This window comes from Streptomyces sp. GS7, from assembly GCF_009834125.1.
Lineage (GTDB): Bacteria > Actinomycetota > Actinomycetes > Streptomycetales > Streptomycetaceae > Streptomyces.
The window spans coordinates 7,962,761-8,075,780 of sequence record NZ_CP047146.1 but is presented as its reverse complement, the minus strand read 5'-3'; the positions used below and the strand labels follow the sequence as shown (position 1 = coordinate 8,075,780).

Here is a 113,020-nt window from a genome sequence, read left to right as displayed (position 1 = left end):
TCGCCGCCGCCATCCCGATCGTGCTGCTCGCCATCGTCATGGACCGCACCACCGCGGCGGCCGGCGAACGTGTCGGCGCCGCCACCGGCACCACCGGCCCCAAGTGGCTGCGCGGCTGGCCCGCCTGGGCCGGGATCGCGGTGCTCACCGCGGCGTTCGCCCTGGTCGGCCGGCTGTCCGGCTCGACGGTCTGGCCGTCCGGTGCGACGCTGGCCATCGCCCGCCCGGTCAACGACTTCAAGGAGTGGATGGTCGGCCACCTCTACTCCGGCGTCCCCGTCCTCGGCGGCACCGCCGACTGGGCCGCGCACTTCACCAACTGGGTGCTCAACCCGCTGCGCGACGGCCTGACCGCGCTGCCCTGGTACGGCGTGCTGCTCGTCGTCGCCGCGCTGGCCTGGCTCATCGGCACCTGGCGCACCGCCCTGACCGCGGTCCTCGCGATGGCCGCCATCGGCGTACTGGGTGTGTGGAACCCGTCCATGGACACCCTCTCCCAGGTCCTCGCCGCCCTGGTGGTGACCCTGGTGCTGGGCTTCGGCATCGGCATCCTGGCCGCCGGCAGCAAGCGCTTCGAGGCGCTGCTGCGCCCGGTCCTGGACGTGATGCAGACGATGCCGCAGTTCGTCTACCTCATCCCCGTCGTGGCGCTGTTCGCCGTGGGCCGCGCCCCGGCCGTCGCCGCGGCCGTGGTCTACGCCCTGCCGGCCGTCATCCGCATCACCACCCAGGGCCTGCGGCAGGTCGATCCCGCCGCCATGGAATCCGCCCACTCCCTCGGTGCCACCCGCTGGCAGACCCTCCGGCAGGTCCAACTCCCGCTGGCCCGGCCCGCGTTGCTGCTGGCCGTGAACCAGGGCGTGGTGCTCGTCCTCGCCGTCGTCATCATCGGCGGCCTGGTCGGCGGCGGCGCCCTCGGCTACGACGTCGTCACCGGCCTCTCCACCGGCAACCTGGCCCTCGGCCTGGTCTCGGGCGTCGCCATCGTCTGCCTGGGCCTGATGCTCGACCGGGTCACCCAGCCGACGGAACGGCGGACGACGGGGAAGGGAGCCTGACCATGACCCGCACACGCATCAAGCTCGTGACCACCTCGGTGGCGACGGCCGGAGCCCTGCTCCTGACCCTCTCCGCCTGCGGCAAGGCCGACATGACCAAGCAGGCGTCGCCGTTCGCGGCGGCCAAGGGGTCCAAGTCCGTCACGCTCTCCGTGCAGACCTGGGTCGGCGCCCAGGCCAACGTCGCGGTCGCGAAATACCTCCTGGAACACCAACTGGGCTATCACGTCGACACCGTTCAGGTGGACGAGATCCCCGCCTGGGACGCGCTCAGCCAGGGCCGGGTCGACGCGATCCTGGAGGACTGGGGCCACCCCGACCAGGAGAAGCGCTACGTCCAGGACAAGAAGACGATCACGGCGGGCGGCGGCAACGGCGTCACCGGCCACATCGGCTGGTGGGTCCCCAAGTACTGGGCCGACGCCCACCCCGACGTTCTCAACTGGAAGAACCTCAACAAGTACGCCGACCAGCTCCGCACGTCGGAGAGCGGCAGCAAGGGCCAGCTGATGGACGGCTCGCCCTCCTATGTCACCAACGACAAGGCGCTGGTGAAGAACCTGGGCCTCAACTACCAGGTGGTCTTCGCCGGTTCGGAAGCCGCGCAGATCACCCAGATCCAGCAGTTCGCCAAGCAGAAGAAGCCCTTCCTGACGTACTGGTACGAGCCCCAGTGGCTCTTCAACCAGGTGCCGATGGTGGAGGTCAAACTCCCCCCGTACACCGACGCCTGCGCGGCGAAGGGCACCAAGGACCCGCAGTCCATCGACTGCGCGTATCCGACCACGCCCCTGCAGAAGTACTTCAACACCGATTTCGCCAAGAGCGGCAGTTCCGCGGTGGCGTTCCTGAAGAACTTCAGCTGGGACAAGAAGAACCAGAACGAGGTCTCCGAAATGATCGCCTCGAACGGCCTCTCCGCCGACGAGGCGGCCAAGCGCTGGGTGCAGGAACACCCGGACGTGTGGAAGCGGTGGCTGCCGAAGAAGTAGCCGCACGCCGCTGCCTTTTCCCGGGCGGGCCCGTCGCCGACGGACCCGCCCGGGATTTCCTTTCTCCCGTCCCTATCGCTGACGTCCCTTGGCTCGGCAGATTGCGCAGGGGAAGGGGCACGGTGGAACGTCTGCCCCTGGGGGAATGGCCACCACGCCGGAATGCGAGTACCGCGGGTCGTCAGACGGCGCTTGCCGGACCTCGGTGCCGTCGGCGTCCGGTGCCGTGCGCTCGATGGTTGTCACGCCGCCCCGCCGTGCGCACCTTCGTGATTCCTGATCTCCCGAGCGGTGGCGCAGGCGGCCCGCCAGTCATTCCGATTCCGCGCCTCTTTTCGCTGGCGGGACAGCGCGTCGCACACTTCGCAGCCGGGGGCGGGGTCGCCCTCCAATAACCAGTAATCCAGGGGAAGTTCTACAGGGTCCTGGGTGTACCTGACTGGGTCGGTCATGGCTCCGCCACCTCCCGGCTGAAAATCTCGGATGCCCATGATGTCCCGGGGGTCGGTACGGACCCTTGTATATGCACGTCCTGGACCAAAGATCACCGGCGGCAGTGTGCCGACCACTCTGCGAGAATTTCTCTGGCACGCTCCCCGAACAACGCACAGCGTTCGTAGCCCGCGAACTCGTTCAGGAACGCTCCCACGTCCCGGGAGTCCCGGAACACCATCGATCCGGTGGACAGTTCGGCTGTCGCCAGCCGGTCGTCGTAGAGGGTGAAGGTGTTCAGCGGTATGCCGGGCACCGGTGAATCCAGCGGGATCACACCGAGCCTGACGTTCGGCAGATGAGTCAGAGAGGCCAGCCGGTCCATCTGCATCGCCAGCGCATGCGGCTCGATGAGCGGAAACCTGACCGCCTGCTCGGTCAGGATGAACGTGAACCGCTTTGTCCGATCGTGCAGGATCTCCTGCCTCTGCAGCTTCCCGGCCACGGCCTTGCTCGTGTCCGCGGGCGAGTGCGCGAGGCTCGCGCGGATGTATTCGGGGGTGGCCAGTAGGCCAGTGACGGCAGACAGCAGGAAGTACCGCATGTGGTGGGAGGACGCTTCCAGCGCTCTCAGCTCTGCCTGCCGGGTGCCCAGCCCCTTACGGCGCAGGCTTCGCAGGTTCCGCCACTCGGTGTTGGCCAGGCGCGTCAGCGCCGAGACGCGCTCGATCACGTCGGCGGGTGCGTCCACGGCGCTCAGGATCTGCTCCACGTCCACGAGGGACGGGCGCACCCGGGCGTTCTCGATGCGGCTCACCTTGGACTGCGACATGTTGCATCGTTTGGCGAGCCGGTCTCCGGAGAGACCGGCCCCCTTGCGCAACGCCTTCAGCGTGGCCGCCAGTTCTCCGACCGAGGAGCCCAACTGTTCCGGTTCGAATGTCACCCCGGTGAGCTCACATACTCCTCGAACGGCACGGACTCGGCCACCGCGATGCGTTGGTATGCGAGAAACGGTGCCGGGTCACCCTCGAACAGTTCGCGGCTGATCTGGCAGCCGTCCGGTTCATAGTTCATGAGCACGACCGAGGACCGGTCGAACATCCAGAAGTCCTGGACGCCCTCAAGAGGGTTGGCACGGTTGGTCACGTCGAGGATACGAATGTCCTCGCCGGCCAGCACATGTGGCCGGTAGTACCGGGAGAACTCGAACTCCAGGTACTCGGACAGCGGCCGGGTGACAATGCGGACCCGGCCTTTGCGCTTTCCCGCTGCGTGGTGTTCCTTCAGTGCCTTCACGTATGCCGACGTGTAGGTGTGCGGGTCGATCCGTTCGCCGGCCCGGAAGGCGGCGAGTTCACCGGATTCCTGCGGCACGAGGTACTGCGGCAGGGTCTCCAGGCGCCACGCCTCGGTCCGGTTCGACCGGAACATGTCCCGCCACTCCTCACCGTCCAAGAGCACGCACAGCCTCCCTCAGTACGCTTTCGGGGATCTCCACGATCCCTTCTCCGGCTGGTGGCGTGAAGGCGTCGGACACGTCGCCCTGAACGACGATGGAGCCCGATGCGGTCCGGTAGACGTTGGGGCAGTCGTCCTCTCCGCACGGGCCGCCGCTGCCGTTCCCGGTAAGTCGGATCAGTTCCTCGCGCGGCATAAGGAAACCCCCTTGTGAACAGCCCCGGTTGGGCCTTTCGACCACGACCGTACGGAGTGGTGGGCGGACCGTCCATGCGTTCTCGCGACTATGCGCGTTCTGGCATAAACCGCCTGGACCTCAGTCCTCCAGCACCGCCGTCGCCAGGTCGAGGCCCAGGTCGCGGGCCTCGACGACGGGGAGGCCCTCGTCGAGGTACCAGTCGTCGGTGGCTTCGGGGTGGGGGCCGACGACGCCGACGCGGCCGTTGCCGTAGCGGGTGACGGCGGCGGCCACGGAGCCGTTCGGGTAGGTGGCGAGGACGGTGGCGTCGGCGCCCTCGTCGAGGATGAAGTGCGGGCCGTCCTGGAAGTAGAGGGTGCGGGGTTGGCCGCGCCAGCGGGTTTCGACGAGGGTGTCGCGCTCGTGGTCGACGGTGGCGCCCGGTGTGGTGATGTACTGGTCGGTGTCGCCGGGGAGCAGGTCGAAGCCGGGGTCGGAGCCGGCCAGGTAGCCGCCCAGGCAGAAGCCCAGGTAGCGCCCGCCGCCGTGGACGTAGTCGCGGATCACGTCGGCCTGCCGCTTGAGGCGGCGGTAGGCGGGGGCCAGGGAGCCGCCGCCGGGCTGGGCGTAGACATAGGCGTGGGCCAGCGTTTCGGCGGAGAGCGGGAGGTCCTCGTGGGGGCCGGTATAGCGGACGTCGAGGTCCCAGGGGCCGGAGGCGAGCAGGGCGGCCACCGCTTCGGGGCAGCCGGGTTGGGTGGCCGGGCCCCGGTAGACGAGGGCCAGGCGGCGTCCGCCGGGCTCGGGGAGCGGCGCGCTGCCGGGCTCTTCCCGGGCGCCGAAGGCGCGGCGGACGGAGTCGAGGAGGCCGGTGGGTGGTGGCATGGGTTCTCTCACCGTGAGTGGCTGTCGGGGCGGGGTGTCAGCTGGGGTGGGGGCGGGAGGTCGGCCGGCCGGAGGGCCAGGCCCTGGGCCGGGATGCCGCGCCATGCCGTGCCGGGGGTGAGGTACTCGCCCTTCATCACCAGCGAGAGCGCGTCGAGCAGGACGCCCTCGCCGACCACGCCGTCGTACAGCACGATCGCCCGGGTGCCGACGCTGGCGCCGGCCCGCACGGTGACCTTCGACATCTTCATGACCCGGTCTTCGAACAGATGCGTCTGCAAGCTTACGCCCGCGCCGATCGCCGCGTCGTCGCCGATGTCGACCAGGTCGAACTCGGTGAGGAAGGTGGTGCCTATCCAGGTGCGCCGGCCGATCCGGGCCCCGAACAGGCGCAGCACGTACGGCAGGAACGGGGTTCCGGCGAGCGCGGCGGCGCCGGCCGGGACGGCGGCCGCCTCGTAGAGCCCGGTGACGAATTCGGTGCGGCGGACGAACAGGCTCCAGAGGGGTTCGACGCGCGGCCGGTAGGTGCCGACGACGAGCCACTTGACCGCCGCGCAGCAGGTGATGACCGTCAGGCCGGCGCCCATGAGGAAGACCGGGGCGAGGAGCACCGTCAGGGCCGGGCTCGGACGGTGGGCGGTGCCGGAGAGGGCCAGGAGGTAGAAGAAGGCGGCGATGCCCAGGAGGGACGTGGGCATCGTGGCGCGGAAGTACTCGATGGCCAGCCGACGGCGGACCGTCTTGCGGGTCGGGCGGAAGGTCAGTTCCTCGGGGAAGTCGCCGCTGCTCTGGCGGTGCGGCAGGAGGATCGCGGGGGAGCCGAGCCAGGAGGTGCCGGCCGGCACGTCGTCCTGGGGCGGGACGGTGCCGACGCCGATCAGGGAGCCGGGCTCGGTCCGCGTCCCGGCCGGCAGGCAGGCCGCGTTGCCGACGAACGCGCGCCGTCCCACCTCGGTCGGCCGGCTGGCGAAGTGCCCGCCCGCGAAGGCGGCCGTCCCGACGCCCGCCATGTCGGCGACGAAACTGCCCTCGCCGAGGGTCAGCAGATCCGGGTCGAGATGCGCGGCCGTGGAGACCTCGGCGCCGCGGCCGATCCGCGCGCCGAGCAGCCGCAGCCAGGGGGCCGTGTAGAGCGTCGCGTAAAGGGAGTTGGTGGCGATCAGGCTGAATTCCAGCAGCTTGTCGGCCAGCCATTTGCGGACGCCCAGGGCGCTGCGGACGGGGTGGCTGCCGACCGGCGACCGGGGCAGGACCAGGCGTTTGGCGAGGGCGACCGCGGCGCAGACGGTGAGCACGTACAGCGGTCCGCCGAGGAAGAAGACGACCACCGCGGCGGGCAGGCTGCCCCAGGCGAGCCAGGTGAACCAGCCCAGGGCGCTGCTCGGCACCAGCACGGCGAGGGTGAGGACTTCGAGGAAGCCGAGCCCGAGGAGGGCGGCGGCGAGGTGGCGCGGTCGCCAGGGCTCCGCCGGTCGCCGGTCGCCGGCGCGCAGCATCTCCTCCACATGGGGTGCCAGGGTCGCCACCGGCGACGCCGGTGATCCGGCCCAGCGCGTTCCGGCCGGCACCACCTCGCCCTGGCCGATCACCGACTGCTCGCCCAGCCCGGATCCCGCCTCCATACGGGCGCCCGGTTCGAGGACCGCATGCGCTCCTACGTACGCCCGCGGGCCGATCTCCACCGGGGCGACGGTCACCCAGCCGTCCGCCACCCGCCAGGCGCGTAGCGCGGCGCCGTAGCCGATCGAGGCGTCCGCGCCCACGCGGAGCAGGGCCGGCAGCGGGACGGTGTTGGTGGCGATGGTCGTCCGCGGTCCGATGCGGGCGCCGAGCAGCCGCAGATAGCCGCCCATGAAGGGGGAGCCGCTCAGCTCGCGCAGGGGGCTGACGCTCAGCAGCAGGCCGAGCGCCCAGAGGCGGAGGTAGGTGGTGCCCCAGAGGGGGTAGCGGCCGGGGCGGATCCCGGCGGCGAGGGGGCGGGCGAGGGCCACCGGTACGAGCCAGCGGACGCCGATGTAGCTGATCAGGGCGGCGACCACGGGCGCGACCGGCACCGGCGACCGGAAGGTGAACGCGCCGCCCCGCCAGGCGAAGGTGAAGGCGACGGGGAGGGTGAAGAGGAAGAAGAGCACGTAGAGGGCGGCGGCCTGGGCCAGTCCGGCGGCGGCTATGCGGCCGCTGCCGTGGCGGAGCGGGCGCGGCCGGGCCGGCGGGGCCACGTGCAGCGGGTGCCCGTTGGCCGTGCCGCCGATGCCGCCGACGCTGCCCGTGCCTCCGATGCCGCCCGTGCCGCCGGAACTGCCGTTGCTCTCCAGGCTGTTGACGTTCGGTGGACCGGTGATGCTGGCCGCGGTGGCCAGGCGCTCCGCGAGGCGCCGTACGGTCGGGTTCGCGTACAGGTCGCGCAGCGCGGGGCCGGTGCCGGTCCCGATGCCGCGGCTGCGCAGCAGCGAGACGACCTGGGCGGCGAGCAGCGAGTGCCCGCCGAGTTCGGCGAAGAAGTCCGCCTCGGCCGACAGGGTCTCCGCCGGGACCCCGAAGACCTCGGCCCAGATGTCCCGTACCCGGGTCTCCCATTCCCCTTCGGGAGCGACGATCCGGCCGCCGCCGGTCAGCCGGCGGCCGGTCGGCGCGGGCAGCCGCTTGCGGTCCACCTTGCCGCTCGGCATGGCGGGCAGCTGGGGGAGGATGTCCAGAAAGGGCGGGACCATATAGGCGGGCAGCCGGTGCCTCAGGCGCTGGTGGAGCCGGGCGACGAGGGCGTCCCCGTCGCGGTCGTGGTCACCGCCGCCCGCCGTGCGGACGACGTACGCGGACAGCTCCCGGTGGTCCCCGTTCCCGTTGCCGTTGCCGTTGCCGTTCCCGTTGCCGTTGTGGTGGGGCATCGCGACCAGGGCGGTGGCGGCCTCGGCCACGCCGGGGTCCTCCAGCAGCACGTTGTCGATCTCGCCGAGATCGATGCGGTAGCCGCGGACCTTCACCTCGTCGTCGGCTCGCCCCAGGTACGCGATCTCGCCGTCCGGGGTGATCCGGCCGAGGTCACCGGTGCGGTAGAGCCGGCTGCCCTCGGGGGCCAGCGGATGCTCGATGAAGCGGTCCGCGGTCAGCTCGGGCCGTCCTACGTAGCCTGCGGCGACACCGGGGCCGCCGACGCAGATCTCCCCGACCGCCCCGTCGGGCACCGCCCGGTGCTGCTCGTCGAGCAGCACCACCGTGTACGTGGGCAGCGCCCTGCCGATGGTGACCGGCCGGCCCGGCCGCAGTTCCGCCACGGTCGCGGTGACGGTGGTCTCGGTGGGCCCGTACGTGTTGAGGATGCGGCGCCCCGGCCGGCTCCACCGCTCGACGAGCTGCGCCGGGCAGGCTTCGCCGCCGACCATGATGCTGCGGATCCGCGGCAGTTCCCGGGGGATGGTCGCCAGCAGCGTCGGCACGCAGTACAGCACGGTGACCGCGCGCTCCTCCAGGGTGTCGGCGAGTTCGGCGCCGAAGCGCCCGGAGCCGGACCCGGACCCGGATTCGGATTCGGAGTCGGTGCCGCCGGGCCCCGCGACGAGCGCGGCGCCCACCGCCCAGGTCGGCCAGATCTCCTCGATGGAGAAGTCGAAGGAGATGGTCATGCCCTGGTAGACCCGGTCGTCCGGGCGCACGTCGTAGACGTCCGGGACGATGCCGAGGAAGTTGCAGATGCTGGAGTGGGCGATCGCCACGCCCTTGGGGCGCCCGCTGGATCCCGAGGTGTACATGACGTAGGCGAGCGGGTCGCCGGGGGCGGTCCGGATCGCCGGGTCGGGCGGTGCCGCAGGCTCCACGGGCGCGGCCGGGTCCGGCCGGGTCGTCGGCAGGGAGGCCAGGGCGTCCCCGCCCGCGCCGCCGTCCCGGTCGAGCCGGACCACTCGCGTCCGCCGCCCGAGGCCGGTCAGCCCCGCCGCCGTCCGCGCGGTCGTCAGCACCGCGTCCGCGCCGGCGTCCGCCGCGATGAAGGCGACCCGGTCCGGCGGCGCCGCCGGATCGATCGGTACGAACGCCGCGTCCGCCTTGCCCACCCCCAGCAGCGACGCGTACATGTCCACCGACCGCGGCACCAGGATCGCCACCCGCGCCCCCGGGCCGATGCCGAGCCCGCGGAGCCGGTGCGCGATCTGGTTGGCGCGCGCGTCGAGTTCGGCGTACGTGAGGGTGCGCCGCCCGCACTCCAGCGCGGTCGCCGAGGGCATGCGGTCACAGGTGGACTCGAAGACGTGATGCAGCCGCGTCACGCCCTGTCTGGTCGTGGCCATGCCTCCATCGCAGCGCCGATCACCCGTGATCGCATTTCCGCTCCGAGCCGCCGCGGGCCGCCGGAGCAGGGTGCTCGCAGGCGCGGACCGGTGGCGGACGATCTTCCGGCGCCGCCGTGGGCCGTTCCGCGGCACGTCCGTGGCACGTCCGCGGCCGGTGCCCCTGTACGGAGCCGGTCCGTCACATCCGTGGCGGGGCCCTCACCCGATCGGATGGTGCGCCACGTGGCGCACCATCCGGGCCGCGGTCGGCGGCCCAGGCTAGGACCATGCCGCTGCCGCCGCCGAAGTGCCCCACCCCCGACTGCGACGACCCGTTGTGGAGGGACACCACGACCACCGAAGTGCACTGGGACAACTGGCGGTGGTGGTGCCACCGCTGCGACAAGAAGTGGTATCCGACCCGCGAGCAGATCGAGGAGTTCCGGCACGCGGTCGGCGCCGGGGTCGCTGCCAGGGCCGGGGCCGGGGCCGGAGTCGCGGCGGGGGCGGGTGCCGGGGCGGGTGCGCGGGGACGGGCGCACGCCGTCGCGCGCCGGGATCCGCGGGCGCACCACATCTGACCGGTGGGCCGCCACCCCCGCTGCCCCGCCACCGTGCCGTGACGGCATAGTAGAGCGCAGCCCCAACAGGGGCATGACAGAAACGGCGCGCACCACCGGCGCCGGTCCGTATCAGGGGGGAACGCTCCATGCCGTCTCGACCGTCCGGGATATCCACGCCGTCCAGGTCCCGTGTCCGCCGCTCCACCGCTGCCGCCGCCGCGACGGCCGCGCTGCTCGCGCTCACCGCCACCGCCTGCGGCCCCACCGACAACAACGCCTCGGCCGCGCCCGGCAGTTCGTCCGCCGGCCAGAAGCACCCGGGCGGCCTGCCGACCAGCATCGGCGACCTGAAGAAGTGGAAGGACGGCGGCTGGAAGAACTGGGACAAGTGGTCCCGCCGGGCGCAGGACTTCGCCAACCCGATCATCAAGGACCACTGGAACCCGGAGCGGCTGGCCCAGGCCAAGTCCGCACCGGACGTCGGCGTACAGGACGCCGCTCTGGGCGACCAGTCCGACGTCCCCGCCCCGGGGCCGAAGGCACCGGTCACCGCCCAGGAGGTCGTCCGCCCGTACCACCGCAACATGGCCCCGATCGGCAAGATCTTCTTCGACAGCCCCAAGGGCCCGATGGTCTGCTCCGGCACGATCGTCGAGGACCCGGCACACCCCGGAAAGTCCAACCTCGTCTGGACCGCCGGCCACTGCGTCCACACCGGCAAGCAGGGCGGCTGGATGCGCAACATCGTCTTCGTCCCGTCGTTCAACGACAACGGTGTGCCGGCGAACCAGCTCAACAACACGACGGCCGCGGAGATGATGCCGTACGGCAAGTTCTGGGCCGACTGGGTCAACACGTCCAACCAGTGGATCAGCATGGGCGGCGAGAAAGGCAACGACGGCTCCGTCTACGACTTCGCCGTGATGCACGTCAAGCCGGAGAACGGCAACGGCAAGTCCCTTGAGGAGACCGTCGGCGCCGCCGCCCAGATCTGGTTCAACTCCCCGTACGCGGAAGGCATCGGCTCGCTGAAGGCGTTCGGCTACCCGGCCGCGGCGCCCTACGACGGCGCGCGCATGATGAGCTGCCTGGACCGGCCCGACCGCCTCACCATGGAGCGGAACATGCCCCCCATGGACCGCATCGGCTGCACGATGACGGGCGGTTCGTCCGGCGGCGGCTGGTTCGTCAACCGCGGCGGCAAGCTGACCCTGGTGTCCAACACCTCCATCAGCAACGGCCAGCACACCTGGCTGGCCGGCCCGCACCTGGGCCCGGAGGCGCAGGAGGTCTTCACCACCCTGAGCCAGAAGTTCGCCGCCCAGCAGTAGGCGGCCCGAGCCGGCCGGCGCACCGAGCCCCAGCGGGCCCGGTACGCCGGCCGGTTCACGCCGTCAGCCGGTGCCGCGCCCGCCAGACGCGGGCCGACACCCGCGCCAGCAGCCGGGCGGCCGGGTCGCCGGTGTCCTGCCCGTTGGCGAGCGGGCCGGTGTAGCAGACCGCGAGGGTGTACGGGGCGGCGTCGGGCGGGTGGACCACGGCGGCGCAGTTCCGTACCCCCGTGATCCAGCCGTTCTTGCTGGCCAGCCGGGTGCCGGGCGGCAGGCCCGCGGCCACGTCCACCCCGTGGGCGTTGTCCTCCAGCAGGCCCAGCACCTCCGGCTCCAGCGACTCCAGCAGCCGGACCAGGTCGTGTGCGGTGACCCGGTTGAAGATGCCGGCGGCGCGGGCCGGCCGGTCCTCGACGCCGCGCGGGGTGTCGGTGCCGGCGGACGCGCCGGCCCGCCGCCACACGTCGGCCACCGCCTCCCGCCCCACGTGCGCCAGGCAGAGGTTGGTCGCCAGGTTGGAGGAGTGGCTGACCATCCGCCCGGCGAGCCAGCGCAGCGACGCGGTGCCGCCCAGCAGCTCCCAGGGCTCCGGATCGCTGTCGCCCGCCCGGGAGTTGGCGAAGGTGCCGCCCGCGGCGGAGGCGAAGCGGTTGACCACCGGGATCTGCCGGTCCAGGTCCAGTCCGCCGCGGTAGAGGGCGGCCAGCACGGCGACCTTCATGGTGCTGGCCGCCTCGTGCGGGACGTCAGCGTTGCGCAGGACCACCGGGGGGCGCCGCCAGGGCGCCACGACGAGGGAGAGCATGACTCATCCTAGGGCGGCCAGCATGCGCCGGCGCGGGACGTCAGGCCGGGTCGGCCGGCTCCCGGAGGGTGCCGGGCGCGTCGGTGAACGCCGCGTCGGCGGCCTGCCCGCACACCTTGCCCGCGGTCTCCCCGGCGAAGGTCAACTTGCCCCGGTCCTAAAGGACCGGGCTTGGAGGTAGTGCCCAACTGGCTGCTGGGTGGGCTCCTCCGTCCAGACACCCCTATGGGGTGGCAGGGACGCGTGACTCACGCCCCGCAGTCCACGCAGCCTCGCCCTTCCGGGCGTGCCGGTTCAGGCCGCGCCCGGCAGCCTTGTAGCCGGTGGAGGTGGTGGCGATGTTGGCGATGCCGAGGTCCACGCCGATGAACCCGTCCGGCTCGTACTGTTCGGCCTCAGGGATTTCGCACGTGGCGATCAGGTAGAACACGCCGTCGCGCTGGATCAAGTCGGATTCTCCCCTGCGGTGTGCCTGCAGCGTTTTGAGCGCATCGGGCGAGCAGACGAAGGCGACGTTCTTGAGGCGGTCGGCGGTGGTCCAGATGCTCACCGTCTGCGCGTCGCACTTCCAGGAAAGGCACCGGTCGTCATACGGCTGCGCGGCCTCAGGCCGGAAGGCGATCGGTTTCTTCTCCGCCGGCTCAGGGTTCCCTACCCGCCAACCCCCGTGCCCACAGCGTCAGTTGCCGTCCAGCAGCCGCTCGGCCACCAGCGCCAGCGCCGCGGTCGCCCGGCGCTGGAGGCCGCCGCCGAAGGTGATCCGGGCCGCGCCCAGGGCGCCCAGTTCACGGGGTGACGGACCGTCGGACACGGCCAGCGCGTTGAGCGGCAGGGTGATGGCCGCGGACAGTTCGGGCAGCAGCGCGGGCGGCGCCAGGATGGGGTAGATGCAGTCGGCGCCGGCCTCGGCGTAGAGGCGGGCGCGCTCGACGGCCGCCGCGGTACCGGTGTCGCCGCGCAGGAAGGTGTCGACCCGGGCGTTGACGACCAGGGCGTCGCCCGCCGCGGCGCGGACCTCGGCCAGCCACTCCGCCTGCTCCCGCGGGTCGCGGAGGGCGCCGGAGGCGTGGTCGGAGTCCTCCAGGTTGCAGCCGACCGCCCCGGAGTCCGCGAGGCGGCCCACCAACTCCTTCGCGGACAGCCCGTATCCGGCCTCCACGTCCGCCGTCACCGGCACGTCCACGGCCCGTACGATCCGGGCGATCGCCGCGAACATCTCGTCGGCAGGGGTCTCGCCGTCCGCGTACCCGAGGGACGCGGCGATGCCCGCGCTCGGCGTCGCGAGGGCGGGGAAGCCGGCGTCGGCGAAGACCCGGGCGGCCGCGGCGTCCCAGACGGTGGGGAGGATCAGCGGGTCGCCCGGCCGCCGGCCGTGGTGGAGGGCGCGCAGCGCCGCCGCGGCCGTGGGCCCGGTGCCGGCGGTCACAGCTCCTCCCCCGGGGGCTGGCGCACCGTGACATTGACCCGGTTCCAGTTGTTGATCGCGACGATCACGGCGATCAGATGGGCCAGTTCGGCCTCGGTGAACTGGGCGGCGGCCCGCTCGTAGACGGCGTCGGGGACGTGGCCGTCGGTCAGCACCGTGACCGCCTCCGCGAGCGCCAGGGCCGCCCGCTCGCGCTCGGAGTAGAGGTCGCCGGCCTCCTCCCACGCGGGCAGCAGATCGATCCGCCGCGGGCTCACCCCGGCCTCGCGGAGGTTCCTGACATGCATGTCGATGCAGAACGCGCACCGGTTGACCTGCGAGGCGCGCAGCACGACCAGCTCGACCAGGACCGGGTCGCCCAGGCCCTTCTTGGCGGCCATGGTCAGCCTGAGCTGGGCCTTGCCGAACTCGGGGAGCAGGCCCCAGATCTTCATCCGCCGGCTCATCGGGTCACCCCTGCCCCGGGGTCATGCGCGTGGCCACGCCGAAGCGGTTCCAGGCGTTGATGGTGGTGATCAGGGCGATCAGATGGGCCAGTTCGGCCTCGTCGAAGTGGGCGGCGGCCCGCTCGTAGACGGCGTCGGGGACGAAGCCTCCCCCAGTCAGCACTGTGACGGCCTCGGTCAGCGCCAGGGCCGCCCGCTCGCGCTCGGTGTAGTAACCGGCCGCCTCCTCCCAGGCGTTGAGGAGGTGGATGCGCTCCTCGGTCTCCCCGGCCTTGCGGGCGTCGGTGATGTGCATGTCGAGGCAGTAGGCGCACTTGTTGAGCTGCGAGGCGCGGATCCTGACCAGCTCGACCAGGGCCGGGTCCAGGCCCTTCGTGGCGGCGGCGTCCAGCGCGACCATGGCCTTGAACGCCTCCGGGGCGAGCGCGGCCCACCGCATGCGGGGGCCGTGCCCATGGTGCGTGCCGGAGGTGTCCGGCGGTGCGGATGATGCGTTCCCGTTCGTCATGGACACCACGCTACGGCGCGAGTGGCGCAGCGGTATGGTCCACTTCCATGACAAATTCGCGGGCCACTTTCGGGCGGGATCTGCATCTGGACCTCACCGGTCCGGGCGGGCTGCGGGCCTCCCTGATGGCCGCACTGCGCGCCGCCGTACGGTCCGGGCGGCTGGCCCCCGGCACCCGGCTGCCGTCCTCCCGTTCGCTCGCCACCGACCTCGGCATCGCCCGCAACACCGTCGCCGATGCCTATGCCGAGCTGGTCGCCGAGGGCTGGCTCAGCGCCCGCCAGGGCTCCGGCACCCGGGTCGCCTGGGGGTGTTCCCCCAGCAACCGCCGGGGGGACCCCCAACGGGACGGAGTCACAGGGCGACCGCTGCCGGCCGCCGGCAGCACGGCGGTGGCCCGCCGCGCCCCGGGCCTGGCGGCCGGCCCGCGGCGCCGCGCCGCCGCACCGCGCTTCGACCTCACCCCGGGCACCCCGGACGTCGCCTCCTTCCCGCGCACCGCCTGGCTGGCCGCCGCCCGCCGGGCGCTGTCCGCCGCGCCCAGCGAGGCGTTCGGCTACGGCACCGCGGCCGGCCGCCCGGAGCTGCGCACGGTGCTCGCCGACTATCTGGCCCGTGCCCGCGGCGTACGGGCCGACCCGGAGCGGATCATCGTCTGCGCGGGGTTCATGCAGGGACTGGGCCTGCTCTGCCGCGCGCTGCACGACGCCGAGGCCGACGTTGTCGTCAGCGCCGACGCCGACGCCAAGGGTCCGTCCGCCCGCATCGCCGTCGAGTCCTACGGGCTCGCCTTCCACCGTGACGTCATCACCCGCGCCGGGCTCGGCACCGTTCCCCTCCCGGTGGACGAACACGGCGCGGACGCCGCCCGGTTGGCGTCCCTCGACGGCGTCCGCGCGGCCCTGCTCACCCCCGCCCACCAGTTCCCCACCGGCGTGCCGCTGCACCCCGACCGCCGGGCCGCCGTCGTCAACTGGGCGCGTGCCACCGGGGGTTACATCCTGGAGGACGACTACGACGGCGAGTTCCGCTACGACCGGCAGCCGGTCGGCGCCCTCCAGGGGCTGGACCCCGACCACGTCGTCTATCTCGGCACCGCGAGCAAGAGCCTGGCCCCGGCGCTGCGGCTGGCCTGGATGGTGGTGCCCGACCGCCTGATCGACCCGGTGCTCGCCGTCAAGGCGACCGGCGAGTGGCAGTCCGGTTCGCTGGACCAGCTCACCCTCGCCGAGTTCATCCACTGCGGCGGGTACGACCGGCATCTGCGCGGGATGCGGCAGCGCTACCGGCGCCGCCGCGACCAGCTCATCGCCGCCCTCGCGGAACGCGCACCGCACGTCGAGGGCACCGGGATCGCCGCCGGGCTGCACATGGTGCTCCGCCTACCGCCCGGCACCGAGGAGAGCACCGTACGGGCGGCGGAGCGTGCGGGGTTGGCACTGGAGGGCCTGAGCTGGTTTCGGCACGGCGGAACGGACACGGAGAGCGCGCCGTTCGACGGGCTGGTCGTGGCCTACGGGACGCCCCCTGACCATGCGTTCACGGGAGCGCTGGAGGCACTGCTGCGGGTGCTCCCCTGACCACTGGGCCGTGTCCCGTGGGACTACCTCACGGCCCACCCAGGACTTTCGCACGAATCAGGACATGGTGGCCGGATTTATGTGAATCCGTTTGTTTATTGGGCGTTTATCCGTTGGAGGTTGGCTGTCCGTGACCACCTTGTCGCTGTCGGCGGCGAGGAGCTACGAGCAAGGGGGAATCATGCACCACCGCGTGAGAGCCTTGGCCGCGTCGTTGGCCACGGTAGCCGGACTTGGCGCAGCTTCTGTGCCGGGCACGGCGCAGGCAGGACCCCACCCGTCCCAAGTGGAAGTGAACGTCAAGGGTTCGGGCGGGACGACGGAGCCTGTCGGCTGCGTCTTCACCGCTGAACCTCCCGGGTATCTGGCCGATCTGCCCAAGGGGACCATCACCCTCACCGTGGTGATGGCTCAGGTGCCCGGGTGCTCGCTCCGCGCTCACAACTCCCTTACGAACGACACCCGGTCGAGCCCCGGACCGTCGTAGTCCGTGTGCACCGGCACCCCGTCGTCCCCGGTCCGGTCGCCCGGCTCCAGCCGGAACCCCATACGGGTGTGGTAAGCGATCGAGTCGTGGTTGTTGGGGCTGGTGATGCAGCGGACCCGGGTCCGTCCGGCCTCCCGGGCGAGGGCGAAGAAGCGCCGGTAGAGGGCGCTGCCGACGCCGCCGCGCTTGCCGTCGGGGCACACTCCCACGAAGTGGATGTACGCGGTGTCCGGTTCCGTCTGCGACAGGAAGCCGATCAGGAACGCGTGCAGCGTCCCGTCGGCCCGCTCGACCAGGAAGCTCGTCCCGGCGAAGTGCTGCAGGAACAACCGCGGTACGAGCAACTGCCGTTGCAGCGCCCCGGCCTCCCCGCCGAGCCCGCCCCACCAGCCGGCCAGCGCCACCTGGAGCCGCGCATGGTCCGCCGGCGCGGGGTGGCGCACCATCAGCTCGCCGGTCAATCGGCCCGGTACGGCGGTGCGTTCGGCTATGTCGTCGGCTGCGTCCACGGCGTCGTCATCGTCCTTCGGTCGGCGAGCGGAGTACCTGAGGGCGTCAGCCTAGGGCCTGACCCATCGGACAGGCCCTAGGGGCACGCCACCGGGCCGGCCCGCGGGGTGCCCCTCCGGGGCGTCCCGTCACGAGCGTGCCGCTGCGGGCCTCCCACTACGGGCCTCCCACTACGGGCGTGCCGCTACTGGTGTCCTGCTACGGCGTTTCCGCCGCCACCGGCCCCGGCTCGCCCTCGCCCCTGCCCCTGGCCACGTCTCCGGCGGCAGGCGCGCCCGCCGCCGTTTCCGCCGCCGGGGCCTCGCCGAAGCGGGCCAGGGCCAGGGCGCCGGCCACCGCCAGTGCGAAGCCGGCCACGGCGAGCGGGGCCAGGCCCGCGCGGGTGCGGTCGCCGAGCCAGGCGACGCCGACCAGGGCCGGGCCGAGGGTCTCGCCGATCACCATGCCCGCGGTGGCCGCGGTGACCGAGCCGCGCTGGAAGGCGGTGGTCAGCAGGAGGAACGCGGCGCCGCCGCCGATCACCAGGGCGTAGCTCGCGGGGTTGGTGAGGAGGTCGAGCGGCGCGAAACCGTCGATGAGGCGCACCGCGACCTCGACCACGCCGAAGCCGAACCCCGCGCCGAGGCCCAGCGCCGCCGCCCGTGCGCGGTCGGGCAGCCGGCCGGCCAGCGCGCCGGAGGCCAGTACGGCGACCGCGAAGACCAGGACCCCGATCCGCAGCCCGGAGGTGCCCCGCAGATGCCCCTCGGCGCCGGACGACAGCGCCAGCATCGCCAGCCCGCCGCAGACCACGGCCACCGCGAGCCACTCGGCGCGCGCCAGGCGGGTGCCCAGGAGGGGCGCCGCGACCACCGCGGTCACCGCGAGGGTGGCCGCCAGCGCCGCGCCGACCGTGTAGATCGGCAGCGACCGCAGGGCCACCAGCTCCAGGAGGAACCCCAGTCCGTCCAGCGTCAGCCCGAGCAGATAGCGCCACTGGGTCAGCACCCGCAGCAGCAGCCGGGCGTCCACCCCCGAACCGGTGCCGGGGGTGGTGTCCCGCGCGGCCACGGCCTGGAACACGGAGGCGGTGCCGAAGCACAGCGCGGAGGCGAGCGCACAGATCATCCCGAGGAGCATGGACCGACTGTACGGGGGATCGCGGGGAGGCCGTAGGGGGCGGCCGCTCCCCGGCCCCTGCCCCGGTCACACCCCCAACACCTCCCGCACCCGCTCCAGCCCCCAGTCCAGGTCCTCCCTGCTGATCACCAGTGGCGGGGCGATGCGGATCGTCGCGCCGTGGGTGTCCTTGACCAGGACGCCGCGAGCCAGCAGGCGTTCCGAGACGGTGCGGCCGTCGCCGCGTGACGGGTTGACGTCCACCCCGGCCCACAGGCCGCGCCCGCGTACCGCGTCGGCCGCGCCGCGTTCCACCAGCGGCGCCAGTTCGCGGTGCAGGTGGTCGCCCAACTCCGCCGCGCGCTGCTGGAGTTCGCCGGTGCGGAGGATCGCGATGACCTCCAGCGCCACGGCGCAGGCGAGCGGATTGCCGCCGAACGTCGAGCCGTGCTCGCCGGGCCGGAACACCCCGAGCACCTCGCGGGAGGACACCACCGCCGACACCGGCACCACCCCGCCGCCCAGCGCCTTGCCGAGGACGTACATGTCGGGCACCACGCCCTCGTGCTCGCAGGCGAAGGTCCTGCCCGTACGGCCCAGGCCGGACTGGATCTCGTCGGCGATGAACAGCACGTTCCGGGCCCGGGTGAGCGCGCGTACCCCGGCCAGGTAGCCGGGCGGTGGGACGAGGACGCCCGCCTCGCCCTGGATCGGCTCCAGCAGCACCGCCACCGTGTCGTCGTCGACCACCGCCTCCAGCGCCGCCAGGTCGCCGTACGGCACGATCGCGAAGCCGGGGGTGTACGGGCCGAAGTCGTCGCGCGCCTCGGGGTCGGTGGAGAAGGAGACGATGGTGGTGGTGCGGCCGTGGAAGTTGTTGTCGGCGACGACGATCTTCGCCCGGCCGTCCCGGACGCCCTTGACCCGGTAGCCCCACTTGCGGGCCGTCTTGATCGCCGTCTCCACGGCCTCGGCGCCGGTGTTCATCGGCAGGACGAGTTCCATCCCGCACAGCTCGGCGAGCTGGGCGCAGAAGTCGGCGAAGCGGTCGTGGTGGAAGGCGCGGGAGGTGAGGGTGACCCGCTCCAGCTGGGCGCGGGCGGCGTCCAGCAGGCGGCGGTTGCCGTGCCCGAAGTTCAGCGCGGAGTACCCGGCGAGCATGTCCAGATAGCGCCGGCCGGCCACATCCGTCATCCAGGCACCTTCGGCGGTGGCCACGACGACGGGCAGCGGGTGGTAGTTGTGCGCGCTGTGGGCCTCGGCGGCGGCGAGGAACTCTTCCGGGGACGTCACGGGGACTCCGTTCGGTAGGTCGCACGAGCCGGTGCGGTGGTGCGGGCAGATGCGCTCCGGCCCCCTCCTTATTGTTCCCGCCGGGCGGGCCGGGCGCTTGGTCACGGCCGTACGGGCCCGAACGCAGCGGGCCGGCAGCCCGTAGACTGCCGGTGCGCACCGCGACTGGCGCACGGGGAAGCGACCCCGAGGGAGCGGTGCGCGGCGACAGACGCGAGGTGCCGCCCGCCTGGGTACCCCGGGACCACGACCGACCCGATCGATCGCCCCGGAGGACGCCATGACGGCACATCCCCCTGCCCATCCCGCCCTGCACACCGCCGATCCCGAACTCGCCGCGCTGATCGGCGCCGAGGAGCGGCTCCAGGCCGACACCCTGCGGCTGATCCCCAGCGAGAACTACGTCTCGGCCGCCGTACTGGAGGCCACCGGCACCGTCCTGCAGAACAAGTACAGCGAGGGGTACGCGGGCCGTCGCTACTACGAGGGCCAGCAGAACATCGACCTCGTGGAGACCCTGGCCGTCGAGCGCGCCAAGGCCGTCTTCGGCGTCGAGCACGCCAACGTCCAGCCGTACTCCGGCTCACCCGCCAACCTCGCCGTCTACCTGGCCTTCGCCGCGCCCGGCGACACCGTGCTCGGCATGTCGCTGCCGATGGGCGGGCACCTCACGCACGGCTGGGGCGTCTCGGCGACCGGGACGTGGTTCAACGGCGTGCAGTACGGCGTCCGCGCCGACACCGGGCGGATCGACTTCGACGAGGTCCGCGACCTGGCCCGCAAGGAGCGCCCGAAGATCATCTTCTGCGGCGGTACGGCCGTGCCGCGCACCATCGACTTCGCCGCGTTCGGCGAGATCGCCCGCGAGGTCGGCGCGGTGCTCGTCGCCGACATCGCGCACATCGCCGGCCTGGTCGCGGGCGGCGCCCACCCCTCGCCGGTCCCGCACGCCGACGTGATCGCGACCACCACCCACAAGACCCTGCGCGGCCCCCGCGGCGCCATGCTGATGTCCCGCGCCACGCACGCCAAGGCCATCGACAAGGCCGTCTTCCCCGGCCTCCAGGGCGGCCCGCACAACCACACCACCGCCGCCATCGCGGTCGCCCTGCGCGAGGCCGCCGCCCCCTCCTTCCGGGACTACGCGCACGCCGTCGTCGCCAACGCCAAGGCGCTCGCCGAGGCACTGCTGGCCCGCGGCTTCGACCTGGTATCCGGCGGCACCGACAACCACCTGGTGCTGATCGACCTCACCTCCAAGGAAGTTCCGGGCAAGGTCGCCGCCAAGGCGCTGGACCGGGCCGGGATCGTCGTGAACTACAACACCGTGCCGTTCGACCCCCGTAAGCCCTTCGACCCGTCCGGGATCCGGATCGGCACCCCCTCGCTCACCTCCCGCGGGCTGGGCACCGAGCGGATGCCGCAGGTCGCGGAGTGGATCGACCGGGGCGTTTCGGCCGCCGCCAAGGGCGACGAGGAGGCGCTGGCGGCGATCCGCACGGAGGTGGCGGACCTGATGGCGGCCCACCCGGCGCCGGGTCTCGCGTCCGCCGGCTGAATGCCCCGGTGACCGCCGGCCGAGCGGCCCGGCGACCGCACGCCGGGGAGTACCGCGGACCTGAGACAATCGGTGCCATGGCTCTCGAAAGTCCGCGTGTACTCTCCGGTATTCAGCCCACCGCCGGCTCCTTCCACCTCGGCAACTACCTCGGTGCGGTGCGCCAGTGGGTGGCGCTGCAGGAGACCCACGACGCGTTCTACATGGTGGTCGACCTGCACGCGATCACCGTGCCGCAGGACCCGGCGGAGCTGCGCCGCAACACCCGGGTCGCCGCCGCCCAGCTGCTGGCCGCCGGCCTCGACCCGGAGCGCTGCACGCTCTTCGTGCAGAGCCATGTGCCCGAGCACGCGCAGCTCGGCTGGGTCATGAACTGCGTCACCGGCTTCGGCGAGGCGTCCCGGATGACGCAGTTCAAGGACAAGGCGGCCAAGCAGGGCGCGGACCGCACCACGGTCGGCCTGTTCACCTACCCCGTGCTGATGGTCGCCGACATCCTTCTCTACCAGGCCGACCAGGTCCCGGTGGGCGAGGACCAGCGCCAGCACCTGGAGCTGACCCGCGACCTCGCCGAGCGCTTCAACACCCGCTTCGGCCAGACCTTCACGATGCCGAACCCATACATCGTCAAGGAGACCGCGAAGATCTTCGACCTCCAGGACCCGTCGATCAAGATGAGCAAGTCGGCGTCCTCGCCCAAGGGCATCGTCGACCTCCTCGACGACCCCAAGGTCACCGCGAAGAAGATCAAGAGCGCCGTCACCGACACCGACACGGTCATCCGCTTCGACCGCGAGGCCAAGCCCGGCGTCAGCAACCTGCTCACCATCCTCTCCACCCTCACCGGCCAGGACATCCCGTCGCTGGAGCGCTCCTACGAGGGCAAGATGTACGGCGCGCTGAAGACCGACCTGGCAGAGGTGATGGTCGACTTCGTCACACCGTTCCGGGACCGTACGCAGGAATATCTGGACGACCCCGAGACGCTGGACACGATCCTGGCCAAGGGCGCCGAGAAGGCCCGCGCGGTGGCGGCCGAGACCCTCGCCACCGCCTACGACCGCCTCGGGTTCCTGCCGGCCAAGCGCTGACCGGACCGGACAGGGCCGGGGACGCCGCCGCGTAAGGTGCGTCCCCGGCACACTGAGCAGGATGCGCGGGCGCCACACACGAGGCGCACCGCGAACGTCAGGAGGGAGAACGCAGTGGGGACCGTCACGCTCGGCGTTTCGCTCGCGGTCCCGGAGCCGTACGGCAGCTTCCTCCAGCGGAAGCGCGAGAGCTTCGGGGACCCGGCCGCCTCCGGCATCCCCACCCACATCACCCTCCTCCCGCCGACCGAGGCCGACGCCGACGGCCTCCCCGGCATCGAGCGGCACCTCGCCGAGGTGGCCGCCGCCTGCCGCCCCTTCCCGCTCCGCCTGGAGGGCACGGACACCTTCCGGCCGCTCTCGCCCGTCGTGTACGTGAAGCTGGCCGAGGGAGCGAGCGGCTGCACCGCCCTCCAGGACCGGGTGCGCGCCGCCTCCGGGCCCTGCGCCCGCGAGCTCCAGTTCCCGTACCACCCGCACGTCACCGTCGCGCACGGCATCGCCGAGGACGCCATGGACCGCGCGCAGACGGAGCTGGCCGACTTCTCCGCCACCTGGACGGCCGGCGGCTTCGCGCTCTACGAGAAGGGGCCCGACGAGGTCTGGCGCCTCCAGCGCGAGTATCCCTTCGGCGGCGCGGGCCGCACCGGCGGACCCGCGGTGGCGGTGCCCCGGCAGGCCGGCGAGACGGACCGCTCCCGCCCGCCCGCGCCCTCCTGCTGAGCGGGGACCCGCCCCGGCCGGCCCGGCCCCGGCCGGCTCACAGCGGAAGCCGGCGGAACACCGCCCGCGGCACATGCCGCAGCACCGCCATCACACAGCGCAGCGCCCCCGGCACCCACACCACCTCGCTCCGCCGCCGCAGCCCGTGCTCGATCGCCTCGGCGACCGCCTCCGGCGTGGTCGCCAGCGGCGCGGCGGGCAGCCCGGCCGTCATCTTGGTGTGCACGAAGCCGGGGCGGACGACCAGCACGTGCACGCCGGTGCCGTGCAGCGAGTCGCCGAGTCCCTGCGCGAGGGCGTCCAGGCCCGCCTTGCTGGAGCCGTAGACGAAGTTCGAGCGGCGGGCCCTTTCACCGGCGACCGAGGACAGCACCACGAGGGAGCCGTGGCCCTGGCGGCGCAGCGCCCGGCCGCAGATCAGGGCGGCGGACAGCGCGCCGGTGTAGTTGGTGGCCGCCACCCGGACCGCGCCGGACGGCTCCCGCTCGTCGCGCGGCTGGTCGCCGAGCACACCGAACGCCAGCAGCACCATGTCGAGGTCGCCCTCGGCGAAGACCTTGCCCAGCACCTCCTCGTGGCGGTCGGTGTCCAGCGCGTCGAACGGGACCGTACGGACCTGTGCGCCCAGCGCGCGCAGCCGCCCGGCCGACGCCTCCAGCGCCGGGGAGGGCCGCCCGGCCAGCCAGACGGTGCGGGTGCGCCGGGCGGCCAGGCGCGCGGCGGTGGCCAGCCCGATCTCGGAGGTGCCGCCGAGGACGAGGAGGGACTGGGGGCTGCCGAAGGCGTCTTTCACGGGAGCGGTCCTCACGGGGGTGGGGTGGGTGCTAACGGCCCGGCCGGTGCGCGATGCCGAGCCGGCGGGCGAGATCCGAGGTGAAGACCCCGCGCGGGTCGAGCTCGGCGCGCAGGGCGCGGAAGTCGGGGAGCCGGGGGTACATCGCGGCGAGCAGGTCGGGCCGCAGCCGGGAGTCCTTCGCCAGGTAGACCCGGCCGCCGGCCGACGCGACCCGCTCGTCCAGCTCGTCCAGGAAGCCACCCAGGCCCGGCAGTCCGGCGGGGACGTCCAGCGCCAGCGTCCACCCCGGGGCCGGGAACGACAGCCAGCCCGGATCGGCGGCCCCGAAGCGCTTGAGGACCGCGAGGAAGGACGGGCAGCGCCGGTCCGCGATCCGCAGCACGATCCGGCGCAGCGCGTCCTCCTGGCCGTACGGCACGACGAACTGGTACTGGACGAAGCCGCCGCGCCCGTAGACGCGGTTCCAGTGCGGCAGACCGTCCAGCGGGTGGAAGAAGGCGGCGAGCCCGCGGAGTTCACCGGTCCGGCGGCGCGGCGCGGTGCGGTACCAGAGCGCGTTGAAGAGGGCGACGGAGTGCCGGTTGAGCAGCCCCCGCGGGAGGTGGCGCGGGGCGGGCGGCAGCTGCGCCGGGCGGAAGGCGAGCGGATCGCGGCGGGCGCGCGGCGACAGCGCGCCGGGCGGCGCGTGGTCGCCGCGGGTGAGGACCGCCCGGCCCAGCGCCCGGCCGCGCGCCAGCAGGTCGATCCAGGCGACGGAGTAGCGGTAGCGGTGGTCCTCGGCGTCCAGCCGGGCCATCACATCGTCCAGGTCCCGGGCACGTTCGGTGTCGACCGTCATCAACGAGGTCCGTACGGGCAGGAGTTGGACGCTCGCGGAGAGGATGGCGCCGGTCAGTCCCATCCCGCCGCAGGTGGCGGTGAAGAGGTCGGAGCCCGGGGCCGCGGTGCGGACCTCGCCGTCCGCGGTGAGCAGTTCCAGGGACCGCACATGCCGTGAGAAGGACCCCGCGACATGGTGGTTCTTGCCGTGGATGTCGGCGCCGACGGCGCCGCCGACGGTCACATAGCGGGTCCCCGGCGTGACCGGTACGAACCACCCCAGCGGCAGCAGCACCCGCATCAGCCGGTGCAGGCTCACCCCCGCCTCGCAGACCACCACCCCCGCCTCCGCGTCGACGGACAGGACGCGGTCCAGCCCCGTCATGTCCCAGACGGTGCCGCCGGCGTTCTGCGCGGCATCGCCGTACGCCCGGCCGAGCCCGCGCGGGATGCCGCCGCGCGGACCGCAGTCGCGCACCGCGGCGACCGCCTCGGCCACCGATCCGGGCCGTACGATCCGGGCCGCGCTGGGGGCGGTACGGCCCCAGCCGGTGAGGGTGCGGGAGGCGGTGTCGGGTGGCGGCATGGCAGCGACGGTAGTGCCGCGGACCCGGAGAGATGTGCCCGGATATCCGCATGTTTCCGCGACTCGCTCCGAAAAGAGTGATTAATGGCGTGGATGGGCTAATCGCCGGGAAACCCGGCCCCCGGGCAGTGACAGTCGGAAGGGACCGCGCCCACCGCCCGCCGAGCCCCCGGCCGCCGACACCGCCGGGACCCGCACCGCCGAGCCCCGTCCCCCTACGCCGAGCCCCATACCGCCGACGCCCCGTCCCCGCCGACGCCCTCATGGAGACCGGATGGACCACCGCCTGCTCCTGGCCCTGCGCGACTGCGGTACGAACCCGCGGATCGCGACCGCCACCCGCGCCCTCTCCCGTATCGGCGAACACGGCGCGCTGTGGCTCGCCGTCGGACTCGCGGGCGCCGCCGCCGACCGGCCGCGGCGCGCCGCCTGGCTGCGCGGCACCGCCCTGATCGCCGCCGCCCACCTGGCCGGCGCCGGCGTCAAACAGGCCGTCCGCCGCCCCCGCCCCCGCCTCCCGGACCGGCCGCCCCTGGTCGGCACGGTGGGCGGCCACTCCTTCCCCAGCGCACACGCCACCTCCGCCGCCGCGGCGGTCGTCGCGCTGCGCGGACTCGGCCCGCCCGGTACGCGGACCGGTGCCGGGCTGCGCACCGCGCTGCCCGTCCTGGCCGGTGCGGTCTGCGTCTCCCGGGTGGTGGCCGGCGTCCACTACCCCACCGACATCGCGGCCGGCGTCGCCCTCGGCGCGCTCACCGCACGGCTGGGCGCGGGATGGATGCACGCGGCCGGCGCGGGGACGCCGGGGAGCGGAGCGGCGCACGGCGGCCCCCATGGCTGAGCGCACCGCCCTCCTTGAGGACGAGCCGCGGCAGCCCGACCCGTCGGCCGCCCCGGGAGCCACGCCGGCCGGCCGCCCGCGCCCGCTGCGCCTGCCGCTGGCCCTGCTGCGCACCGCGCGCCCGCACCAGTGGGTCAAGAACGTCCTCGTGGCCGCCGCCCCGGCCGCCGCGGGCCGCCTCTTCCGCCTCCACACCCTCACCCAGCTGGCGCTGGTCTTCGTCCTGTTCACCGCCGCCGCGGCCGCCGTCTACCTGATCAACGACGCCCGGGACGCCGCCGCCGACCGCGCCCACCCCGACAAGTGCCACCGCCCGGTCGCCGCCGGCGAGGTCCCCGTCCCGCTCGCCCACGCCCTCGGCGGACTGCTCGCCCTGCTCGCCCCGGCGGCCACCGCCGTCCTGTGCAACACCGCGACCGCGGTGCTCATCGCCGTCTACGTCGCGATCCAACTCGCCTACTGCATCCGCCTCAAGCACGTCCTCGTCGTCGATCTCACCGTCGTCACCAGCGGCTTCCTGATGCGCGCGATGGCCGGCGGACTGGCGCTCGGGATCCCGCTCTCCCGCTGGTTCCTGATCACCGCGGGGTTCGGCGCGCTGTTCATGGTCGCCGCCAAGCGCTACTCCGAGGCGGTCCGGATGGCCGGCACCAAGGGCGAGACCCGGGCCCTGCTGCGCGAGTACACCGAGAGCTACCTCCGCTTCGTCTGGCAGCTGGCGGCCGGCGGCGCGATGCTCGCGTACTGCCTGTGGGCCCTGGAGAACGACCGGCCGGACACCGGCCTGCTGCCCTGGCGCCAGCTGTCGATGGTGCCGTTCCTCCTCGCCGTCCTGCGCTACGCGGTCTTCGCCGACCGCGGCACCGCCGACGCCCCCGAAGACGTCCTCCTCCGCGACCGCGCCCTGGCCGCCATCGGCCTCGGCTGGCTCGCGGTGTACGCGATGGCCGTCGCCCACGTCTGACGTCTCCTCTCCGCGAAGGCACGTATGAGCGACCGCCCCACCTCCCGGCCCGCCGCCCCCGTGCGGCGCGGGCTGCGCGGCGAGTTGCTCGGCTTCGCCCTCGCCGGCGGCTGCGCGTACGCCGTCGACCTGGCCCTGTTCGTGTGGCTGCGCGGTGCGGCCGGTGCCGGCCCGGTGTGTGCGAAGACGCTGTCGTTCCTCGCGGGTTGCCTGGTCGCCTACGTGGGCAACGCCGTGGGCACCTACCGCGGCGCCGCCGCGGACGACAGCCGCCCGCGGCAGTTCGGCGTCTTCGTCGTGGTGAACGTGGCCGGCGCCCTGGTCCAACTCCTCTGCCTGGGCGTTTCCCACTACCTGCTCGGCCTGACCTCACCGCGCGCCGATGTGGTCTCCGGCGCGGGAATCGGCATGGCGCTGGGTACGTGCCTGCGCTTCTGGGGTACGCGGAAGCTAGTGTTCCGGATCGACCGGGAGACCTGCCACGGGAGGGCGACGCGGGCATGAAGGGCGTACGGGGCGTTCGGGGGAACGGGGACGGGGACGGCGGAGGGGACGGGGGAGGTGACCGCGGGGCCGGCGGGGAGCGGGAGCCCGGCGCGGACCAGGGGGGCGGCGAGGGGGGCAACCCGTTCGCCTGGCTGACGCGGCTCCCCGTCGTCGGCCCGGCGCTGGCTCCCGCCGTCGACCGGCTGCTCGCCTCCCACCTCTGGCGCGCCTACGCGCGGATGCTCCGCGTCCACTGGACCCGGCTCGCCGCCGCCATCACCTTCACCAGCTTCATCGCGCTCTTCCCACTGCTCACCGTCGGCGCCGCGATCGGCGCAGCCGCCCTCACCGACGGGCAGTTGCACAAGCTGGAGGCCCAGCTCGCCGAGCAGATCCCCGGCATCTCCCGGCAGCTCGACATCGCCGGACTGGTCGACAACGCCGGCACGGTGGGGCTGATCGCCGGTGTGATCCTGCTCTTCACCGGCGTGGGCTGGGTCCGGTCGCTGCGCGACTGCCTGCGCGCCGTATGGGAGGCACCCGACGAGAAGGGCAACTTCTTCCTCGACAAGCTCCGCGACGGCGGGCTGCTGCTCGGCCTCGGCGCGGTCGCCCTGGTCTCGGTCGGCTGCTCGGCCTTCGCGTCCGCGGCGGTCGGCAGGGCGGTCGAGGCGATGGGGCTGCCGGAGGGCGGCGCGGCCGGCGGCCTGCTGACGGCCGCCGGCTTCTGCATCGCGGTGCTCGCCGACTTCGCGCTGCTCGCGTACGTGCTGACCAAGCTCCCCGGCGCCCATCCGCCGCGCCGCGCCGTCATCACCGCCGGCCTCATCGGCGCGATCGGCTTCGAGCTGCTGAAGCTGCTGCTCAGCGGCTATCTGCGGGGCGTCGCGGCGCGCAGCATGTACGGCGCGTTCGGCACCCCGATCGCGCTCCTGCTGTGGATCAACTTCACCGCGAAGCTGCTGGTCTTCTGCGCGTCCTGGACGGCGACCCAGCGGCCGGAGCCGGAGCCGGAGCCCGCCCCCGGCGCGTAGCGCCCGCGGCGCCGCGTAGGAGAGCGGGCTCCGGCCCCGGCCGGCTCACTTCCGCCGGTGGCCCCGGGAACCGCCGGAGTCCCCGGTGTCCACGGGCTCCTCGGAGCCGCCCCGGCGGGCCGCCGCCAGCACCCGGCGCCGCCGTACCGCGATCGCGACCGCGGCGAGCAGCACCAGCGCCCCGCCCGCGATCCCGGCCACGGTCAGGGCGCTGCCCGTCCCGCCGGCGGAGTCCAGCTCGGCCTGCGCCCGCTGGTCGTCCTTGGCGCCGCTGTCGCCGTTGGCGCCCTTCGCGTCGACCAGGTTGCCGACCGGGTCCACCTTGCCGTCCGCGGCGAAGCCCCAGTCGAAGAGCTTGGCGGCTTCCTTGTACGCCTCGTTGTGGACCTTCTTCTCCGGGTTCATGACCGTGACCAGGAGCTTGCGGTCGCCGTGCTGGGCGACACCGGTGAACGTTGACCCGGCATTCGTCGTCGACCCGTTCTTCACCCCGGCGATCCCCGGATACGGCTTGATGTCGTAATCCCCGCTGAGCAGTCGGTTGGTGTTCTGGATCCCGAATGTCGCCCGCTTTCCGTCCTTGCCCTCGTCGCCCGGGAACTGCGCGCTGGCGGTGGAGCAGTACTCCCGGAAGTCGGCGTTCCGGAGTCCGGCCCGTGCGAAAAGGCTCAGGTCGTACGCGCTGGACACCTGCCCCGGCGCGTCATATCCGTCCGGGGTGATGACGTGCGTATCGGTCGCGCTCAGCTCTTTCGCGCGCTGCTGCATCTCCTTGACCGTGGCCGCGGTCCCGCCGTTCATCGCCGAGAGCGTGTGCACCGCGTCGTTTCCGGACCGCAGAAATACTCCCAGCCACAAATCGTGGACGGTATAGGTGAGGTTCTCCTTTATCCCGACGAGGCTGCTGCCCGCGCCCATTCCCGCCAGGTCGGCCGACTTGACGGTGTATTTCTTGGTCTTCGGGAATTTCGGCAGCACGGTGTCCGCGAACAGCATCTTCAGCGTGCTGGCCGGGGCGAGCTGCCAGTGCGGATTCTTGGCGGCCAGCACCTGCCCGGACTCGGCGTCCGACACGATCCACGAACGGGCGGTGATCTCCTCCGGCCCCGGGAGCTTCGGCGCCCCGGCCTTCGGCTGCACCTGTACGCCGGGCAGGCCCAGCCGGTCCCCGCCGACCTGCGACATCTTCGCCGGCGGCACAGGGGCCTTGGGTGGCTGCCGGCCGTCATGGGGGAGGGCGTACGCGGTGCCCGCCAGCAGCGGTGACGCCAGCAGCGCGGACGTCGCCAGCGCGGCGACCGCCCGTACGGGAGAACCCGAGGACGACGCCGGGGACCGGGTCGCGCGCGGGGTGGCGGACGAGTCCGGTCGGCCGCCGGACGCGGCGGAATCGGAGTCGGGACCGGGGGCGGCACCCGCGGCGGAAGGAGAGAAGGTCGTCGGCACGTCCGTGAACGTACCCGCCCTGAGCGGCATCACCGAACGCATGCCACGGAAGAGTGCCCCTCCCGACGGCCGGATGGAGCCGCTGCCGGTACCGGAACCCGTGAAGCTCTCTCGCCTCGTGTCCTGGTTCCTGCTCGCCATCGGGGTGGGGGGCTGGTCCATCTGGTTCACCTTTCACAAACAACTGACCGTCACAGCGCGGGGACTGGGCGAAAGAGCAGGTCGGAGCGCATGACACGGTGCGTGTCGCGGCCCGGTGGCGAGCACACGGACACGGTTCGCGGCGCGGTGTACGCCCGGCGGGCCGTCGCGTACGCCCGGCGGTGCGCCGGGTGCGCCTGACGGCCCATCACGTACGCCCGACGGTCCACAGCACGCCCCGACGCCTCCGGAGCGCCGCCCGATGCGCGGGTGGTCGCCGGTGCGGCGCCGGCCGGCAGTCGGGGTTGGCGGGTAGTCCACAGGTTCAAAGACGTCGGCCGGTCCGGTTGGGATCCCAAAGCCGTTCGTCCGGGATGTGAATCACTCATGGACGCGGCGCGGGCCGGTGAACTCGGCGTGGGAAAGGCGGTCTGTGCCGAGCGCGCGAGGAGTTGGCCACGCGGCGAGCGACCATGGACGAGTGCATGGACGAGTGCCTGCATGAGTTCCCGCATGAGCCGGGTGCGCGAGGTCAACTGCACGGCCCGGAGAGGGGAGTTGGGCGCCTGGTGTGACGGGGAGGGGGCGGGAGGCGCGGCGGGGGCGTTGCGCCGTGCGGGTACGTCCGGAAGGGCGGGGGAACGTTCTCCGCCGTTCCCGTTCGGGTGAACGACGCCGCTCCCGGCCGACGGGCCGGGCGAACCCGCTGGTAGGGACGCGTTCGGCGTGGCCCCGCCCGCCCCCGATCGCCCCGCCGCCTTGCCCCCGGTGGCCCTTCCCCGAGGGACCCGCTCAGCCCTCCGCGGGAGCCTGCTGCGCCGACTCCCGGCGGAGTGCGCGAAGGCCCCGGAACCCGATAACGCCAATAGCGGTCCCCAGAATGAACGACACGATGGCCAGGGTGAGGTGGATCCAGAAATACGCGGTGGGGTTCCCGTGATCGAAGGCCAGTCCGCTGGCGTCCTTGATCAAATTCTTCACGAAGGTCACCCAGACCATCCACGACCAAGCGCCGAAGGCGAGCAGGAACCAGGAGACGGGGCGGCTGAGCTTCATGGGAATGTGTCCTCTGCTGCGGGGAGCCTTGCCCTGCCAGTATCCGGCCGGTGGCCCCGCGCCCTGCCGTCGGGGTGCTGGTGAGCTGCCGGTGAAGCGCTGTCGCCGGGAATTCCCGGGAGGGGGCCGGTGGCCTCGCGCGGTGCGCCGCGGGTGATCCGGCCGCGTACTTCCGGGGTCGGTCGCGGCTCGCCACGGTGTCCGCACGCGGCGCCGCGAGCGAGCTGACGATCCGTCAGCGTTCCTGCGGAGCTGCTCGGTTGGGCGGCGTGGCCGGGGGGCTCCGCGCCACGGATCGCTCCGTGGTGGGTATGAGGAGTACGGGGGAGCGGGAGCCCTGCGGCTCCTTGGCGGCGACCTGCCCGTCAATGGCATTCGTAAATGGCCAGGAATCGGACAGTTCACGACTTACGATCTTGCTATTCGGACCGCTTACTCCGTAATCTGGATTATCTTTACGGTGTCCTTACCGTGGTGGCTCCGCGAGGCGGTGCGAAGGGGCGAGAAGGGCGCGCGGGTAACGGGGAGAGCAGCGGAAATGGCTGAGCAGTTCAAGGTCGACCTGGAAGAGCTGGACACCGTCGTACGCCGGCTCAGGCGCCTTCAGCGCGATATGGACGACCCCGGCCAGAAGGTGAAGTACAGCACGACGATCCCGAAGTCGGCGTTCGGGATCGATTTCCTGGAGGCGGGGGAACTCGCCGGCGCCCACGACAACATGCAGGAGTACATGTCGCAGGTCATCGCGGCGCTCCAGGAGCTGCTCCACAGGTTCGGGGAGAAGACCGAGGCCAGCCGGGGTGCGTACGAGGACCTGGAGCACACCACCAGGTCCATGAACGGCTGACTCCGCGGTGGCGCGGCGGCGAGGGTGACGACGAAGGGGGGCGGGCGTGGCTGACGCCCGGCAGGAGTACGGCAGCGCGAGGGCGACGGAGCAGCGGCGCGCGGAGGCGGAGCGGGAGGAGCGGCTCGCGTCGCTCGCGGGGCAGGCCCACACCCCGCGCTCCCCGTCCGACTTCCAGCACCGCTCCATCGGCGAGCTCCGGCGGATGATCGAGAGCGCCAACCCGGCGGCCATCGACGCGTCGGGCCTGCACTGGCGCTCCGCCGCCGACGGGATCGGCGGCGAGGACGGACGCGGCGGCATCCGGAAGTCCTTCGCGGACGCCGTCGAGCACGCCTCGGCGCACTGGGAGGGCTCGGCGGCCCAGGCGTTCCGCAGGGAGGCGGCCAAGGTCCTGGCGAAGATCGACCGGACCTACGCGCACGCCAGGGTCGTGGAGCGCAGCCTGGTCGGCACCCGGGGCACCGGGCCCGAGCACGGCGTCGCCCACAACCTCCGCGAGGCCAAGCAGGCCATGGCGAAGATCCACGACCCGGGCACGGCCGGCAGCGAGCTGGAGGCCGGCGACGACAGCCAGTTCCGGCGGGACATGGCCAACCCCAAGATGGACACCCGCACGGCGCTGGAGCTCAACCGGGGCAGCCTGCCCATGAGCAAGCAGCGCCAGGTCGAGGCGGTCGTCGTGATGGACGAGCTGGCCGCCAACTACCACGGCCACGCCAAGGTCCTCAGGGAGAGCCACGACCCGCGGGGCGTGGCCGGCGACTGGCCCAAGCACCCCTCGTCGAGCCCCGCGCCGGCCCCCGTGAACGTGTCGGTGGCGGGCGGCAGCGCGGTGCACCAGCCCGCGCGGCAGGCGCCCGGGGGCGCGGGCGGCGGTGCCGTGCCGGCCGGGTTCGACGGCCCCAAGGTCAGCCGGCCCGAGGTGCCGACGACCACCGGGCTGGCCAGTGTGCAGGGCGGCACCCTCGCCCCGCCGCACGGCGGCACCGGCGCGGTCGCCGCGGTCGGTCCGGTCGGCACCGGCACGCCGGGCGCCGGGCACGGTGCGGTCGCCGGTCCGGTCGGCGGCCTCCCCGCCGGCGCGATTCCGCCGGGCGTCCTCGGCATAGCGGGCGCCGGTACGGGCTCCGGCACCCCCCGCGCCGCCGGCGGCGGGGTCCGCACCCCTGGTGCCCGCGCCGCCGGGCGTCCCGGTGGCGCGGCAGGTGGCACGGCCGGTGCCGGGCCGGTGCCGGCCGGCGGCGGTGCCAAGGGCCGGGCGGGCGCGCCGGGTTCGGCCGCCGGACGCGGCGGTGCGCCGGCGCGGGCCCGCGGTGGCGCGGCCGGCACACCGGGCGGTCCGGCGGGCGGCACCCGGCAGGGCGGCTCCGCACTCCACCGCAGCCGCGGCGGTGCGAAGGCCGCCGAAGCGGGAGCCCCGGGGAAGGGCAAGGCGGAGAAGGAGCGCACCGGCGGGCAGCGGCCGGACCACCTCATCGAGGACGAGGAGCCCCGTGCGCCGGAGCGCACGGTGGCGCCCCGCGTCATCGAGTAGACCGAGGAGTCGGCGCCGCCGCCGTCGACCCGGCGTGCGGCGCCCTGCGGGGGATAAATCGGGAGACGGCGCTCCGGCCGCCCTGCTAGCTTCCGCGTCCATGGACCCCGTCGGTGAAAAAGCGATACGCACGTCCTTCGTCAACTGCTCGAAAGGTGAGGCGAACCGGATCAATCTGCCGGCACTGCCGGACGTCTCCTGGGGGGACCTGGACTTCCTGGGGTGGCGTGACCCGGGCGCGCCGGACCGGAGCTATCTGGTCGCGCCGCGCGGGGACGGCCTGGTCGGTGTGACGCTGCGGGTGCCGCAGGGCGTGCGGCGGACCTTCACCAAGACGACGGTGTGCTCGGTCTGCCTGACGGGGCACCCCGGTTCCGGGGTCAGTTTGCTCGCCGCCCGCCGCGCCGGTCCCGCGGGCCGCCAGGGCAACACCGTGGGGACGTATCTCTGCGCCGATCTCGCCTGCTCCCTCTACGTCCGCGGGCGCAAGCGGTCCCAACTGGCCGGCCGGCACGAGGAGACGCTTCCGCTGGAGGAGCGGATCGCCCGTACGGTGCGGAACCTGGACGCCTTCCTGGACAAGGTCCTGGAGGGCGCGCACCAGGGTCCGGCCCACTAGATCCCGGTTCCAGGGTCTGGCCCACGAGCCCCCGGATTCCGGCGTCTCGCCCACCAGGGCCTGTCCGGACGGCCGTTGGGGCCCGACCGTGCTGCCGGGCCCCGGGTGCTCCTCACAGCCCGTGCTCGGCGAGGAAGTCCGTGATCAGTGCCAGCCACTCCGCGCCCCGTTCCGCCATCGGCAGATGGCCGCTCTCGATCTCCGCGTAGGCGGCTCCCGGTATGTGGTCGGCCAGGTAGCGGGAGTGGGAGGGGTGCACCAGCGCGTCCCGCGTCGTGGCGATGACCAGGGTCGGGACCGCGATGCCCGGGAGGTCGGCGGTGGTGTCCACCTCCCGGACGAGGGCCGTCTGCTCGGCCGAGCCGCGCGGCGGCAGCGCCGGGTCCGGGTCCAGGACGGCCGCCAGCTCGGCCGGCGGCAGCGCGCCGAGGTACTCGGGCGCCAGCCCGCCGAGGGCGCGGGCCTGTGCGAAGCCGGTGTAGTCGCCCCGGTCCAGGAGGCGCAGCCACAGGTCCAGCCAGACCCGCGTACGGGCGTCCGGCTTCGCCAGGCCGGCGGTCAGGACGAGGCCGCGCACCCGCTCGGGGTGGCGCGCCGCGGCCCGTACGGAGACCGCGGTGCCCAGGGAGAAGCCGATCAGGGTGAAGGTCTCCAGGCCCGCCGCGGTGGCCTGCGCGACCACCGCGTCGGCCAGCGCGTCCAGCTCCAACGGGCCGGTGGCGCGCGGGGTTTCGCCGGAACCCGGGTAGTCGGGGGCCACCACGCGGTGGCCGGAGGCGGTGAGGGCGGGGATGAGGGTGTCGTAGTTGTTCCGGACGCTGCCGGTCGCGCCGTGGGCCAGCAGCACGCCGGGGCCGGCGGCCGGGCCCGCGAGGGTCGTGGCGAGCGGCGGGAGAGGGGCGGGGGCGGTGTGCGGTGCGGGAATCTGCGTCATGGGAAAGAGGTTGCAGCCTGACACCGATGTCAAGGTCAAGTCGGCGGCCGCGGCAGCAGGTTCCGCCGGCGCGAGCAGCAGGGGAGAGGGCCGTATGGGGGACCATCGGATACGCATCGGGGAGCTCGCGCGCCGCACCGGCGCCAGCGCCCGCTCCTTGCGCTACTACGAGCAGCGCGGGCTGCTGCGGGCCGGCCGCGACCCGAACGGCTACCGCAGCTACGACACCGGGTCGGTCGAGACCGTCGCCCGGATCCGCGAACTGCTCGCCACGGGGCTGAACACCGACGCCGTCCGCGCGCTGCTGCCCTGCGCCCAGGGCGGCCCCGGGCTGACCCCGTGTGCGTTCTCGTGCGGTGTGGTCGAGCAGCAGATGGCCCAACTCGACGCGGAGATCGCCCAGTTGCACCAGCGCCGGGCGGCGCTGGACGCGTACGCACAGATCATGCGGGAACGGCGCGTCCAGGACCGGGCGTTGGCCGCGATGGCACTACGGTCGGCCTGAGCGGCGCGGCGCGCCGGACACCCGCCGGGCAGTGCGGCCGCGGGCATGGCGCGCACCGCGCCATCATCGGGAGCGACGGGGGTACGGCGTGCTGAGAGTGCATTTCACCGCACGGGACCTGGCCTGCACACGCGTGGCCGACGGGGCCGATCCGCTGTGGGAGACGGTGCTGAGCCTGCACGCGCTGCGCGACCCGCGGGCCCGCAGCGACCCGGCGCTGACCGCCTGGCGCCGGCACGCCGTGCGGCACGGTCCCGGACCGCTGCGCGGCATCCTTCCGCTGGTGCCGCAGCACGGCTACTTCCCGGACTTCCTCACCCCGTTCGCGTCCCTGTACGGCGTGGAGCCCGGCCTGGAGGCGGTGATGAGCACCCCGCGCCGGCGGCTGCGCGCGGAGCTGGCGCTGCTGGCCGAGCGGCACGGGCAGCCGCTGCCGCCCTGGGTCCGCGAGATCGCCGACGGCGAGCCGCCCGCGCTGCGCCGGCTGGCCCGCGGGCTGCGCACCTACCACCATCTCGCGATCGCGCCCGGCTGGCCGCGGATCGCCCAACAGGTCGGCGCGGACCGGGCGTTGCGCCGGCACGCGCTCGACGAGGCGGGCGCGGAGGCGATGCTGCGCACCTTCGGTCCGGCGATGCGCTGGCAGCCGCCCGTTCTGGAGGTCGCCTACCCGGTCGACCGCGAACTCCACCTGGCGGGGCGGGGACTGGTCTTCGTCCCCTCGTACTTCTGCCGGGACGCGCCGGTGGCGCTGGCCGACGGGGAGCTGCCGCCGGTGCTGGTGTATCCGGCTGCTGCGTCGCTCTGCCCGTTGTACGGCGAAGGAGCCCGCCCCTGGGCGTCGCTCCGCCCGGTGTACGGCGAAGGGCCCCGCTCCCGTGGGTACGGAAGCGGGGCCCTCGGCGGCCGGGTGGCCCCGGCAGGGGCCGGTCGGCTCAGAAGCGCCGGGTGATCAGCGCCCGCTTGACTTCCTGGATCGCCTTGGTGACCTCGATACCGCGCGGGCAGGCGTCCGTGCAGTTGAAGGTCGTACGGCAGCGCCAGACGCCGTCCTTGTCGTTGAGGATTTCGAGCCGCTGCTCGCCGCCCTCGTCGCGCGAGTCGAAGATGAAGCGGTGCGCGTTGACGATCGCCGCCGGGCCGAAGTACTGGCCGTCGTTCCAGAACACGGGGCACGAGGTGGTGCAGGCCGCGCACAGGATGCACTTGGTGGTGTCGTCGAAGCGCTCGCGGTCCTCGGCGGACTGCCGGCGCTCGCGGGTCGGCTCGTTGCCGGTCGTGATCAGGAACGGCATCACGTCCCGGTACGCCTGGAAGAAGGGCTCCATGTCGACGACAAGGTCCTTCAGCACCGTCAGGCCCTTGATGGCCTCGACGGTGATCGGCTTCTCGGGGTTGATGTCCTTGATCAGCGTCTTGCAGGCCAGGCGGTTGCGGCCGTTGATGCGCATGGCGTCGGAGCCGCAGATGCCGTGGGCGCAGGAGCGCCGGAAGGTCAGCGAACCGTCCTGGTCCCACTTGATCTTGTGGAGGGCGTCCAGGACGCGCTCCTTGGGGTCGATCTCCAGCTGGAAGTCCTGCCAGCTGGCCTCCTCCGCGACCTCCGGGTTGAACCGGCGGATCCGGAAGGTGACGCTGATCAGGTGCGACGCGTCATTCTCGGCCGCGTCCAGTGCCGCGGAGTGCTTGTCGAGAGTCGGGGTGCTCATCAGTACTTACGCTCCATCGGCTGGTAGCGGGTCTGCACGACCGGCTTGTAGTCGAGGCGGATCGACTCGGAGCCGTCTGCGCCCACCTCGCGGTACGCCATGGTGTGCCGCATGAAGTTGACGTCGTCGCGGTTGGGGTAGTCCTCGCGGTAGTGGCCGCCGCGGGACTCCTTGCGGGCGAGGGCCGACACCGCCATGACCTCGGCCAGGTCGAGCAGGTTGCCCAGCTCGATGGCCTCCAGCAGGTCGGTGTTGAACCGCTTGCCCTTGTCCTGGATCGCCACGTTCCGGTAGCGCTCGCGCAGCTCGGCGATCTTCTCGACCGCGGTCTTGATCGTCTGCTCGGTGCGGAACACCATCACGTTGGCGTCCATGCACTCCTGGAGCTCCTTGCGCAGCTCCGCCACCCGCTCGTTGCCGGTGGAGTTGCGCAGCCGCTCCACCTGGTCGGCGACGAGCTGCGCCGGGTCCTCGGGCAGTTCGACGTAGTCGGCGGTGGCCGAGTACTCCGCGGCGGCGATGCCGGCCCGGCGGCCGAAGACGTTGATGTCCAGGAGGGAGTTGGTGCCCAGGCGGTTGGCGCCGTGCACGGAGACGCAGGCGACCTCGCCGGCGGCGTACAGGCCCGGGACGACGGTGGTGTTGTCGGCCAGCACCTCGCCCTCGACGTTGGTCGGGATGCCGCCCATGGCGTAGTGCGCGGTCGGCTGGATCGGGATCGGGTCCGTGTAGGGCTCGATACCGAGGTAGGTGCGCGCGAACTCCGTGATGTCCGGGAGCTTGGCGTCCAGCTGCTCCGGCGGCAGGTGCGTGAGGTCCAGGTAGACGTGGTCGCCGTCGGGACCGCAGCCGCGGCCCTCGCGGATCTCCGTGTAGATGGAGCGCGAGACGACGTCACGCGAGGCGAGGTCCTTCATGACGGGCGCGTACTTCTCCATGAAGCGCTCGCCGTCCTTGTTGCGGAGGATGCCGCCCTCACCGCGCGCACCCTCGGTCAGGAGGATGCCCATCCGCCAGATGCCCGTCGGGTGGAACTGGAAGAACTCCATGTCCTCCAGCGGCAGACCGCGGCGGTACGCGGCGGCCTGGCCGTCACCGGTCAGGGTGTGCGCGTTGGAGGTCACCTTGAAGAACTTGCCGGTGCCGCCGGACGCGAAGATGATCGCCTTCGCCTGGAAGACGTGGATCTCGCCGGTCGCCAGCTCGTACGCGACGACGCCCGCGGACTTCTTGACGCCGTCGACGTCCTGGAGCAGCAGGTCGAGCACGTAGAACTCGTTGAAGAACTCCACGCCCTCCTTGACGCAGTTCTGGTACAGCGTCTGGAGGATCATGTGGCCGGTGCGGTCCGAGGCGTAGCAGGACCGGCGGACCGGGGCCTCACCGTGGTTGCGGGAGTGGCCGCCGAAGCGGCGCTGGTCGATCGTGCCGTCCGGGGTGCGGTTGAACGGCAGGCCCATCTTCTCCAGGTCGAGGACCGAGTCGATGGCCTCCTTCGCGAGGATCTCGGCGGCGTCCTGGTCGACCAGGTAGTCGCCGCCCTTGATCGTGTCGAAGGTGTGCCACTCCCAGTTGTCCTCCTCGACGTTCGCGAGGGCGGCGGCCATACCGCCCTGGGCGGCGCCGGTGTGGGAGCGGGTCGGGTAGAGCTTCGTCAGCACGGCGGTGCGGCTGCGCTTGGTCGACTCGATGGCCGCGCGCATGCCCGCGCCGCCGGCGCCGACGATGACGGTGTCGTACTTGTGGATCTTCATGGATTGGTACCTCGGTCCCTCGTGGCCCGGCGCCTAGCGGATGTTCGGGTCGAAGGTGAAGATCACCAGCGTGCCCAGAAGGACGGTGAACACCGTGGCGGTGTAGAGCAGCATCTTCAGCCAGAAGCGGGTGGTGTCCCGCTGCGCGTAGTCGTTGATGACGGTGCGCAGGCCGTTGGCGCCGTGCAGCATGGCGAGCCAGAGCATGCACAGGTCCCAGGCCTGCCAGAACGGCGAGGCCCAGCGGCCGGCCACGAAGGCGAAGCCGATCTTGGAGACGCCGCCGTCGAGCACCAGCTGGATCAGCAGGTGGCCGAGGACCAGGACGACGAGCACGATGCCGGACAGCCGCATGAACAGCCAGCCGTACAGCTCGAAGTTGGTGCGGGTCGACTTCGGGGTCTTCGAGGTGCGCTTGCGCGGCGGCTCGATGACCGGTGCGGGGTTGTCCACGTCGTAGAGCGGGACGCCGTCGGACGCGCCCGCCGCGGTGGCACCTGCGGTCGTGGATTCAGCAGACATCTCGCGTCAGCTCCCGAACAGCGTGCGCAGCGTGTGCTGGAGCACGGGGTAGAAGGCACCGGCCATCAGCACGACCCAGACACCGACAACGGTCCACAGCAGCTGCTTCTGGTACTTCGGGCCCTTGGACCAGAAGTCCACCGCGATGACCCGGAGGCCGTTGAGCGCGTGGAAGAGGATGGCGGCCACCAGGCCGTACTCCATCACGTTGACGATGGGCGTCTTGTATGTCGCAACGACGTTGTCGTACGCCTCGGGGGAGACGCGCACGAGAGCGGTGTCGAGGACGTGGACGAACAGGAAGAAGAAAATGAGGACGCCGGTGACTCGGTGAGCCACCCAGGACCACATGCCTTCCCGGCCGCGGTACAGCGTTCCAGCCGGCACGGAAGAACCCTCCGGGAGCGGGGACTAGGGCCGCGCCGGCTTCTCTGTCGGTCGGGCCCGGCCGGGTACGGTCCACCGGCCGCTCGTCATCGTATCGACGAGCTGTCGGTTCCTCGCGCGGGGGTCCTTAGGTGTGATCAAACAGGCACCAACGGGCTATCACACAAGTACGAAACGGGATATCACAGGCAACCGGCCGCAAGTCGCGCCAGTCGGCCGCGGGCCAGCCGGCGCAATTCCTCCGCGGTGACCGACCGCTCCTGGTCGGGCGCGTTGCCCAGCCGGGTGCGCAGGGCGTACAGCGTCCGGTCCAGCAGTTCCTCGTCGCGGTAGCCGTCCAGGCAGAGCGTGAAGACATGGCGGAAGCGGCGCTCGTACTCGGCGTGCGCGGCGCGCAGCGCGGTGGCGGCGGCACGGGTGCCGGGACCGCGCCCGGCCCACGGGAGCGGGGCGGCGGACTCGCGCGCGAGGGCCCCGGCCACCTCGGTCGGGGTGAGGTCGTAGCTGGCCTCGTCGCATGCGGCCAGCAGGGATCCGGGGTCCGGGTAGGGGCGGTGCGCGGCGATCCGCTCGGCCCAGCGGCGGCTACCGCAGCAGGCCAGCAGGGCGGCCACCGCCGCGTCGTCGGAGAGGGCGTTGAAACGGTCGAGACCGCGCTGCGGGGGGTGCGCCGGCGGCGGCGAGATCCGGCTCTGCCAAGGTATGCCGCACCTCTGGACGTGCGGGTGAGGCCGCGTCATCGGGCGGGCGGCCGGGGTGTCGCCGGACAGCGTGAACTCCTCGGACGGATGAGATCGGATGCGAAGGGGTCTGTTCGACGGGTGCGGGGCGGGTGGCTGACGGAAGCTGGAGGGGCGCTTGAGCGGAAATGGACGAAAAGCCTGATACGTACGGAAGCGGAGGCGGGTGCGGTGATGTGGCCGACGATGCGGCACCCGGCGGATTTCCGGCGGTCCAGCAGCCCCCTGGAAGGGGGTGAGCGACGGTGAGCCCACGCTAACGACGCTTGTCGGCCACTGTCCGATGGATGCGCGATTTTCACCCGGATGAGAGAGCTTTTGCGCGCTCGGTGGACGACCCGTTCCGCGCACCTGGCAATACCTTCGCCCCGAAAAGTGAGGATTGCACGATGTCGAACCCGTTGCGGCTGCCGCAGTTCCCGCGGCCCTCGGCCTCCCCGTCGCCACCCTGGAAGCCCCGGCGCGGCCGCGGCCCGGCGGCCCGGTCCGCGCTGCTGGCCGCCCCGGTGCTCGCCGGAGCGCTGCTGCTCGGCGGCTGCTCGGGAGCGGCCGATTCCCAGCCCCCGGGGCGTGCCGTCGCCCCCGAAGGCCGTGCCGCACCCACCCCGAGCTGGACGAAGGTGACCGGTCCGCCGCACATCGTCCCGGCCGTACGGGAGTTCCGTCCGGCCGACGGAATCGGCTGGCGTCCGTCCAAGGGCGCCCGGGTGGTGGTGCCGGCCGGGCAGCAGAGCACCGTCGCCGACGAAGCGCAACTCATGGCCAAGGATCTCGGCGGGCTCCCGGTTGTGTGGGGAGAGCAGACCGTACGGCCCGGGGACGTCGAGGTGAGACTCACCGGGAAGGACGGTGGCCGGCCGGACAACGCGCCGCCCACCAGCACCGCCGACGAGTCCTACACCCTCACCGCCCGCGGCACCCGGCTCACCCTCACGGCCCCCACCGACGCAGGCATCTTCAACGGCACCCGTACCGTCAAGCAGGCCGTCCGCACGGCCGGCGGGCTCCCCGAGGGCACCATCAACGACCGCCCGGACCGCCCGCAGCGCGGGATGATGCTGGACAACGCCCGCAAGCCGTTCACCGCGGCCTGGATCGAGGCCCGCATCCGGCAGCTGGCCGACCTCAAGTTGAACCAGCTCCATCTGCACTTCTCCGACGACCAGGGCTTCCGCATCCAGAGCGACGGCCACCCCGAGATCGTCTCCAGGGACCATCTGACCAAGGACGAGGTCCGCCACCTGGTGAAGGTCGGGCAGAGCCTGCACGTCACGCTCATCCCGGAGATCGACTCGCCCGGACACCTCGGCGCCGTGCTGGACCACTATCCCGACCTCCAGCTGCGCAGCGCCTCCGGCAGGGTGGTGCGCGGTGCGATCGACATCTCCAACCCGAAGTCCGGGGAGCTGATCGACTCGCTGCTGAAGGAGTTCGCCCGGCTCTTCCCGGGTCCGTACTGGCACCTGGGCGGCGACGAGTACCAGGCGCTGACGGCCAGCGACCCGGCGGCGTCGTTCCCGCAGCTGGCCCGGGCCGCGCAGGACAGGTACGGGTCCGGCGCCACCATCAAGGACCTGGCGACCGGCTGGCTCAACGACCGGCAGAAGACCGTGGAGGCGGCAGGCAAGAGCCGGATCGAAGCCTGGAACGACGGCTTCTTCGCCGGCGGCAAGGTGACCGCGGACAAGGACCGCACGGCCGTCTACTGGACCGGCAAGGAGATCGGCGCCCGCGACCCGGCCGCGTACCTGAACGAGGGCCGCACCGTGCTGAACGCCAACGACGAGTACCTCTACTACGTGCTCGGCGAGCCCAACAACTTCACCTATCCGACCGGTGAGCGGATCTACGAGAGCTGGACCCCGAGGGTGCTGCGCGGCACCTCCCCGGTGTCCGTGCCGGCGGGCCAGACCGGACCGGACCGGATCCCGGGCGGGCGGTTCGCGGTCTGGTGCGACCACGCGGACGCGCAGACCCCTCAGCAGATCGCGGACGGGATCCGGTTGCCGCTGGCGGCGCTGGCGCAGAAGACCTGGGACCCGCGGACCCCCGCGCTGTCCTGGGCGGGCTTCAAGGCACTGGCGAACCGGGTGTGAGCGCTCCGGCCAGAAGGGCCGGAGACGGCATACGAGGGACGGCCGGGGCCGCCACCCCCCACAGGAGAGGCCCCGGCCGTCGTTCTCGGGGAGCCCGCGACGGGCTCCTAATCGATACAGCGCCGACGGGCCGAAAAGCGTCACACGGGGTACGGGCGGCGGCACGGCCAGTGGTCTGGACGTGGGCCGGGCCGGGCCCGTAACGTGCGGGAACGCGCCGGCGGGCGTGTTGATCACGGCTGTTCCGGCGGCCGAAGAACGGCCGGTTACCCGGGAGTTCAGATGGAATCGTGCGCGCGTGACGTTTGTGCGCCGAACGTCCCAAGAGGTGGGCCGGGTGCCGGAAGACCGATCTCACGGGTTACGGTCAGCAGACGCGGCCGGATTACCGGCGGTCGGCGGAGCGGCTGGGCGAGCTGATCGCGCGGCGGCCACGGCGGCACGAACGACGAACCATCAGCGAAGAAACAGCGGCAGTGCGAAGCGGCAAGGACCGGGCGGCGGACATTCAGCGTGCGACAGGATGGACCCGTGCGAGGGGACGACATTCAGCCGGACGACGGTCGGCTGACGGTTGCCGTGCAGGCGGCGCAGGACGGCGACGAGGCGGCCTTCCGGCTCGTCTACCGTGCAGTACATCCCAGACTTCTGGGGTATGTGCGGACCTTGGTGGGCGAAGCGGACGCGGAGGATGTGGCGTCCGAGTCCTGGCTCCAGATAACCCGAGACCTCGCCCGCTTCAGCGGCGACGCGGACCGCTTCCGCGGCTGGGCTGCCCGGATTGCCCGCAATCGTGCGCTTGACCACATTCGGATGCGCGGACGCCGCCCGGTCATCGGTGGCGACGAGAGTGAACTCGCCGACACCCCCGGCGCGTCCGACACCGCGGGCGAGGCGCTGGAGGCGCTGGGCACCGGCCACACCCTCCGGCTGATAGCGCGGCTGCCGCAGGATCAGGCCGAGGCGGTGACGCTGCGGGTGGTCGTCGGGCTGGACGCCAAGAGCGCGGCACAGGTCCTGGGCAAGCGGCCCGGAGCGGTGCGCACGTCGGCGCACCGCGGGCTGCGCAAGCTCGCGGAGCTGCTGGAGGAAGGCGGTGCGGACGGCGGGGGACCGGGCTCCTCCGGGACGTCCGCGGCCGGTTCGGGCAAGGGTGGTGGAACAGTGGGTGAGGTGCCCATACAGGGGCGAAGACGTCGCGATGGTGTGGCGGAATCGTACGTACCAGGTGTGACGGAAACGGCCGCACGAACGCAGAAGGACATGTGATGGCCGACCACGACCGGTACAGCTGGCTCGACAAGGACGCCGCGGAGCGACTGCTGCGCGGTGAGCCGGTCAGTTCCCGGGACGGCGACGGCGCACGCGAACTCGAACAGCTGCTGAAGGCCGCCGCGGCGGTCGAGTCCGGCCTGCCCGAAAGCGCCGCACTGCCCGGCGAGGAGGCGGCGCTCGCCGCCTTCCGCCAGGCCCGGCACGGCGCCGGCGCCGCTTCGCGCGACGCCGCCGCGCCGGGCCGGCTGCCCACCCTGCGCGGCGAACGTGCCGCCGGTGCCGGAGAACGCACCCGGCTCGCCCGCCCGTTCCGGCGCGGCTTCGCGGTCGCCCTCGCGGCCTGCGCGATCGGCGGCATCGCGGTCGCGGCCGGTACGGGCGTACTGCCGACCCCTTTCCGGGGCGGCGAACCCGAGCCCGGCGCCAGCGTCTCGGCGGCCGAGTCGCCGAGCCCGCTCGACGGCGGGCAGCCCACGCAGAGCGGCGGCGAAACCAGTCGGACCCCTGGGGGCACCCCCGGCGACCGGACCACCACCCCCGGCCCGACGCCCACCCCGGGCGGCAGCCCGGGGAGCAGCCAGAGTCCGGCCGCGCCCGGCACCGGCGGAATCCTCGGCGGAGTCCTCGGCGACGACGGCAAGGACCTGCCCGGGGGCGGCGACAAGAAGAAGCTGCTGCTGGGGCTCTGCACGGACTACGAATCCGGCAGACGCGGCGATATCGACCGGGACACGCTCAAGCGCCTGGAGAGCAAGGCCGGCGGCCCGGACAAGGTGCACGCCTTCTGCCGGCAGTATCTGGCGCAGGGCCAGAGCGGCGGCGGCTCGGGTGACAACGATGGCTTGGGCGGTGGCGGCGGCAGAAGCGGCGGCGGCCAGAACGGCGGCGGCGGTGGCGGCGGCCAGAACAGCGGTGGCGGTGGCGGCGACGAGGAGGGTGACTCTTCCCCCTCCGCCTCGCCGAGCGTGACCGCCCCGTCGGCCCCCACCACCCCCGCGCCCACCCCCTCCGTGGCCTCGCCCACCCCCTCCTGAACGGCGCCCGTCGGCCAGGTGTGACGTTTTTTGAGCCAGTGACGCAGTAGAGAATGAGCCGACTGGTCATCGGCGGCGCAAAGAGCCGGGGTTCCCCCCGTACCCACGGCTCAGCGCACACGGCGCGGGCGGGGCACGTTCCCCCGGCCCTGCCCGCGCCCAAGCTTGAGGCCCCCCTTTGCGCCTAAACCGGCGCCGTCCCCCAGCTAACGCTGGGAGGTGCCCCCACTCGCGGACGTGGTTGCGCGGAGTGGGGGTTTCTCAATTTTCGCTTCGGTCGGAGACCATTCATTGGGGGCGCCGTGGATGGCGCGTCGCGGCCGGAGTTCCGCCGGTACGGCTCTCCACCGTCCGGCTTGCGGGTTCGGGAGAGCAGGGCCGATCGATCCGCCGTGGTGAATTCGCCGGTCGGTGGACGTCCCGACTGTTTCTGGAAGGCACGGGGCGCCGTCGCGGTTTCGGTGGCGTGGCAGCCGGTGGGGGCGTGGCGGAACAGGCCCAGTCGGGTCAGCCGGGCCTGGAGAGCGCGTACGGGGCGCCGTGTGCGCCGTTTCTCATCAGGGTGGCCGCCGTGACGGGATGACAGGCGGTGGCCGGGGCGAGCGCCGCCGGCGCCGCCGCTCGCCGTCCTCCGCTCCGCCGCATGACCCACCCTCTGCCCAGCGGTGCGGTGGGACGAACCTGCGGGCATGCTGTGAATACGGCGGAAACCGGTACTGGTCACCCATGTGGAGGAGTACGGGATATGGCGCGGTACAGCGAGAGCGGGCTGCCCCTTGAGCCGGTGTACGGGCCCGAGGCACTGGCGGGGTGGGATCCGGCGCAGCAGCTGGGGCAGCCGGGCCAGTACCCGTACACGCGCGGGGTCTACCCGTCGATGTACACCGGGCGGGCCTGGACCATGCGGCAGTACGCCGGGTTCGGTACGGCGCGGGAGTCCAACGCGCGCTACCGGCAGCTGATCGAGCACGGCACGACCGGACTGTCGGTCGCCTTCGACCTGCCGACCCAGATGGGGCACGACTCGGACACCCCGATCGCGGCCGGCGAGGTCGGCAAGGTCGGGGTGGCGATCGACTCCGTCGAGGACATGGACGTGCTCTTCGGCGGGATTCCGCTGGGCTCGGTGTCGACGTCCATGACCATCAACGCACCGGCCGCGCTGCTGCTGCTTCTCTACCAACTGGTCGGCGAGCAGCAGGGGGTGGCCGGCGAACAACTCAACGGCACCGTGCAGAACGACGTGCTGAAGGAATACATCGCGCGCGGGACCTATATCTTTCCGCCGCAGCCGTCACTGCGGCTGACCGCGGATATCTTCCGGTACTGCCGGGCGGAGATCCCCCGGTGGAACACGATCTCGATTTCCGGCTACCACATGGCGGAGGCCGGCGCCTCGCCGGTGCAGGAGATCGCCTTCACCCTCGCCAACGGCATCGCCTACGTCCGTACCGCGATCGCCGCCGGAATGGACGTCGACGACTTCGCGCCCCGGCTGTCGTTCTTCTTCGTCGCCCGCACCACGTTCCTGGAGGAGATCGCCAAGTTCCGGGCGGCGCGCAGGATTTGGGCGCGGGTGATGCGGGAGGAATTCGGCGCGCGGAATCCGAAGTCGCAGATGCTGCGGTTCCACACCCAGACGGCGGGGGTGCAACTGACCGCTCAGCAGCCGGAGGTGAATCTCGCCCGGGTGACGGTCCAGGGGCTGGCGGCGGTGCTCGGCGGGACCCAGTCGCTGCACACCAACGCCTTCGACGAGGCCATCGCGCTGCCCACGGACAAGGCGGCGCGGCTGGCGCTGCGCACCCAGCAGGTGCTGGCGTACGAGACCGATGTGACCACCACCGTCGATCCGTTCGCCGGGTCGTACGCGGTCGAGGCGATGACCGACGAGGTGGAGGCCGCCGCCGTGGAGCTGATGGGGCGGGTGGCGGACATGGGGGGCGCGGTGGCGGCCATCGAACGCGGCTTCCAGAAGGACGAGATCGAGCGCAACGCGTACCGGATCGCGCAGGAGACGGACGCGGGGGAGCGGGTGGTGGTCGGCGTCAACCGCTTCCGGACCGAGGAGGAGGAGCCGTACGAACCGCTGCGGGTGGACCCGTCGATCGAGGCGCGGCAGGCCGAGCGGCTGACGGCCCTGCGTGCGAGGCGGAACGGGTCCGCGGTGACCGCGGCGCTCGGCGCGCTGCGCAAGGCCGCCGAGGGGACGGACAACGTGCTCTACCCGATGCGCGAGGCGCTGCGCGCCGAGGCGACGGTGGGCGAGGTGTGCGACGCGCTGCGCGGGGTGTGGGGGACGTACGTGCCGACGGACGCGTTCTGAGGCGCCGGCAGGTGGTCCGGATCGTGCGGGCCCCGGCCGGTCGGTCAGACTGGTGGCATGTCGTCACCCCGCCGGGCGTGCCCCGTCTGCACCCGAGAGATCGCCGTCGTCGGCGGGCGTTTCGCTCGTCATGACCCTCCTGGTCGGCGCACCGGGATCGAGCTGATCTCCTGCCCGGGGTCGCGGCGGACGGCTCCGATGATGGCGCCGGCGGAGAAGCTGTTCGACCCGGAGGAGCCGCCGATGCCGGGTCAGCAGCCGCTGTTCTGAGAGCTGCCGTGGCGGCGGACTACGGTGCCAGCACGTCCAGTTCGGCCATCGCGCCGGTCGTGATCTCCCGTGTCAGGGACTCCGCGCGGGCCGCGTCCCCGGTCCGTACCGCCTCGGCGACCTGGACGTGCAGGGTCACCGCGGCCGGGTCGGGGTCGGTGAACATGACGTGGTGCTGGGTGCGGCCGGTCAGGACGGCGTCGACGACGTCGGCGAGGCGGGCGAACATCTCGTTGCCGGACGCGGTGAGCACCACCCGGTGGAAGGCCGTGTCGTGGACGAGGTAGGCGTCGAGCTGCTGGCCGCGTGAGGTGGCCACCATGCCCATGGCGTGCTCGGTGAGCTGGGCGCACTGGGCGGGGGTGGCGTGGGTGGCGGCGAGTCCGGCGGCGACCGGTTCGACGGCCGAGCGCAGCACGGTCAGCGAGCGCAGCTGACGGGGGCGGTCCCGGCCGGCCAGCCGCCAGCCGATGACCCGGGGGTCGTAGACGTTCCACTCCTCGGTGGGGCGCACGGTCACCCCGACCCGGCGCCGGGAGGCGACCAGTTGCATGGACTCCAGGACCCGGATCGCCTCGCGGATGACGGTGCGCGAGACGTCGAAGCGCTGCGCCAGCTCGTCGGTGCGCAGCACCGTGCCCGGGGGGTAGTCGCCCGCGGTGATCGCGGGCCCCAGGGACTCCAGCACGCGGCCGTGCAGGCCCTTCTCCCCGTTTTCCCCGGTGTCCGCGGGTGCCCCGTTTTCCATGGGCCAAGCCTACGGTCCCGCACGGCGGCCAATTAAGTATGACTTTTGCGTCACAGGGGCTTGAATACGTCGTACCTAATGGGTTTCAGTGGGGGCGCACGAGGTCGAAGACGACAGCGTCATAGCGGTATGGCGCGGTACGTCCTGCTAGATGAGGTAAACGGGATGAGCAGCGCCGACGTCATCGTCGTGATGGGCGTGGCCGGGACCGGCAAGACGACGATCGGGCCCCTGGTGGCCGCCGAACTGGGCGTTCCGTACGCCGAGGGCGACGACTTCCATCCACCGGCCAACATCGCCAAGATGTCGGCCGGCACCCCGCTGGACGACGCCGACCGCGGCCCCTGGCTCGACGCCATCGGCGCCTGGGCGCACGGCCGGGCCGGGCGGGGCGGGGTGGTCAGCAGCTCCGCGCTCAAGCGCGCCTACCGCGACCGGCTGCGGGCCGCCGCCCCCGGCGTGGTCTTCCTCCATCTCACCGGCGACCGCGCGCTGATCGAGGCGCGGATGGCCGAGCGCAAGGGCCACTTCATGCCGACCGCGCTGCTGGACTCGCAGTTCGCCACGCTCGAACCGCTCGGACCGGACGAGGCGGGCGTCGCCGTCGACGTGTCCGGGACGCCGGAGGAGATCGCCGGACGCGCGGTGGCCGCGCTGCGGGCCCCGGCCCCGAACGGCTGACCCCCTCCGCCCCCCTGGGGCCGCACCCCGCATTCACCACCCCCCCCGCACCCCCTCCTTCCCCCTCCGTCCAACCAAGGGAATCGCCGTGACACATCTCAGCGTCGAGATGCTCGCAGCGGATGCGACCGCGCCCATCACCACGGCCGGTCATGCGCAGCTGGGCATCGCCGTTCTGGCGGGAATCGCCGTCATCGTTCTGCTGATCACCAAGTTCAAGCTGCATGCGTTCCTGTCGCTGATCATCGGCTCGCTGGTGCTCGGTGCGGTGGCCGGGGCCCCGCTCGACAAGGCCATCGCCAGCTTCTCCACCGGCCTGGGGACCACCGTCGCCGGTACGGGGGTGCTGATCGCGCTGGGTGCCGTACTGGGGAAGCTGCTCGCCGACTCGGGCGGCGCGGACCAGATCGTGGACACGATCCTGGCCAAGGCCGGCCGGCGGGCGATGCCCTGGGCGATGGTGCTGATCGCCGGGATCGTCGGGCTGCCGATCTTCTTCGAGGTCGGGATCGTGCTGCTGATCCCGGTGGTGCTGCTGGTCGCCAAGCGCGGCAACTTCTCGCTGATGCGGATCGGGATTCCGGCCCTGGCCGGGCTGTCCGTGATGCACGGGCTGATTCCCCCGCACCCCGGGCCGCTGGCCGCGATCGACGCGGTCAAGGCGAACCTGGGCGTCACGCTGGCGCTCGGCGTCGTCATCGCGATACCCGCCGCGATCATCGCCGGCCCGGTGTTCTCGCGGTACGCGGCCCGCTGGGTCGACATCACCCCGCCCGAGAAGATGGTGCCCGAGCGGGCCTCGGAGGAACTGGAGAAGCGGCCGGGCTTCGGGATCACCGTGGCCACGGTGCTGCTGCCGGTGGTGATGATGCTCGCCAAGGCGCTGGTGGACGTGGTCGTGGACGACCCGAAGGACGGCCTCCAGCGGGCCTTCGACGTCGTCGGGTCGCCGTTGATCGCGCTGCTCACCGCCGTCGTCGTCGCGATGTTCACCCTCGGGCGCTCGGCCGGCTTCACCCGGGGCCGGATCGCCTCCACCGTCGAGAAGTCGCTCGGCCCGATCGCCGGGGTGCTGCTGATCGTCGGCGCGGGCGGCGGCTTCAAGCAGACGCTGGTGGACTCCGGCGTCGGCCGGATGATCCTGGAGATCTCGCAGCACTGGAACATCTCGACGCTGCTGCTGGCCTGGCTGATCGCGGTCGCCATCCGGCTCGCGACCGGCTCCGCGACGGTGGCCACCATCTCCGCGGCGGGCCTGGTCGCCCCGCTCGCCGCCGAGATGAGCACCACCCACGCCGCGCTGCTGGTGCTGGCCATCGGTGCCGGGTCGCTGTTCTTCAGCCATGTCAACGACGCGGGCTTCTGGATGGTCAAGGAGTACTTCGGGATGGACGTCGGCCAGACGCTGAAGACGTGGTCGGTGATGGAGACGCTGATCTCGGTGGTCGGGATCGTGGGGGTACTGCTGCTGTCGCTGGTCGTCTAGGGCCTTTCCGTCCCCAGGGCCTCCTGGCCCTGGAGGCCCTGGCGGCCCTGAAAGCCCTGGCGAGCGCGGCGGCGCTCCGGGACGAGGCGGCCTCGCCGCGGTGCGTGATCGGCACCGCGGCGAGGCCGCCCACCGTTTTCTGACGTGTACTCAGATTGCCTGTGTGGGTGCTCAGATCACCCGAGTTCGGTACTCAGACCGTCTGCGCGGCGCCGAAGTGCGTGCCCAGGGCGTCCGCCACCGGTGCCGTCGCCCCGACCGCCGGGGCCGCCAGGGCGATATAGCCGTCGGGGCGGACGAGGAACACGGCCGGCCCCGCGCCGTACGCGTCCCGTATGTGCCCGTCGGTGTCGAGCAGATCGGGCTCCGGGCCGCCGACCCTGACCGTGCGGAGCAGCGCCGGGTCGCCCGCCCCCGGAAGTGACGCGACGTCAAGATCGGTGCTGCCCAGGGTGATCACGGTGAAGTGCGGGCCCCGGAAGGCGTCGAAGAGGTGGGCGGGGGTGCCGTCGGCGGTGCTGCAGGGGGCGTCGGGGGCCCGGTCGCCGGCGGTGCGGGCGCCCTCGGGGAGGCCGGTGCGCAGTTCGCGGGTGAGCGGGCTGTCGGGGTAGCCGATGTCGAGCTGGTGCAGGTCCCGGCCGCGGTCCAGGCTGCCGGAGCGGTGCAGCCGGGTGCTGGTCGCCAGGATGCGGGCCGCGATGGGGCGGCGCTCGGTCTGGTAGGTGTCGAGGAGGCTGTCGGGGGCGCCGTGCCGCAGCACCTGGCCGAGCTTCCAGCCGAGGTTGTAGGCGTCCTGGACGCTGGTGTTCATGCCCTGGCCGCCCGCGGGCGAGTGGATGTGCGCCGCGTCGCCGGCCAGGAAGACCCGGCCGTGGCGGTAGGCGTCCGCCATCCCCGCCCGGGGGCGGTAGACCGAGGCCCACACCACCTCGCGGACCTGCTCGGGGGCGAGGTCGGTGTGGTGCGCGATCAGGGCGCGGACGCCCTCGGGGGAGGTGTCCGGCTCGTCGGTGGACGCCGCCGCGAAGCACTGGAACAGGTCGGTGCCGACGAGCGGGAGCAGCGTGACGAAGCCGTGCGGCGGCAGCGTCCAGCGGTGCCAGTGGTCCCGGTCCAGGCCGTCGATCCGGACGTCCGCGACGACCGCGACGCCGGGCGGCAGGTCCGGGCCGCTCATCTGGACGCCGAGCTGCCTGCGGACGGTGCTGCGCCCGCCGTCGGCGGCCACCAGATAGGAGGCGCGGACGGTGCGGACGGCGCCGTCCGCACCGGTCAGCCGGGCGGTCACGCCGTCCGGGTCCTCGGTGAAGTCCCGCAGTTCGGTGCCGAGCAGCACGCTGCCGCCCAGCTCCACCAGCCGGGCGTGCAGCACCTGTTGGTTGCGCCACTGGGGGAGCATCAGGGCGTTGGAATACGGGGTCGAGGGGGTGGGGTCGACCAGCTCGACCATCTGGTGGGTGCGGGCGATCCGGCCGTCCTCCCACAGCGCCACGGGCGGGTACAGGCCCCCCGCGGCCTGGGCGGCGGCGAGCACGCCGAGGTCGTCGAAGACCTCCTGGGTGCGCGGCTGGACGCCGGTGCCGCGGGCCCCGCGGGAGAACTCGGGCTGCCGCTCGACGAGCAGCGCCCGCACCCCGCGGCGGGCGAGGTCGATGCCGAGGGCGAGGCCGGTCGGGCCCGCGCCGGCGATCAGTACGTCGACGGCCGCGGTCGCGGTGGCGTCGGCGGAGTCCCCCGGGATGGCCTCAACGATGTCTTTAACGTTGTTAAGTTCCATGCTTTCCAGGCTGCATTTAACGGTGTTAAGTTGTCAACGTGGTTTCGCGAATCGACCGGAAGCGAGTGGCCGGCACGGCCCTGCGGTTGCTGAACGACGTCGGCCTCGACGGGCTGACCCTGCGCCGTATCGCCAAGGAGCTGAACGTCCAGGCCCCCGCGCTCTACTGGCACTTCAGGAACAAGCAGGAGCTGCTGGACGAGATGGCCACCGAGATGTTCCGCCGGATGACCGGGCCGCTGGTGGCGGAGCACCGGGCGGGGACCGGCGAGGTCTGGGAGACCTGGCAGGAGATGCTGGTGACCACCTGCTCCACGCTGCGCGAGACCCTGCTCGGCTACCGCGACGGGGCCAAGATGATCAGCGGTACGCGGATGACCGACGACAGCTTCGCCGCGCCGCTGGAAATCTTCCTGGGCCACTTCGCCGCGGCCGGCTTCACGCTGCCCGAGGCGGCGCGTGCCTGGTGGACCGCGTACAACTTCACCATCGGCGTGGTGATAGAGGAGCAGTCGGTGTACCCCGATCCCGCGGCGCCGCAGGAGCGGGACCCTGCGTACGACGCCGCCGACCGCGAGCGGCGGCTGGCCGCGGACTATCCGCTCGCCGCGAAGGCCGGACGGCAGATGTTCGGCGACTTCGAGGAGGCGTTCCGCACCGGGCTGCGGATCATCATCGCCGGTATCGAGGCCAACCGCAGCCCGGGGGCGGGGAGTTGACGCGCGCCTGGCGGAGCCGGCGGCGCTAGCGGCGGGGGTCGATCGCCCGCCGCAGCCGCGGCGTCAGCGGCCGTTCCACCCACCGGTGCATCACCCACGCCAGCACCAGCATCAGCCCGACGGTCAGCAGCAGGGTGGCGTAGGACGGCAGTCCGGCGCCGTGGTGCAGGGCGTGGATCACGACCCAGCCCAGATGCTCGTGGACGAGGTAGAAGGGGTAGGTCAGCGCCCCGGCGACGGTCAGCCAGCGCCAGTTCGCCCAGTGCAGCTTGCCCAGCGCTATGGCCGCGACCAGCGCGAAGCCCGCGGTGACGACGGCGACGATGCCGACGGCCGAGCGGTAGGAGAAGGCGTGCACCGACGCCGGGTGCCAGAGGCCGGCGACCGCGTAGTGCTGCCCGATCAGCCAGCTGACCAGCACGATCGTCCAGGCGACCGGGTCCCGCGGGCCGTAGCGGTGCAGCAGGTAGAGGCCGACCCCGCCGATGAAGAACGGGGCGTACTGCGGCATCAGTACGACGTTGAGGAACGGCTCGTGGGCCGACTGGGCCAGCGCCGCGGCGAGGGTCCAGCCCGCGCAGAAGAGGACCACCCGGCCGCGGGTGGCGCCGGGCAGCACCACGCACAGCGCGAAGAGCGCGTAGAACCGCATCTCGGCCCAGAGCGTCCAGCACACCCCGAGGACGCGGTGCACCCCCAGCGGGTACTGGAGCATGGTCAGGTTCGTCAGCACCTCGCTGGGCGACAGCGCCTTGTAGACCACCCACGGGAGCGCGAAGACGGCGGTGACCAGCAGGACCGCGGCCCAGTACGCCGGGTAGAGACGGGAGATCCGGGAGGCGACGAAGGAGCGCAGGGTCCGCCCCCAGCCGCTCAGGCAGATCACGAAGCCGCTGATCACGAAGAAGATCTGCACGCCCAGGCAGCCGTACGCGAACAGCCCCGAGACATAAGGGAACTGATGGGCCGGCGAGCCGCCCCAGGCGCGGGATATGTCGCCGCTGCGGCCCCCGTAGTGGTACCCGGCGACCATCAGGGCGGCGATCAGCCGCAGTCCGTCCAGTGCGCGCAGCCGGGCGGCACCGCCCTCTTTGCCGCGGTCGCGTGGCGCGGCGTCGGGTGCGGTGGCGGCGGTGGAGTGCGGCGCCGCGGGGCGGGTGCCGGTCGGTTGTGTGGTGGTGGTCATCCGAACGCGGCCCGCTTCTTCAGTCGGCGCTGTACGGCCCGTGCCCGGCGCGCCACCCGGCGGACGGTGGCGTTGCGCGGGATGAACGACAGCTGGGAGGGGAGCGCGCCGGGCAGCGCCAGCGCGGTGAGCCGGCGGCGCTTGAAGTAGCGCCGGGTGTACGGGTCGAGATGGGCCGCGAGATAGCGCTCGGCGGCCGGGCGCAGCTGCGGGTAGATCTGGTGCTGCATCGCGTAGCCGACGGCGGTGACCAGGCCGGAGATGTCCTCCGGGGTGCCCGCCGGACGCGGCGACGCGCTCCGGTCGTCGAGGCCGGGCACCAGCGCGTCCACGATCGTCACCGGCACCCGGTTGCTGTTCTGATACGGCGTCAGCCGCTCCAGCAGCAGCCCGGTCCCGGTGCGCGCGACCGGCAGGCCGTAGAACGCGGAGGCGGTCAGCAGTGCGGTGGAGAAGCAGCCGACGACCAGTGCGGGCCGCATCCGCTGGTAGAGCACCTCGGCCAGGACCGGGCGGTCCAGCACCGTCAGGGAGATCTCCAGCCGCTCCGCCTCCCGCTCCAGCAGCCGCGACCAGCGGGCCGGTGCGGACGGATGCGGTTTGAAGACGATCTCGCGGTGGCCGCGCTCGACGGCGCCGCGCACCATCCGCACATGCAGCTCCTCCTCCTCTTGGGGAGTGAGGATGGACAGCGCCGAGAGGTACTGGCCCAGGAGCAGCGCGGCGCCTTCCGGCAGGCCGTCGAGGTCGGCCGACTCGTCGGCGTCCTCGGCGAGTTCGGCCAGCACCTTGGTGAAGGCCCCGGTCGGCACGGTCTCCGGCTCGACGCCGAACTCGGTGAGCAGCAGCGGCTTCAGCCCCGGGACGAGGTCCAGGTGCAGCAGCCGGGTGATGCGGGTGCCGACGAGCGGATCGAGCTTGTTGCGGGTGGGGCCGTAGCTCATCAGGCCGTCCGCGTAGACGTCGACCGACGCCTCCGGGAAGAGCTGGGCCAGCGCGAGGGCAGGGCTGACCTGGATGGACTCCACGACCAGTTCGATCCGGTCGTCGCCCAGGTCCCACAGCATCCTCAAGTACCGCTCCCACAGGGGGACATCGTCCGCGCGCGGCGACCAGCCGCCGGGGTGGAACGGGCGGATCGTCTCGTTCCAGGACAGCACCCGGTCGAACCGGCCGCGCAGCCGCGCGAAGCCCGGCATGGTGTCCAGCGAGGCGGTGGTCTCCGGGGTCGTGGCGTTGTTGCTGAGCAGCAGCAGTCGGCGGTCGGCCGCGGGGAAGCGGTCCGCGTCCAGCGCGGCGGCCAGCGTCGCCGCGCCGTAGAGCGTCGACGCCAGGAAGATCTGGGTACAGGGCCGGTTCGGCATCAGGCGGCGACCTCCGCCGTGGGGGAGGGGCGGCGGCGCAGCCGACGCAGCCGGGACGCGCGCTGTACGTCCATCGAATCCAGGGCTTCCTTCAGTACGTCCTGCGGCATGCGTTTCATGGCCGCCGCGCTCATCGCGCGCAATTTACGGGCCACCGGCGGCTCGAATCGTTCGATCGAGCCGAGGTGGTGGGAAATGATCGCGCAATAGGTGCGCACCGCTTTGGGCAGCAGGAGATGCGCATCGCGATCCTGTGCGGTTTCCTCGATCACCTGGTCGAACGCGCGGATGAAGTCCAATTGCCGTACGTCTCCGATCTGGGTCAGTGACGACGCCACGCCGCGCCGGTAGAAGACCCCGAGCAGACCGGTCACCGCCATGGACCGCGCCTCGCGGTGCAGCCGCCAGATCCACGGGCGGTCCTCCGCGGTGCGCAGTCCGTCGCGGAAATGCAGTACTCCGTCGTCCAGCAGCCGGCGGTGGTAGACACCGGCCCAGGCGTAGGCGTAGTCGACCGAGGTGGAGCGGTCCGCGGGCAGGATCGCCGCCCGCGGGTCCAGCACCACGCCGCGCCGGCCGTGCGGGACGCGGTGCACGGTACGGGCCTTGGCGGTGCACTGGACATGGTCGGTGCGCACGAAGTCGCACCCCAACTCCTCGATCACGCCGAGGAGTTCGGGGAGGTATCCGGGAGCCAGCCAGTCGTCGCCGTCGAGGAAGGTGACGTACTCGCCGCGGGCCGCGTCGAGGCCCGTGTTGCGGGCGGTGGCCAGGCCGCCGTTCTTCTCGTGCCGCAGCACCCGGGCGCCCGGCAGGTCGCGCTCGGCGCACGCGAGGATCTGCGGGGTCTCGTCGCGTGAACAATCGTCGACGAGCAGGAATTCGAAGTCCTCGCGCGAGTTCGCCGCCAGGCTTTTCAGGGTGTCGGGCGCGTATGTCTGCACGTTGTAGAACGGCACGATGACGGAGAGCTTAACCACCCGCGTGACGTTAGGTCCGGCGCCCGGCATTCGTCTTGACGCACTGCGTACTTCACGGTGAACGAAGAATGGCGGGACGGTTAACCGGGTCGATAATCGGGCGGGTTCGGAATCCGTCGGTGCGCTGTTTACCCTTTGTTGCTTCCCAGTTGGCCCGCGGAGCCCCGGGCCTTCCTAGCGTCTTCGACGTGCCATCACGTACCGATTCCCCGCCGCGGGTCGCGGTGCTCGCCGACTCGGACACCCGGTGGAAATGGGGCGCTTTGACAGCGTACCGCCTCCAACCGGGCAGCCGGCTCGACGGCTATCTGCTCCGCGGCCGCGCCACCCCCACGGTCCGCCAGCTCGACGAGGTCGGTGCCCGCGCGGACGCGCTGCGGGAAATCAGGGGAATCGACTTCCTGGACACGATGGAGCGCGCCGCCCGCGGCACCGGACCGGACCGCTGCGACGTAGTGGTGCTGGCCTGCGTGGGCGGTGCGGTGCAGGCGATGCTGCACGGTCTCGCCCGCGCCTGGCGGGGCGCCGAACGCCGCCCGGTCGTCGTCACCGGCTACGTCGGCGTGGTCTACGAGAAGCTCGCCGACGGCCTGCTGCTGCGGCACGGCGCGGACGTGGTGCTCGCCAACTCCCGCCACGACGCGGAGCGGTTCCGCGAGGTCTACCACGGGGTGGGAGCCGCCACCGGCAGCGTCGTGGAGTGCGCACTGCCGTTCCTCGGCGGCGCGCCCTACGGCGGCGAACACACCCCGTACACCGTGGTGTTCGCCGCCCAGCCCTCCGTCCCGGAGAACCGTGCCGACCGAACGTACCTGCTGCGCAGGGCGGTTGAGCACGCCCGCCGGAACCCCGGCCGCGAGGTCCTGGTCAAGCTGCGCAGCAGACCCGGCGAGCACACCACGCACATCGAGGAACTGCCCTACCAGAAGCTCGCCGGCAGGATCCCCGGCGGTCTGCCCGCCAACTGCCGCCTGGTGTACGGGAACATGGGCGAGGTCCTGGACCGCACCGACCTGATGGTCACGGTCAGCTCCACCGCCGCCCTGGAGTCGCTGCACCGCGGCATCCCCACCGCGGTCCTCACCGACCTCGGCATCCGCGAGGCGCTCGGCAACCACCACTTCCTCGGCTCCGGCTGCCTCGTCTCCTGGGACGAGCTCGACGCCGGCCGCCGCCCGGAGCCCGACCCCGCGTGGCTGGCCCGCCAGGGAGTGGCCGCGTCCGGCGCCCCCGGCGCCGCCCCGCACGACGCGTACGAGCACGCCTTCGACGCGGCCCGCGACCGGGTCGGCGAGCTGCGCACCGCCGACCGGCTGCCGCCGATCACCCCGTACTACACACCCCGCACCGCCCCCGGCTACCTCCCCGGCATCCTCGCCCGCTACGGCCTCGACCCGCAGGGCGCGCCGCTCACCGGCTACACCGAGGCGCCCCAAGAGGCCGGCGGGCTACGGCGGTTCGCCCGCGACACGGTCCGCGAGGCCGCCCGCGGCGCCTACCGGCACGGGGTCCAGCGCGTCGCGCCCGCCATCCGCCGCTGGGGGCAGCTGTGACCGTCCCCCGCTCCCGCCCGACGAAGGAGTTCGCAATGCACCCCACCGTGGTGGCCGTCATCCCCGCCCGCGGCGGCTCCAAGGGCGTACCGGCCAAGAACCTCGCCGCCGTCGGGGGAGTGCCCCTGGTGGCCCGCGCGGTGCGCGAGTGCCGGGCCGCCCGGCTGGTCACCGACGTGGTCGTCTCCACCGACGACGCCGGGATCGCGGCGGCCGCGCGCGGCGCCGGCGCCATCGTCATACGCCGCCCCGGCGAGATCGCCGGCGACACCGCCACCAGCGAGGCCGCGGTACGGCACGCCATGGACGCCTACGAGGACGAGCACGGCCGGCCGGTCGACGCGGTGCTGCTCGTCCAGTGCACCAGCCCGTTCCTGGTCCGCGAGGACATCGACGCGGTGGCCGCCGCGGTCGTCGAGGGCGGCGCGGACAGCGCACTGACCGTGGCCCCCTTCCACGGCTTCGTCTGGCGGGACGCCGACCCCGATGACCCCGCCGCCCCCGAAGCCACGGGCGGCTTCGGCGTCAACCACGACAAGTCCTTCCGCCCGCGCCGTCAGGACCGCCCGCAGGACCTGCTGGAGACCGGCGCCGCCTACGCCATGGACGCGGCCGGCTTCCGCGCCGCCGGCCACCGCTTCTTCGGCCGTACGGAGCTGGTGCGCACCGACCCCGCCCGGGTGCTGGAGATCGACGATCCGCACGACCTGGCCCGCGCCCGCGCGCTCGCCCCGCTGCTGGACGCCCCACGGCCCGGCGCGCTGCCGACGAGGGACGACATCGACGCCGTCGTCCTCGACTTCGACGGCACCCAGACCGACGACCGGGTGCTGATCGACGTCGACGGACGGGAGACCGTGGCCGTGCACCGCGGGGACGGCCTCGGGATCGCCGCGCTGCGCAGGGCGGAACTGCACCTGCTGATTCTCTCCACCGAGCAGAACCCGGTGGTCGCCGCCCGCGCCCGCAAGCTCAAGGTGCCCGTCCTGCACGGCATCGACCGCAAGGACCTCGCCCTCAAGCAGTGGTGCGAGGAGGCCGGTGTGCAGCCCGAGCGGGTGCTCTACGTCGGCAACGACGTCAACGACCTGCCGTGCTTCGACCTCGTCGGCTGGCCGGTCGCGGTCGCCTCGGCGCACGACGCGGTGCGCGGCGCGGCCCGCGCGGTCACCGCGACGCCGGGCGGCAGCGGCGCCATCCGCGAGATCGCCGGCTGGCTCCTCGGCCCCTCTCTGTAACTCCGTTACAGCGTCCGCCCGCCACGACCGCCACCCCGTATCCCACCCCCGACACCACCCCCGTACCAGAGCAGAGGAACCTCCCATGAGCAGCAACTCCCGTCTCCGCGCCCTCGGTGACCGCCTGGCCGGCCCCGGCCGCCCCGTCTACGTCACCGGCGAGATCGGCATCAACCACAACGGCGACCTGGAGAACGCGTTCGCGCTGATCGACGCCGCCGCCGACGCCGGCTGCGACGCGGTCAAGTTCCAGAAGCGGACCCCGGAGATCTGCACCCCGCGCGACCAGTGGGACATCGAACGCGACACCCCCTGGGGCCGGATGACCTACATCGACTACCGCCACCGCGTGGAGTTCGACGAGGACGGCTACCGCGCCATCGACGAGTACTGCAAGAAGCGCGGCATCGCCTGGTTCGCCTCCCCCTGGGACGTCGAGTCCGTCGCCTTCCTGGAGAAGTTCGACGTCCCCTGCTACAAGGTCGCCTCCGCCTCGCTCACCGACGACGAGCTGCTGCGCGCCATGCGCGCCACCGGCCGCACCGTCATCCTGTCGACCGGCATGTCGACCCCCCGGCAGATCCGGCACGCCGTCGAGGTCCTGGGCAGCGACAACATCCTGCTCTGCCACGCCACCAGCACCTACCCGGCCAAGGCCGAAGAGCTCAACCTCCGCATGATCCACACCCTCCAGGCCGAGTACCCCAACGTCCCGATCGGCTACAGCGGCCACGAGACCGGCCTGCAGACCACCCTCGCCGCGGTCGCCCTCGGCGCCACCTTCATCGAGCGGCACATCACCCTCGACCGCGCCATGTGGGGCTCCGACCAGGCCGCCTCCGTCGAGCCGCAGGGCCTGACCCGCCTGGTCCGCGACATCCGCACCATCGAGGAGTCCCTCGGCGACGGCGTCAAGAAGGTCTACGAGAGCGAGCTGGGCCCGATGAAGAAGCTGCGCCGGGTCGCCGGCGTGGTCGCCGAGGCGGAGGCCGACGAGGCCGCCGACCGTACCCCGGCGGCCGTCTGACGGACCGACAGGAGTTCCGACGTGAGCTCACCCGAAGGGACCCGCGCCGAGCCGCCCGCAGCCGGCGCGCCGGTCCCGCCCCAGGAGACGGCGGGGACTCCCGCCCGCCGTCTCCTCGGGGTACCCCGGCAGCGAAAGAGATCCGTGCCCTCGGGAGACACGCCCCCCATGCCCGCTTCGGACACCGCCGGCGACACCGCCACCCTCGCCTTCGTCGAGAGCCCGGTGCAGCTGCTGAACGTCCTTGAATGGGCCCACGCCGACCGGGCCGGCGCGCTCACCGTCGTCGTGCTCGCCCCGCACGACCCGATGACCCGCGGCCAGCTGCGCCGGATGGCCGAACTCGCCCGCGACGAGGGCCACACCGTCCGCTGGGAGGAGGCCCGCGGCGGCCCGACCGCCCCGCTGCGCACCGTCGGCGGCCTGACCCCGCGGCTGCGCCGTGCCCGCCGCATCGTCATCGGCGACCCGTTCTCCCGCTACGTCCAGCTCCTCCTCGGCCTCGCCCGGGCCCGCGATGTGGTGGTGGTCGACGACGGCACCGCCACCATGGAGTTCATCTCCCAACTCGCCCGCGGCGAACGGCTGGTGCGCTGGCACCGGCAGGGCAGCGGACGCCGCCCGCGCGATCTGCTGTTCGCCCCGTTCGCCGCCACCGCCCGCCGCCGGCTCACCCCGGGGCCCGAGGACGCCCGGCGCCGCCGCACCGTCGCCCTCTTCAGCTCGATGCCCGTCGAGGTGCCAACGGGCGTACAGGTCCGGGCCAACGAGTTCGCCTGGACGCGCGGGCGCTTCGGCCCGCCGCGCCCCACCCGCACCGCCGACATCGTCGGCACCTCGCTGGTGGAGACCGGCGTCGTCGACGCCGACCGCTACCTGGAGGCGGTCGCCGCCCTCGCCCGGACGCACGGCGCCACCCGCTACTTCGCCCACCGCCGCGAACGCCCCGGCAAACTCCGCCGGCTGGCCACCGAGACCGGCCTGGAGGTGGTGCGCCCCGACCTCCCCCTCGAACTCATCGCCCGCCGCGGCCCCATCGGCCGCCTGATCCTCAGCTTCCCGTCCACCGTCGTCCACACGCTGCCGCTGGCCCTCCAGGGCACCGGCGTCCAGGTCGCGGTCTGCGACATCGACCCGGCCTGGCTCACCGCCAACGCCTCGCCGCGCGCCCAGGGTTTCCTCGACGACGTCACCGGCACCGCCCGCGACGTGCGGCGACTGCCGCCCACCCAAGGCGATGCGGCGCCGTAAAGCGCTACTTCATACCCGTCCCATAAACCGTCCATGCACCGAGCGGCCTAAATTTTCTTCCCCTAAGGGGCTGAACTTTTGTTGATCGAGGGACAGTTGCCCCGTTCGGCCCCGTACCCTTCAACGGGTGAACCAACTGATGTCCCGCGATGCCGACCGCCCTCACGCCCCCGACCTCGCCGGCACCCTCCCCGAGGCACTGGCCCCCGAACTCATCGCGTTCCGCCGGGACTTGCACCGGCACCCGGAGCTCGGCAACCAGGAGTTCCGGACCACCGCGGCGATCAAGGACCGCCTGGAGCGGGCCGGGCTGCACCCTCGGATCCTCGCCACCGGCACCGGCCTCATCTGTGACATCGGTACGGACACCGGCGCCGGCGACCTGCTCGCGCTGCGCGCGGACATCGACGCCCTCCCCATCCCCGACACCAAGACCGTCGGCTACGCCTCGACGATCCCCGGCCGGGCGCACGCCTGCGGCCACGACGTGCACACCACCGTCGTCCTCGGCGCGGGCCTGATCCTCGCCGACCTGGCCCGGTCCGGCCGGCTGCCCCGCCCCGTGCGCCTGATCTTCCAGCCCGCCGAGGAGGTCCTCCCCGGCGGCGCCGCCGACGCCATCGAGTCCGACGTCCTGGAAGGCGTCGGCCGGATCCTCGCCGTCCACTGCGACCCGCGCGTCGACGCCGGCCGGATCGGGCTCCGTACGGGAGCGATCACCTCCGCCTGCGACCGCCTGGAGGTCGCACTCGACGGCCCCGGCGGCCACACCGCCCGCCCGCACCTGACGACGGACATGGTCACCGCCGCGTCCCGGGTGGCCCTCGACGTACCGGCCCTCATCGGCCGCCGGGTCGACGCCCGCGCCGGCCTCTCCGTCACCTGGGGCCGCCTGGAGTCCGGCCACGCCTGCAACGTCATCCCGCAGCACGCCGAACTCTCCGGCACCGTCCGCTGCCTGGACCTGGACACCTGGCGCCGGGCCCCCGACCTCGTGCACGCCGCGATCGACGAGGTCGCGACGCTGCACGGCGCCAAGTCCCAGATCAACTACGTCCGCGGCGTCCCCCCGGTCGTCAACGAGCCGGCCAGCGCCCAGCTCCTGCACGACGCCATGGCCGCCCGCCGCGGCGCCGACGCCGTCGAGGACACCGAACAGTCCCTCGGCGGCGAGGACTTCTCCTGGTACCTGGAACACGTCCCCGGCGCCATGGCCCGCCTCGGCGTCCGCCCGCCCGGCGAGTTGAGCCGCCTCGACCTCCACCGCGGCGACTTCGACATCGACGAACGCGCCATCGCGGTCGGCGTCGAGCTGTTCACCGCGGCGGCTCTCCTGGACGGGGACCGGTAGGGCGGGCTCCAGGACCCGATCACCGCCGGTCCGCACCCGGTCGCACTGCGCGACGGCGGCGGGGAAGCGCCGAGGGTGATCGGATCGTGGCGTTCCGTGTATCCGGGCGGCCGTCACCTGTCGGCCGCCCGCTCTTGTTTCCGTTCCGTGCCCTGAGAGACGAATCGATAACAGCCACGCATTGGAGGGTTTTGCGCCCGGTCTACGCGCGTTAATCTCCCGTCAGCCAGCGCCGAGGGAGGCGCTACGAGACAAAGGGGCCCTCGTGCACCGGGTATCCAAGATCGTTGCCGCGGGCATAGCCACCGCGGCCCTCACGCTCTCGCTCAGCGCTTGCGGCGCGTCGTCCACCGAGTCCGGTGGCCAGGACAAGGGCGTCGGGCTCGCCTTCGACGTCGGCGGTCGGGACGACCACTCGTTCAACGAGGCGGCGGCTCGTGGCGTGGACAAGGCCCAGAAGGACTTCGGCGAGAAGTCCAAGCTGATGACCGCCAAGAACGGCGAGACCGAGGCGGACCGTGAGCAGCGGCTGTCCTCGCTGGCCGAGGCGGGCTACAACCCCGTCATCGGGGTCGGCTTCAACTACGGCAACGCCGTCAACAAGGTCGCCAAGCAGTACCCGAAGACCACCTTCGGCATCGTCGACTCCCCCTCCCAGGCCCAGAACGTCTACGGCATGGTCTTCGCCGAGCAGGAGGGCTCCTACCTCGCCGGTGTCGCCGCCGCGCTCAAGAGCAAGACCCACCAGGTCGGATTCATCGGCGGTGTGAACAACGCGCTGATCCAGAAGTTCCAGGCCGGCTTCGAGCAGGGCGTGCGGGACACCGACCCCAAGACGAAGGTCACCTCCGAGTACCTCTACGCCAACGACGACAAGGGCTTCAACGACCCGGCCGCCGCGAAGGGCAAGGCCACGGGCATGCTCGACGCCGGTATCGACGTCATCTACACCGCGGCCGGCCAGTCCGGCAACGGCTCGATCGAGACGGTCGCCGGCAAGAAGGGCACCTGGGCGATCGGCGTCGACTCCGACCAGTACCTGCAGCCGGGCCTGGCCCAGTACAAGAACTCGATCCTCACCTCGGTGATGAAGAACGTCGACGTGGCGGTGTACGACCTGATCAAGAGCGTGCACGACAAGAAGCCGCTGACCGGGAACAAGAGCTACACCCTCAAGGACGACGGCGTGAAGCTTTCCACCTCGGGCGGCTTCATCGACGACATCCAGGCCAAGATCGACGAGGCGAAGAAGAAGATCGCCTCGGGTCAGGTGAAGGTCAGCGAGACCCCCGCCAAGCAGTAAGGTCTCTCCAGCTCGGCGCGGCGGCCATCAGGCCGTCGCGCCGGGCTCGTCGCCGGAGTGACCCGGCGGCTCATTCGGCTTTTTTCGGCGCCAACACTACGCGCGTAGCGCGGAGTTGGCGCGATATCTTCACCTCCCCGCTCCTTCGTACCACTCCCTGTCCCCCGAGGAGAGTGCGCCATCAAAGCGTCCAGCAGCCCCCAGGCAGACAGCGCCCCCGCCGCGGCACCGGCGGTGGAACTCCGCGGGATCACCAAGCGGTTCCCGGGAGTCGTCGCCAACCACGACATCGACATCACCATCCACCGCGCCACCGTGCACGCGCTGGTCGGCGAGAACGGCGCGGGCAAGTCCACGCTGATGAAGATCCTCTACGGCATGCAGAAGCCGGACGAGGGCACGATCAGCATCGACGGCGAAAAGGTCAGCTTCCACAGCCCGGCCGACGCCATCGCCCGCAACATCGGCATGGTGCACCAGCACTTCATGCTCGCCGACAACCTCACCGTTCTGGAGAACATCGTTCTCGGCGGTGAGAAGCTGCACGGCATCGGTGCCAGGGCCCGCGCCGAGATCATCAAGATCTCCGACCGCTACGGCCTCGGGGTCCGTCCCGACGTCCTCGTCGAGGACCTCGGCGTCGCCGACCGCCAGCGCGTGGAGATCCTCAAGGTCCTCTACCGCGGTGCCCGTACCCTCATCCTCGACGAGCCGACCGCGGTCCTGGTCCCGCAGGAGGTCGACGCGCTCTTCGACAACCTGCGTGAGCTCAAGGCCGAGGGCCTGACCGTCATCTTCATCTCGCACAAGCTGGGCGAGGTGCTCTCGGTCGCCGACGACATCACGGTCATCCGGCGCGGCACCACCGTCGCCTCCGTCGTCCCCGGCGACACCACTCCCAAGCAGCTCGCCGAGCTGATGGTCGGCAGCGAACTGCCCTCGCCGCAGACCGGCGAGTCCACCGTCACGGACGTGGAGATGCTGAAGGTCGAAGGGCTGCGGCTGAGCACCGCCGACGCGGAGGGGGTGGCGCGCACCGTCCTGGACGACGTGTCGCTGACCATTCACAAGGGCGAGGTCCTGGGCATCGCGGGTGTGGAGGGCAACGGCCAGGCCGAACTGGTCGAGGCCATCATGGGCATGCGCGACCCCGACGGCGGCACCATCACGCTGGACGGCGTCGACATCAGCCGTCTGCCCACCCGCACCCGGCGCGAGGACGGCATCGGCTACATCCCCGAGGACCGCCACCGGCACGGCCTGCTGCTGGAGGCTCCCCTGTGGGAGAACCGCATCCTGGGCCATGTCACCGAGAAGCCCAATGCCAAGGGCAGGCTGCTCGACCTGAAGGCCGCCCGTGCCGACACCGAGCGAATAGTCGCCGAGTACGACGTCCGCACTCCCGGCATCGAGGTCACCGCGGCCTCGCTCTCCGGCGGCAACCAGCAGAAGCTGATCGTCGGCCGGGAGATGAGCCACCACCCCAAGCTGCTGATCGCCGCGCACCCCACCCGGGGCGTGGACGTCGGCGCCCAGGCGCAGATCTGGGACCAGATCCGCACCGCCCGCCACCAAGGTCTCGCCGTGCTGCTGATCTCGGCCGACCTGGACGAGCTGATCGGCCTGTCCGACGGCCTGCGGGTGATGTACCGCGGCCGGCTCGTCGCGGACGCGGACCCCGCCACCATCACCCCGGAGGAGCTGGGCTCGGCCATGACCGGTGCCGCCAGCGGCCATCTCGCCGATTCCGACGACGGCACCGCCGCCGATCCGGAGTCGCGCCCGTCCCAGGAGGGAGAGTCCGAGTGAAGAAGCCCGACAAGAACAAGCTGATCCTGGGCATCGCCGCGCCGGTTCTGGCCATCGTCGCCGCACTGGCCATCACCTCGGTGATCATCCTGGCCACCGGCAAGGACCCGATCCACGCCTACCTGGTGATGGCCGACTTCGGCTCCAAGAGCGACAGCCAGGTCTGGATCATCAACAAGGCGGTCCCGTACTACCTGTCCGCGCTGGCCGTCGCCATCGGCTTCCGGATGAACCTCTTCAACATCGGCGTCGACGGCCAGTACCGCATCGCGGCGTTCTTCGCCGCGGTGGTCGGCGGTGCGCTGACGCTCCCCGGCTTCCTCCAGATCCCGTTGATCATCCTCGTCGCGATGCTGGTCGGCTCGGTCTGGGCGGGCATCGCGGGTCTGCTGAAGACCACCCGCGGGGTCAGCGAGGTGATCACCACGATCATGCTGAACGCCATCGCGGCAGCCGTCATCGGCTACTTCCTCCAGGACGGCCGGCTCGCGGTCAAGGACGGCAACCTCTTCCACACGCCGAACCTCCCGGCCTCCAGCCACTTCTTCACCATCCCCACCACGCCCGCCCCGATCGACGGCTTCGTCGTCGTCGCCGTCGTCGTCGGCTGTGCGTACTGGTTCGTGCTCAACCGCACCCGCTTCGGCTTCGACCTCCGTACGGTCGGCCAGTCCGAGTCCGCGGCCGAGGCCGGCGGCGTCAGCGTCAAGCGGATGATCGTCACCTCCATGCTGCTGTCCGGCGCCGCGGCGGGCCTGATCGGCATGCCGACACTGCTCGGAACCTCGTACAACTACGGCACCGACTTCCCCATCGGCATCGGCTTCACCGGCATCGCCATCGCGCTGCTGGGCCGCAACCACCCGGTCGGGATGGCCGCCGCGGCGCTGCTGTGGGGCTTCCTCGAACGCACCGGCACCCAGCTCGAATTCGAGAACTACCAGCAGGAGATCGTCGGCGTGATGCAGGGCGTCATCGTGCTCTGTGTCGTCATCGCCTACGAACTCGTGCGGCGATACGGCCTCAGACTCCAGCAGCGGCAGGTCGGCGCGGAACTCGCCGCCCAGGCCCGTAAGACCGAGAAGGCGGAGGTGTCCGCATGAGCACGAACCTCACGGCTCCGGTCGACCAGAGCCCCACCCACCAGCCCAAGCCCAAGGCCCCCCGGGCCAGGCTCAGCTACCCCCAGGTCCTGCTGATCATCGCGGGCGCCCTGGTCCTGCTGTCCCTGCTGCGGGTCGTCACCGGCGCCACCAACCTGACCGAGTCCGGCCAGTACACCGCCGCGCTCAACGCCGCGGTGCCGATCGGCCTGGCCGGTCTCGGCGGCCTGTGGGCCGAGCGCTCCGGCGTCATCAACATCGGCCTCGAAGGCATGATGATGCTCGGCACCTTCTCCGCGGGCGCGGTCGGCTGGCAGCACGGCCCCTGGGCCGCGGCGCTGGCCGGCATCGTCGGCGGCGCGCTCGGCGGACTGCTGCACGCGGTCGTCACCGTCACCTTCGGCGTCGACCACATCATCTCCGGCGTCGCCATCAACATCATGGCGCTCGGCCTGACCCAGTTCCTCGCCAAGCTGATGTTCGGCGCGGACGGCAGCGCGGCGGCGGCCGCCGGCGGCAACGACAAGCAGTCGCCACCGATGCCCGACATGCCGACGTTCACCGTCCCGGGCCTCTCCGGCTGGCTCCAGTCCGTCGAGCACCACCACTGGTTCCTGGTATCCGACGTCGCCGGCATCCTCGGTTCCCTGGTCACCAACGTCTCCTGGCTGACCCTGCTGACCGTCGGCCTCTTCGTGCTCAGCTTCTTCGTCCTGTGGCGTTCCGCCTTCGGCCTGCGGCTGCGCTCCTGCGGCGAGGGACCGATCGCGGCCGAGTCGCTGGGCGTCAACGTCTACCGCTACAAGTACGCGGCGGTGACCGTCTCCGGCGCGCTGGCCGGCCTCGGCGGCGCGTTCCTCGCGATCTACGTGCACATCTACCAGGACGGCCAGACCGGTGGCCGCGGCTATATCGGCCTCGCCACCATGATCTTCGGCAACTGGCGGCCGGGCGGCGTCGCCATGGGCGCCGGCCTGTTCGGCTTCATGGACGCGCTCCAGCTGCGCGGCGGCGGCCCCACCGTCCACGCGCTGCTGCTTCTGCTCGCCGTCCTGCTGGTCGGCCTGGCGCTGTGGAAGCTGCGCGGCGGGCAGCGGATCCAGGCCGTGATCAGCCTGGCCGCCGCAGCGCTGCTCGGCGTCTGGTACGCCACCACCAAAACGGTCCCGCTGGAGATCGTCGGCGTCGCGCCCTACATCGCTACGCTGCTGGTGCTCTCGTTGGCCGCGCAGCGACTGCGGGTACCGAAGGCCATCGGCAAGATCTACAGACGAGGTCAGGGCAAGTGAGCGAGCGCAGCGAGCGAGCAGTTGAGAGGTGCGCGCCGAGCGAGTGCGAGGCCTCGCGAAGCGAGGTATCGGCATGAGCGCATCTCCCGACTGGGAGTCACTGCGGACGCAGGCCCGGGACGCCATGTCCCGGGCCTACGCCCCGTATTCCGGCTATCCCGTCGGTGCCGCCGCCCTCGTGGACGACGGCCGCACGGTCACCGGCTGCAACGTCGAGAACGCCTCGTACGGCCTCGGGCTGTGCGCCGAGTGCGGTCTGATCTCCGCGCTGTTCGCCGGCGGCGGCGGACGCCTGGTTGCCTTCACCTGCGTCGACGGCGCCGGCGAGCCGCTGGTCCCGTGCGGGCGCTGCCGCCAGCTGCTCTACGAGCACGGCGGCCCGGAGCTGCTGGTCGACACCGCGCTCGGCATCCGCCCGCTGGCCGAACTGCTCCCCGACGCGTTCGGCCCCGGCCACCTGGCCCGCTAGCCACCCCTGGTATCCCCCCGGCGCCGTTGCGCCCGCCCTTTCTGGCCGCCGCCGGCTCTATGCGTGTAGAACGGGAGCTACCCGTTCGAAAGGAAGCCCCATGGACGTCATCAGCGTCATCCGTACCAAGCGCGACCGCGGAGAGCTGACCCCCGATCAGATCGACTGGGTGATCGACGCCTACACCCGTGGCGAGGTCGCCCACGAGCAGATGTCGTCCCTGGCGATGGCCATCTTCCTCAACGGTATGAACCGTACGGAGATCGCCCGCTGGACCGCCGCGATGATCGCCTCCGGTGAGCGGATGGACTTCTCGTCCCTGCCCCGCCCCACCGCCGACAAGCACTCCACCGGCGGCGTCGGCGACAAGATCACCCTCCCGCTCGCCCCGCTCGTCGCCGCCTGCGGCGCCGCCGTACCGCAGCTCTCCGGCCGCGGCCTGGGCCACACCGGCGGCACCCTCGACAAGCTGGAGTCGATCCCCGGCTGGCGCGCGCAGCTGAGCAACGACGAGATGCTGGCCGTCCTCCGCGACGTCGGCTCGGTCATCTGCGCCGCCGGCGACGGCCTCGCCCCCGCCGACAAGAAGCTCTACGCCCTCCGCGACGTCACCGGCACCGTCGAGTCCATCCCGCTCATCGCCTCCTCGATCATGTCCAAGAAGATCGCCGAGGGCACCGGCTCGCTGGTCCTGGACGTCAAGGTCGGCTCCGGCGCGTTCATGAAGAACATCGACGACGCCCGTGAACTCGCCTCCACCATGGTCGGGTTGGGCGCCGACCACGGCGTGAAGACGGTCGCCCTGCTCACCGACATGGCCACCCCGCTCGGCCTCACCGCCGGCAACGCCCTCGAAGTGCGCGAGTCCGTCGAGGTGCTGGCCGGCGGCGGCCCGCAGGACGTCGTCGACCTCACCCTGGCGCTCGCCCGCGAGATGCTCACCGCGGCCGGCCTGCCGGACGCCGACCCCGCCAAGGCCCTGGCCGACGGCTCCGCCATGGACCACTGGCGCCGCATGATCATCGCCCAGGGCGGCGACCCGGACGCGGCCCTCCCGGTCGCCCGCGAGACCCACATCGTGACCGCCCCCTCCACCGGTGTGCTCCAGACCCTCGACGCGTACGCGGTCGGCCTCGCCGCCTGGCGCCTGGGCGCCGGCCGGGCCCGCAAGGAGGACCCGGTGCAGGCCGGCGCGGGCATCGAGCTGCACGCCAAGCCGGGAGACGCGGTGACGGCGGGCCAGCCGCTCCTCACCCTCCACACCGACACCCCGGAGAAGTTCGACTACGCCCTCGCGGCGCTGGACGGCGGGGTGGAGATCGGGCCGTCGGACGCGGGCTTCACGGCCTCGCCGGTGGTGCTGGAGCGGATCGGCTGACCTGCGGTTTTCCCATTCGGGTGAACGGGATCGGTGGACCGGCGCCGGTCCCGTATCACCTCCCGGTCCAATGCGAATCACGACCGGGTCGAGAAGCTCCACGGTTACGCTGACGCAGGGGTTCCTCTCTACCTGTTGCTGGACCCCTGGCACTCCGGCAGGCCCACCGCGACGCTGTACGGGCAGCCGGCGGGTGGTCTGTATCGCGTGCTGGAAACCGTGAAGTACGGCGACAAGCTGCACCTGCCGACGCCGTTCGATGTCACGGTCGACACCGCGCTCTTCCCTACCGGCTGAGACTCTCTCACGACGAAGTGCCCGTCCCGCCAGGACAAGTGGCGGGACGGGCCCTTCGGCTCGCGCGGCCCGGCGGTCCGGTGTGAGGCGGAGCCTCCCGTGCTGGTCCGGGAGTTGGCAGTCAACGCATCCGCTTCGGGCACAGATGCTCCGGCCTGAAGAAGTTCGGGCAGGCGATCAGATGCACGGCGTAGAAGGTGGTGCCCCCGTTGATCCACCAGCCTCCGACGACATCGCGTCCCTGGTCCACCGTCTCCCGTGCGCTGTTGACCTGGGCCCGAATGGTCCCGGGGTCCTTCGTGTGGAATCCGTCGAACCGGTCGGCGTAGTCGACGATCTGCTTCCCGAACCAGGTGGCTGCTTCGCCGGCATCGTGGAACGTCTCCTTCACGAACGAGGCATGTTTGAGCAGCCAGTTGGCTGGTTCCAACGGGACCACTGATGCTGATGCGAACTGGGGATCACCAGAGCGTCGCAGAGAGTCGGTGCCGTACTCCGACCCTGATCCTGCCCAGGTGTATCCGTGGTGGTGAACGTTCAAGGAGTCCTCCAGATAGGAGGCGGCCCCTCAACGAGGAGCCGCCCTGTCTCACTGGCGCGGAGCGCTTACCGCGTTACTGGCGCCCGCACCCGTCACCGTCGCCGCAACCGCCGCTGGGGTTGCCGCCCTGGCCGTCGTCCTCGTCGCCTGCGCCGGCCTTGACCGGATCGAACCGATATCGCATGCTGCACCTCCTGGTGCGTGAGCGACGCGGGGTCCGTCCCCGCGTCGGTGTGCACTGGCAGGGGCCTCCTGAGGAGGCCCGGACCCGTCCCGGCCGGATGTCCGGCCAAGGAATCGCCGGCTGGGACGGGGGCTTCATGTGCTCCCCGGACGTCAGGGCTCGCGCCGCGGCGCGTCCGGGGGCCGGTGTTGCGGGGGCGTGATCGGCGCCGCGGTCCTGGGCGGCGCCACCGACGTGCGCCCGCTCCTCACCAGCCCTCCCTTGCCGTGTAGTGGGCGAGTAGCCACTGGCAATCCCGGGCGAGTTGATGCACATGGACGTGGGCGGACAACGCGCCGTCTCCGAGGCCCCGCCGCGTCTGCTGCTCGATGCCGTCGAACCGGGCCGTTATGTGGTGCACCTCGCAGCCCGTCGGCGACTGGCAGCCGGCCCTCTCCCGGGCCTCGACGAGTAGCAGTTCGACATGCCCCCGCAAGTCCTCCGCCACCTCGGCCAGTTCCCCGAGCTCGGGACGCCCCGAGCCCAGGCAGAGAGCCCGGCGAATCGTCCTACTGATGGTGTCGGCAACGATGGGCCACTCGCCGGGGGAGGTGCGCACGCCACCCGACTCGGGGGCTGCGGATGGAGCTGTCGTTGTGGTCATGGTCATCTCCCTGTGCCGTTGGGCTCAGGAAGAGGCTGGCCCCGGGAAGGAGGCGCAAGTACCCCTGCGAGGGGTACCCGTCAGACGCACTCGCCCGCGTGGCACCATGCGGCGAAGTTCGACAGTCTCTCCGCATCCGCGCGCTTGAGGCGGCGCAAGGTAGCCGCGTCCTCACGCACCCATCGGTGTTCCCTGGCGTGCTGGGGAGCGATCCGGCGCGCCACCTGCAACGACTCGAACGCCGCGTCCGGCCGCCCGGACCAGAGCTGTGCGCGGCCCAGTTCGATGTAGAAGCTGCTGCGCCGCTCGGCCGGCACGTCCTGTGGCGGCTTCCAGACGCGCGCCAGTTCCAGCGCCCGTTCGAGACGGGCGCCGCCGAGGCTGACGGCCACGGATACCTCGTGGATGCGGACGCTGTTCGGGCCGAAGGCCGTTCCGCCGTAGACACCCTCCGGTACCCGATCGCCGAGGGCACGTGCCTCGTCGAGGTGGGTCTCTGCCGCGTCCCCCTCGCCCGCTCGCCCGGCGATCACCGCGGCGCGCATGTGCAACGCGCCGCGCGCCGCGAGAGCGGACGGCCTCGTGTCCCGGGGAAGTCCCTCCAAGGCTCCCGCGAGCGCACGAAATCCGGCCGCGTGCGCCTTGGAGGCGAAGAACGTCTCCGTTCGCACATACGCCACTGTCGCGTCCACAAGGGGGTCATCAGCATGGCGTGCGGCCCACCGCATGAGATCGATCAGCCGCGCGGAGAGGTCCGTCGCCCCGTACTTGAACGCCACGGCGTCCGCGGCCCGGCAAGCGTCCACCAGGAGTCTGGCCACCGCGGGGCGGTGGTGTGGTGGCGCGGTCCGGAGCGCGCGACACAGTTCGGTGAGAAGAGCTGGAGCGGCGCGGGAGATCCGGACGTACTGTGCGCTGAGACGGTGCGTGACCATTGAGGCGACAGCCCCATGGAGAGCTGCCGGTTCGCGGCACGGTCCGTCTTCCGGGTCCTCGTACGTCGCGAGCACCGCGGACAGGGACGGTATGGCTTGGTGCACGCGGTCATCGGGACGTTCCCGGTTCGGAAGCAGCCGGGCGGGATCGTGGCCGAGAGCCATCGCCACGGCATCAAGTAAGCAGTCGGAGACCCCGCGTTCGCCCCGTTCGATCTTCCGCAGAGTGCCGAGGGCGATGCCGGCGGCGCGGGCCAGTTCGGCTTGGGTGAGGCCGGCGATACGGCGTTCATAGGCGATGCGGGGGCCTACCCCGCTGTACACGATGCTGGGCATGCTCGCTCCGTTCGGTACGGCCGCTCCGAACCGTACCCGCGCAGTCACGCACCGGTTCCGCAAACAGCCCTGCCCGTACCCGGCAGGCGGAGCCGTCGAGTTGACTCACCGGGGCACGAGCACGTCCACCAACTCGGCGAGGCTGCCGACCCGCCAGTCCGCGGCCGAGGCTTTCGCGTCTTCCGCCCACAGGTGCCCCCATGGCCCCCGGCGCAGGTGTGCTGTGCGCAGGCCGGCAGCGCGCGCCGGAACCATGTCGTTCTGCGGGTGATCGCCGACGTACAGCACCTCGCCCGCTTCGACCCCGGCCAGTTCCACGGTGCGGGCGAAGAAGTCCGGGTCCGGCTTGGCCACTCCCCATTCCCCGGACACGGCCACGGCGTCCACCGGCAGGTCGAGGGCGCGCAGGAGATCACCGGCCCGCCGGGTCTGGTTGCCTGCCACCACCACGCGCATTCCGGAATCGCGGAGCGCGGCCAGGGACGACCGGACGTCGGGGTACAGATCGGTCTCATCCAGGAACTCGCCCAGGCCGGCCCGCTCCATCGCTGCCCGCTCCGCCTCGACGTCGATACCCGGCCGGACGAGCCGAAGCGCCTCGGCGTTGTCCCGTCCCTGTGCCACCACCGCGCCGACCAAGGCGGACAGCGTGTGCCGGCCGACGCCGAGCCAGTCGGCCCACGCGCCCCATCCGCGGTCGTCTCTGATCAGGGTTTCGCCGACATCGAACGCGACAGCACGGATCATGCGGGCAGCCTACGGTGGCCCGCTACGGTCGACAGAGGCGCCCTGGCCCGCTCCGCGACGCCTTGACGTTCACGTGTGTGGCCGGTCATCGCAGCGCGCGGTGTGTGACCGTGAGCGCCGTGCGTGCGGTGGCGGGCCGAGCGACGAAGAGCGCGAAGAAGACGAAGAGCCCGCCCCACCAGGACAGGTGGCGGAACGGGCCCTTCGGCTCGCGCGGCCCCGGAGGGCCGTATCGGGCGGGCGGTTACGCGGCCCTCGCCAGGCTCAGCAGCCGCCGCTCGGCCACCGCCTTGCGCGTGGCGTAGAGGGTGATCGACGCCGCGCCGGCCATCGCGGCCAGGCCGAGCAGGACGGTGCCCTGCCAGCCGGCGGCGCGGAAGGCGACCGCGCCGAGGGCGCCGCCCAGGCTGCTGCCGATGTAGTACGCGCACTGGTAGAGCGCGGACGCCTGTGCGCGGGCGGTCTTCGCGGTGCGGCTGACCGAGGACGAGGCGACCGCGTGGCCCGCGAAGAAGCCGGCGGTGATCAGCACCAGGCCCGCGAGCACCGCGGCGACCGAGGCGGCCAGGGTGAGCAGCAGACCGGTGGAGGTGGTGCCGACGGCCAGGTAGAGGGCGCCGCGGCGGCCCATCCGGCCGACCAGCGTGCCGGCCGCGGCCGAGGAGACCGTACCGACCAGGTAGACGATGAAGATCGAGCCGACGATGCCCTGCGGCAGGTTGAACGGCGCGGCGACCAGGCGGTAGCCGATCACCGTGTAGACCGCGCCGAAGACGGTCATGAACAGGGCGCCGATGCCGTAGAGGCGGCGCAGCAGCGGGTCGGAGAGGTGGCCGCCCAGCGTGCGGGCCAGCGTCCGCGGGCCGACCGAACGCGCCGCGAAGTGGCGGGCCTTGGGCACCAGCAGCCGGAACGCCACCGCGCACACCACGGCCAGTGCGCCCACCGCGCCGAGCGCGGCCCGCCAGCCCCACGCCTGCGCGACCCAGCCGGTCAGGATCCGCCCGGACATCCCGCCGATGCTGTTGCCGGCCACGAACAGGCCGATCGCCCCGACCAGCGCCTTGGCGCGTACCTCCTCCGCCAGGAACGCCATCGCCGACGCGGGCAGCCCGGCCAGCGCGACGCCCTGCACGGCGCGCAGCGCGATCAGTACGCCGAGGGTCGGCGCGAACGGGACCAGCAGCGCGATCAGTGCGGCGACGGAGAGCGAGGCCGTCATCAGCGTGCGGCGGCCGAAGCGCTCGGAGACCGCGCTCAGCGGGATCACGCCCAGCGCCAGACCGAAGGTGGCCGCCGAGACGGTCCAACTGGCCTGGTCGGGGGAGACGTTGAGGTCGCCGGAGATGGCGGGCAGCAGCGCCTGGGTGGAGTAGAGGAGGGCGAAGGTGGCCACTCCGGCGGCGAAGAGGGCGAGGCTCATCCGGCGGTAGCCGGGGCCGCCCGGCCGCAGCTTGTCCGACTCGGGGTCGGGGGCGGCGGCGATGGAGGAGGTGTCGGTGGACGACTGGGGAGAGGCGGCCGCACGGTCGGTGACGGACGCCCCGGTATCAGCGGGAGGCATACGTCGAACGTAGGCCCCCCCTACTTCATGCGTCCAATGCATGGAAACGCCATAATCGATGCCGTGCCACATGACCGCAGCTCACAACCGCCTCTGTTGCAAGCTCGCAACACAAAACACACTCCGGAGCGCCTGCGCGGCGCTCCGCCCGAGGGCCCGGAGCCCGCCGAGCTGGGCCCGGGCTCCTGGGCGCTGGCGCTCGCCCCGCGGCTCGCCCAGTTCGCCGCCGTCGCCCGGCACGAGCACGTCACCCGCGCCGCACACGAACTCGGCATGCCACAGCCCACCCTCAGCCGCGCCATCGTCCGGCTGGAGAGCGACCTCGGCGTCGCGCTCTTCGCCCGGCACGGCCGCACCCTCTCCCTCACCCCGGCCGGCCGCGGCTTCCTCGCCGCCGCCGAGCGCGCCCTCACCGACCTGGAGCGGGCCACCGACTCCGTCCGCGCCGACGCCGACCCGGCCGCCGGGAAGGTCGCCTTCGGCTTTCTGCACACGCTCGGCCCGGAGACCGTCCCCGGCCTGATCCGCAGCTTCCGCGCCGACCACCCGGGGGTCCGCTTCCAGCTCGTCCAGAACTACGGCGAGGCGATGATCGAACGGCTGCGGGCCGGCGACCTCGACCTCTGCCTGACCTCCCCGGTCCCCGACTACCCGGACCTGGTCGCCCGCCGGCTCGACGAGCAGAAGCTCCGCCTCGTCGTCCCGGACGACCACCCGCTGGCCGCCCGCAAGCGCATCCGGCTCGCGGAGGCCGCCGGCGAACTCTTCGTCACCCTCGAACCGGGCTACGGCCTGCGCCGGATCACCGACGCGCTGTGCGCCGAGGCCGGGTTCACCCCGCGCATCGCGTTCGAGGGCGAGGAGGCCGAGACCTTGCGCGGCCTGGTCGCGGCCGGCCTGGGCGTGGCCCTGCTGCCGCCGCCCGCGGTGCCCCGGCCCGGCGTCGCCGAACTGACCGTGACCGCCCCGCGCGCCGTCCGGGAGATCGGCGTGGCGTGGCTGGACGGCCATCCGGATGCTCCGCCGGTGGCCGCGTTCAAGAAGTTCCTGCTGAGCCGGCGGGGACGGCTGCTGCCCCGCTGAGGGCCGCCGCCCTACCGCTCAGTACCGCAGCGACCGCCCGAACCCCGACGCCAGCGGCATCCGCAGCCCCAGGGGCGGCGGGGCGGCCAGGGCGTCCTTCACCGGCCGGGCGAAGTTCCGGGTGAACAGTGAACCGAGCATGAAGTCCGCGGCCAGCGCCCAGACTTCGGAGCGGTGCTGGTGCAGCGAGTGGCCGTCGGAGTGCACCTCGAAGCGGCAGGTGTCGCGATTGACCTTCTTGGCCCGCTCGGCGTAGCGGTAGGAGAGTTCGGGGTCGACCCGCTCGTCGTTGGTGCCGTGCACCAGCAGTACCTGCCGGCCGATGAGCTGCTTGACCGGGTCGGGATCGACGTCGTCCCGGCGCGGGTCGGGCAGCCAAGGGGCTATCGCCAGGACGGAGTTGACGGCCGGGTGGCCGGCGGCGTGCAGCGCGGCGCGGGCGCCCATGCCGGTGCCGACCAGCGCCACCGGGACGTCGCCGTAGCGCCGTACCACCTCCTCCAGCGCCCAGGAGGCGTCCCGCGCCGGATGCGCGGCGGCGCCGTTCCAGCCGCGGCAGCGGTAGTGCACTACGTGGGCCGTCAGCCCCTCGGGCCGGCCGGCCCTCGCCAGCCGGGCCGCCAGCGGGCGCACCGCGAGCGCCGGCACCGGTGACGGCCGCCGCAGCCCGGTCGGCCCGCCCCCGGGCAATAAGAGAGCGACACCGCTCACCGCCTTTTCCGTCCCCGCCGATCCCAGTGGTTTTCCCAGCCGGGCCTCGCGCACCGGTAGCGCTTGCTGAGCCATGCCGAGAACGATGACAGAAGGCGGCGCACTGTCCACCCTGTGGACGGGTCACTGTTACGTATCGTTCGGTCTGATCTACGCGCGTAGGGGCTAGAGTGCGGCAATGACGAGCGAGACGAGTAACCTGCCGACCGCCGAACAGATCCTCCGCGCCCCCAAGGTCCTGCTCCACGACCACCTCGACGGCGGGCTGCGCCCCGGTACCGTCGTCGACCTGGCCGGCGAGAACGGATACCCCGGCCTCCCCGAAACCGACCCGGAGAAGCTCGGGATCTGGTTCCGCGAGGCCGCCGACTCCGGCTCGCTGGAGCGCTACCTGGAGACCTTCGCGCACACCTGTGCCGTCATGCAGACCCGCGAGGCGCTGACCCGGGTCGCCGCCGAGTGCGCCGAGGACCTGGCCGCCGACGGCGTCGTCTACGCCGAGGTGCGCTACGCCCCCGAACAGCACCTGGAGCAGGGCCTCAGCCTCGAAGAGGTCGTCGAGGCCGTCAACGACGGCTTCCGGGAGGGCGAGCGGCGCGCCCGCGAGAACGGCCACCGCATCCGCGTCGGCGCCCTGCTCACCGCCATGCGGCACGCCGCCCGCGCCCTGGAGATCGCCGAACTCGCCAACCGCTACCGCGACTCGGGCGTCGTCGGCTTCGACATCGCGGGCGCCGAGGCCGGCTACCCGCCCACCCGCCACCTCGACGCCTTCGAATACCTCAAGCGGGAGAACAACCACTTCACCATCCACGCCGGTGAAGCCTTCGGCCTGCCCTCCATCTGGCAGGCGCTCCAGTGGTGCGGCGCCGACCGCCTCGGCCACGGCGTCCGCATCATCGACGACATCGAGGTCGGTGAGGACGGCTCCGTCGCCCTCGGCCGGCTCGCCTCGTACGTCCGCGACAAGCGCATCCCGCTGGAGATGTGCCCCACCTCCAACCTCCAGACCGGCGCCGCCACTTCCTATGCGGAGCACCCCATCGGCCTGCTGCGCCGGCTGCAGTTCCGCCTCACGGTCAACACCGACAACCGCCTGATGAGCGGCACCAGCATGTCGCGGGAATTCGAGCACCTGGTGAAGACATTCCGCTACACCCTCGACGACATGCAGTGGTTCACGGTCAATGCCATGAAGTCGGCCTTCATTCCTTTCGATGAACGTCTGGCCATGATCAATGACGTCATCAAGCCCGGATATGCGGAACTCCGGTCCGAGTGGCTGTTTCGCCAGAGCGCCACAAGTCCCCTTGCCAACAAGGGATCTGACGCTGAGTGAGTGATCAGGAAAAAGACTTAGCGCAACGGCCGGTGGATTGTCCACCGGCCGTTTTTTCGGCGGTGGCGGCTGTTTGCGGCGGTGGTGGCGCAATCACTAGGTTTCTTAGCCGGTCAAGCCCCCATCACGAGGACGTAATTCGATGAAGCAGACTGTCAAGACTCTTGGTGCCGTCGCGCTCGGCGCCGTCTTCGCCGCCACCGCCGCGGGCGCTGCCTCCGCCGCCCCGGTCGGCAACTCGATCGACACCAGCGGGGTGCTGCACAGCCTGTCGGGCACCCAGACCGTCGCCGGAGCCGGCCACGTCAAGAAGGGCGGCAACCCCATCCGGACCCACGTCACCCCCCAGGGCAACCAGATCGTCGGTCTGCCCGTCGCGGCCCCCGACCTCCCCCTGAACTGAGCAGCCGACCGGCCGGCTCCCCCGTCCCCTAGGGGACGCCCCCGCTGCGCCCCGTTCCGTACGTCGCATTCCGTACGGAGCGGGGCGCGGTCATGTCCCGGGGGATCTCGGGGCTACCACGCCGCGGCACCGCTCGCCCGGTCCTCCGAGGGGAGGAGCACCCAGAGCGCCAGATAGACCAGGAACTGCGGACCGGGGAGCAGGCACGAGAGCAGGAAGAGCACCCGCATCGTGGCCGGGCGGGTGCCGAAGCGGCGGGCGAGGCCGGCGCAGACACCGGCGATCATGCGGTTGTCGGTGGGGCGGACCAGTGCGGCGGCCATGGGGCTGCTCCTTCTCGACGCCCTCTTCGACGCTCTTCTCGGCGTCCTTCTCGGCGTCCTTCTCGGCGGATGCGGGGCGATCGCCCCGCATGCCTCAAAGCTAGGTTCGGCCGCCGGAGAAGACGTCAGCCTGCGGGGCCAGACCGACCCTGGAGATCTTCGGGGTCGCACCCCTGGGGTGCTCGTACCGGCGGCGGAGACGGGACCGCGCCCCGGGGACGACGGCCAGGTGGGCCAGTGCCACCCCCAGGGTGCTCAGCAGCGCGGTGTCGATGTCCGGGACCTGCCCCGGCACCCCGGACTGGAGCACCTCGATGGCCAGCGCGATCATCGCTCCGGCGAAGACGGTACGGGCCAGGGACCCCAGCGGGGAAACGTTCAACCGGCCGCCCGCCAGTGGCAGCAGCACCCCCAGCGGCGCCAGCAGCAGCACCGAACCGCCCAGGTGCCACACCGCCTGCCACGTACCGCGCGCCAGCTCGGCGTGGATCGACGCCAGCGGCTCCAGATTCGGCGCCGGCACCCACGGCACCGTACGAGGACGCAGCATCAGCCAGCAGACGATCAGCAGATGCACCACAAGGAGGAGGATTCCGGTGGCGCGCAAACGGGGGGCGACGGTGCCGCCAGGGCCATGACGCTGCACACAGGCCAGGACGCCGGTAGCGGGGGCCGCGGTTCCGCCGCCCGGAGAGGCCGGGCTCGGCCGGACGAACGGCCCGGCCGTACAGGGGCCCCGAACGCCGCCGGGCCCCTCGGCGCGGCGCCGCTCAGCTCTGCTCGGACAGCGGATCGCCCCAGCCCGTCCGCTGCGCGATGTCCGGATTGGTCAGCACGTCCGCCGAGCAGTCGTAGCGGTGCGGCGCACCCGCACCCGGGCCGCCCAGCAGCGCCGCGTGCGTCCGGCCCAGCGCACTGCTCGCCCCGTACGTGCACACCAGCTGCGCCAGCGCGAACGACGGCAGATCGTCCGGCTGCACCGACAGCCGCAGCGCCTCCTCCGGATCGCCGGACCGCGGCCCGTCGACCCGCAGTTCCCTGGGCAGCACCGTGCTGAACCCGGCCCTGACCTCCTCGGGCAGCGGCTGCCGCTGCAACTCGGCGAGCAGTGTCCGGGCCGACATCAGCCGGACCTCCGCCGCCGTGGTCCCCTTGGGCGGCGGCACCATCCGCTCCACCTGGGCCAGCGCCGAACCGCACACCAGGTAGACCGAGACCTGCACCGCGGCGGTCGCGCCCGGCTCCGGCTCGGCGGCCGGGGCCTTGCAGCTCACCCGCGACGGCGCCCCGCCCGCGTCGACCGGCACGGACGTCCCGCGGATCCCGCAGCCCGCAGCGGCCAGGGCCAGTGCCGTGAGCGCCGCGGTGCGCCGCCACGTCCCGGGCCGGATGCACACCGTCATCGCCCGCCCTCCGCGCCCTCGTCGCCACCGCCGGACGTCCCGCCGTCCGCCCGCTGTGCGCCCTCGGACAGCCGGGAGGCGTCCATCGGCAGCCGCAGGGTGAACACCGCGCCGCCCTCGGGGTGATTGGCCGCGGTGATCTCCCCGCCGTGGATGTGCGCGTTCTCCAGCGCGATCGACAGGCCCAGACCGCTGCCCTCCGACCGCGGCCGGGACGCGCTCGCCTTGTAGAAGCGGTCGAAGACGTGCGGCAGGACCTCCTCCGGGATGCCCGGACCGTGGTCCCGCACCCGGATCACCAGCCGCCCTCCCTCGTCCGCCGCGCCCTCGTCCGCCGCGCCCTCGGGCGGCTCCGCGCGCTCCCCGGCCTCCGCGCGCTCCGCGGTGTCCGGACGCTCCTCGGGCTCGGTACGCACCGACACCCGTACCGGCGAGCCGCCGTGCTTGAGGGCGTTGCCGATCAGATTCGCCAGGATCACATCCAGCCGCCGCGGGTCCAGGCGGGCCATGACGCCGCGGTCGGCGTCCAGGTCCACCGCGTCCAGCCAGGCCCGCGCGTCGATACAGGCGGTCACCTGGTCGGCGACGTCGACGTCGTCCAGCACCAGCCGGGCCGTCCCCGCGTCGAAGCGGGTGACCTCCATGAGGTTCTCGACGAGATCGTTCAGCCGCCGGGTCTCGCTGACCACCAGCTGCACGGCCGGCGCGATCATCGGGTCGAGGGAGTCCGCCTCCTCCTCCAGCACCTCGCTGACCGCGGTGATCGCGGTCAGCGGGGTGCGCAGCTCGTGCGACATGTCCGCGACGAACCGGCGGGACGCCGCCTCCCGTGCGCTCAGCTCCTCGACGCGCTGCTCCAGCCGCTCCGCCGTGCGGTTGAACGTCCGCGACAGATCCGCCAGTTCGTCCGTGCCGGTCACCCGAAGCCGGGTGTCCAGCCGCCCTTCGCCCAGCTGCCGCGCCGCGTACCCCAGCCGCTGCACGGGCCGCAGCACGGTCGTCGCGGCGGCCTGCGCCAGCAGCGCCGAGCCGACCAGCGCCAGCGCCGTCGCGATCCCCAGGGACCAGGCCAGCGAGGTGAGGTCCTGCCGCTCGGTGGCCAGCGACTTCATCATGTAGCCGGTCGGCCCGCCGCCGATCACCTTCGCCCCGGCGACGAGGTACGGGACGTCCTCGACCTCGTTGCGCTGCCAGTACAGATGGTGCGCGAAGTGGTTGGACTCGTCGACCGGGCGCACCTGGTCGACCGCGTTGCGCAGCGACTGCGGGACGGTCCTGAGCGTCAGCAGGTCCTTGTTGGTGGTGGCCGCGCACTCCTTGCCCTCGCGGTCCAGCCCGATCAGCAGCACCGTGTAGTTCTGCGGACCGGCCGCCATCTGCCGTGCGGCGTCCTGGAGTTCGGAGCACCGCGGGCGCAGCGGCAGCGACCGCGTACTGTCCTCCAGCGACTTGCGGAAGTCCTTGAGGACGGCGTTCTGGGTACGGTCCAGGACCGTGTTGCGGTTGAGCCAGTACGCGATCCCGGACGCCGAGACCGCCGCCGTCAGCGCGACCAGCGCGAACACCACGACCAGCCGCAGCCGCAGGCTCGTCCAGCGCAGCAGCCCGGCGGCCCGGCGCAGCAGCCGGGTGGCCCGGCGGCCGGAACCGGAACCGCCTCCGGCAGCCGCCTGGCCCGAAGCGCCGCTGTCCGCCGCCGTGCCCGGCGTGCCGTCGTCTCCCCGGGAGCGTTCCGTCACTGCGGGGTGTCCAGTCGGTAGCCGACGCCGCGGACCGTGCGGATCAGCGTCGGCGAGGACGGGACGTCCTCCACCTTCGCGCGCAGCCGCTGCACACAGGCGTCCACCAGCCGCGAGTCGCCGAGGTAGTCGTGCTCCCACACCAGCCGCAGCAGCTGCTGCCGGGACAGCGCCTGACCGGGCCGGCGGCTGAGCTCCAGCAGCAACCGCAGCTCGGTCGGCGTCAGTTGCAGATCCTCGCCGTTCTTGGTGACGGTCATCGCCGAGCGGTCGATCACCAGCGAACCGAACGTCGCCGAATCGCTGGACTCGCGCTCACCGCGGCGCAGCACGGCCCGGATCCGGGCGTCCAGCACCCGCCCCTGCACCGGCTTGACCACATAGTCGTCCGCACCGGACTCCAGCCCCACCACCACGTCGATGTCGTCGTTGCGTGCGGTGAGCAGGATGATGGGCAGCTGGTCCGTACGCCGGATCCGCCGGCACACCTCGAAACCGTCGATGCCCGGCAGCATCACGTCCAGCACGATCAGGTCCGGCCGCTGCTCGCGCAGCAGTTTCAGGCCGTCCTCGCCCGTCGCCGCGGTCACCACACGGTGACCCTGGCGGGACAGCGAGAGTTCGAGGGCCGTGCGGATGGCGTCGTCGTCCTCGATCAGCAACAGGAAAGGCACGCAGCCATTCTGGCCCATGGCACGGCGGGAGATCGACCGGTGCCGCGCTGCCACACCCGGCCCGCCCGGATGACGGAGCACGCCGCACCGTCACCGGCCCTGTGACACGTCTGTGACAGTCGGCGGACACCCCGATGAAACTGGCTTGGCAGTCTTTTGGGCATCCGGAAGAGATCAACACCCGCAACGGGCGAGATCAGCGCCGGGACACACCGAACGAACTGGCTCAACCGACGGGGGGCGCGAGATGAACACACTGCACGGCACCACTTCCAGCGCAGTTATCACGCGGCTCCACGATGTCGTGCGGGCCGGCGAGAAGTCCGGTGCTGTGGGCGGGCGGGGGTGCGCTCGCGGCACCGGGCGTCAACGGCCGCCGTACATGGTGGCCATTGACGCGACGATGGTGCACAACGGGTCCAACGGGGGAAACGGGGGCCAGGAGAGCGCCAACGGGGGAGCGGAGTACAGGGAGACGGGGGACCGGCGCACCGCGGCGGAGGCGGCCGAGGCCGAAGCGGCCTTCACCGCCTACGTCCAGGAGCGCCGCGCCTCCCTGTACGCCACCGCGTACCACCTGACCGGTGACCGCTACGAGGCCGAGGACCTGCTGCAGAGCGCGCTGTTCTCGACCTACCGGGCGTGGGACCGGATCAGCGACAAGGCGGCGGTCGGCGGCTATCTGCGGCGCACCATGACCAACCTGCACATCAGCGCCTGGCGCCGCCGCAAGCTCAACGAGTACCCGACCGAGGAACTGCCCGAGACCGCCGGCGACGTGGACGCGATGCGGGGCACCGAGCTGCGCGCCGTCCTGTGGCAGGCGCTGGCCCGGCTGCCGGAGGCGCAGCGCACCATGCTGGTGTTGCGCTACTACGAAGGCCGCACGGACCCGGAGATCGCGGACATCCTCAACATCAGCGTCGGCACGGTCAAGTCCAGCATCTGGCGCTCGCTGCGCCGGCTGCGCGAGGACGAGGTCCTCAGCTTCGGCCGTGACGAGGAGGAGTCCTTCGGCGAACTGGTCGCCTGAGGACGGGGGGGGAACGCCCGAGGGGGCGGAAGAACCCGAGGGGGATCCGGGGGGAGAGCCCGAGGGGGAACACGGGGGAAGCAGGGGGGACACGGGGGAAACGAGCGGGTTCGGGCGGCCGGGGGGTCTGCCCGAACCCGCTCTCCCGTTTCTGCCGCAGACCGCAGACCGCAGACCGCAGACCGCAGACCGCCGACCCCGGCCACGCCAACCGCCGTACGGCTCAGGACCGTACGGCCGTCCCGACCGGGTCCGCGGAGCGCGCCGCCGCTATCCGTTCCAGCGCCTCGGGCCTCGCGCACGCGTACGCGCCCAGCGAGGTGTGCCGGGCCACGATCGTCCGCTCGCCGCGCAGCAGCCGCAGTCCGCGGCGCACCAGATACGGCGCCGGCTTGCGGCCCTCGCGCAGATCCCGCAGCAGCCGCCGGCGGAAGGTCGTCGTGGGGCGCCCGCGCAGGCACAGCGCGTCGGCCAGCACGCCCGCCGCCCGGCAGCGGTCGATGACGTCGGCGGCGAAGATGCCCTCGGCGATGAACAGCGGAGCCCCGTCGAGCGCCAGCCGCGACGAGCCCACCCGGGCGCTGACCGAAATGTCGTACACCGGAACCGCGGTGCGTCCCGTGCGGCACAGCTCCTCGATGGCCGCGACCGCGGCGCTCGCGTCCCAGGAGAGCGGTGAGTCCCAGTCGGCGCCGCCGCCGTCCGGCAGCTGCGGCAGCGTCGGGTCCGTGCCCTCCTTGTAGAAGTCGTCGAGGTTCAGCACGGGCAGGCCGGTCAGCGCGGCCAGGGAGGTCTTCCCGGAGCCGGACGGACCGGTCAGCAGCACGACAAGGGCGACGGGGGGCCGGGCGGGCGGGTGGGAGGTCACGGGTCACCATTGTCGGGCATTGCGCCGTGGGGGGTACCCCTGGCGCGCGAGGTGGAACGGCCGCCACCGGTCAACTACGCTACGCAGTCAATCGATTACGCAGTGCCGACTGCCCGGGTGCCGTCCGACTGTGTGACCGGTGGAGACTCTGGCTTTCCGATTCACAGGCAGGTGGCAGATGCCCTCCCACGCACGTCCCAACCCCAGCCGTGTCCCGCGCGGTGTACTGCGCGCCGGACTGGTGATCTCCGCGGCCGGCGCCGCGATGGCGGGTGGTGCCGCGGCGAGCGCCGCCCCCGCACACGGTCCCGCGCACGGTACCGCGGCCCCCCGGCTGTCCCGGTCGGACTCCAGCGGCACGTCGCTGGGCGCCGCGCTCAAGTACGGCTCGCGCGGCGGCCTCGGCCCCGTCAAGGACATCCGGCTGGACCCGATGAACAACACCGGCGTCGATCCGCTGGCCAACGGTGTCGGCACCCAGGTCGCCGACTTCAAGCCGATGAGCACGACGCAGGTGACGGGCCCGGTGACGAACGGCGGCACGCTGCGGACGCTGCCGGTGACCGGTCTGGTGATGCGGACCCTGCCCGGCTGACGCACCGCCGGCGGACCCGCACAACGGCGCGGGACCCCACCCCTGTCGGGTGGGGTCCCGCGCCGTTCGCCGTACCGGGACCCGGTCCGCCGCAGACCGGTCAGACGCCCATCGGGTGCCAGACCGTCTTCGTCTCCAGGAAGGCCAGCAGCCGCTCCGTGCCCGGCTCCGCCGTCCAGTCGGCGGCCCGCGGACGCAGCACCCGCTTGAGGTTGTCGGCCGCCGCGGTCTCCAGCTCCCCGGCCAGTTCGGCGCCGGCGCCCGTGAGGTCGATGGCGTTGACGTCCTGGTGGGCGGCGAGCGGAGCGGCCAGCTCCGCCGTGCGGCCCGAGAGGAGGTTGACCACACCGCCCGGCAGGTCGGAGGTGGCCAGCACCTCGGCCAGCGACAGCGCCGGCAGCGGGGCCTTCTCCGAGGCCACCACCACGGCCGTGTTGCCGGTGACGATCGCCGGGGCGATCACCGAGACCAGGCCCAGGAACGACGACTCCTGCGGGGCCAGCACGGCGACCACACCGGTCGGCTCCGGGGCGGACAGGTTGAAGTACGGGCCCGCGACCGGGTTCGCCGAGCCGGCGATCTGGGTGACCTTGTCGGACCAGCCCGCGTACCAGACCCAGCGGTCGATCGCCGCGTCCACCTGCGCCGCGGCCTTCGCCTTCGACAGCCCCTCGGCGTCCGCCACTTCGGCGGTGAACTGGTCCCGGCGGCCCTCCAGCATCTCCGCGGTGCGGTAGAGGATCTGGCCGCGGTTGTACGCGGTGGCGCCCGACCAGCCGCCGAACGCCTTGCGGGCGGCGACCACCGCGTCCCGTGCGTCCTTGCGGGAGGCCAGCGGGGCGTTGGCGAGCCAGTTGTCCTTTGCGTCGGTCACCTCGTACACCCGCCCGCTCTCGGACCGGGGGAACTTGCCCCCGACGTACAGCTTGTAGGTCTTGAGAACGCTCAGGCGATCAGACATTGAGGTACGCCTCCAGACCGTGCCGGCCGCCCTCGCGGCCGAAACCCGACTCCTTGTAGCCGCCGAACGGCGAGGCCGGATCGAACTTGTTGAACGTGTTGGACCAGATGACGCCCGCGCGCAGCTTGCTCGCCATCCACAGCATCCGCGAGCCCTTCTCGGTCCAGATGCCCGCCGACAGGCCGTACGGCGTGTTGTTGGCCTTCTCCACGGCCTCCTCCGGCGTACGGAAGGTCAGCACGGACAGCACCGGGCCGAAGACCTCCTCGCGGGCGATCCGGTGGGCCTGGGTGACGCCGGTGAACAGCGTCGGCGCGAACCAGTAGCCGGAGCCCGGCAGTTCGCACGCCGGGGACCAGCGCTCGGCGCCCTCGGCCTCGCCCGCGTCGGCCAGCTCGGTGATCCGGGCCAGCTGCTCGGCCGAGTTGATCGCGCCGATGTCGGTGTTCTTGTCGAGCGGGTCGCCGACCCGGAGGGTGGCCATCCGCCGCTTCAGCGCGTCCAGCAGCTCGTCCTGGACCGACTCCTGGACCAGCAGCCGCGAACCGGCGCAGCAGACGTGGCCCTGGTTGAAGAAGATGCCGTTGACGATGCCCTCGACAGCCTGGTCGAGCGGCGCGTCGTCGAAGACGATGTTGGCCGCCTTGCCGCCCAGTTCGAGGGTGAGCCGCTTGTCCGTACCGGCGACCGTGCGGGCGATCGCCTTGCCGACCTCGGTGGAGCCGGTGAAGGCGACCTTGTCGATGCCGGGGTGGGCCACCAGCGCGGCGCCGGTGGAGCCGTCACCGGTGACGATGTTGACGACACCCTTGGGAAGGCCCGCCTGGCGGCAGATGTCCGCGAAGAACAGCGCGGACAGCGGGGTGGTCTCGGCGGGCTTGAGGACGACGGTGTTGCCGCAGGCCAGCGCCGGGGCGACCTTCCACGCCAGCATCAGGAGCGGGAAGTTCCACGGGATGACCTGGCCCGCCACGCCCAGTGGCCTGGGGTCCGGACCGAAGCCGGCATGGCCCAGCTTGTCCGCCCAGCCCGCGTAGTAGAAGAAGTGCGCGGCCACCAGCGGCAGGTCGGCGTCCCGCGACTCGCGGATCGGCTTGCCGTTGTCCAGCGTCTCCAGGACGGCCAGTTCGCGCGAGCGCTCCTGGATGATCCGGGCGATCCGGAAGAGGTACTTGGCGCGCTCGGCGCCGGGCAGCGCGGACCACTTCCCGAACGCGGTGCGGGCGGCCTTCACGGCCCGGTCGACGTCGTCGGCGGTGCCCTGGGTGTACTCGGCCAGCACCTCTTCGGTGGCCGGCGAGACGGTCTTGCGCAGGTCGCCGCCGGTGCCCTCGGTGAACTCGCCGTCGATGAACAGCCCGTAGGCCGGTGCCAGGTCGACGACCGCGCGGGACTCGGGCGCCGGTGCGTAGTCAAATGCTGAGCTCATAGCGGTTCAGTCCACCGTCACGTAGTCGGGGCCGGAGTAGCGGCCGGTGCTGAGCTTCTGGCGCTGCATCAGCAGGTCGTTGAGGAGGCTGGAGGCGCCGAAGCGGAACCAGTCGGCGCTCAGCCAGTCCTCGCCCACCGTCTCGTTGACCATCACCAGGTACTTGAGCGCGTCCTTGGTGGTCCGGATGCCGCCGGCCGGCTTCACGCCGACCTGGACGCCGGCCTGCGCGCGGAAGTCGCGGACGGCTTCGAGCATGAGGAGGGTGACCGGCGGCGTGGCGTTCACGGCCACCTTGCCCGTCGAGGTCTTGATGAAGTCGGCGCCCGCGAGCATCGCGAGCCAGGAGACCCGGCGGACGTTGTCGTACGTCTGCAGCTCGCCGGTCTCGAAGATCACCTTGAGGTGCGCGGCCGTCCCGTCGGGCCGTGCGCACGCCTCCTTGACGGCCTTGATCTCCTCGAAGACGTCCAGGTAGCGGCCGGAGAGGAAGGCGCCCCGGTCGATCACCATGTCGATCTCGTCGGCGCCGGCCGCCACCGCGTCCCGGGTGTCGGCCAGCTTGACCGGCAGCGCCGCCCGGCCCGCCGGGAAGGCGGTGGCGACGGACGCGACATGGATCCCGGAACCGGCCAGCGCCTCCTTGGCGGTGGCGACCATGTCCGGATAGACACAGATCGCCGCGACCTTGGGGACGGACCGGTCCGTGGGGTCCGGATGGATGCCCTTGGCGCACAGCGCCCGGACCTTGCCGGGGGTGTCCGCGCCTTCGAGCGTCGTCAGGTCGATCATCGAGATGGCCAGGTCGATGGCGTACGCCTTCGCCGTGGTCTTGATCGAACGGGTGCCGAGCGCGGCGGCGCGGGCCTGGAGCCCTACCGCGTCGACGCCGGGGAGTCCGTGCAGGAAACGGCGCAGCGCTCCGTCGGAGGCGGTCACATCCGCCATCGACGCCAGTCGCCCCGCGGCTTCGTTGCCGGATGCGGGTACTTCCGAAATGGCAGTGGGCATGGTCACGAGGGGAGCATATCTACGCGCGTAGCGACATGCCAGCCCCCCGTCCCGACCGGAATGCGCGGCCGCCGGTGTACGGCCCCGGCGCGCCGCCATCGATGCGGTAACGCAATGACCGATGCCGTAACGCAATGTCCGCCATCCGGACAGTCGGGCAGAATCGGCGGCATGACGAGTCCGGACCGGTCCACCCCGTCCCAGCAGCAGTACGCGGAGCGCAGCTACCGCTCGCCCGCGGCCCTGGCCGGCGGCGCGCTGCTCCTCCTGCTCGGCCTCTGGCTCGGCGCCGACGCGGTGCTGCGCGGCACCGTCCACACCAAGCTCACCGCGGTCTTCGTCCTCCTCCTCGGTGTGCCGCTGGTCGTCGCCTTCACGCTGCGGCCCCTGGTCAGGGCGGGCGAGGACCGGCTGACGGTGCGCAACCCGTTCCGTACGATCACGCTGCCCTGGTCCGCCGTCGAGGAGCTGCGGGCGACCTTCTCCGCCGAGGTGTTCACCGGTGGCGGCAAGTACCAGCTCTGGGCCATCCCGGTCTCGCTGCGCCAGCGCAAGAAGGCCGCCCGGCAGCCGGCCCGCGGCGCGGGCCCGGCCCGGCCCCGCTTCGGTCTCCAGGCGGACGCCGGTCCGGCGCCGCGCGCGATGGCTGACCAGGCCCTGGAGGAGCTGCGCGAGATCAGGGAACGCGCGGCCCACCGCGAGAGCGCGCAGGGCGAACCGGAGGTGCGCTGGGCGTACGCGGTCATCGCGCCGAGCGTGGCCGGCGCGGTGGGGCTCGCGGTGATGCTGGCCCTGTAGCGGCGCCGGGCCCGCCGGCTACGGCGCGCCCGTGTACACCAGCATCATGTACGCGCCCACGTAGGCGGACGCCAACGCCGCACCGCCCAGCGCCAGTACGGCCGTCCGGCGCCGCGCCCGGACGATCCCGCGGGCCAGCGGCAGCAGCAGCGGGAAACCGGGCAGCAGGAAGCGGGCGCGCGGGAAGTACACCCCGCCGCTGCCCAGCACGATCGCCAGCAGTACACCGCTGAACACCAGCAGCGGCAGCGGCTGCCGGTCGGCCACGCACAGCACGTACAGCACGCCCGACCCGATCAGCACCAGCGAGATCACCACGTAGAACAGCTGCGGCCGGGCCTGGTAGCCGAGGATCGAGCGGAGCGAGCGCAGCGTCTCGACGCCGCCGTCCCACTCGTTGTGCCACATCTTCTGGACCGCGAAGTAGCCGTCGGCGCGGCCGAGTCGCAGCCCCACCCAGCCGACGTAGCCGAGCCAGCCGAGCGGCGCGAGGAGGGCCGCGGCGAGCAGCCGGGGGGCGGGTGCGGCGGCCGCCGCACCGCCGGGCCGCCGCCGGAGGGCGAGCAGCGCGCACAGCGAGACCGCCGCGGCGAGCGCGAGGCCGGTGGGGCGGGTCACGCCGGCGAGCAGCGCGAGGCCGCCGGCCGCGAGCCAGCGCCCCTTCAGCACCGCGTACAGCGACCAGGCGGCCAGCGCCGTGAACAGCGACTCCGTGTAGCCCATCCACTCGATCACGGCGACCGGGGCGGCGCCCCACAGGACCGCCAGGACGGTGCCGACCCGGCGCCCGTGGAGCCGGTCGCCGACCGCGAAGACCCCCCACGCCGCGAGCAGCGAGCAGCCGACGGCGATCAGCAGCCCGGCCGTCGCCCGGGAGCCGGGCGTGACCGCGGCGACGGCCTTGATGAGCACCGGGTAGAGAGGGAAGAAGGCGAGGTTGTTCTCGTGGAAGTCGTGGCCGAGGGTGTGCTCGTAGCCGTGGCCGGCGATGCCCAGGTACCAGCCCGAGTCCCACTGGGTGGCCAGCAGCGGCCACAGCCCGTGGTGCCGGGAGTGCGCCCACTTCATCAGGACGAGGGTCCCCAGGGCCCGGACGGCGGCGTAGCCGAGCAGCGCGGGCGTGGCTCTGCGGAGCGCCGCGGCCAGGGCGCCGGCCGTCTCGTGCCGCCGGGACGGCGGCGGCCCCGGGGGCGCCGGGGTGGCGGCCGGCGGGGGTGCGGTCGTGGGCACGGCGCAACTCCTGGAGGACGGGAACCGGGCACGGGGAACGTCCGGCTCCAGGGTTCCGCGCTCCGGCCCGCACCGTCGTGGAGAGCTGCGACAGGTGCAGTAGGGCTGTCACCCGTAAGGGCCGGGCTCGCGGGAGCCCGGCCCTCACTCAGTGCCTGTCCTGAGGGGTCGGGGTCGGACAGGCCGTACGGTGTGCGGCCGCTCAGATCCCGGCCGCCGCCGACACGTCCTTCTTGATGGCGGCCAGCGCCGCCGCGGCCGTCGTCCGGGCGCCGGGCAGCGCCGCCGCGTCGGCCACCGGCACCACGACCTCCAGGTAGCACTTGAGCTTGGGCTCGGTGCCGCTGGGCCGGACCACGACCCGGGCCGCCTCGATGCCGTCCGCCGGCGCGCCCGCCAGGTAGTAGCGCAGCCCGTCGGTCGGCGGGAGGGCGGCGCTGCCCTCGTTCAGGTCGTCCGCCCGGGTCACCGCCAGGCCGGCCAGCGCCGTAGGCGGCTGCTCGCGCAGCCGGCGCATCGCACCGGCGATCAGCGACAGGTCCTCGACCCGCACCGAGAGCTGGTCGGTGGCGTGCAGGCCGAACTCCACGGCCAGTTCGTCGAGGAGGTCGGCCAGGCCGCGCCCGGCCTGCTTCAGCTCCGCGGCCAGCTCGGTGATCAGCAGCGCGGCGGTGATGCCGTCCTTGTCGCGGACGCCCTCGGGGTCGACGCAGTAGCCCAGCGCCTCCTCGTAGGCGTAGCGCAGGCCGTCGGCGCGGGCCAGCCACTTGAAGCCGGTCAGCGTCTCCTCGTAGGGGAGCGAGGCGCCCGCCGCGATACGGGACATCAGCTGGGAGGAGACGATCGTCGTCGCGAACGTGCCCGTGGCGCCCTTGCGGACCAGGTGCGCGGCCAGCAGCGCGCCGACCTCGTCGCCGCGCAGCATCCGCCAGCCCTCCGGCGTACCGGGGGCGGGCACGGCGACGGCGCAGCGGTCCGCGTCCGGGTCGTTGGCGATGACGATGTCGACGCTGCCCGGGGCCCGGGAGCGGGCGGTGGCGAACGCGAGGTCCATCGCGCCCGGCTCCTCCGGGTTGGGGAAGGCGACCGTCGGGAAGTCCGGGTCGGGCTCGGCCTGTTCGGCGACGACCGCGGGGGCCGGGAAGCCGGCGCGCGCGAAGGCGGCGACCAGGGTGTCCCGGCCGACGCCGTGCATCGGCGTGTAGACGACGCCGATGTCCCGGGCCGACCCGGGCGTCAGCACCGCGTCCGTACGCTCCAGATAGGCGGTCAGCACGGCCTCGTCGAGGGTCTCCCAGCCCGCCTCCGGGCGCGGCACGTCGGCCAGCGACCGGACCGCGGCGATCCGCTCGGCGATCCCGGCGTCCGCGGGCGGCACGATCTGCGAGCCGTCGCCCAGGTAGACCTTGTAGCCGTTGTCCCGCGGCGGGTTGTGGCTGGCGGTCACCTCGACGCCGGCGACCGCGCCCAGGTGCCGGATGGCGAAGGCCAGCACGGGGGTGGGCAGCGGGCGGGGCAGGACCGCGGCGCGCAGACCCGCACCGACCATGACCGCGGCGGTGTCCCGCGCGAAGTCGGCGCTCTTGTAGCGGGCGTCGTAGCCGACGACGACGAGGCCATCCCCCTGCCCGCTGTCCTTCAGGTACGCCGCGAGCCCGGCCGCCGCCCGGATGACCACGGCGCGGTTCATCCGCATCGGACCGGCGCCCAGCTCGCCGCGCAGCCCGGCGGTGCCGAACTGGAGAGTGCCGGCGAACCGCCCCGCCAACTCGTCGAGATCCTCCGCCTCGATCAGCTTGGCGAGCTCGTCCCGGGTCTCCGGGTCGGGGTCCTCGGCCAGCCACGCCTGGGCCCGGCTGATCAGCTCCGCGGGAACGGTAGCCACGTGATGCTCCTGCCTGTGGATGCGTTGTGGGGGTTGCGTACGGTCCGGCCGGCCCCGCGGGCGGCGGCCGCCGGCCCGTGCCCGGCCCCCGCCGGCAGCTGGATTCTGCCGCCGCCGGAGGTCTCCGGGCCGGTTCCGGCTAGATCTTGGCGAGGACCTGGCCGAGCAGCGCGCCCATCCGGGTCGCGGAGTCGCGGCCGGCCTGGAGCACCTCTTCGTGGTTGAGCGGCTCGCCCGTCATGCCGGCGGCGAGGTTCGTCACCAGCGACAGGCCCAGCACCTCGGCGCCGGCCTCGCGGGCGGCGATGGCCTCCAGGACCGTGGACATGCCGACGAGGTCGGCGCCCAGGGTGCGGATCATCTTGATCTCGGCCGGGGTCTCGTAGTGCGGGCCGGGGAACTGGACGTAGACGCCCTCCTCCAGGCTCGGGTCGACCTCCTTGCACAGCGCGCGCAGCCGCGGCGAGTACAGGTCCGTCAGGTCGACGAAGTTCGCGCCGATGATGGGGGAGGTGGCGGTGAGGTTGAGGTGGTCGCTGATCAGGACCGGCTGGCCGGGGCGCATACCGTCGCGCAGGCCGCCGCAGCCGTTGGTGAGGACGACGGTCTTGCAGCCGGCGGCGACGGCGGTGCGGACGCCGTGCGCGACGGCGGCGACGCCGCGGCCCTCGTAGTAGTGGGTGCGGCCGAGGAAGACCAGGGCGCGCTTCTCGCCGATCCGGTACGAGCGGATCTTGCCGCCGTGGCCGGCGACGGCGGGCGGCGGGAAGCCGGGCAGCTCGGTGACGGGGAATTCGTGCTCGGGCGCGCCCAGGGCCTCGGCGGCCGGGGCCCAACCGGAGCCCATGACCAGGGCGACGTCGTGGCTCTCGGCGCCGGTGAGCTCGCGGAGGCGGGCGGCTGCGGCGTCGGCGGCGCCCTGCGGGTCGATGTCCGGGGTAACAGATGCGTTCACGCGGACGAGGGTAGCCGGTAATCCCCTACGCGCGTAGATGTCGGTGCCCACGGCGCTGGGAACGGGTGGTTGTGGCTTCTGCCAAACGGGGTGCGGCGCGGTGCGGTGCGCGAGGCGCAGACGGGCGCCCGGCCGGCGGGGCCGCACCCGGCCCCGGTCGGCGGCGGCGTCCGCGGGCCCGTCAGCAGGGCCGCTTGCGGATCTCCATCACATAGTCGTGCGGGGCGCCGGCGGACTCCGCGGCGTCGGCGATCTCGCCCAGGTAGCGGGCCGAGGGGAGGCCGCCCTCGTAGCCGTTGAGGACGTAGATCCAGGCGGCCTCGTCGCCGTCGAGGGTGTGCACCCGGACCCGCATGCGGCGGTAGATGTCCAGGCCGACGCCCTCCCAGCGGTCCATCGACTCCTCGTCCATCGGGGCGATGTCGTAGAGCGCGACGAAGAGCTGGGAGCCGGGGTCCTCGACGACCGTCGCCAGGGCGCCCTCCCAGCCCATCTGCTCGCCGCCGAACGTGAGCCGCCAGCCGTTGAGCCAGCCGGTGCCGCGCAGCGGCGAGTGCGGTGCGCGGCGGGACATCAGCCGCGCGTCGAGGTTGCCGGCGTACGCGGCGTAGAGCGACATGCTTCCGAGGGTACGGGAGGTTCCTCGATGGGCTCGTGGTACCGGAGGTTCGTACGACGGGGCTGTCGAGAGCACGGACCGGCGCCCGCCCGGCGGGGTCCGCGCCCCCGGGCGAGAGGTACGTACGGGCGTGCGGGACAATGGAGTACGTGACTCGGATCGTGATCATCGGTGGCGGACCCGGCGGATACGAAGCGGCCCTGGTGGGCGCCTCGCTCGGCGCGGAGGTGACCGTCGTCGACTGCGACGGTCTGGGTGGAGCGTCGGTGCTGACCGACTGCGTCCCGTCGAAGACCCTCATCGCCACGGCCGAGGTGATGACGAACTTCGACTCCTCGTACGAGGAGCTCGGCATCAGGGTCGAGGACGACACCCCCTACAAGGAGCGTCCGGCGCGGGTCGTCGGCGTCGACCTCGGCAAGGTCAACCGACGCGTGAAGCGGCTGGCGCTCGCCCAGTCGCACGACATCACCGCCTCCGTCACGCGGGCCGGCGGCCGGGTCATGCGCGGTCGCGGCCGGCTGGAGCCGGGCCAGGCGCCGGACGGCTCGCGGAAGGTCACGGTCACCGCCGCCGACGGCACGTCCGAGGCGCTGATCGCCGACGCCGTGCTGATCGCCACCGGCGCGCACCCGCGCGAGATCCCCGACGCGCTCCCCGACGGCGAGCGGATCCTGAACTGGACGCAGGTCTACGACCTCACGGAGCTGCCCGAGGAACTCATCGTGGTCGGCTCCGGTGTCACCGGAGCCGAGTTCGCCGGTGCCTACCAGGCGCTCGGCTCCCGCGTCACCCTCGTCTCCTCCCGCGACCGGGTGCTGCCGGGCGAGGACCCGGACGCCGCCGCCGTGCTGGAGGACGTCTTCCGCCGCCGCGGCATGAACGTCATGGCGCGCTCCCGCGCGCAGTCCGCCAAGCGGGTGGGCGACCGCGTCGAGGTCACCCTCGCGGACGGCCGGACGATCTCCGGTACGCACTGCCTGATGGCGGTCGGCTCCATCCCCAACACGGAGGGGATCGGACTGGAGGCGGCCGGGGTGAAGCTGAAGGACTCCGGCCACGTCTGGACCGACAAGGTCTCGCGGACCACGGCTCCCGGGGTGTACGCCGCGGGCGACTGCACCGGCGTCTTCGCGCTGGCGTCGGTCGCCGCCATGCAGGGGCGGATCGCGATGTACCACTTCCTCGGCGACGCGGTCACGCCGCTGAACCTCAAGACGGTCTCCGCGAACGTCTTCACCGATCCCGAGATCGCCACCGTCGGCTACTCCCAGGCCGACGTCGACGGCGGCGTGATCGACGCCCGGGTGGTCAAGCTCCCGCTGCTGCGCAACCCGCGCGCCAAGATGCAGGGCATCCGCGACGGCTTCGTGAAGCTGTTCTGCCGCCCCGGTACGGGCATCGTCGTCGGCGGCGTGGTCGTCTCGCCGCGCGCCAGTGAACTGATCCACCCGATCTCGATCGCGGTCGACAACAACCTGACCGTCGAGCAGATCGCCAGCGCCTTCACGGTCTACCCGTCGCTGTCCGGATCGATCGCCGAGGTCGCCCGCCAGCTCCACACCCGCAAGGCCGCCAGCGAGTAGGGACTGTCCGACCCCGACCCCCACCCCGACCCCGACCTCGGCCCGGCGAACCGGCCCCGGCGAACCGCCCGTACGGCGGGCAGCGGAAGGGCGCCGGGCGGGTGAGCGGCGCACGGAACAGCATGGAATATTTGTGCCCCCGGTGGGCACTTGGGGTGAAACGGTCCTGCATGGTCAGGATCGGGCAACCTCTCTCCGGGGGCCCTGCTCGTCCGCCCGGGAGCGTAACTGACCAGGCATCGAGCACGTTTGGGTAGGCAGGGTGTCGGGGCACAGCATGTGCATGCCGCATATCACGTGATGCGGTGCCGTGTGAACAACTTCCGTTAATTGGTGCAACCTGCTGAAAACAGACGGTCGTTGGCGTTACTGTCAGTTTCGTGTTCGCTGCAGAACGTCGCCAATTGATCCTAGAAATGGTGCGTGCGAACGGAGCCGTGTCGCTCCGGGAGCTCGCCCGCGTCGTCCAGACCTCTGAAGTAACCGTACGGCGCGACGTGCGGGCGCTGGAGGCGGAGGGACTGCTCGACCGCCGGCACGGCGGTGCGGTCCTACCGGGTGGCTTCACCCGGGAGTCCGGCTTCCCGCAGAAGTCCCACCTCGCGACCGCGGAGAAGACGGCCATCGCCGACCTCGCTGCGGGCTTCGTCGAAGAAGGCGAAGCCATCGTCGTCGGCGCCGGGACGACCACCCAGGAGCTGGCCCGCCGGCTCGCCCGGGTCCCCGGCCTGACCGTCGTCACCAACTCCCTGCTGGTCGCCCAGGCGTTGGCCCATGCCAACCGGGTGGAGGTGGTGATGACCGGCGGGACCCTGCGCGGTTCCAACTACGCGCTGGTCGGCAGCGGGGCTGAGCAGTCGCTCCAAGGGCTGCGGGTCTCGCGTGCCTTCCTGTCGGGCAGCGGCCTGACCGCGGAGCGCGGGCTGTCCACCTCCAACATGCTCTCCGCCAGCGTCGACCGGGCGCTGGTGCAGGCGGCGGGGGAGGTGGTGGTGCTCGCCGACCACACCAAGCTCGGCTCCGACACGATGTTCCAGACCGTGCCGACGGACGTCATCACCCGGCTCGTGACGGACGAGCCGCCGGCCCATGACGACCGGGCCGCCACGGAGTTGCAGGCGCTGGCGGACCAGGGCGTCCAGATCGCCGTCGCCAGCGGCTCACCGGTCGGGCAGGGGCCGGGCCAGCCCGGCGTGGACGCCGCCCCGCCGGAGCGCCGGGGCCCGCGGCGGGACGTGCCGCTGCCGGGCCAGCGGCGCAGCCACCCGGGTGGTGCGGCCGGTGCCCCGCAGCTGCGTTCCGCGGGCTCGCTCGCGGACGGGCCGGGCGGCCGGGTGGCCGACCTGGCACCACGGCGCCGCTGAGCGGCCGGGCGCGGCCGGGCGGCCGTCGCGGCAAGGCTTCCCCGGCCCTGCCGTACCCGACAGGACCTAGACCCCCGCGCCCGCCGCGCCCGCCTTGAGCCCCCGTAGCGTCAGCGTCAGCAGCCGGTCGGGCAGCTCCGGGTCGTCGGGGGACTCCTCGGCGGCCAGGGCGATGCCGTTGGTGAGCTGCATCAGGTCGTTGATGCCGACGTCACGGCGGACCGCGCCGGCCTGCTGGGCGCGGGCCAGCAGCGCGCCGCCGGCCTCCCGCATCGGCACGCTGCACCGCGCCATCCCCGAGGACTCGTCGGCCGACGCCGTCATCAGGGCCCGGGACAGGCCCCGGTAGGTGCTGGCGTGGGCGATGATCGCGCGCAGCCAGTCGACCAGCGCGGTGCACGGCTGCGGTGCGTCGGCCAGTTCCCTGGCGTAGGCGAGCAGGGCATCGACCTCGCCCTGGAAGACCGCGCCCATCAGGGCGGTGCGGTTGGGGAAGTGCCGGTAGAGCGTGCCGATGCCGACGCCCGCGCGGCGGGCGATGTCCTCCAGCGAGGTGTCCGTGCCGTGCTCCGTGAAGGCCGTACGGGCCTCGGTCAGCAGCCGCTCGTAGTTGCGGCGCGCGTCGGCCCGCATGGGGCGTACGGTGGGCGCCCCCGCCGGTGCGTGCGCCGCCGCGGCCCGCTCTGCCCGCCGCTGCCCTGCCGTCTCGGTCGCCATCGCCCGTCCTTCCTCGACCTGGCCGGTCCCGCCCGGATGCGTCCAGGATGCCATCGCACCGGCGGCGACCGGGCCGGGACGTACGCCCCCGAGGCCCGGTGGACGGGCGGCGGCCGGCGGGTGACGCTCCGGGGTACCGCGGCCGACGGCTGGCCGAACTCCTCGGAAAGGCCGCAACGTCACCGTTCCAAGGGCCATCAAACCTGGCGCAATGAGGTCTTCCGGGGGCTTCCGGAGGCCGCTGGAACACGTTGCGTGGCGACCGGCCGCCGTAGGGACCGGCGGGGCGAGCGCGCTGCGTACGGATATCCGGGAACAGCCGGAATATCCCGGACACCTGGGGAACATGCCATGGGACTGACCAGCCGGTCGCTGTTGTACGCCATGATCGCGGTCGCCGTGGTCTGCGTGGGGCTCACGGTCTGGATGTGGCCGCGGTTCGCGGGCCGCGGGCCGCGGGCGGTGCTGGGGCGGCTCGGCCTGATCGCCGCGACCCAGTTGAGCATCGTGGCGGCGCTCGGGCTCGGGGTGAACGCCAACTTCGAGTTCTACGCCTCCTGGCACGAGCTGCTCGGCCTCTACGACGGGGCGCCGGCCGCCGTCGGCAAGTGGGGCGACCAGGGCAAGGCGGGGCCCGCCGGGGACCCGTCCAAGGGGCTCGTGCAGGCGTCCGGCCCCGAGGGCCTGGACAAGGTGCACGGGATCCCCACGGGGCCGCCGGACAAGAACGGCAAGGTCGAGACCGTGAAGATCGTCGGCAAGCGGACCCGGGTGGTGAACCCGGCGTACGTCTACCTGCCGCCGCAGTACTTCCAGAAGCAGTACGCCCGCCAGCGGTTCCCGGTCATCGTGGCGCTCGCCGGCTACCCGGGCGGGATATTCCTGCTGGGCCAGCACCTGCGGCTGCCGGAGACCGCGTCCCAGCTGATCCGCAGCGGCAAGATGCAGCCGACCGTCATCGTCATGCTGCGGCCCACCATCGCGCCGCCGCGCGACACCCAGTGCGTCGACGTGCCCGGCGGCCCGCAGGCCGAGACGTTCTTCGCCAGCGACGTGCCGGACGCGCTGCGGTCGCACTACCGCGTCGGCACCGATCCGGGCGCCTGGGGCGTCATGGGCTACTCCTCGGGCGGCAGCTGCGCTCTCCAGCTGGCCATGATCCACTCCCGTACGTACACCGCGGCGGCGGCGCTCTCGCCCGACTACAAGGTCTCCGACGACCCCACCACCGGCAACCTCTTCGGCGACGGCAAGGACCGCGGTCGGCGCCGCGAGGAGCACGATCTGATGTGGCGGCTGAAGAACCTGCCCGCCCCGCAGGTGAACGTGCTGATCGGCACCAGCCGTGCGGGCGAGCCCAACTACCCGGCGGCGAAGGCGTTCCTGGCCGCGGTCAAACCGCCCATGAAGGCCGACTCGATCATCCTCGACCACGGCAGCCACAACTTCGCCACCTGGCGGCGCGAACTGCCCGCCGCGCTGCAGTGGATGAGCAGGTCGCTGACGTTCCCGGAGGACGTGGTCGGGAGTTCTTGAACGGGAACGGGCGCCCGGCGGCTGGCTGCCGGGCGCCCGTTCCTGTCGGCGGTGTGCCGCCGGGTCAGTCCTTGATCTCGCAGATGACCGCGCCGGAGGTGAGGGCGGCGCCGACCTCGGCGGTGAGGCCCTTGATGGTGCCGGAGCGGTGCGCGTTGAGGGGCTGCTCCATCTTCATGGCCTCCAGGACGACGACCAGTTCGCCCTCGGTGACCTGCTGGCCCTCCTCGACGGCGACCTTGACGATGGTGCCCTGCATCGGCGAGGCGAGGGCGTCGCCGGAGGCGGCGCTGCCCGACTTCTTGGCGGCCTTGCGCTTCGGCTTGGCGCCGCCGGCGACCGCGGCACGGGCCAGCGGCATGCCGAGCGAGGACGGCAGGGAGACCTCCAGGCGCTTGCCGCCGACCTCGACGACGACCGTCTCGCGGGTGTCCGCCTCGGCCTCCTCGCCGCCGGGCGCGGCGAACGGCGGGATCTCGTTGACGAACTCGGTCTCGATCCAGCGGGTGTGGACGGTGAACGCCTCGGCGGAGCCGTCCAGTTCGGGGGCGAACGCCGGGTCCTTGACGACCGCGCGGTGGAACGGGATGGCGGTGGCCATGCCCTCCACCTGGAACTCGTTCAGGGCGCGGGCGGCGCGCTGGAGGGCCTGCGCGCGGGTGGCGCCGGTGACGACCAGCTTGGCCAGCAGGGAGTCCCAGGCCGGGCCGATGACCGAGCCGGCCTCGACGCCCGCGTCCAGGCGGACGCCCGGGCCGGACGGCGCGGCGAACGTGGTGACCGTGCCGGGCGCGGGCAGGAAGTTGCGGCCCGGGTCCTCGCCGTTGATCCGGAACTCGAAGGAGTGGCCGCGCACCGCCGGGTCGTCGTAGCCCAGTTCCTCGCCGTCGGCGATGCGGAACATCTCGCGGACCAGGTCCAGGCCGGTGACCTCTTCGGTGACCGGGTGCTCGACCTGGAGGCGGGTGTTGACCTCCAGGAAGGAGATGGTGCCATCCTGGCCGACGAGGAACTCGCAGGTGCCGGCGCCCTCGTAGCCGGCCTCCTTGAGGATGGCCTTGGAGGCGCGGTACAGCTCGGCGTTCTGCTCGTCGGAGAGGAACGGCGCGGGGGCTTCCTCGACGAGCTTCTGGTGACGTCGCTGCAGCGAGCAGTCGCGGGTGGAGACGACCACGACGTTGCCGTGCTTGTCCGCCAGGCACTGGGTCTCGACGTGGCGCGGGCGGTCCAGGTAGCGCTCGACGAAGCACTCGCCGCGGCCGAAGGCGGCGACCGCCTCGCGGACCGCGGAGTCGTACAGCTCGGGGACCTCTTCGAGGGTGCGGGCGACCTTCAGGCCGCGACCGCCGCCGCCGAAGGCCGCCTTGATCGCGATCGGCAGGCCGTGCTCCTCGGCGAAGGCGACGACCTCGTCCGCGCCGGAGACCGGGTCGGGGGTGCCGGCGACCAGCGGGGCACCGGCGCGCTGCGCGATGTGCCTCGCTGCGACCTTGTCACCGAGGTCGCGGATGGCGTGCGGGGGCGGGCCGATCCAGGTCAGGCCCGCGTCGAGGACGGCCTGGGCGAACTCGGCGTTCTCCGAGAGGAAGCCGTAGCCGGGGTGGACCGCGTCCGCGCCGGAATCGGCGGCGGCCTGCAGGACCTTCGCGATGTCCAGGTAGCTCGTGGCAGGGGTGTCACCGCCCAGGGCGTATGCCTCGTCCGCCGCCCGTACGTGCAGGGCGTCCCGGTCCGGCTCGGCGTAGACGGCTACGCTCCCGATCCCGGCGTCCCGGCATGCCCGGGCAACGCGGACAGCGATTTCGCCACGGTTGGCGATGAGCACCTTGCGCACGATGGGTCCTTCCTTGGCGCTACGCCGCAACACACTGAACGCAGCGAGTTTAGGGACTGGCGACACCGCGTGCCGACCCGTTCCCTGGGGTGAGCTTGCCCACACGGAGCGTGCACGCGGCGATGGTGAGGGACCAAAGTCCGTTGGAATCCCAGGGTAGGCCCGGATTCCAGGGCTCCGGCTCGCGGCACGGTGTGGCCTAGGTCTCGAACTGCGGACGTCCGGCGGACCGTCAATTCTTTGTGGAGTCCCTACGAATGGGCGAGTGAAAGTTTTCGGGTGGGCACGGCGCGTGCGGACGCGCCGGCGCGGGTCCGGACGGGGTCGTGCACACCCCTTGCTCTCACAGTTACCCGTTAGTAGCGTGCCTGATGCCTTCTGTACTCCTGGTAACGGCTCGTGATGACGGCGGATGACGGTGGAAGTGGGGTGGGCGGGGTGGTGGCGCGCAGACCGGTGGCTCTGGCGGCGGCGGTGGTCCTGATCCTTGAGGCGGCCGGGATCCTGCTGCTGAACTGGATCCTGAGCATCGTGGTGGACCGGCAGCAGATGTCGCTCGCGGGGCTCCAGCCGCGCGCGATGTCCGCCGGGGCGTGGGTCGGCGGCGGGGTCTTCGGCGCCTTCCTGGCCTTCTGCGCGGTGGTACTGCTCCGCAGCGCGCTGCGCGACCGCGCGCCCGGCGGGTTCGCGCGCATCGTGCTGATCGCCTGTGCCGTGGTGCACGGGGTGCTCGGGGCGTTCGCCATCGGGCTGGTCGGCTGGGTGGCGTTCCTCGCGATGATGGTGGTGCTGGCGATGCTGGTGCTGACCCTGGTGGCGTACGGGGAACCGCGCGACGCCGGTGCCGGGGCCGACGCCCCGGCCCCGGGCGGCTCACCCGCCTGACGCGCCCCCGCCCCCCCGCCCGCCGCGGGTCTCGGCCCGCCCCGAACTCCTGCCGCGGCGGGCCGAGTTGGATGCCCCTCCGGGGCGCGCGGTGTGCCCTTGTAGGCTCTGTGGGCCGTTGCCGGGGGCACGGCACGGGCGGAACAGGGGCAGAGGGGGAGAGGGCGCATGCAGCCGCATGACGCGCCGACGGGCGAGCCGCGGCGGTTCGACGCCATCGGGCCGTACCTCGTGCTGACCGCGCTGGACGACGCCGCCTCGCCGGTGCCCGTACCCGAGCGCCGTTACGTGGCGCGCAGCGCGGACGGCGACCGCGCGGTCCTGATCAGCCTGCCGCTGCCGGGCGCGGACGCCGGGCGGTTCCTGGCCGAGGCGGAGACCTCCCGCTATCTGCTCGGACGGTGGTCGGCGCCGGCCACCGAACTCGCCGCACCGGGCGAGCCGCCCTGGCACGCCCGCCCCTATCTGCCCGTGCTGCCGCTGCCGGCGGCCCTCGCCGCGCACGGCGGGCCGCTGCCGGAGCGCACCGTTCGGGCCATGGGCGCCGCCCTCGTGGAGACGCTGGCCATCGGGCACGGGCAGGGCCTGGCTCATGCCGGGGTCTGCCCGGCCGCGGTGCTGCTCGCCGCCGACGGGCCCCGGCTGACCTGCTTCGGCGCCGTCCGTGCGGCCGCCGCGGACGGCACGCCGCGCTCCGGGCTGCCGGGGCTGGAGTCGGGCAGCCTGCCGCCCGAGCAGGCCGCCGGGGAGCGGCCGCTGCCGGCGGGGGACGTGTATGCGCTGGGCGCGACGCTGGCGTACGCCGCGACCGGCCACACCGTGCCCGAACGGGACGAGATCCCGGCCGGGTTGCGGGCGCTGGTCGGCGCCTGCCTGTCGCGCGACCCGGCTGCCCGGCCGCGGCCGGCGGAGCTGCTGGACGCGCTGGCCCCGGCCGCCGGGACGGTCGGACCGGCCGGGACGGGGGGAACGGTCGGGACGGGGGGACCGGCCGGGACGGAGGGGCCGGGGGACCGGGCCACGGCGGTGCTCGCCGCGGTACCCGCCGCCGTATCCGCGGCGGCACCCGCTGCCGCTCCCGCGCGCCCGGCCGCCGTCGCCGACGCCCCGGCGGACCGCGCCGCCGCGGCCCTCGGCCCCGGCTGGCTGCCCGGCCGGGTGATCGCCGCGCTGGCCCGGCAGTCCGCCGCGCTGCTGGCGGTGAACCTCCCTGAGGAGAAGCGTGCGGTCCCCGCGGCGCCCGCCCCCGCCCCGCCCGCCGAGACCCCGGTGCCGGCCGGCGCCACGCTGCCGATGTCCCCCGGCCACCGACAGCCGTCCCCCGCCCCCCGCCCGGTGTCCCCCGCCCCCCGCCCGGCGTTCCCCACCCCCCCGCCAGGACTGAAGCCCGTGCCGCTCCCGCTCACTCACGACGACCCGGCCGGGTTCGGCCCGTACCGGCCGATCGCCCGCCTCGGCAGCGGCGGTATGGGCACCGTCTATCTGGCCCGTTCGCCGGGCGGCCGGACCCTGGCGATCAAGACGATGCACGCCCGGATCGCCCGGGAGGCCGAGTTCCGCACCCGGTTCCGGCTGGAGGCGGACGCCGCCCGGGTCATCGGCGGGCGCTACGGCGCGCAGGTCGTCGACGCCGATCCGGCCGCCGAAACGCCCTGGCTGGCCACCGAGTACGTCCTCGGCCCGCCGCTCGACGAGGCGGTGGAGCGGGGCGGCCCGCTGCCCGAGGGGGCCGTACGAGCCCTGGGGGCCGGGCTGTGCGGGGCGCTCGGCCAGCTGCACCGCTCCGATGTGGTGCACCGCGACCTCAAGCCGTCCAACATCATGGTCACGGCGCACGGCCCGAAGGTCATCGACTTCGGCATCGCCCGCGCCATCGGCGACGAGCGGCTGACGCACACCGGCGCCGCGGTCGGCACCCCGGCGTTCATGTCGCCGGAGCAGGCCGCCGGGCAGGAACACACCCCGGCCGGCGACGTGTTCGCGCTCGCCGGGGTGCTGGTGTTCGCCGCCACCGGGCGCGGCCCCTTTGGCGGCGGCCGGCCGGCCGACCTGCTCTACCGCGTGCGCTACGGGGACCCCGACCTCACCGGGGTCCCCGGCGCCCTGGTCCCGCTGCTCACCCGCTCCCTGTCCAAGGACCCCGCGCAACGGCCCACCACGACCGAGCTGGCCGACCGACTCCACGACGGCGACGGGGAGTTCGCCGACCATCTGCCGGACGCGCTGCTGGCGCTGATCGGCGGGCGGGCGAGCGAGGTCTGGCAGGTCCGGCCGGAGCGGCTGCCCGCTCCGGCGGACGCCGCCACCCTGCCGCCGGTCCCGGCGGAGGCCGGCCGGCGCGGCCTTTCCCGCCGCGGTCTGCTGACGGCCGGGGCGGGTTCGGCGCTCGGGCTGGCGGGCGCCGGCGCCGGGCTGTGGGCCTGGCTCTCCTCGGGCGGCCCACAGCCCCAGGGGGCTTCGTACACCAAGCCGTCGCCGGGCCCCACGGTGCCGCCGCTCGCGAGGAAGAAGCTGGACTCGCTCTGGCAGAGGCAGATCGCCGAGCCGGACCGGTCTGCGACGCCCGGCAATCCCGCGCCACCGGCCGCCCTCGGCGACCTGGGCATGGTGTTCGCCGCCCAGGGGCCGGCCGGCTTCGACCCGGCGGCGGGGACCGTCCGCTGGATCGCCGACGGAGACCTGGGCGGCTGGGAGGTCGCCTGCGACGGCACCCGCCTCTACGGCCTGCCCTCCATCGGCCAGGCCGGCGCCGACGCCCCGCTGCGGATCGTGCCGATCGACCCCGCCACCGGAAAGGCGGGCCAACCGGCCGTCGAACTCGCCGACTTCAACGGCGTCACCCAGCTCAACCAGCTGCTCTGCGTCACCGCCGACACCTTCTACGTGGTGGCCTGCACGGGCCCGAGCAATGACATCTACTTCCAGCCGGACAGGCAGACCTGGTCCGTCGCCGCCGTCGACCGCGCGCGCGGCACGGTGCGCTGGCGGCAGCGGCTGCCGGACCGCCCGCCCAAGGCCAAGTGGGTCGGATCCCTCCGCCTCTACCACCTCGCCGCCCAGGCCGCCGGCGACCGCCTCGTCCTGCTCTTCGAGACCAACGACGGGAAGATCCGCGCCCAGGCCCGGGACACCCGCACCGGCGCGCTCGCCTGGGACCGGCCGTTCGCCGTCGGCCGGGACCTGGTACGGCCCCAACTGGCCACCGACGCCGGCCACGTCTACCTGGGCAACGGGCCGCTGCGCGCCCTGCGGCTGAGCGACGGCACGCCGGCCTGGGACAGCTCCGCCGCCCGCCCCGGGAAGACCTACGGGCCGCCGACGCTCAAGGGCGGCGTGCTGTACGCGGTGGAGAAGGGGCTCGGCGCCGTCGCGTTCGACGCGGCGAGCGGCGCGGTGCGCTGGACCCAGCAGGGCGGCGACGCCGGACGGTCCGCCGTCTACGACCCACCGGTCGTCGGCCCCGGCCACGTCTACGTCCACAGCAAGGCCGAGGGCGTGCTCCGGGCGGTCGGCCTTTCCTCGCACCTGACCGCCCACACGTACAAGACCTCCGCGGACCGCTTCGCCGCCCACGAGGCGGCCAAGGTGGTCCTCGCGGTCGGCGGCCACTACCTCGCCGCGTTCCCGCTCCAGTGACCGGCACCTGCCGGCCCGCTGCCGGCACGTCCCTCCGCCAGAAAGCCCCCATGCCATGAAACCCCTCGGCACCGGCGACCCGCTCCGCCTCGGCCCGTACCGTCTGCTCGGCGTGCTCGGCGAAGGCGGTATGGGCAAGGTCTACGTCGGCCAGGACGCGGCCGGCACCGTCGCCGCGGTCAAGGTGCTGCGGCCCGAACTCGCCCACGAGACCCAGCTCGCGCAGCGGTTCGTCCGCGAGGCGCAGGCGGCGCGGGCGGTCACCGGCAAGGGCGTGGCGAACGTCCTGGGCGCGCAGACCGAGGGCGGGCGGCCGTGGATCGCCACCGAGTTCCTGGCCGGTCCGACGCTCGACCAGGCGGTGGAGGCGTACGGCCCGTTCGGCGAGGCGGCGGTGCGCGCGCTGGCCGCGTCCCTCGCGCTCACCCTGGCGGACATCCACGCCACGGGCCTGATCCACCGCGACCTCAAGCCGCCGAACATCGTGCTCACCTCGTCCGGTCCGCGCATCATCGACTTCGGCATCGCCCGGCCCGAGCACGGTCTGACCCTCACCACCACCGGCCAGGTCCCGGTCACCCCCGGCTACGGCGCCCCCGAGCAGGTCCTGGGCCGCCGGGTCGCCCCGCCCGCCGACATCTTCTCGCTGGGCGCCGTCCTGGCGTACGCGGCGACCGGCAAGCGGGTCTACGAGGGCAGCCACATCGCCGCCGTCCAGTACGCGGTCGTCCACGAGGAGCCCGATCTCTCCGGCGTCCCGGAAGCGCTCCGCGTGCTCATCGCGCCGCTGCTCGCCAAGGAGGCGGCGGCCCGCCCCGCGCCCGCGCAGATCGCCACCGCCTTCGCCCCGCCGCGGGGCGCCGAACGGGCCTGGCGGCGCGGGCCGGTGGCCCAGGACATCAAGGAGCGGGAGAGCGGCATCCACGAGCTGACCACGCTGACGGCGGGTACGGACGCCGGGCCGCCGGTGTCCCGCCGCCGGCTGCTGATCGGCGCCGCGGCGGGCGGTGCGGTGCTCGCCGCGGGCGGCGGGGCGGCGGCGCTCTGGTGGCCGCGGCGGCGCCCGCCCGTCGCGAAGACCGACCTGTTCGCCTTTCCGCCGGCGGCCCGGACGCCGGTGGCGCATGTGCTGAACGCGGACGCCGGCGACTACGTCAACGGCGGCTCCCCGAAGGCGTTGTGGGGCCCGCTGAACGTCCTCGCTTCCGACACGCCCGCCCCGCTGCCCGTACGGGACGTCATCGTCTTCGGCGCGCTCGGCGGCGGTATCGCGGCCCACAACGTCGTGGACGGGAAGCGCCGTTGGGCCGCGCCGGGCATCCGCGCGGACCGCCGCTACCTCTCGCTCTCCGACCGCCTGATCGCCGCCGTCGACGACCACGGCACGCTCCGGACGTTCGTCGCGACCACCGGCGAACCCCGCTGGACCACCCCCGCCGAGGCGGACTCCCTGCTCGCCGCCGACGACCACGCGGTCTACGCCCTGACCAAGGACCACCGGCTGCGGGCCGTCGGCCGGTCCGACGCGCGGATCCGCTGGACCGCGCCGATCGACCCGCCGTTCCGCGCCAGGATCCAGCCGCCCGGGGTGATCGCCGACCGCCGGCTGGTCCTGGGCACCCTCGACGGCCACGTGCTCGCCGTGGACACCGCCACCGGCCACCGGGTCTGGGACATCCGCGACCAGTCCGACCGCTACGTCCGCCCGGCGCTCTCCGGCTCCACCGTCTACTTCGGCGGCACCACGCTGACCGCCCGCCGGATCACCGACGGCAAGGAGCTGTGGCACGTCAAGGAGAAGGACTACCTCAACCGCCCCTCGCGCTACGGTGTGGTCACGGCCTACCCGGACGCGGTCTACGCGGCCTTCGAGCACCTCGAACACGACGACGGGACGGAGTCCACCCTGCCGATGAAGCGGCGGCCCGACGACGGCAAGGAGATCTTCCAGGTGCGGGGCTCCGCCGGCATCACGACGCCGGTCGTCGTCCAGGGCGGCGGCATCTGGACGATCTACACCGTCGGCCGGGGCATGCAGGCCGAGGTGCAGACCGTGGACAAGAATAGCGGCTACCCGGTCTGGAGCTACCAGCTGCCCGACTCACAGGGCCGCCAGTGGCTGTCCGCCGACGGCAACCGCGTCTTCGTGATGAACGACGGCGACCTGTGGGCGCTGCCGGTGTTCTGAGAGCGGCGCGGTACGAGTGTCCTCGACTTTCCGCACCCGCTGTATACATGGACGTATACTCCGGCCATGAGTGATGCGATGATTCGGGTGTCGGCCGAGGTGCGTGACCGTCTGGCGGTGATCGCGGAGTCCCGGGGAACGTCGATCCGTTCGTTGGTGCAGGAGTTCGCGGAGGAGACGCTGACGGAGGAGGAACGCCGGGAGCGGGCGGAGCGGACGCGTGCGTATCTGGCCGAGCACTTCGGTGTCGAGGTGAGCGACGAGGAGAGTGCGGCGATGGGCGCGCGGCTTCGCGCGGCGTTTGCGCAGCAGCAGGGCGCCGCCGCGTGATCCTGCACCATCTCGTTCTCGACACGCCGGCTCTCGCGGCGCTCGCGGGGAACAGGCAGGTGTCCGCGCTGATCCACCGGGCCCACGCGGAGGCGGACACCCGCTTATGGGTGCCGGTGCTCTCCGTTCTGGAGGCCGACCGGAAGCATCTGGGGATCGCCGAGCACGTCGGGCAGCTGGAGGTCGTCCACACCCTCGACCTGGACTACCCGGCGATGCTGTCGGTGGCTCAACTCCACCGCGACGGAGTGCCGCTGGGCATCGGTGCTGCCATCCATGCCGCCCGGAACCTTCCCGAGTGGGGTGCGGACGCGCTGGTCGCCACGGTCGAGCCGAAGGCGTACGAAGGGCGCGGGGTGCCCGTCTTCGACCTCAACCGCTGATCGGCCGTCACCTTGGGTGCCGACGCGCTCCCGGTACCCCGCTCAGGCCCACAGATCCGTGATCGCGATGTCCAGGTCGGCCAGCAGCTGGCGGAGCAGCGGCAGGGAGAGGCCGATGACGTTGCCGGGGTCGCCGTCGATGCCGTCGATGAAGGGGGCCGAGCGGCCGTCGAGGGTGAACGCGCCGGCCACGAAGAGGGGTTCGCCGCTGGCCACGTAGGCGGCGATCTCGGCGTCGCTGGGCTCGCCGAAGTGGACCGTGGTGGACGCGGTGGCAGAGACCCGGCGGTCGGCGGCGGTGTCGATCACGCAGTGGCCGGTCTGCAGGATGCCGGAACGGCCGCGCATGGACTTCCAGCGGGCGGTGGCGTCCTCGGCGTCCGCGGGCTTGCCGAGCGCCCGGCCGTCCAGCTCCAGGACCGAGTCGCAGCCGACGACCAGCGCGCCCGCGGCCTCCGGCCGGGCGGCGACCGCGGCGGCCTTGGCCTCGGCCAGGACGCGGGCCAGTTCGCCGGGCGTCGGGGCGCTGACCGCGTCCTCGTCGACGCCGCTTATGACGACCTCGGGTGCCAGTCCGGCCTGCCGGAGCAGGCCCAGACGGGCGGGGGACTGGGAGGCGAGGACAAGGCGGCGGGGGCGGGGCGCTTCGGTCATGCCCGCCATCGTACGGAGCGGGCGGCGGGCGCCGGTGCGGCCGGGGGTGTCCCGCGGTCGGTCAGGGGGTCGCGGCGCCCCTGCGGAGCCGGGCGATCCGCAGCGCGAGCCAGGCGAGGAGCGCGCCGATCGCGGCGCCCAGGGTGTTGTGGGCCCAGTCGGCGGGCCGGCAGTCCCGTACGGGGTCGAGGGCTTGGAGCAGTTCGACGCCCGCCCAGGTGGCGGAGACCAGGGGCGGGACGGCCAGCGCACGCCGGGTCGCCAGGACGCCGCAGAGCGCGGGCGGGATCCAGAGCAGGACGTTGACGAGCTGGTGGCCGGGGCCGGCGCCCAGGGTGCGGACGCCGGCGCCGTCCTCGACGACGCACTCGTGCAGCCGCCGCAGCACGCCGGGCGCGATCTGGTCGGGGAGGGTGATGGCGACGCACAGGCCGCCGGTGAGCAGCAGCAGGAGCGTGGGGACGGGGGTCCAGCCCCGGCGGCGGGCGAGCGGGCGCCAGGACAGCAGGGCCAGGGGGACGACCAGGACGCACAGCCCGGCCATGACGAGGGTGTGGGCGCGGGGGGACATCGGCTCGGGCCCCGCTAGGCGGTGACGAGACGCCGGCGGAGCTTCTGCTCGGTGGCCCGGTCCAGGCCGAGTCCCTTTCTCAGATAGCTGTCGAAGGTCCCGTACTTGGCCGTGACCTCGTTGAACGCGGCGTCGAGATAGCCGGCGCGGACGCCGAGCACCGGTTCCAGCAGCTGAGGGTCCTTGACCTTGCCGGCGGCCTGGAGCTGCGCCAGCTCGTGGTCGTTGGCGGCCTGGAGGTAGTGGTTGGAGGCCAGGTAGTCCTGGTCCACGGTGGCGCGCGGGACGCCCGCGGCGGTCAGCAGGAGGGCGCTCATCCAGCCGGTGCGGTCCTTGCCCTGGGTGCAGTGGTAGAGGACCGGCCCGGAGCCGTCGGCGATGTCCCGCACCGCCGCGCCGAACTCCCTGCTCGCGCCCGGATCGCTGACCAGCCAGGCGTAGTACGAGGTCATCAGCTGCCCGCCCCGGCCGTCGCCGAGCAGCTTCTGCTGGGCCGCGGGGCCGCCCTTGACGACCTCGCCCATGGTCCTGGCCATGTCGCTGTCGGGGTTGTAGACGGGGAGCGCGGTGCGCCGGACGCCGGCGGGGATCCTGTCCTGGGCGGTGGCGACCTCGACGGGGGAGCGGAAGTCGAGGTCCTGGGTGATGTGGTCCGCGGTGAGCGTCTGCTGTTCGGCGGGGGTGAGGGCGTTGAGGGCGTCGGCGCGGTAGACGACGCCGCTGCGTATCTCGTGTCCGTCGGTGGTCCGGTAGCCGCCCAGGTCGCGGGCGTTGGGGGCGTCGCGCAGGCCCATGGAGCGGGGGGCGGGGGCGGGGCCGCCGGCCGCCGCGGTCGGGGTGTGGTGGGCGGGGCGGGAGCGGCAGGCGACCGCGCCGGTGGCGAGCAGCGCGATACCGGCCGCCGCCGCTGTCAGCCGGGTCGCGGTGCGCCTCGGAGGCTTATTAATGCTGACCATTAGGCGAATGTAGAGGCGGCGGCCGCGAATTGTCGATGAGCGCCCGCAAAACCACAGCGAACGCACAGGGACCGGAGAGGGGCGGAAAGGGTCTCGGAGGGGGCCGGAAAGGGGAAAGGGCGGCCCGGCGCCTTTCCGGCCGGTGCCGCCGTTTTCGGATCCTTCCGGTCCTCTCCCGTCCCCTCCGGCCTCTTCCGGCCCCTATCCGTCCCGCGATCCTCCCGCTCCGCCACATGTCGCGTACGGAGCCTTACTCCGCACCGCCGTCCCGGCCGGCGGTCACTTCTTCAGCACCGCCTCCATCACCGACTTCGCGATCGGGCCGCCCAGCTTTCCGCCGGCGATCTCCTCGCGCGGGATGTCCATGTTCTTCGGGTCGACGAAGACGGCGACCGCCACCGGGGAGGTGCCGTCGGCCTGCTTGGCGTACGAGACGAACCAGGCGTACGGGCGCTCGTCGTTGACGTTCACGCCGTGCTGCGCGGTGCCGGTCTTGCCGCCGACCGTCACGCCGTCGATCTTCGCCTTCGAGGCGGTGCCGTCCGAGACGGTGTACTCCATCATTTCCTGCACCTTCTTCGCGGTGCCCTCGGAAACCGCCTGCGGGGACTTCGGATTCAGCGGCGCCGGGTCGAACTTCTCGATCGTGGACAGATCCGGGCCGCGCAGCTCCTCGACCATGAACGGCTTCATCACCTTGCCGTTGTTGGCGATTCCGGCGGCGACCATCGCCATCTGGAGCGGGGTGCTGGTGAGGTCGCCCTGGCCCATACCGGTCAGCGCGGTCTTCGGCTGGTCGAGCTTGGCGGGGTAACCGCTCTTCGCGGAACGGACGGGGACGAACTGCTCCGCGTTGAAGCCGAACTTCTCCGCCGTCTCGCGCATCTTGTCCGTCCCGAGCTTGTGCGCGGCGTCCAGGAAGACGTTGTTGCAGGACCACTGCATACCGGTCTTCATCGACGCCTTGTCGCAGGGCGCCCCCGCGACGTCGTTCCCGACCTGGGTGCGGGTCTGCGGGAGGGTGTAGGGGGCGGGGGCGCCGGAGGAGGCGTTGATGTCGGTGACCGTGCCGTGCTCCAGGGCCGCGGCGGCGGTGAGGATCTTGAAGGTCGAGCCGGGCGGGTAGATCTCGCGCAGCGCGCGGTTGTTCATCGGCTTGCCCGCGTCGTCGTCGAGCGCCTCGAACTTCTTGCCCTCCGCGGTGGTCTGCCCGGCGAAGGCCGACGGGTCGTACGACGGCGTGCTGGCCATCGCCAGGATCCTGCCGGTGCGCGGGTCGAGGGCGACCACCGCACCGGTGGCCTTCAGATCGGTCAGCCCCTTGTACGCCGCCTGCTGCGCCTTCGCGTCGATGGTGGTGAGGACATCGCCGCCGCGCGGCTTCTCGCCGGTCAGCATCCCCCGCGCCCGGTTGAAGAAGAGCCGGTCGTCCTTGCCGTTGAGCACCTTCTTGTAGACGCCCTCCAGCATGGTCTCGCCCGCCGCCTGCCTGGCGTACCCGGTGACCGGGGCGTACATCGCGCCGTCGGTGTAGGTGCGCTTGTACTTGAAGTCGCCGCTGGTCTCCGCGGACCCTGTGATCGGCTGGCCGCCCACGATGATGTTGCCGAGCGGATACGAGTACGCCTCGATCTTGACCCGCCGGTTGTTGTCGTCGTTCGCCAGCTTGTCGGCCTGGACGAACTGGACCCAGGTCACCCGGACCAGCAGGGCGAGCACCAGCACCCCGGAGAAGACGGCTATGTGTCTGAGCGGCCTGTTCATCGATCTCCCCACTAGCCGGCGGCCGGCCGGTCGCCGCGCGGCCGCACGCCCGAATTGCGCTATCAGGAGAGAAAGATGCGAATTCGGCGGCTGCGGTTGCAGAAGGGAGAAATGGGGCGCTGTCGGATCCGGGGGCGGCGGGCGTGCGGCGGTCACCTCACCAGGAGCACCAGCGTCCCCACCA

The 113,020-nt window shown here is 72.6% G+C and carries 105 protein-coding genes, 2 pseudogenes and 1 riboswitch (2 of these 108 cut by a window edge); of the genes and pseudogenes, 52 read left to right on the top strand and 55 right to left on the bottom strand.

Annotated features, from left to right (window positions below):
• Positions 1–1,058, top strand: partial view of an ABC transporter permease gene (locus GR130_RS35080; protein ID WP_159508433.1) — the 3' portion only. It extends 940 nt beyond the left edge of the window; only the last 1,058 of its 1,998 coding nucleotides appear in the window; the start codon falls outside the window, past its left edge; the stop codon is at positions 1,056–1,058.
• 2 nt (positions 1,059–1,060) lie between these two features.
• The gene (locus GR130_RS35075) at positions 1,061–2,050 is read left to right on the top strand and encodes an ABC transporter substrate-binding protein (RefSeq protein WP_159508432.1); all 990 of its coding nucleotides are present in this window, start codon (positions 1,061–1,063) and stop codon (positions 2,048–2,050) included.
• Between the two features lie 544 nt (positions 2,051–2,594).
• Here GR130_RS35075 and GR130_RS35070 read toward each other — a convergent pair.
• From GR130_RS35070 to GR130_RS35050, 5 genes are all read right to left on the bottom strand, one after another.
• Positions 2,595–3,428, bottom strand: coding sequence for a helix-turn-helix domain-containing protein (locus tag GR130_RS35070; protein ID WP_159508431.1), 834 nt, complete (start codon positions 3,426–3,428; stop codon positions 2,595–2,597).
• A complete protein-coding gene (locus GR130_RS35065; RefSeq protein ID WP_201305083.1) occupies positions 3,425–3,946 on the bottom strand; it encodes a DUF6879 family protein in 522 nt (173 codons plus the stop codon). The genes GR130_RS35070 and GR130_RS35065 overlap by 4 nt, the downstream gene beginning before the upstream one ends.
• Positions 3,930–4,139 carry a hypothetical protein gene (locus GR130_RS41140; protein ID WP_159508430.1) on the bottom strand — a complete coding sequence of 70 codons (210 nt, stop codon included), beginning with the start codon at positions 4,137–4,139 and terminating at the stop codon, positions 3,930–3,932. The genes GR130_RS35065 and GR130_RS41140 overlap by 17 nt, the downstream gene beginning before the upstream one ends.
• A 120-nt stretch (positions 4,140–4,259) precedes the next feature.
• Positions 4,260–5,006: a BPL-N domain-containing protein gene (locus tag GR130_RS35055; RefSeq protein WP_159508429.1), complete on the bottom strand. Its 747-nt coding sequence runs from the start codon at positions 5,004–5,006 to the stop codon at positions 4,260–4,262.
• 8 nt (positions 5,007–5,014) lie between these two features.
• A complete protein-coding gene (locus GR130_RS35050; protein ID WP_159508428.1) occupies positions 5,015–9,289 on the bottom strand; it encodes a Pls/PosA family non-ribosomal peptide synthetase in 4,275 nt (1,424 codons plus the stop codon).
• Between the two features lie 269 nt (positions 9,290–9,558).
• On the opposite strand from GR130_RS35050, the gene GR130_RS35045 reads away from it, so the two are divergent.
• Both GR130_RS35045 and GR130_RS35040 read left to right on the top strand, forming a co-directional pair.
• Positions 9,559–9,852: a hypothetical protein gene (locus tag GR130_RS35045; RefSeq protein ID WP_159508427.1), complete on the top strand. Its 294-nt coding sequence runs from the start codon at positions 9,559–9,561 to the stop codon at positions 9,850–9,852.
• A 128-nt stretch (positions 9,853–9,980) separates the two neighbouring features.
• Positions 9,981–11,165, top strand: a complete 1,185-nt coding sequence (locus tag GR130_RS35040; protein ID WP_159508426.1) for a trypsin-like serine peptidase — start codon at positions 9,981–9,983, stop codon at positions 11,163–11,165.
• Between the two features lie 55 nt (positions 11,166–11,220).
• On the opposite strand, the gene GR130_RS35035 is transcribed toward GR130_RS35040, so the two are convergent.
• The 5 genes and pseudogenes from GR130_RS35035 to GR130_RS35015 all read right to left on the bottom strand — a co-directional run bounded on the left by GR130_RS35035 (position 11,221) and on the right by GR130_RS35015 (position 14,350).
• A complete protein-coding gene (locus GR130_RS35035; protein WP_159508425.1) occupies positions 11,221–11,970 on the bottom strand; it encodes a serine hydrolase in 750 nt (249 codons plus the stop codon).
• Between the two features lie 277 nt (positions 11,971–12,247).
• Positions 12,248–12,607, bottom strand: a pseudogene (locus tag GR130_RS35030) (RNA-guided endonuclease TnpB family protein); the annotation flags it as partial.
• A gap of 42 nt (positions 12,608–12,649) precedes the next feature.
• Positions 12,650–13,396 (bottom strand): isocitrate lyase/PEP mutase family protein, encoded by a 747-nt coding sequence (locus tag GR130_RS35025; RefSeq protein WP_201305082.1) that lies wholly within the window; start codon positions 13,394–13,396, stop codon positions 12,650–12,652.
• Positions 13,393–13,842 (bottom strand): carboxymuconolactone decarboxylase family protein, encoded by a 450-nt coding sequence (locus GR130_RS35020; RefSeq protein WP_159508424.1) that lies wholly within the window; start codon positions 13,840–13,842, stop codon positions 13,393–13,395. Before GR130_RS35020 ends, GR130_RS35025 begins: the two co-directional genes overlap by 4 nt.
• A gap of 4 nt (positions 13,843–13,846) precedes the next feature.
• Positions 13,847–14,350, bottom strand: coding sequence for a carboxymuconolactone decarboxylase family protein (locus tag GR130_RS35015; RefSeq protein ID WP_236573802.1), 504 nt, complete (start codon positions 14,348–14,350; stop codon positions 13,847–13,849).
• A 47-nt stretch (positions 14,351–14,397) separates the two neighbouring features.
• On the opposite strand from GR130_RS35015, the gene pdxR reads away from it, so the two are divergent.
• Positions 14,398–15,930 carry a MocR-like pyridoxine biosynthesis transcription factor PdxR gene (gene pdxR / locus GR130_RS35010; RefSeq protein ID WP_159508423.1) on the top strand — a complete coding sequence of 511 codons (1,533 nt, stop codon included), beginning with the start codon at positions 14,398–14,400 and terminating at the stop codon, positions 15,928–15,930.
• 438 nt (positions 15,931–16,368) lie between these two features.
• Here pdxR and GR130_RS35005 read toward each other — a convergent pair whose 3' ends face one another.
• The 3 genes from GR130_RS35005 to rocD all read right to left on the bottom strand — a co-directional run bounded on the left by GR130_RS35005 (position 16,369) and on the right by rocD (position 19,318).
• Entirely contained in the window at positions 16,369–16,926 is a 558-nt protein-coding gene (locus GR130_RS35005) for a GNAT family N-acetyltransferase (RefSeq protein WP_236573801.1), read from the bottom strand.
• Between the two features lie 199 nt (positions 16,927–17,125).
• Positions 17,126–18,046, bottom strand: a complete 921-nt coding sequence (locus tag GR130_RS35000) for a hypothetical protein (RefSeq protein ID WP_236573800.1) — start codon at positions 18,044–18,046, stop codon at positions 17,126–17,128.
• 66 nt (positions 18,047–18,112) lie between these two features.
• Positions 18,113–19,318: an ornithine--oxo-acid transaminase gene (gene rocD / locus GR130_RS34995; protein WP_159508422.1), complete on the bottom strand. Its 1,206-nt coding sequence runs from the start codon at positions 19,316–19,318 to the stop codon at positions 18,113–18,115.
• Between the two features lie 151 nt (positions 19,319–19,469).
• A riboswitch (ZMP/ZTP riboswitch) is annotated at positions 19,470–19,560 on the top strand.
• Between the two features lie 38 nt (positions 19,561–19,598).
• Here rocD and glyA point away from each other — a divergent pair.
• From glyA to GR130_RS34980, 3 genes are all read left to right on the top strand, one after another.
• Positions 19,599–20,876 carry a serine hydroxymethyltransferase gene (gene glyA, locus GR130_RS34990; RefSeq protein ID WP_159508421.1) on the top strand — a complete coding sequence of 426 codons (1,278 nt, stop codon included), beginning with the start codon at positions 19,599–19,601 and terminating at the stop codon, positions 20,874–20,876.
• Between the two features lie 77 nt (positions 20,877–20,953).
• Complete coding sequence (gene trpS / locus GR130_RS34985; protein WP_159508420.1) at positions 20,954–21,967, top strand: tryptophan--tRNA ligase; 1,014 nt, start codon at positions 20,954–20,956, stop codon at positions 21,965–21,967.
• Between the two features lie 114 nt (positions 21,968–22,081).
• Positions 22,082–22,690, top strand: a complete 609-nt coding sequence (locus GR130_RS34980; RefSeq protein ID WP_159508419.1) for a 2'-5' RNA ligase family protein — start codon at positions 22,082–22,084, stop codon at positions 22,688–22,690.
• 37 nt (positions 22,691–22,727) lie between these two features.
• On the opposite strand, the gene GR130_RS34975 is transcribed toward GR130_RS34980, so the two are convergent.
• Both GR130_RS34975 and GR130_RS34970 read right to left on the bottom strand, forming a co-directional pair.
• On the bottom strand, positions 22,728–23,483 hold the full coding sequence (locus GR130_RS34975; protein WP_159508418.1) for a decaprenylphospho-beta-D-erythro-pentofuranosid-2-ulose 2-reductase: 756 nt from the start codon (positions 23,481–23,483) through the stop codon (positions 22,728–22,730).
• 31 nt (positions 23,484–23,514) lie between these two features.
• Entirely contained in the window at positions 23,515–24,891 is a 1,377-nt protein-coding gene (locus GR130_RS34970) for an FAD-binding oxidoreductase (RefSeq protein WP_159508417.1), read from the bottom strand.
• A gap of 274 nt (positions 24,892–25,165) precedes the next feature.
• Between GR130_RS34970 and GR130_RS34965 the strand changes: the two genes are divergently transcribed.
• The 4 genes from GR130_RS34965 to GR130_RS34950 are packed head-to-tail and all read left to right on the top strand — an operon-like array spanning position 25,166 to position 28,216.
• Positions 25,166–25,732 carry a phosphatase PAP2 family protein gene (locus tag GR130_RS34965; protein ID WP_159508416.1) on the top strand — a complete coding sequence of 189 codons (567 nt, stop codon included), beginning with the start codon at positions 25,166–25,168 and terminating at the stop codon, positions 25,730–25,732.
• Positions 25,725–26,696: a decaprenyl-phosphate phosphoribosyltransferase gene (locus GR130_RS34960; RefSeq protein ID WP_159508415.1), complete on the top strand. Its 972-nt coding sequence runs from the start codon at positions 25,725–25,727 to the stop codon at positions 26,694–26,696. The genes GR130_RS34965 and GR130_RS34960 overlap by 8 nt, the downstream gene beginning before the upstream one ends.
• 24 nt (positions 26,697–26,720) lie before the next feature.
• Positions 26,721–27,200, top strand: coding sequence for a GtrA family protein (locus tag GR130_RS34955; RefSeq protein ID WP_159508414.1), 480 nt, complete (start codon positions 26,721–26,723; stop codon positions 27,198–27,200).
• Positions 27,197–28,216, top strand: a complete 1,020-nt coding sequence (locus GR130_RS34950; RefSeq protein WP_159508413.1) for a YihY/virulence factor BrkB family protein — start codon at positions 27,197–27,199, stop codon at positions 28,214–28,216. The genes GR130_RS34955 and GR130_RS34950 overlap by 4 nt, the downstream gene beginning before the upstream one ends.
• Positions 28,217–28,261: 45 nt before the next feature.
• On the opposite strand, the gene GR130_RS34945 is transcribed toward GR130_RS34950, so the two are convergent.
• A complete protein-coding gene (locus GR130_RS34945; RefSeq protein ID WP_443043785.1) occupies positions 28,262–29,704 on the bottom strand; it encodes a D-alanyl-D-alanine carboxypeptidase family protein in 1,443 nt (480 codons plus the stop codon).
• A gap of 306 nt (positions 29,705–30,010) precedes the next feature.
• On the opposite strand from GR130_RS34945, the gene GR130_RS34940 reads away from it, so the two are divergent.
• On the top strand, positions 30,011–30,472 hold the full coding sequence (locus GR130_RS34940) for a recombinase family protein (protein WP_159510412.1): 462 nt from the start codon (positions 30,011–30,013) through the stop codon (positions 30,470–30,472).
• Positions 30,473–30,595: 123 nt separating this feature from the next.
• On the opposite strand, the gene GR130_RS34935 is transcribed toward GR130_RS34940, so the two are convergent.
• Positions 30,596–30,859 carry an SCO4848 family membrane protein gene (locus tag GR130_RS34935; protein ID WP_159508412.1) on the bottom strand — a complete coding sequence of 88 codons (264 nt, stop codon included), beginning with the start codon at positions 30,857–30,859 and terminating at the stop codon, positions 30,596–30,598.
• Positions 30,860–31,397: 538 nt separating this feature from the next.
• Between GR130_RS34935 and GR130_RS34930 the strand changes: the two genes are divergently transcribed.
• The 3 genes from GR130_RS34930 to GR130_RS34920 all read left to right on the top strand — a co-directional run bounded on the left by GR130_RS34930 (position 31,398) and on the right by GR130_RS34920 (position 33,862).
• Positions 31,398–31,706: a hypothetical protein gene (locus GR130_RS34930; protein WP_159508411.1), complete on the top strand. Its 309-nt coding sequence runs from the start codon at positions 31,398–31,400 to the stop codon at positions 31,704–31,706.
• A 46-nt stretch (positions 31,707–31,752) separates the two neighbouring features.
• Positions 31,753–33,243 carry a hypothetical protein gene (locus tag GR130_RS34925; protein WP_159508410.1) on the top strand — a complete coding sequence of 497 codons (1,491 nt, stop codon included), beginning with the start codon at positions 31,753–31,755 and terminating at the stop codon, positions 33,241–33,243.
• A gap of 100 nt (positions 33,244–33,343) precedes the next feature.
• The gene (locus tag GR130_RS34920; protein WP_159508409.1) at positions 33,344–33,862 is read left to right on the top strand and encodes an FBP domain-containing protein; all 519 of its coding nucleotides are present in this window, start codon (positions 33,344–33,346) and stop codon (positions 33,860–33,862) included.
• 112 nt (positions 33,863–33,974) lie between these two features.
• On the opposite strand, the gene GR130_RS34915 is transcribed toward GR130_RS34920, so the two are convergent.
• The gene (locus GR130_RS34915; RefSeq protein WP_159508408.1) at positions 33,975–34,796 is read right to left on the bottom strand and encodes an alpha/beta fold hydrolase; all 822 of its coding nucleotides are present in this window, start codon (positions 34,794–34,796) and stop codon (positions 33,975–33,977) included.
• Between the two features lie 94 nt (positions 34,797–34,890).
• Between GR130_RS34915 and GR130_RS34910 the strand changes: the two genes are divergently transcribed.
• Both GR130_RS34910 and GR130_RS34905 read left to right on the top strand, forming a co-directional pair.
• On the top strand, positions 34,891–35,301 hold the full coding sequence (locus GR130_RS34910; protein ID WP_328707579.1) for a MerR family transcriptional regulator: 411 nt from the start codon (positions 34,891–34,893) through the stop codon (positions 35,299–35,301).
• Positions 35,302–35,389: 88 nt separating this feature from the next.
• Positions 35,390–36,253 (top strand): hypothetical protein, encoded by an 864-nt coding sequence (locus GR130_RS34905; protein WP_236573798.1) that lies wholly within the window; start codon positions 35,390–35,392, stop codon positions 36,251–36,253.
• Here the strand turns inward: GR130_RS34905 and GR130_RS34900 are convergent.
• The 5 genes from GR130_RS34900 to GR130_RS34880 form a co-directional block, all read right to left on the bottom strand.
• The gene (locus GR130_RS34900; protein WP_159508407.1) at positions 36,237–37,010 is read right to left on the bottom strand and encodes a succinate dehydrogenase iron-sulfur subunit; all 774 of its coding nucleotides are present in this window, start codon (positions 37,008–37,010) and stop codon (positions 36,237–36,239) included. The genes GR130_RS34905 and GR130_RS34900 overlap by 17 nt on opposite strands.
• Positions 37,010–38,764: a succinate dehydrogenase flavoprotein subunit gene (gene sdhA / locus GR130_RS34895; RefSeq protein WP_159508406.1), complete on the bottom strand. Its 1,755-nt coding sequence runs from the start codon at positions 38,762–38,764 to the stop codon at positions 37,010–37,012. The genes GR130_RS34900 and sdhA overlap by 1 nt, the downstream gene beginning before the upstream one ends.
• A 33-nt stretch (positions 38,765–38,797) precedes the next feature.
• A complete protein-coding gene (locus GR130_RS34890) occupies positions 38,798–39,286 on the bottom strand; it encodes a succinate dehydrogenase hydrophobic membrane anchor subunit (protein WP_159508405.1) in 489 nt (162 codons plus the stop codon).
• Between the two features lie 6 nt (positions 39,287–39,292).
• A complete protein-coding gene (gene sdhC / locus GR130_RS34885; RefSeq protein WP_159508404.1) occupies positions 39,293–39,673 on the bottom strand; it encodes a succinate dehydrogenase, cytochrome b556 subunit in 381 nt (126 codons plus the stop codon).
• Between the two features lie 182 nt (positions 39,674–39,855).
• Positions 39,856–40,413, bottom strand: coding sequence for a 2-oxo-4-hydroxy-4-carboxy-5-ureidoimidazoline decarboxylase (locus tag GR130_RS34880; protein ID WP_159508403.1), 558 nt, complete (start codon positions 40,411–40,413; stop codon positions 39,856–39,858).
• 389 nt (positions 40,414–40,802) lie between these two features.
• Here GR130_RS34880 and GR130_RS34875 point away from each other — a divergent pair, with 389 nt between their 5' ends.
• The 3 genes from GR130_RS34875 to GR130_RS34865 all read left to right on the top strand — a co-directional run bounded on the left by GR130_RS34875 (position 40,803) and on the right by GR130_RS34865 (position 44,818).
• The gene (locus GR130_RS34875) at positions 40,803–42,509 is read left to right on the top strand and encodes a beta-N-acetylhexosaminidase (RefSeq protein WP_159508402.1); all 1,707 of its coding nucleotides are present in this window, start codon (positions 40,803–40,805) and stop codon (positions 42,507–42,509) included.
• A 531-nt stretch (positions 42,510–43,040) separates the two neighbouring features.
• Positions 43,041–43,778, top strand: coding sequence for an RNA polymerase sigma factor (locus tag GR130_RS34870; RefSeq protein ID WP_159508401.1), 738 nt, complete (start codon positions 43,041–43,043; stop codon positions 43,776–43,778).
• Complete coding sequence (locus GR130_RS34865; RefSeq protein WP_159508400.1) at positions 43,778–44,818, top strand: hypothetical protein; 1,041 nt, start codon at positions 43,778–43,780, stop codon at positions 44,816–44,818. The genes GR130_RS34870 and GR130_RS34865 overlap by 1 nt, the downstream gene beginning before the upstream one ends.
• Before the next feature lie 184 nt (positions 44,819–45,002).
• Here the strand turns inward: GR130_RS34865 and GR130_RS42130 are convergent, their stop codons facing one another.
• The gene (locus GR130_RS42130; protein ID WP_443043784.1) at positions 45,003–45,509 is read right to left on the bottom strand and encodes a peptidoglycan-binding domain-containing protein; all 507 of its coding nucleotides are present in this window, start codon (positions 45,507–45,509) and stop codon (positions 45,003–45,005) included.
• 54 nt (positions 45,510–45,563) lie between these two features.
• Between GR130_RS42130 and GR130_RS34855 the strand changes: the two genes are divergently transcribed.
• Both GR130_RS34855 and GR130_RS34850 read left to right on the top strand, forming a co-directional pair.
• Positions 45,564–47,144 (top strand): acyl-CoA mutase large subunit family protein, encoded by a 1,581-nt coding sequence (locus tag GR130_RS34855; RefSeq protein WP_159508398.1) that lies wholly within the window; start codon positions 45,564–45,566, stop codon positions 47,142–47,144.
• 57 nt (positions 47,145–47,201) lie between these two features.
• The gene (locus GR130_RS34850; RefSeq protein WP_159508397.1) at positions 47,202–47,414 is read left to right on the top strand and encodes a hypothetical protein; all 213 of its coding nucleotides are present in this window, start codon (positions 47,202–47,204) and stop codon (positions 47,412–47,414) included.
• 19 nt (positions 47,415–47,433) lie between these two features.
• Here the strand turns inward: GR130_RS34850 and GR130_RS34845 are convergent, their stop codons facing one another.
• Entirely contained in the window at positions 47,434–48,162 is a 729-nt protein-coding gene (locus GR130_RS34845) for a FadR/GntR family transcriptional regulator (protein WP_159508396.1), read from the bottom strand.
• A gap of 165 nt (positions 48,163–48,327) precedes the next feature.
• Here GR130_RS34845 and GR130_RS34840 point away from each other — a divergent pair, with 165 nt between their 5' ends.
• Together GR130_RS34840 and GR130_RS34835 are read left to right on the top strand one after the other, a co-directional pair.
• The gene (locus GR130_RS34840) at positions 48,328–48,843 is read left to right on the top strand and encodes a gluconokinase (protein ID WP_159508395.1); all 516 of its coding nucleotides are present in this window, start codon (positions 48,328–48,330) and stop codon (positions 48,841–48,843) included.
• Between the two features lie 88 nt (positions 48,844–48,931).
• Complete coding sequence (locus GR130_RS34835; protein WP_159508394.1) at positions 48,932–50,329, top strand: GntT/GntP/DsdX family permease; 1,398 nt, start codon at positions 48,932–48,934, stop codon at positions 50,327–50,329.
• A 193-nt stretch (positions 50,330–50,522) separates the two neighbouring features.
• Here GR130_RS34835 and GR130_RS34830 read toward each other — a convergent pair whose 3' ends face one another.
• A complete protein-coding gene (locus GR130_RS34830) occupies positions 50,523–52,106 on the bottom strand; it encodes an FAD-dependent monooxygenase (RefSeq protein WP_159508393.1) in 1,584 nt (527 codons plus the stop codon).
• Positions 52,107–52,144: 38 nt separating this feature from the next.
• On the opposite strand from GR130_RS34830, the gene GR130_RS34825 reads away from it, so the two are divergent.
• The gene (locus GR130_RS34825; protein WP_159508392.1) at positions 52,145–52,825 is read left to right on the top strand and encodes a TetR/AcrR family transcriptional regulator C-terminal domain-containing protein; all 681 of its coding nucleotides are present in this window, start codon (positions 52,145–52,147) and stop codon (positions 52,823–52,825) included.
• A 25-nt stretch (positions 52,826–52,850) separates the two neighbouring features.
• On the opposite strand, the gene GR130_RS34820 is transcribed toward GR130_RS34825, so the two are convergent.
• From GR130_RS34820 to GR130_RS34810, 3 genes are read right to left on the bottom strand one after another with little or no spacing between them, the layout of a single operon-like run.
• The gene (locus GR130_RS34820; RefSeq protein WP_159508391.1) at positions 52,851–54,011 is read right to left on the bottom strand and encodes an acyltransferase family protein; all 1,161 of its coding nucleotides are present in this window, start codon (positions 54,009–54,011) and stop codon (positions 52,851–52,853) included.
• Positions 54,008–55,375, bottom strand: coding sequence for an alpha-2,8-polysialyltransferase family protein (locus GR130_RS34815; RefSeq protein ID WP_159508390.1), 1,368 nt, complete (start codon positions 55,373–55,375; stop codon positions 54,008–54,010). The genes GR130_RS34820 and GR130_RS34815 overlap by 4 nt, the downstream gene beginning before the upstream one ends.
• On the bottom strand, positions 55,375–56,355 hold the full coding sequence (locus GR130_RS34810; RefSeq protein ID WP_159508389.1) for a glycosyltransferase family 2 protein: 981 nt from the start codon (positions 56,353–56,355) through the stop codon (positions 55,375–55,377). Before GR130_RS34810 ends, GR130_RS34815 begins: the two co-directional genes overlap by 1 nt.
• 188 nt (positions 56,356–56,543) lie before the next feature.
• On the opposite strand from GR130_RS34810, the gene GR130_RS34805 reads away from it, so the two are divergent.
• The 12 genes and pseudogenes from GR130_RS34805 to GR130_RS34750 all read left to right on the top strand — a co-directional run.
• Positions 56,544–57,908, top strand: coding sequence for a DUF6716 putative glycosyltransferase (locus GR130_RS34805; protein ID WP_159508388.1), 1,365 nt, complete (start codon positions 56,544–56,546; stop codon positions 57,906–57,908).
• Positions 57,909–57,943: 35 nt separating this feature from the next.
• Positions 57,944–59,146, top strand: coding sequence for an acylneuraminate cytidylyltransferase (locus tag GR130_RS34800; protein WP_159508387.1), 1,203 nt, complete (start codon positions 57,944–57,946; stop codon positions 59,144–59,146).
• 85 nt (positions 59,147–59,231) lie between these two features.
• Positions 59,232–60,173, top strand: coding sequence for an N-acetylneuraminate synthase family protein (locus GR130_RS34795; RefSeq protein WP_159508386.1), 942 nt, complete (start codon positions 59,232–59,234; stop codon positions 60,171–60,173).
• Positions 60,174–60,341: 168 nt separating this feature from the next.
• Positions 60,342–61,424 (top strand): hypothetical protein, encoded by a 1,083-nt coding sequence (locus GR130_RS34790; RefSeq protein WP_159508385.1) that lies wholly within the window; start codon positions 60,342–60,344, stop codon positions 61,422–61,424.
• Between the two features lie 139 nt (positions 61,425–61,563).
• Positions 61,564–62,775, top strand: coding sequence for an amidohydrolase (locus GR130_RS34785; protein ID WP_159510409.1), 1,212 nt, complete (start codon positions 61,564–61,566; stop codon positions 62,773–62,775).
• A gap of 265 nt (positions 62,776–63,040) precedes the next feature.
• Positions 63,041–64,078, top strand: coding sequence for a BMP family lipoprotein (locus tag GR130_RS34780; protein WP_159508384.1), 1,038 nt, complete (start codon positions 63,041–63,043; stop codon positions 64,076–64,078).
• Positions 64,079–64,258: 180 nt separating this feature from the next.
• Positions 64,259–65,887 carry an ABC transporter ATP-binding protein gene (locus GR130_RS34775; protein ID WP_236574060.1) on the top strand — a complete coding sequence of 543 codons (1,629 nt, stop codon included), beginning with the start codon at positions 64,259–64,261 and terminating at the stop codon, positions 65,885–65,887.
• A complete protein-coding gene (locus tag GR130_RS34770) occupies positions 65,884–66,990 on the top strand; it encodes an ABC transporter permease (protein WP_159508383.1) in 1,107 nt (368 codons plus the stop codon). The genes GR130_RS34775 and GR130_RS34770 overlap by 4 nt, the downstream gene beginning before the upstream one ends.
• Complete coding sequence (locus GR130_RS34765) at positions 66,987–68,279, top strand: ABC transporter permease (RefSeq protein WP_159508382.1); 1,293 nt, start codon at positions 66,987–66,989, stop codon at positions 68,277–68,279. The genes GR130_RS34770 and GR130_RS34765 overlap by 4 nt, the downstream gene beginning before the upstream one ends.
• Positions 68,280–68,352: 73 nt before the next feature.
• Positions 68,353–68,748, top strand: a complete 396-nt coding sequence (locus tag GR130_RS34760) for a cytidine deaminase (protein WP_159508381.1) — start codon at positions 68,353–68,355, stop codon at positions 68,746–68,748.
• Positions 68,749–68,848: 100 nt separating this feature from the next.
• Entirely contained in the window at positions 68,849–70,126 is a 1,278-nt protein-coding gene (locus GR130_RS34755) for a thymidine phosphorylase (protein ID WP_159508380.1), read from the top strand.
• Between the two features lie 54 nt (positions 70,127–70,180).
• A pseudogene (locus tag GR130_RS34750) lies at positions 70,181–70,423 on the top strand (Uma2 family endonuclease); the annotation flags it as partial.
• A 121-nt stretch (positions 70,424–70,544) separates the two neighbouring features.
• Here the strand turns inward: GR130_RS34750 and GR130_RS34745 are convergent.
• The 5 genes from GR130_RS34745 to GR130_RS34725 all read right to left on the bottom strand — a co-directional run bounded on the left by GR130_RS34745 (position 70,545) and on the right by GR130_RS34725 (position 75,373).
• Complete coding sequence (locus tag GR130_RS34745; RefSeq protein WP_236573797.1) at positions 70,545–70,853, bottom strand: hypothetical protein; 309 nt, start codon at positions 70,851–70,853, stop codon at positions 70,545–70,547.
• 542 nt (positions 70,854–71,395) lie between these two features.
• Positions 71,396–71,791: a DUF6415 family natural product biosynthesis protein gene (locus GR130_RS34740; protein WP_159508378.1), complete on the bottom strand. Its 396-nt coding sequence runs from the start codon at positions 71,789–71,791 to the stop codon at positions 71,396–71,398.
• Positions 71,792–71,871: 80 nt separating this feature from the next.
• Entirely contained in the window at positions 71,872–73,062 is a 1,191-nt protein-coding gene (locus tag GR130_RS34735) for a helix-turn-helix domain-containing protein (RefSeq protein WP_159508377.1), read from the bottom strand.
• Positions 73,063–73,167: 105 nt separating this feature from the next.
• Complete coding sequence (locus tag GR130_RS34730; protein ID WP_159508376.1) at positions 73,168–73,809, bottom strand: HAD family hydrolase; 642 nt, start codon at positions 73,807–73,809, stop codon at positions 73,168–73,170.
• Between the two features lie 244 nt (positions 73,810–74,053).
• A complete protein-coding gene (locus GR130_RS34725) occupies positions 74,054–75,373 on the bottom strand; it encodes an MFS transporter (protein ID WP_159508375.1) in 1,320 nt (439 codons plus the stop codon).
• A gap of 36 nt (positions 75,374–75,409) precedes the next feature.
• On the opposite strand from GR130_RS34725, the gene GR130_RS34720 reads away from it, so the two are divergent.
• Positions 75,410–76,456, top strand: coding sequence for a LysR substrate-binding domain-containing protein (locus tag GR130_RS34720; RefSeq protein ID WP_443043717.1), 1,047 nt, complete (start codon positions 75,410–75,412; stop codon positions 76,454–76,456).
• A gap of 18 nt (positions 76,457–76,474) precedes the next feature.
• On the opposite strand, the gene GR130_RS34715 is transcribed toward GR130_RS34720, so the two are convergent.
• Positions 76,475–77,242, bottom strand: coding sequence for an alpha/beta hydrolase (locus GR130_RS34715; RefSeq protein WP_159508374.1), 768 nt, complete (start codon positions 77,240–77,242; stop codon positions 76,475–76,477).
• 103 nt (positions 77,243–77,345) lie between these two features.
• On the opposite strand from GR130_RS34715, the gene GR130_RS34710 reads away from it, so the two are divergent.
• Positions 77,346–78,506 (top strand): adenosine deaminase, encoded by a 1,161-nt coding sequence (locus tag GR130_RS34710; protein ID WP_159508373.1) that lies wholly within the window; start codon positions 77,346–77,348, stop codon positions 78,504–78,506.
• Positions 78,507–78,648: 142 nt separating this feature from the next.
• Positions 78,649–78,909: a hypothetical protein gene (locus GR130_RS34705; RefSeq protein WP_159508372.1), complete on the top strand. Its 261-nt coding sequence runs from the start codon at positions 78,649–78,651 to the stop codon at positions 78,907–78,909.
• Positions 78,910–79,022: 113 nt separating this feature from the next.
• On the opposite strand, the gene GR130_RS34700 is transcribed toward GR130_RS34705, so the two are convergent.
• From GR130_RS34700 to afsQ1, 5 genes are all read right to left on the bottom strand, one after another.
• Positions 79,023–79,232 carry a PspC domain-containing protein gene (locus GR130_RS34700; protein WP_159508371.1) on the bottom strand — a complete coding sequence of 70 codons (210 nt, stop codon included), beginning with the start codon at positions 79,230–79,232 and terminating at the stop codon, positions 79,023–79,025.
• A gap of 100 nt (positions 79,233–79,332) precedes the next feature.
• The gene (locus tag GR130_RS34695; protein ID WP_201305081.1) at positions 79,333–79,878 is read right to left on the bottom strand and encodes a VanZ family protein; all 546 of its coding nucleotides are present in this window, start codon (positions 79,876–79,878) and stop codon (positions 79,333–79,335) included.
• 124 nt (positions 79,879–80,002) lie between these two features.
• Positions 80,003–80,635 carry a hypothetical protein gene (locus tag GR130_RS34690; protein WP_159508370.1) on the bottom strand — a complete coding sequence of 211 codons (633 nt, stop codon included), beginning with the start codon at positions 80,633–80,635 and terminating at the stop codon, positions 80,003–80,005.
• Complete coding sequence (locus tag GR130_RS34685) at positions 80,632–82,374, bottom strand: sensor histidine kinase (RefSeq protein WP_159508369.1); 1,743 nt, start codon at positions 82,372–82,374, stop codon at positions 80,632–80,634. The genes GR130_RS34690 and GR130_RS34685 overlap by 4 nt, the downstream gene beginning before the upstream one ends.
• Positions 82,371–83,048, bottom strand: a complete 678-nt coding sequence (gene afsQ1, locus GR130_RS34680) for a two-component system response regulator AfsQ1 (RefSeq protein ID WP_131124765.1) — start codon at positions 83,046–83,048, stop codon at positions 82,371–82,373. The genes GR130_RS34685 and afsQ1 overlap by 4 nt, the downstream gene beginning before the upstream one ends.
• Positions 83,049–83,295: 247 nt before the next feature.
• On the opposite strand from afsQ1, the gene GR130_RS34675 reads away from it, so the two are divergent.
• Positions 83,296–84,081, top strand: a complete 786-nt coding sequence (locus GR130_RS34675) for a SigE family RNA polymerase sigma factor (RefSeq protein WP_159508367.1) — start codon at positions 83,296–83,298, stop codon at positions 84,079–84,081.
• 223 nt (positions 84,082–84,304) lie between these two features.
• Here the strand turns inward: GR130_RS34675 and GR130_RS34670 are convergent, their stop codons facing one another.
• Entirely contained in the window at positions 84,305–84,949 is a 645-nt protein-coding gene (locus GR130_RS34670) for an ATP-binding protein (protein ID WP_159508366.1), read from the bottom strand.
• Between the two features lie 178 nt (positions 84,950–85,127).
• On the opposite strand from GR130_RS34670, the gene GR130_RS34665 reads away from it, so the two are divergent.
• Entirely contained in the window at positions 85,128–85,544 is a 417-nt protein-coding gene (locus GR130_RS34665; protein WP_159508365.1) for a hypothetical protein, read from the top strand.
• A 100-nt stretch (positions 85,545–85,644) separates the two neighbouring features.
• Here GR130_RS34665 and GR130_RS34660 read toward each other — a convergent pair whose 3' ends face one another.
• Genes GR130_RS34660 through deoC form a run of 3 tightly spaced genes read right to left on the bottom strand, consistent with a single transcriptional unit; the run spans position 85,645 to position 88,945 of the window.
• On the bottom strand, positions 85,645–86,505 hold the full coding sequence (locus GR130_RS34660) for an aldehyde dehydrogenase family protein (protein WP_159508364.1): 861 nt from the start codon (positions 86,503–86,505) through the stop codon (positions 85,645–85,647).
• A complete protein-coding gene (locus GR130_RS34655; RefSeq protein ID WP_159508363.1) occupies positions 86,498–87,934 on the bottom strand; it encodes an aldehyde dehydrogenase family protein in 1,437 nt (478 codons plus the stop codon). The genes GR130_RS34660 and GR130_RS34655 overlap by 8 nt, the downstream gene beginning before the upstream one ends.
• A 6-nt stretch (positions 87,935–87,940) precedes the next feature.
• Entirely contained in the window at positions 87,941–88,945 is a 1,005-nt protein-coding gene (gene deoC / locus GR130_RS34650; protein WP_201305246.1) for a deoxyribose-phosphate aldolase, read from the bottom strand.
• 171 nt (positions 88,946–89,116) lie between these two features.
• Between deoC and GR130_RS34645 the strand changes: the two genes are divergently transcribed.
• Positions 89,117–89,743, top strand: a complete 627-nt coding sequence (locus tag GR130_RS34645; protein WP_159508361.1) for a PH domain-containing protein — start codon at positions 89,117–89,119, stop codon at positions 89,741–89,743.
• 18 nt (positions 89,744–89,761) lie between these two features.
• Here GR130_RS34645 and GR130_RS34640 read toward each other — a convergent pair whose 3' ends face one another.
• The 4 genes from GR130_RS34640 to GR130_RS34625 all read right to left on the bottom strand — a co-directional run bounded on the left by GR130_RS34640 (position 89,762) and on the right by GR130_RS34625 (position 94,432).
• Positions 89,762–90,973: a hypothetical protein gene (locus tag GR130_RS34640; RefSeq protein ID WP_159508360.1), complete on the bottom strand. Its 1,212-nt coding sequence runs from the start codon at positions 90,971–90,973 to the stop codon at positions 89,762–89,764.
• Positions 90,974–91,175: 202 nt separating this feature from the next.
• On the bottom strand, positions 91,176–92,858 hold the full coding sequence (locus GR130_RS34635) for a phospho-sugar mutase (protein ID WP_159508359.1): 1,683 nt from the start codon (positions 92,856–92,858) through the stop codon (positions 91,176–91,178).
• 139 nt (positions 92,859–92,997) lie between these two features.
• Entirely contained in the window at positions 92,998–93,813 is an 816-nt protein-coding gene (locus GR130_RS34630) for a purine-nucleoside phosphorylase (protein WP_159508358.1), read from the bottom strand.
• A gap of 181 nt (positions 93,814–93,994) precedes the next feature.
• Positions 93,995–94,432 carry a gamma-glutamylcyclotransferase gene (locus GR130_RS34625; protein WP_043265802.1) on the bottom strand — a complete coding sequence of 146 codons (438 nt, stop codon included), beginning with the start codon at positions 94,430–94,432 and terminating at the stop codon, positions 93,995–93,997.
• A gap of 140 nt (positions 94,433–94,572) precedes the next feature.
• Between GR130_RS34625 and GR130_RS34620 the strand changes: the two genes are divergently transcribed.
• The gene (locus tag GR130_RS34620; RefSeq protein WP_201305080.1) at positions 94,573–96,018 is read left to right on the top strand and encodes an NAD(P)H-quinone dehydrogenase; all 1,446 of its coding nucleotides are present in this window, start codon (positions 94,573–94,575) and stop codon (positions 96,016–96,018) included.
• A 380-nt stretch (positions 96,019–96,398) separates the two neighbouring features.
• Positions 96,399–97,382, top strand: coding sequence for a DeoR/GlpR family DNA-binding transcription regulator (locus tag GR130_RS34615; protein WP_159508356.1), 984 nt, complete (start codon positions 96,399–96,401; stop codon positions 97,380–97,382).
• Between the two features lie 66 nt (positions 97,383–97,448).
• Here the strand turns inward: GR130_RS34615 and GR130_RS34610 are convergent, their stop codons facing one another.
• Positions 97,449–98,099: a TetR/AcrR family transcriptional regulator gene (locus tag GR130_RS34610; RefSeq protein ID WP_443043716.1), complete on the bottom strand. Its 651-nt coding sequence runs from the start codon at positions 98,097–98,099 to the stop codon at positions 97,449–97,451.
• A gap of 351 nt (positions 98,100–98,450) precedes the next feature.
• On the opposite strand from GR130_RS34610, the gene GR130_RS34605 reads away from it, so the two are divergent.
• Complete coding sequence (locus tag GR130_RS34605) at positions 98,451–99,635, top strand: alpha/beta hydrolase (protein WP_159508355.1); 1,185 nt, start codon at positions 98,451–98,453, stop codon at positions 99,633–99,635.
• Between the two features lie 64 nt (positions 99,636–99,699).
• Here the strand turns inward: GR130_RS34605 and GR130_RS34600 are convergent, their stop codons facing one another.
• Complete coding sequence (locus GR130_RS34600) at positions 99,700–101,469, bottom strand: acetyl/propionyl/methylcrotonyl-CoA carboxylase subunit alpha (RefSeq protein WP_159508354.1); 1,770 nt, start codon at positions 101,467–101,469, stop codon at positions 99,700–99,702.
• Between the two features lie 402 nt (positions 101,470–101,871).
• Here GR130_RS34600 and GR130_RS34595 point away from each other — a divergent pair, with 402 nt between their 5' ends.
• The 5 genes from GR130_RS34595 to GR130_RS34570 all read left to right on the top strand — a co-directional run bounded on the left by GR130_RS34595 (position 101,872) and on the right by GR130_RS34570 (position 108,891).
• Complete coding sequence (locus GR130_RS34595) at positions 101,872–102,354, top strand: hypothetical protein (protein WP_236573794.1); 483 nt, start codon at positions 101,872–101,874, stop codon at positions 102,352–102,354.
• A gap of 168 nt (positions 102,355–102,522) precedes the next feature.
• Positions 102,523–105,990, top strand: a complete 3,468-nt coding sequence (locus GR130_RS34585; RefSeq protein ID WP_328707578.1) for a protein kinase domain-containing protein — start codon at positions 102,523–102,525, stop codon at positions 105,988–105,990.
• Positions 105,991–106,045: 55 nt separating this feature from the next.
• Positions 106,046–108,178 carry a serine/threonine-protein kinase gene (locus tag GR130_RS34580; protein ID WP_159508353.1) on the top strand — a complete coding sequence of 711 codons (2,133 nt, stop codon included), beginning with the start codon at positions 106,046–106,048 and terminating at the stop codon, positions 108,176–108,178.
• 66 nt (positions 108,179–108,244) lie between these two features.
• Entirely contained in the window at positions 108,245–108,508 is a 264-nt protein-coding gene (locus GR130_RS34575; RefSeq protein WP_159508352.1) for a hypothetical protein, read from the top strand.
• Positions 108,505–108,891, top strand: a complete 387-nt coding sequence (locus GR130_RS34570) for a hypothetical protein (RefSeq protein WP_159508351.1) — start codon at positions 108,505–108,507, stop codon at positions 108,889–108,891. Before GR130_RS34575 ends, GR130_RS34570 begins: the two co-directional genes overlap by 4 nt.
• 42 nt (positions 108,892–108,933) lie before the next feature.
• Here GR130_RS34570 and GR130_RS34565 read toward each other — a convergent pair whose 3' ends face one another.
• From GR130_RS34565 to mmpB, 5 genes are all read right to left on the bottom strand, one after another.
• The gene (locus GR130_RS34565) at positions 108,934–109,545 is read right to left on the bottom strand and encodes a nucleoside triphosphate pyrophosphatase (RefSeq protein WP_159508350.1); all 612 of its coding nucleotides are present in this window, start codon (positions 109,543–109,545) and stop codon (positions 108,934–108,936) included.
• A gap of 61 nt (positions 109,546–109,606) precedes the next feature.
• Positions 109,607–110,116: a hypothetical protein gene (locus tag GR130_RS34560; protein WP_159508349.1), complete on the bottom strand. Its 510-nt coding sequence runs from the start codon at positions 110,114–110,116 to the stop codon at positions 109,607–109,609.
• Between the two features lie 14 nt (positions 110,117–110,130).
• Positions 110,131–111,072, bottom strand: a complete 942-nt coding sequence (locus tag GR130_RS34555; RefSeq protein ID WP_159508348.1) for a tyrosine-protein phosphatase — start codon at positions 111,070–111,072, stop codon at positions 110,131–110,133.
• Positions 111,073–111,351: 279 nt separating this feature from the next.
• Positions 111,352–112,836: a peptidoglycan D,D-transpeptidase FtsI family protein gene (locus tag GR130_RS34550; RefSeq protein WP_159508347.1), complete on the bottom strand. Its 1,485-nt coding sequence runs from the start codon at positions 112,834–112,836 to the stop codon at positions 111,352–111,354.
• A 152-nt stretch (positions 112,837–112,988) separates the two neighbouring features.
• On the bottom strand, positions 112,989–113,020 hold the 3' portion of the coding sequence (mmpB, locus tag GR130_RS34545) for a morphogenic membrane protein MmpB (protein WP_426794927.1). It continues 97 nt past the right edge of the window; only the last 32 of its 129 coding nucleotides appear in the window; the start codon falls outside the window, past its right edge; its stop codon occupies positions 112,989–112,991.

Coding starts and splice junctions, on each gene's coding strand:
- GR130_RS35075 (WP_159508432.1), top strand. CDS start 1,061: ATGACCCGCACACGCATCAAGCTCGTGACCACCTCGGTGGCGACGGCC.
- GR130_RS41140 (WP_159508430.1), bottom strand. CDS start 4,139: ATGCCGCGCGAGGAACTGATCCGACTTACCGGGAACGGCAGCGGCGGC.
- GR130_RS35055 (WP_159508429.1), bottom strand. CDS start 5,006: ATGCCACCACCCACCGGCCTCCTCGACTCCGTCCGCCGCGCCTTCGGC.
- GR130_RS35050 (WP_159508428.1), bottom strand. CDS start 9,289: ATGGCCACGACCAGACAGGGCGTGACGCGGCTGCATCACGTCTTCGAG.
- GR130_RS35045 (WP_159508427.1), top strand. CDS start 9,559: ATGCCGCTGCCGCCGCCGAAGTGCCCCACCCCCGACTGCGACGACCCG.
- GR130_RS35040 (WP_159508426.1), top strand. CDS start 9,981: ATGCCGTCTCGACCGTCCGGGATATCCACGCCGTCCAGGTCCCGTGTC.
- GR130_RS35035 (WP_159508425.1), bottom strand. CDS start 11,970: ATGCTCTCCCTCGTCGTGGCGCCCTGGCGGCGCCCCCCGGTGGTCCTG.
- GR130_RS35020 (WP_159508424.1), bottom strand. CDS start 13,842: ATGAGCCGGCGGATGAAGATCTGGGGCCTGCTCCCCGAGTTCGGCAAG.
- GR130_RS35015 (WP_236573802.1), bottom strand. CDS start 14,350: ATGACGAACGGGAACGCATCATCCGCACCGCCGGACACCTCCGGCACG.
- pdxR (WP_159508423.1), top strand. CDS start 14,398: ATGACAAATTCGCGGGCCACTTTCGGGCGGGATCTGCATCTGGACCTC.
- GR130_RS35000 (WP_236573800.1), bottom strand. CDS start 18,046: ATGCTCCTCGGGATGATCTGTGCGCTCGCCTCCGCGCTGTGCTTCGGC.
- glyA (WP_159508421.1), top strand. CDS start 19,599: ATGACGGCACATCCCCCTGCCCATCCCGCCCTGCACACCGCCGATCCC.
- trpS (WP_159508420.1), top strand. CDS start 20,954: ATGGCTCTCGAAAGTCCGCGTGTACTCTCCGGTATTCAGCCCACCGCC.
- GR130_RS34970 (WP_159508417.1), bottom strand. CDS start 24,891: ATGCCGCCACCCGACACCGCCTCCCGCACCCTCACCGGCTGGGGCCGT.
- GR130_RS34965 (WP_159508416.1), top strand. CDS start 25,166: ATGGACCACCGCCTGCTCCTGGCCCTGCGCGACTGCGGTACGAACCCG.
- GR130_RS34960 (WP_159508415.1), top strand. CDS start 25,725: ATGGCTGAGCGCACCGCCCTCCTTGAGGACGAGCCGCGGCAGCCCGAC.
- GR130_RS34955 (WP_159508414.1), top strand. CDS start 26,721: ATGAGCGACCGCCCCACCTCCCGGCCCGCCGCCCCCGTGCGGCGCGGG.
- GR130_RS34950 (WP_159508413.1), top strand. CDS start 27,197: ATGAAGGGCGTACGGGGCGTTCGGGGGAACGGGGACGGGGACGGCGGA.
- GR130_RS34945 (WP_443043785.1), bottom strand. CDS start 29,704: ATGCGTTCGGTGATGCCGCTCAGGGCGGGTACGTTCACGGACGTGCCG.
- GR130_RS34935 (WP_159508412.1), bottom strand. CDS start 30,859: ATGAAGCTCAGCCGCCCCGTCTCCTGGTTCCTGCTCGCCTTCGGCGCT.
- GR130_RS34930 (WP_159508411.1), top strand. CDS start 31,398: ATGGCTGAGCAGTTCAAGGTCGACCTGGAAGAGCTGGACACCGTCGTA.
- GR130_RS34920 (WP_159508409.1), top strand. CDS start 33,344: ATGGACCCCGTCGGTGAAAAAGCGATACGCACGTCCTTCGTCAACTGC.
- GR130_RS34915 (WP_159508408.1), bottom strand. CDS start 34,796: ATGACGCAGATTCCCGCACCGCACACCGCCCCCGCCCCTCTCCCGCCG.
- GR130_RS34910 (WP_328707579.1), top strand. CDS start 34,891: ATGGGGGACCATCGGATACGCATCGGGGAGCTCGCGCGCCGCACCGGC.
- GR130_RS34900 (WP_159508407.1), bottom strand. CDS start 37,010: ATGAGCACCCCGACTCTCGACAAGCACTCCGCGGCACTGGACGCGGCC.
- sdhA (WP_159508406.1), bottom strand. CDS start 38,764: ATGAAGATCCACAAGTACGACACCGTCATCGTCGGCGCCGGCGGCGCG.
- GR130_RS34890 (WP_159508405.1), bottom strand. CDS start 39,286: ATGTCTGCTGAATCCACGACCGCAGGTGCCACCGCGGCGGGCGCGTCC.
- GR130_RS34880 (WP_159508403.1), bottom strand. CDS start 40,413: ATGACGCGGCCTCACCCGCACGTCCAGAGGTGCGGCATACCTTGGCAG.
- GR130_RS34875 (WP_159508402.1), top strand. CDS start 40,803: ATGTCGAACCCGTTGCGGCTGCCGCAGTTCCCGCGGCCCTCGGCCTCC.
- GR130_RS34865 (WP_159508400.1), top strand. CDS start 43,778: ATGGCCGACCACGACCGGTACAGCTGGCTCGACAAGGACGCCGCGGAG.
- GR130_RS42130 (WP_443043784.1), bottom strand. CDS start 45,509: ATGCCCGCAGGTTCGTCCCACCGCACCGCTGGGCAGAGGGTGGGTCAT.
- GR130_RS34855 (WP_159508398.1), top strand. CDS start 45,564: ATGGCGCGGTACAGCGAGAGCGGGCTGCCCCTTGAGCCGGTGTACGGG.
- GR130_RS34850 (WP_159508397.1), top strand. CDS start 47,202: ATGTCGTCACCCCGCCGGGCGTGCCCCGTCTGCACCCGAGAGATCGCC.
- GR130_RS34845 (WP_159508396.1), bottom strand. CDS start 48,162: ATGGAAAACGGGGCACCCGCGGACACCGGGGAAAACGGGGAGAAGGGC.
- GR130_RS34840 (WP_159508395.1), top strand. CDS start 48,328: ATGAGCAGCGCCGACGTCATCGTCGTGATGGGCGTGGCCGGGACCGGC.
- GR130_RS34830 (WP_159508393.1), bottom strand. CDS start 52,106: ATGGAACTTAACAACGTTAAAGACATCGTTGAGGCCATCCCGGGGGAC.
- GR130_RS34820 (WP_159508391.1), bottom strand. CDS start 54,011: ATGACCACCACCACACAACCGACCGGCACCCGCCCCGCGGCGCCGCAC.
- GR130_RS34815 (WP_159508390.1), bottom strand. CDS start 55,375: ATGCCGAACCGGCCCTGTACCCAGATCTTCCTGGCGTCGACGCTCTAC.
- GR130_RS34800 (WP_159508387.1), top strand. CDS start 57,944: ATGCACCCCACCGTGGTGGCCGTCATCCCCGCCCGCGGCGGCTCCAAG.
- GR130_RS34795 (WP_159508386.1), top strand. CDS start 59,232: ATGAGCAGCAACTCCCGTCTCCGCGCCCTCGGTGACCGCCTGGCCGGC.
- GR130_RS34790 (WP_159508385.1), top strand. CDS start 60,342: ATGCCCGCTTCGGACACCGCCGGCGACACCGCCACCCTCGCCTTCGTC.
- GR130_RS34785 (WP_159510409.1), top strand. CDS start 61,564: ATGTCCCGCGATGCCGACCGCCCTCACGCCCCCGACCTCGCCGGCACC.
- GR130_RS34765 (WP_159508382.1), top strand. CDS start 66,987: ATGAGCACGAACCTCACGGCTCCGGTCGACCAGAGCCCCACCCACCAG.
- GR130_RS34760 (WP_159508381.1), top strand. CDS start 68,353: ATGAGCGCATCTCCCGACTGGGAGTCACTGCGGACGCAGGCCCGGGAC.
- GR130_RS34755 (WP_159508380.1), top strand. CDS start 68,849: ATGGACGTCATCAGCGTCATCCGTACCAAGCGCGACCGCGGAGAGCTG.
- GR130_RS34740 (WP_159508378.1), bottom strand. CDS start 71,791: ATGACCACAACGACAGCTCCATCCGCAGCCCCCGAGTCGGGTGGCGTG.
- GR130_RS34735 (WP_159508377.1), bottom strand. CDS start 73,062: ATGCCCAGCATCGTGTACAGCGGGGTAGGCCCCCGCATCGCCTATGAA.
- GR130_RS34730 (WP_159508376.1), bottom strand. CDS start 73,809: ATGATCCGTGCTGTCGCGTTCGATGTCGGCGAAACCCTGATCAGAGAC.
- GR130_RS34725 (WP_159508375.1), bottom strand. CDS start 75,373: ATGCCTCCCGCTGATACCGGGGCGTCCGTCACCGACCGTGCGGCCGCC.
- GR130_RS34720 (WP_443043717.1), top strand. CDS start 75,410: ATGCATGGAAACGCCATAATCGATGCCGTGCCACATGACCGCAGCTCA.
- GR130_RS34715 (WP_159508374.1), bottom strand. CDS start 77,242: ATGGCTCAGCAAGCGCTACCGGTGCGCGAGGCCCGGCTGGGAAAACCA.
- GR130_RS34710 (WP_159508373.1), top strand. CDS start 77,346: ATGACGAGCGAGACGAGTAACCTGCCGACCGCCGAACAGATCCTCCGC.
- GR130_RS34705 (WP_159508372.1), top strand. CDS start 78,649: ATGAAGCAGACTGTCAAGACTCTTGGTGCCGTCGCGCTCGGCGCCGTC.
- GR130_RS34700 (WP_159508371.1), bottom strand. CDS start 79,232: ATGGCCGCCGCACTGGTCCGCCCCACCGACAACCGCATGATCGCCGGT.
- GR130_RS34690 (WP_159508370.1), bottom strand. CDS start 80,635: ATGACGGTGTGCATCCGGCCCGGGACGTGGCGGCGCACCGCGGCGCTC.
- GR130_RS34675 (WP_159508367.1), top strand. CDS start 83,296: ATGAACACACTGCACGGCACCACTTCCAGCGCAGTTATCACGCGGCTC.
- GR130_RS34665 (WP_159508365.1), top strand. CDS start 85,128: ATGCCCTCCCACGCACGTCCCAACCCCAGCCGTGTCCCGCGCGGTGTA.
- GR130_RS34660 (WP_159508364.1), bottom strand. CDS start 86,505: ATGTCTGATCGCCTGAGCGTTCTCAAGACCTACAAGCTGTACGTCGGG.
- GR130_RS34655 (WP_159508363.1), bottom strand. CDS start 87,934: ATGAGCTCAGCATTTGACTACGCACCGGCGCCCGAGTCCCGCGCGGTC.
- deoC (WP_201305246.1), bottom strand. CDS start 88,945: ATGCCCACTGCCATTTCGGAAGTACCCGCATCCGGCAACGAAGCCGCG.
- GR130_RS34645 (WP_159508361.1), top strand. CDS start 89,117: ATGACGAGTCCGGACCGGTCCACCCCGTCCCAGCAGCAGTACGCGGAG.
- GR130_RS34625 (WP_043265802.1), bottom strand. CDS start 94,432: ATGTCGCTCTACGCCGCGTACGCCGGCAACCTCGACGCGCGGCTGATG.
- GR130_RS34620 (WP_201305080.1), top strand. CDS start 94,573: ATGGAGTACGTGACTCGGATCGTGATCATCGGTGGCGGACCCGGCGGA.
- GR130_RS34610 (WP_443043716.1), bottom strand. CDS start 98,099: ATGGCGACCGAGACGGCAGGGCAGCGGCGGGCAGAGCGGGCCGCGGCG.
- GR130_RS34605 (WP_159508355.1), top strand. CDS start 98,451: ATGGGACTGACCAGCCGGTCGCTGTTGTACGCCATGATCGCGGTCGCC.
- GR130_RS34595 (WP_236573794.1), top strand. CDS start 101,872: ATGACGGCGGATGACGGTGGAAGTGGGGTGGGCGGGGTGGTGGCGCGC.
- GR130_RS34585 (WP_328707578.1), top strand. CDS start 102,523: ATGCAGCCGCATGACGCGCCGACGGGCGAGCCGCGGCGGTTCGACGCC.
- GR130_RS34580 (WP_159508353.1), top strand. CDS start 106,046: ATGAAACCCCTCGGCACCGGCGACCCGCTCCGCCTCGGCCCGTACCGT.
- GR130_RS34575 (WP_159508352.1), top strand. CDS start 108,245: ATGAGTGATGCGATGATTCGGGTGTCGGCCGAGGTGCGTGACCGTCTG.
- GR130_RS34565 (WP_159508350.1), bottom strand. CDS start 109,545: ATGACCGAAGCGCCCCGCCCCCGCCGCCTTGTCCTCGCCTCCCAGTCC.
- GR130_RS34560 (WP_159508349.1), bottom strand. CDS start 110,116: ATGTCCCCCCGCGCCCACACCCTCGTCATGGCCGGGCTGTGCGTCCTG.
- GR130_RS34555 (WP_159508348.1), bottom strand. CDS start 111,072: ATGGTCAGCATTAATAAGCCTCCGAGGCGCACCGCGACCCGGCTGACA.
- GR130_RS34550 (WP_159508347.1), bottom strand. CDS start 112,836: ATGAACAGGCCGCTCAGACACATAGCCGTCTTCTCCGGGGTGCTGGTG.